Source organism: Clostridium fessum (genome assembly GCF_003024715.1).
Taxonomy (GTDB): Bacteria; Bacillota; Clostridia; order Lachnospirales; family Lachnospiraceae; genus Otoolea; species Otoolea fessa.
In genome coordinates this window covers 1-115,343 of sequence record NZ_PYLO01000004.1, presented here as the reverse complement: position 1 = coordinate 115,343, position 115,343 = coordinate 1, and the positions used below count along the sequence as shown (strand labels likewise).

Annotated in this window: 108 protein-coding genes, 5 tRNA genes, 1 rRNA gene and 1 other annotated feature (1 of these 115 running past the window's edge); of the genes, 13 read left to right on the top strand and 101 right to left on the bottom strand. The window is 48.0% G+C overall.

The window, feature by feature from the left end; all coding sequences use genetic code 11:
- The 20 genes from C7U56_RS11855 to C7U56_RS11760 form a co-directional block, all read right to left on the bottom strand.
- Positions 1–696, bottom strand: partial view of a DUF1385 domain-containing protein gene (locus C7U56_RS11855; RefSeq protein WP_022360606.1) — the 5' portion only. The gene continues 261 nt to the left of window position 1, outside the view; the window shows 696 of its 957 coding nt (coding positions 1–696); the start codon lies at positions 694–696; the stop codon falls past the left edge of the window.
- An 86-nt stretch (positions 697–782) separates the two neighbouring features.
- Positions 783–992, bottom strand: a complete 210-nt coding sequence (gene rpmE, locus C7U56_RS11850) for a 50S ribosomal protein L31 (protein ID WP_022360607.1) — start codon at positions 990–992, stop codon at positions 783–785.
- Between the two features lie 316 nt (positions 993–1,308).
- The gene (gene rho / locus C7U56_RS11845) at positions 1,309–3,120 is read right to left on the bottom strand and encodes a transcription termination factor Rho (RefSeq protein ID WP_107001388.1); all 1,812 of its coding nucleotides are present in this window, start codon (positions 3,118–3,120) and stop codon (positions 1,309–1,311) included.
- Positions 3,121–3,385: 265 nt separating this feature from the next.
- Positions 3,386–4,708 (bottom strand): replication-associated recombination protein A, encoded by a 1,323-nt coding sequence (locus tag C7U56_RS11840; RefSeq protein ID WP_107001387.1) that lies wholly within the window; start codon positions 4,706–4,708, stop codon positions 3,386–3,388.
- Positions 4,709–4,717: 9 nt separating this feature from the next.
- Positions 4,718–5,434: a polysaccharide deacetylase family protein gene (locus tag C7U56_RS11835; RefSeq protein ID WP_181357236.1), complete on the bottom strand. Its 717-nt coding sequence runs from the start codon at positions 5,432–5,434 to the stop codon at positions 4,718–4,720.
- 234 nt (positions 5,435–5,668) lie between these two features.
- A complete protein-coding gene (locus tag C7U56_RS11830; protein ID WP_022360611.1) occupies positions 5,669–6,508 on the bottom strand; it encodes an undecaprenyl-diphosphate phosphatase in 840 nt (279 codons plus the stop codon).
- A 12-nt stretch (positions 6,509–6,520) separates the two neighbouring features.
- Positions 6,521–7,195, bottom strand: a complete 675-nt coding sequence (locus C7U56_RS11825) for a uracil-DNA glycosylase (RefSeq protein ID WP_107001385.1) — start codon at positions 7,193–7,195, stop codon at positions 6,521–6,523.
- A gap of 165 nt (positions 7,196–7,360) precedes the next feature.
- Complete coding sequence (locus C7U56_RS11820) at positions 7,361–8,023, bottom strand: SIR2 family NAD-dependent protein deacylase (protein WP_107001384.1); 663 nt, start codon at positions 8,021–8,023, stop codon at positions 7,361–7,363.
- Between the two features lie 167 nt (positions 8,024–8,190).
- Positions 8,191–8,562, bottom strand: coding sequence for a 50S ribosomal protein L7/L12 (gene rplL, locus C7U56_RS11815; RefSeq protein ID WP_107001383.1), 372 nt, complete (start codon positions 8,560–8,562; stop codon positions 8,191–8,193).
- A gap of 104 nt (positions 8,563–8,666) precedes the next feature.
- Positions 8,667–9,155: a 50S ribosomal protein L10 gene (gene rplJ / locus C7U56_RS11810; RefSeq protein ID WP_022360614.1), complete on the bottom strand. Its 489-nt coding sequence runs from the start codon at positions 9,153–9,155 to the stop codon at positions 8,667–8,669.
- A 47-nt stretch (positions 9,156–9,202) separates the two neighbouring features.
- Positions 9,203–9,337, bottom strand: a sequence feature (ribosomal protein L10 leader region).
- 37 nt (positions 9,338–9,374) lie between these two features.
- On the bottom strand, positions 9,375–10,142 hold the full coding sequence (gene ispD / locus C7U56_RS11805) for a 2-C-methyl-D-erythritol 4-phosphate cytidylyltransferase (protein WP_107001382.1): 768 nt from the start codon (positions 10,140–10,142) through the stop codon (positions 9,375–9,377).
- A 114-nt stretch (positions 10,143–10,256) separates the two neighbouring features.
- A complete protein-coding gene (gene tsaD, locus C7U56_RS11800) occupies positions 10,257–11,426 on the bottom strand; it encodes a tRNA (adenosine(37)-N6)-threonylcarbamoyltransferase complex transferase subunit TsaD (RefSeq protein WP_233430265.1) in 1,170 nt (389 codons plus the stop codon).
- 5 nt (positions 11,427–11,431) lie between these two features.
- Entirely contained in the window at positions 11,432–12,343 is a 912-nt protein-coding gene (locus C7U56_RS11795; protein ID WP_107001381.1) for a ribonuclease Z, read from the bottom strand.
- A gap of 221 nt (positions 12,344–12,564) precedes the next feature.
- A complete protein-coding gene (locus C7U56_RS11790; RefSeq protein ID WP_181357235.1) occupies positions 12,565–12,807 on the bottom strand; it encodes a hypothetical protein in 243 nt (80 codons plus the stop codon).
- A gap of 116 nt (positions 12,808–12,923) precedes the next feature.
- Positions 12,924–13,328: an ACT domain protein gene (locus C7U56_RS11785; RefSeq protein ID WP_022360619.1), complete on the bottom strand. Its 405-nt coding sequence runs from the start codon at positions 13,326–13,328 to the stop codon at positions 12,924–12,926.
- An 85-nt stretch (positions 13,329–13,413) separates the two neighbouring features.
- Entirely contained in the window at positions 13,414–13,902 is a 489-nt protein-coding gene (rimI, locus tag C7U56_RS11780) for a ribosomal protein S18-alanine N-acetyltransferase (protein WP_107001379.1), read from the bottom strand.
- Complete coding sequence (gene tsaB / locus C7U56_RS11775; RefSeq protein WP_107001378.1) at positions 13,902–14,651, bottom strand: tRNA (adenosine(37)-N6)-threonylcarbamoyltransferase complex dimerization subunit type 1 TsaB; 750 nt, start codon at positions 14,649–14,651, stop codon at positions 13,902–13,904. The genes rimI and tsaB overlap by 1 nt, the downstream gene beginning before the upstream one ends.
- Before the next feature lie 23 nt (positions 14,652–14,674).
- A complete protein-coding gene (tsaE, locus tag C7U56_RS11770) occupies positions 14,675–15,100 on the bottom strand; it encodes a tRNA (adenosine(37)-N6)-threonylcarbamoyltransferase complex ATPase subunit type 1 TsaE (RefSeq protein WP_022360622.1) in 426 nt (141 codons plus the stop codon).
- Entirely contained in the window at positions 15,097–15,594 is a 498-nt protein-coding gene (locus C7U56_RS11765; RefSeq protein ID WP_107001377.1) for a YcxB family protein, read from the bottom strand. The genes tsaE and C7U56_RS11765 overlap by 4 nt, the downstream gene beginning before the upstream one ends.
- Positions 15,595–15,687: 93 nt before the next feature.
- Positions 15,688–17,841 (bottom strand): Tex family protein, encoded by a 2,154-nt coding sequence (locus C7U56_RS11760; protein ID WP_107001376.1) that lies wholly within the window; start codon positions 17,839–17,841, stop codon positions 15,688–15,690.
- Positions 17,842–18,073: 232 nt separating this feature from the next.
- Between C7U56_RS11760 and C7U56_RS11755 the strand changes: the two genes are divergently transcribed.
- Positions 18,074–18,454, top strand: coding sequence for a hypothetical protein (locus C7U56_RS11755; RefSeq protein ID WP_107001375.1), 381 nt, complete (start codon positions 18,074–18,076; stop codon positions 18,452–18,454).
- A gap of 93 nt (positions 18,455–18,547) precedes the next feature.
- Here C7U56_RS11755 and C7U56_RS11750 read toward each other — a convergent pair whose 3' ends face one another.
- The 5 genes from C7U56_RS11750 to C7U56_RS11730 form a co-directional block, all read right to left on the bottom strand.
- Positions 18,548–19,765 carry a homoserine dehydrogenase gene (locus C7U56_RS11750; protein WP_107001374.1) on the bottom strand — a complete coding sequence of 406 codons (1,218 nt, stop codon included), beginning with the start codon at positions 19,763–19,765 and terminating at the stop codon, positions 18,548–18,550.
- Positions 19,766–19,770: 5 nt separating this feature from the next.
- Positions 19,771–20,214 (bottom strand): ACT domain-containing protein, encoded by a 444-nt coding sequence (locus tag C7U56_RS11745; RefSeq protein WP_107001373.1) that lies wholly within the window; start codon positions 20,212–20,214, stop codon positions 19,771–19,773.
- A 204-nt stretch (positions 20,215–20,418) separates the two neighbouring features.
- Complete coding sequence (gene prfB, locus C7U56_RS11740) at positions 20,419–21,546, bottom strand: peptide chain release factor 2 (RefSeq protein ID WP_107001372.1); 1,128 nt, start codon at positions 21,544–21,546, stop codon at positions 20,419–20,421.
- Positions 21,547–21,758: 212 nt separating this feature from the next.
- Positions 21,759–24,341: a preprotein translocase subunit SecA gene (gene secA, locus C7U56_RS11735; RefSeq protein ID WP_107001371.1), complete on the bottom strand. Its 2,583-nt coding sequence runs from the start codon at positions 24,339–24,341 to the stop codon at positions 21,759–21,761.
- A gap of 145 nt (positions 24,342–24,486) precedes the next feature.
- The gene (locus C7U56_RS11730) at positions 24,487–24,870 is read right to left on the bottom strand and encodes a hypothetical protein (protein ID WP_107001370.1); all 384 of its coding nucleotides are present in this window, start codon (positions 24,868–24,870) and stop codon (positions 24,487–24,489) included.
- 372 nt (positions 24,871–25,242) lie between these two features.
- Between C7U56_RS11730 and hpf the strand changes: the two genes are divergently transcribed.
- A complete protein-coding gene (hpf, locus tag C7U56_RS11725; RefSeq protein ID WP_022360630.1) occupies positions 25,243–25,770 on the top strand; it encodes a ribosome hibernation-promoting factor, HPF/YfiA family in 528 nt (175 codons plus the stop codon).
- Positions 25,771–25,882: 112 nt separating this feature from the next.
- Here the strand turns inward: hpf and C7U56_RS11720 are convergent, their stop codons facing one another.
- The 4 genes from C7U56_RS11720 to trxB all read right to left on the bottom strand — a co-directional run bounded on the left by C7U56_RS11720 (position 25,883) and on the right by trxB (position 31,244).
- Positions 25,883–27,550 carry a formate--tetrahydrofolate ligase gene (locus C7U56_RS11720; protein WP_107001369.1) on the bottom strand — a complete coding sequence of 556 codons (1,668 nt, stop codon included), beginning with the start codon at positions 27,548–27,550 and terminating at the stop codon, positions 25,883–25,885.
- Positions 27,551–27,676: 126 nt separating this feature from the next.
- Positions 27,677–28,321, bottom strand: coding sequence for a cyclodeaminase/cyclohydrolase family protein (locus tag C7U56_RS11715; RefSeq protein ID WP_107001368.1), 645 nt, complete (start codon positions 28,319–28,321; stop codon positions 27,677–27,679).
- A gap of 255 nt (positions 28,322–28,576) precedes the next feature.
- Complete coding sequence (locus C7U56_RS11710) at positions 28,577–30,124, bottom strand: C40 family peptidase (protein WP_107001367.1); 1,548 nt, start codon at positions 30,122–30,124, stop codon at positions 28,577–28,579.
- A gap of 211 nt (positions 30,125–30,335) precedes the next feature.
- Positions 30,336–31,244 carry a thioredoxin-disulfide reductase gene (gene trxB / locus C7U56_RS11705; RefSeq protein WP_353886968.1) on the bottom strand — a complete coding sequence of 303 codons (909 nt, stop codon included), beginning with the start codon at positions 31,242–31,244 and terminating at the stop codon, positions 30,336–30,338.
- Positions 31,245–31,569: 325 nt separating this feature from the next.
- Between trxB and ymfI the strand changes: the two genes are divergently transcribed.
- Positions 31,570–32,301: an elongation factor P 5-aminopentanone reductase gene (gene ymfI, locus C7U56_RS11700; RefSeq protein WP_107001365.1), complete on the top strand. Its 732-nt coding sequence runs from the start codon at positions 31,570–31,572 to the stop codon at positions 32,299–32,301.
- Here ymfI and C7U56_RS11695 read toward each other — a convergent pair.
- From C7U56_RS11695 to C7U56_RS11665, 7 genes are all read right to left on the bottom strand, one after another.
- Positions 32,298–33,722: an MBOAT family O-acyltransferase gene (locus C7U56_RS11695; protein ID WP_107001364.1), complete on the bottom strand. Its 1,425-nt coding sequence runs from the start codon at positions 33,720–33,722 to the stop codon at positions 32,298–32,300. The genes ymfI and C7U56_RS11695 overlap by 4 nt on opposite strands.
- Positions 33,723–34,351: 629 nt before the next feature.
- The gene (locus tag C7U56_RS11690) at positions 34,352–35,407 is read right to left on the bottom strand and encodes an electron transfer flavoprotein subunit alpha/FixB family protein (RefSeq protein ID WP_022360637.1); all 1,056 of its coding nucleotides are present in this window, start codon (positions 35,405–35,407) and stop codon (positions 34,352–34,354) included.
- A 29-nt stretch (positions 35,408–35,436) separates the two neighbouring features.
- The gene (locus C7U56_RS11685) at positions 35,437–36,228 is read right to left on the bottom strand and encodes an electron transfer flavoprotein subunit beta/FixA family protein (protein ID WP_107001363.1); all 792 of its coding nucleotides are present in this window, start codon (positions 36,226–36,228) and stop codon (positions 35,437–35,439) included.
- Positions 36,229–36,299: 71 nt separating this feature from the next.
- Positions 36,300–37,451, bottom strand: coding sequence for an acyl-CoA dehydrogenase (locus C7U56_RS11680; protein WP_107001362.1), 1,152 nt, complete (start codon positions 37,449–37,451; stop codon positions 36,300–36,302).
- A 130-nt stretch (positions 37,452–37,581) separates the two neighbouring features.
- Positions 37,582–38,418 carry a 3-hydroxyacyl-CoA dehydrogenase NAD-binding domain-containing protein gene (locus tag C7U56_RS11675; protein WP_107001361.1) on the bottom strand — a complete coding sequence of 279 codons (837 nt, stop codon included), beginning with the start codon at positions 38,416–38,418 and terminating at the stop codon, positions 37,582–37,584.
- Positions 38,419–38,458: 40 nt separating this feature from the next.
- Entirely contained in the window at positions 38,459–39,235 is a 777-nt protein-coding gene (locus tag C7U56_RS11670; RefSeq protein ID WP_022358585.1) for an enoyl-CoA hydratase-related protein, read from the bottom strand.
- A gap of 101 nt (positions 39,236–39,336) precedes the next feature.
- Positions 39,337–40,518: an acetyl-CoA C-acetyltransferase gene (locus tag C7U56_RS11665; protein ID WP_107001360.1), complete on the bottom strand. Its 1,182-nt coding sequence runs from the start codon at positions 40,516–40,518 to the stop codon at positions 39,337–39,339.
- Between the two features lie 505 nt (positions 40,519–41,023).
- Between C7U56_RS11665 and C7U56_RS11660 the strand changes: the two genes are divergently transcribed.
- On the top strand, positions 41,024–42,367 hold the full coding sequence (locus C7U56_RS11660; protein WP_107001359.1) for a butyryl-CoA:acetate CoA-transferase: 1,344 nt from the start codon (positions 41,024–41,026) through the stop codon (positions 42,365–42,367).
- 220 nt (positions 42,368–42,587) lie between these two features.
- On the opposite strand, the gene C7U56_RS11655 is transcribed toward C7U56_RS11660, so the two are convergent.
- The 6 genes from C7U56_RS11655 to C7U56_RS11630 all read right to left on the bottom strand — a co-directional run bounded on the left by C7U56_RS11655 (position 42,588) and on the right by C7U56_RS11630 (position 49,303).
- On the bottom strand, positions 42,588–44,267 hold the full coding sequence (locus C7U56_RS11655; protein WP_107001358.1) for a DUF5722 domain-containing protein: 1,680 nt from the start codon (positions 44,265–44,267) through the stop codon (positions 42,588–42,590).
- A gap of 286 nt (positions 44,268–44,553) precedes the next feature.
- The gene (locus tag C7U56_RS11650) at positions 44,554–46,557 is read right to left on the bottom strand and encodes a heavy metal translocating P-type ATPase (protein ID WP_107001357.1); all 2,004 of its coding nucleotides are present in this window, start codon (positions 46,555–46,557) and stop codon (positions 44,554–44,556) included.
- A gap of 168 nt (positions 46,558–46,725) precedes the next feature.
- Positions 46,726–46,944 (bottom strand): cation transporter, encoded by a 219-nt coding sequence (locus C7U56_RS11645; protein ID WP_022358590.1) that lies wholly within the window; start codon positions 46,942–46,944, stop codon positions 46,726–46,728.
- 127 nt (positions 46,945–47,071) lie between these two features.
- Positions 47,072–47,431, bottom strand: coding sequence for an ArsR/SmtB family transcription factor (locus C7U56_RS11640; protein ID WP_022358591.1), 360 nt, complete (start codon positions 47,429–47,431; stop codon positions 47,072–47,074).
- A 487-nt stretch (positions 47,432–47,918) separates the two neighbouring features.
- Positions 47,919–48,116 carry a tautomerase family protein gene (locus C7U56_RS11635; RefSeq protein WP_107001356.1) on the bottom strand — a complete coding sequence of 66 codons (198 nt, stop codon included), beginning with the start codon at positions 48,114–48,116 and terminating at the stop codon, positions 47,919–47,921.
- A 17-nt stretch (positions 48,117–48,133) separates the two neighbouring features.
- A complete protein-coding gene (locus C7U56_RS11630) occupies positions 48,134–49,303 on the bottom strand; it encodes an iron-containing alcohol dehydrogenase (protein WP_107001505.1) in 1,170 nt (389 codons plus the stop codon).
- Between the two features lie 716 nt (positions 49,304–50,019).
- On the opposite strand from C7U56_RS11630, the gene C7U56_RS11625 reads away from it, so the two are divergent.
- The gene (locus tag C7U56_RS11625; protein ID WP_107001355.1) at positions 50,020–50,286 is read left to right on the top strand and encodes an acyl carrier protein; all 267 of its coding nucleotides are present in this window, start codon (positions 50,020–50,022) and stop codon (positions 50,284–50,286) included.
- Between the two features lie 266 nt (positions 50,287–50,552).
- Here the strand turns inward: C7U56_RS11625 and C7U56_RS11615 are convergent, their stop codons facing one another.
- Positions 50,553–51,020, bottom strand: coding sequence for a low molecular weight protein-tyrosine-phosphatase (locus C7U56_RS11615; protein ID WP_107001353.1), 468 nt, complete (start codon positions 51,018–51,020; stop codon positions 50,553–50,555).
- A gap of 124 nt (positions 51,021–51,144) precedes the next feature.
- Here C7U56_RS11615 and C7U56_RS11610 point away from each other — a divergent pair, with 124 nt between their 5' ends.
- On the top strand, positions 51,145–51,555 hold the full coding sequence (locus C7U56_RS11610) for a phage major capsid protein (RefSeq protein WP_267895330.1): 411 nt from the start codon (positions 51,145–51,147) through the stop codon (positions 51,553–51,555).
- A 45-nt stretch (positions 51,556–51,600) separates the two neighbouring features.
- Here the strand turns inward: C7U56_RS11610 and C7U56_RS11605 are convergent, their stop codons facing one another.
- The 14 genes from C7U56_RS11605 to C7U56_RS11535 all read right to left on the bottom strand — a co-directional run bounded on the left by C7U56_RS11605 (position 51,601) and on the right by C7U56_RS11535 (position 68,021).
- On the bottom strand, positions 51,601–52,263 hold the full coding sequence (locus tag C7U56_RS11605; protein WP_107001351.1) for a hypothetical protein: 663 nt from the start codon (positions 52,261–52,263) through the stop codon (positions 51,601–51,603).
- 287 nt (positions 52,264–52,550) lie between these two features.
- Positions 52,551–52,757: a hypothetical protein gene (locus C7U56_RS11600; RefSeq protein WP_107001350.1), complete on the bottom strand. Its 207-nt coding sequence runs from the start codon at positions 52,755–52,757 to the stop codon at positions 52,551–52,553.
- Positions 52,758–52,766: 9 nt separating this feature from the next.
- A complete protein-coding gene (locus tag C7U56_RS11595) occupies positions 52,767–56,081 on the bottom strand; it encodes an Eco57I restriction-modification methylase domain-containing protein (RefSeq protein ID WP_107001349.1) in 3,315 nt (1,104 codons plus the stop codon).
- Between the two features lie 743 nt (positions 56,082–56,824).
- Entirely contained in the window at positions 56,825–57,829 is a 1,005-nt protein-coding gene (locus C7U56_RS11590; protein ID WP_333493364.1) for a PDDEXK nuclease domain-containing protein, read from the bottom strand.
- A gap of 110 nt (positions 57,830–57,939) precedes the next feature.
- Complete coding sequence (locus tag C7U56_RS11585) at positions 57,940–58,575, bottom strand: type IV toxin-antitoxin system AbiEi family antitoxin domain-containing protein (protein WP_233430264.1); 636 nt, start codon at positions 58,573–58,575, stop codon at positions 57,940–57,942.
- 212 nt (positions 58,576–58,787) lie between these two features.
- Positions 58,788–59,153: a TnpV protein gene (locus tag C7U56_RS11580; protein ID WP_107001347.1), complete on the bottom strand. Its 366-nt coding sequence runs from the start codon at positions 59,151–59,153 to the stop codon at positions 58,788–58,790.
- A gap of 619 nt (positions 59,154–59,772) precedes the next feature.
- Positions 59,773–61,026, bottom strand: a complete 1,254-nt coding sequence (locus tag C7U56_RS11575) for an RNA-binding domain-containing protein (protein ID WP_107001346.1) — start codon at positions 61,024–61,026, stop codon at positions 59,773–59,775.
- Positions 61,027–61,451: 425 nt separating this feature from the next.
- The gene (locus C7U56_RS11570; RefSeq protein ID WP_107001345.1) at positions 61,452–62,360 is read right to left on the bottom strand and encodes a radical SAM mobile pair protein B; all 909 of its coding nucleotides are present in this window, start codon (positions 62,358–62,360) and stop codon (positions 61,452–61,454) included.
- On the bottom strand, positions 62,348–63,037 hold the full coding sequence (locus C7U56_RS11565; protein ID WP_107001344.1) for a radical SAM mobile pair protein A: 690 nt from the start codon (positions 63,035–63,037) through the stop codon (positions 62,348–62,350). Before C7U56_RS11565 ends, C7U56_RS11570 begins: the two co-directional genes overlap by 13 nt.
- The gene (locus tag C7U56_RS11560; protein ID WP_107001343.1) at positions 63,034–63,471 is read right to left on the bottom strand and encodes a radical SAM mobile pair system MarR family transcriptional regulator; all 438 of its coding nucleotides are present in this window, start codon (positions 63,469–63,471) and stop codon (positions 63,034–63,036) included. Before C7U56_RS11560 ends, C7U56_RS11565 begins: the two co-directional genes overlap by 4 nt.
- Before the next feature lie 120 nt (positions 63,472–63,591).
- Positions 63,592–63,744: a winged helix-turn-helix transcriptional regulator gene (locus C7U56_RS11555; protein WP_308630970.1), complete on the bottom strand. Its 153-nt coding sequence runs from the start codon at positions 63,742–63,744 to the stop codon at positions 63,592–63,594.
- Between the two features lie 13 nt (positions 63,745–63,757).
- Positions 63,758–63,919: a hypothetical protein gene (locus tag C7U56_RS16345; protein WP_463668914.1), complete on the bottom strand. Its 162-nt coding sequence runs from the start codon at positions 63,917–63,919 to the stop codon at positions 63,758–63,760.
- Between the two features lie 121 nt (positions 63,920–64,040).
- The gene (locus C7U56_RS11545) at positions 64,041–64,670 is read right to left on the bottom strand and encodes a Fic family protein (RefSeq protein ID WP_338108866.1); all 630 of its coding nucleotides are present in this window, start codon (positions 64,668–64,670) and stop codon (positions 64,041–64,043) included.
- Positions 64,671–65,174: 504 nt separating this feature from the next.
- A complete protein-coding gene (locus tag C7U56_RS11535; RefSeq protein WP_107001342.1) occupies positions 65,175–68,021 on the bottom strand; it encodes a translation factor GTPase family protein in 2,847 nt (948 codons plus the stop codon).
- A 355-nt stretch (positions 68,022–68,376) separates the two neighbouring features.
- On the opposite strand from C7U56_RS11535, the gene C7U56_RS11530 reads away from it, so the two are divergent.
- Entirely contained in the window at positions 68,377–69,747 is a 1,371-nt protein-coding gene (locus tag C7U56_RS11530; protein ID WP_107001341.1) for an MATE family efflux transporter, read from the top strand.
- A gap of 193 nt (positions 69,748–69,940) precedes the next feature.
- Here the strand turns inward: C7U56_RS11530 and C7U56_RS11525 are convergent, their stop codons facing one another.
- From C7U56_RS11525 to C7U56_RS11515, 3 genes are all read right to left on the bottom strand, one after another.
- Positions 69,941–70,783, bottom strand: coding sequence for a DUF975 family protein (locus C7U56_RS11525; RefSeq protein ID WP_107001340.1), 843 nt, complete (start codon positions 70,781–70,783; stop codon positions 69,941–69,943).
- Positions 70,784–71,059: 276 nt separating this feature from the next.
- Positions 71,060–71,704: a cytidylate kinase-like family protein gene (locus tag C7U56_RS11520; protein WP_107001503.1), complete on the bottom strand. Its 645-nt coding sequence runs from the start codon at positions 71,702–71,704 to the stop codon at positions 71,060–71,062.
- 145 nt (positions 71,705–71,849) lie between these two features.
- Complete coding sequence (locus C7U56_RS11515; RefSeq protein ID WP_107001339.1) at positions 71,850–73,139, bottom strand: galactokinase; 1,290 nt, start codon at positions 73,137–73,139, stop codon at positions 71,850–71,852.
- 545 nt (positions 73,140–73,684) lie between these two features.
- Here C7U56_RS11515 and mnmL point away from each other — a divergent pair.
- Positions 73,685–74,623, top strand: coding sequence for a tRNA modification radical SAM protein MnmL/YtqA (mnmL, locus tag C7U56_RS11510; RefSeq protein WP_107001338.1), 939 nt, complete (start codon positions 73,685–73,687; stop codon positions 74,621–74,623).
- 2 nt (positions 74,624–74,625) lie between these two features.
- Here mnmL and C7U56_RS11505 read toward each other — a convergent pair whose 3' ends face one another.
- From C7U56_RS11505 to htpG, 5 genes are all read right to left on the bottom strand, one after another.
- Positions 74,626–75,726 (bottom strand): CapA family protein, encoded by a 1,101-nt coding sequence (locus C7U56_RS11505; RefSeq protein WP_233430263.1) that lies wholly within the window; start codon positions 75,724–75,726, stop codon positions 74,626–74,628.
- A gap of 228 nt (positions 75,727–75,954) precedes the next feature.
- Positions 75,955–76,797 carry a DegV family protein gene (locus C7U56_RS11500; RefSeq protein ID WP_107001336.1) on the bottom strand — a complete coding sequence of 281 codons (843 nt, stop codon included), beginning with the start codon at positions 76,795–76,797 and terminating at the stop codon, positions 75,955–75,957.
- A gap of 273 nt (positions 76,798–77,070) precedes the next feature.
- Positions 77,071–78,138 (bottom strand): CPBP family intramembrane glutamic endopeptidase, encoded by a 1,068-nt coding sequence (locus tag C7U56_RS11495; RefSeq protein ID WP_181357233.1) that lies wholly within the window; start codon positions 78,136–78,138, stop codon positions 77,071–77,073.
- 48 nt (positions 78,139–78,186) lie between these two features.
- Complete coding sequence (locus C7U56_RS11490) at positions 78,187–78,453, bottom strand: putative signal transducing protein (RefSeq protein ID WP_107001334.1); 267 nt, start codon at positions 78,451–78,453, stop codon at positions 78,187–78,189.
- Positions 78,454–78,663: 210 nt separating this feature from the next.
- Complete coding sequence (gene htpG, locus C7U56_RS11485) at positions 78,664–80,667, bottom strand: molecular chaperone HtpG (RefSeq protein ID WP_107001333.1); 2,004 nt, start codon at positions 80,665–80,667, stop codon at positions 78,664–78,666.
- A gap of 356 nt (positions 80,668–81,023) precedes the next feature.
- Between htpG and C7U56_RS11480 the strand changes: the two genes are divergently transcribed.
- The gene (locus tag C7U56_RS11480) at positions 81,024–81,518 is read left to right on the top strand and encodes a DUF5721 family protein (RefSeq protein WP_107001332.1); all 495 of its coding nucleotides are present in this window, start codon (positions 81,024–81,026) and stop codon (positions 81,516–81,518) included.
- A gap of 43 nt (positions 81,519–81,561) precedes the next feature.
- Here the strand turns inward: C7U56_RS11480 and C7U56_RS11475 are convergent, their stop codons facing one another.
- Entirely contained in the window at positions 81,562–82,428 is an 867-nt protein-coding gene (locus tag C7U56_RS11475; RefSeq protein WP_107001331.1) for a MurR/RpiR family transcriptional regulator, read from the bottom strand.
- A gap of 254 nt (positions 82,429–82,682) precedes the next feature.
- On the opposite strand from C7U56_RS11475, the gene C7U56_RS11470 reads away from it, so the two are divergent.
- From C7U56_RS11470 to C7U56_RS11460, 3 genes are all read left to right on the top strand, one after another.
- Positions 82,683–83,525: a carbon-nitrogen hydrolase family protein gene (locus C7U56_RS11470; protein ID WP_233430262.1), complete on the top strand. Its 843-nt coding sequence runs from the start codon at positions 82,683–82,685 to the stop codon at positions 83,523–83,525.
- Complete coding sequence (locus C7U56_RS11465) at positions 83,526–85,094, top strand: BCCT family transporter (RefSeq protein WP_107001330.1); 1,569 nt, start codon at positions 83,526–83,528, stop codon at positions 85,092–85,094.
- A 250-nt stretch (positions 85,095–85,344) separates the two neighbouring features.
- Positions 85,345–86,292, top strand: coding sequence for a DMT family transporter (locus C7U56_RS11460; protein WP_107001329.1), 948 nt, complete (start codon positions 85,345–85,347; stop codon positions 86,290–86,292).
- A 92-nt stretch (positions 86,293–86,384) separates the two neighbouring features.
- Here the strand turns inward: C7U56_RS11460 and C7U56_RS11455 are convergent, their stop codons facing one another.
- The 15 genes from C7U56_RS11455 to C7U56_RS11385 form a co-directional block, all read right to left on the bottom strand.
- The gene (locus tag C7U56_RS11455; RefSeq protein WP_107001328.1) at positions 86,385–87,767 is read right to left on the bottom strand and encodes a sodium/glutamate symporter; all 1,383 of its coding nucleotides are present in this window, start codon (positions 87,765–87,767) and stop codon (positions 86,385–86,387) included.
- Between the two features lie 146 nt (positions 87,768–87,913).
- The gene (locus tag C7U56_RS11450; protein ID WP_107001327.1) at positions 87,914–88,771 is read right to left on the bottom strand and encodes a DUF6282 family protein; all 858 of its coding nucleotides are present in this window, start codon (positions 88,769–88,771) and stop codon (positions 87,914–87,916) included.
- A gap of 3 nt (positions 88,772–88,774) precedes the next feature.
- Positions 88,775–89,740 carry an alpha/beta hydrolase gene (locus C7U56_RS11445; protein WP_107001326.1) on the bottom strand — a complete coding sequence of 322 codons (966 nt, stop codon included), beginning with the start codon at positions 89,738–89,740 and terminating at the stop codon, positions 88,775–88,777.
- A 259-nt stretch (positions 89,741–89,999) separates the two neighbouring features.
- Complete coding sequence (locus C7U56_RS11440) at positions 90,000–91,172, bottom strand: M14 family zinc carboxypeptidase (protein WP_107001325.1); 1,173 nt, start codon at positions 91,170–91,172, stop codon at positions 90,000–90,002.
- A gap of 347 nt (positions 91,173–91,519) precedes the next feature.
- Positions 91,520–92,656, bottom strand: coding sequence for a sodium ion-translocating decarboxylase subunit beta (locus tag C7U56_RS11435; protein ID WP_107001324.1), 1,137 nt, complete (start codon positions 92,654–92,656; stop codon positions 91,520–91,522).
- A 435-nt stretch (positions 92,657–93,091) separates the two neighbouring features.
- Positions 93,092–93,481, bottom strand: a complete 390-nt coding sequence (locus tag C7U56_RS11430) for an Asp23/Gls24 family envelope stress response protein (RefSeq protein ID WP_107001323.1) — start codon at positions 93,479–93,481, stop codon at positions 93,092–93,094.
- Positions 93,482–93,788: 307 nt separating this feature from the next.
- Entirely contained in the window at positions 93,789–94,520 is a 732-nt protein-coding gene (locus C7U56_RS11425) for a SpoIIIAH-like family protein (protein ID WP_353885918.1), read from the bottom strand.
- A gap of 14 nt (positions 94,521–94,534) precedes the next feature.
- A complete protein-coding gene (locus C7U56_RS11420) occupies positions 94,535–95,215 on the bottom strand; it encodes a stage III sporulation protein AG (protein WP_107001322.1) in 681 nt (226 codons plus the stop codon).
- Positions 95,190–95,849 carry a stage III sporulation protein AF gene (locus tag C7U56_RS11415; RefSeq protein WP_107001321.1) on the bottom strand — a complete coding sequence of 220 codons (660 nt, stop codon included), beginning with the start codon at positions 95,847–95,849 and terminating at the stop codon, positions 95,190–95,192. The genes C7U56_RS11420 and C7U56_RS11415 overlap by 26 nt, the downstream gene beginning before the upstream one ends.
- Positions 95,850–95,852: 3 nt before the next feature.
- Positions 95,853–97,061 (bottom strand): stage III sporulation protein AE, encoded by a 1,209-nt coding sequence (locus C7U56_RS11410; protein ID WP_107001320.1) that lies wholly within the window; start codon positions 97,059–97,061, stop codon positions 95,853–95,855.
- 48 nt (positions 97,062–97,109) lie between these two features.
- Positions 97,110–97,496 (bottom strand): SpoIIIAC/SpoIIIAD family protein, encoded by a 387-nt coding sequence (locus C7U56_RS11405; RefSeq protein ID WP_107001319.1) that lies wholly within the window; start codon positions 97,494–97,496, stop codon positions 97,110–97,112.
- 172 nt (positions 97,497–97,668) lie between these two features.
- The gene (gene spoIIIAC / locus C7U56_RS11400; protein ID WP_022359269.1) at positions 97,669–97,863 is read right to left on the bottom strand and encodes a stage III sporulation protein AC; all 195 of its coding nucleotides are present in this window, start codon (positions 97,861–97,863) and stop codon (positions 97,669–97,671) included.
- A 13-nt stretch (positions 97,864–97,876) separates the two neighbouring features.
- Positions 97,877–98,398 (bottom strand): stage III sporulation protein AB, encoded by a 522-nt coding sequence (locus C7U56_RS11395; protein ID WP_107001318.1) that lies wholly within the window; start codon positions 98,396–98,398, stop codon positions 97,877–97,879.
- Positions 98,389–99,444 carry a stage III sporulation protein AA gene (locus C7U56_RS11390; RefSeq protein ID WP_107001317.1) on the bottom strand — a complete coding sequence of 352 codons (1,056 nt, stop codon included), beginning with the start codon at positions 99,442–99,444 and terminating at the stop codon, positions 98,389–98,391. The genes C7U56_RS11395 and C7U56_RS11390 overlap by 10 nt, the downstream gene beginning before the upstream one ends.
- Before the next feature lie 55 nt (positions 99,445–99,499).
- A complete protein-coding gene (locus C7U56_RS11385) occupies positions 99,500–100,885 on the bottom strand; it encodes an MATE family efflux transporter (protein WP_107001316.1) in 1,386 nt (461 codons plus the stop codon).
- Between the two features lie 138 nt (positions 100,886–101,023).
- On the opposite strand from C7U56_RS11385, the gene C7U56_RS11380 reads away from it, so the two are divergent.
- The gene (locus C7U56_RS11380; protein WP_107001315.1) at positions 101,024–101,245 is read left to right on the top strand and encodes a hypothetical protein; all 222 of its coding nucleotides are present in this window, start codon (positions 101,024–101,026) and stop codon (positions 101,243–101,245) included.
- Between the two features lie 27 nt (positions 101,246–101,272).
- On the opposite strand, the gene rlmH is transcribed toward C7U56_RS11380, so the two are convergent.
- The 20 genes from rlmH to C7U56_RS11280 all read right to left on the bottom strand — a co-directional run.
- Positions 101,273–101,752 carry a 23S rRNA (pseudouridine(1915)-N(3))-methyltransferase RlmH gene (gene rlmH, locus C7U56_RS11375; protein WP_022359275.1) on the bottom strand — a complete coding sequence of 160 codons (480 nt, stop codon included), beginning with the start codon at positions 101,750–101,752 and terminating at the stop codon, positions 101,273–101,275.
- Positions 101,749–102,777, bottom strand: coding sequence for an alpha/beta hydrolase (locus tag C7U56_RS11370; RefSeq protein WP_107001314.1), 1,029 nt, complete (start codon positions 102,775–102,777; stop codon positions 101,749–101,751). The genes rlmH and C7U56_RS11370 overlap by 4 nt, the downstream gene beginning before the upstream one ends.
- An 83-nt stretch (positions 102,778–102,860) precedes the next feature.
- The gene (locus tag C7U56_RS11365) at positions 102,861–104,849 is read right to left on the bottom strand and encodes a DUF6320 domain-containing protein (protein ID WP_233430261.1); all 1,989 of its coding nucleotides are present in this window, start codon (positions 104,847–104,849) and stop codon (positions 102,861–102,863) included.
- 91 nt (positions 104,850–104,940) lie between these two features.
- Complete coding sequence (locus C7U56_RS11360; RefSeq protein ID WP_022359279.1) at positions 104,941–105,642, bottom strand: response regulator transcription factor; 702 nt, start codon at positions 105,640–105,642, stop codon at positions 104,941–104,943.
- A gap of 31 nt (positions 105,643–105,673) precedes the next feature.
- Positions 105,674–106,453: a helix-hairpin-helix domain-containing protein gene (locus C7U56_RS11355; RefSeq protein WP_107001313.1), complete on the bottom strand. Its 780-nt coding sequence runs from the start codon at positions 106,451–106,453 to the stop codon at positions 105,674–105,676.
- An 85-nt stretch (positions 106,454–106,538) separates the two neighbouring features.
- A complete protein-coding gene (locus C7U56_RS11350) occupies positions 106,539–106,970 on the bottom strand; it encodes a DMT family transporter (RefSeq protein ID WP_107001312.1) in 432 nt (143 codons plus the stop codon).
- 182 nt (positions 106,971–107,152) lie between these two features.
- The gene (locus tag C7U56_RS11345) at positions 107,153–107,926 is read right to left on the bottom strand and encodes an SIMPL domain-containing protein (protein ID WP_233430260.1); all 774 of its coding nucleotides are present in this window, start codon (positions 107,924–107,926) and stop codon (positions 107,153–107,155) included.
- Between the two features lie 155 nt (positions 107,927–108,081).
- Positions 108,082–108,936 carry a bifunctional 5,10-methylenetetrahydrofolate dehydrogenase/5,10-methenyltetrahydrofolate cyclohydrolase gene (locus C7U56_RS11340; RefSeq protein ID WP_107001311.1) on the bottom strand — a complete coding sequence of 285 codons (855 nt, stop codon included), beginning with the start codon at positions 108,934–108,936 and terminating at the stop codon, positions 108,082–108,084.
- Positions 108,937–109,008: 72 nt separating this feature from the next.
- The gene (locus C7U56_RS11335; protein ID WP_107001498.1) at positions 109,009–109,341 is read right to left on the bottom strand and encodes an AzlD domain-containing protein; all 333 of its coding nucleotides are present in this window, start codon (positions 109,339–109,341) and stop codon (positions 109,009–109,011) included.
- Positions 109,342–109,382: 41 nt separating this feature from the next.
- Positions 109,383–110,129, bottom strand: coding sequence for an AzlC family ABC transporter permease (locus C7U56_RS11330; protein ID WP_107001310.1), 747 nt, complete (start codon positions 110,127–110,129; stop codon positions 109,383–109,385).
- A gap of 34 nt (positions 110,130–110,163) precedes the next feature.
- Positions 110,164–110,472 carry a hypothetical protein gene (locus C7U56_RS11325; protein WP_107001309.1) on the bottom strand — a complete coding sequence of 103 codons (309 nt, stop codon included), beginning with the start codon at positions 110,470–110,472 and terminating at the stop codon, positions 110,164–110,166.
- Positions 110,473–110,477: 5 nt separating this feature from the next.
- On the bottom strand, positions 110,478–112,190 hold the full coding sequence (gene recJ, locus C7U56_RS11320; protein ID WP_107001308.1) for a single-stranded-DNA-specific exonuclease RecJ: 1,713 nt from the start codon (positions 112,188–112,190) through the stop codon (positions 110,478–110,480).
- A 203-nt stretch (positions 112,191–112,393) separates the two neighbouring features.
- Complete coding sequence (locus tag C7U56_RS11315) at positions 112,394–112,918, bottom strand: M48 family metallopeptidase (RefSeq protein ID WP_233430259.1); 525 nt, start codon at positions 112,916–112,918, stop codon at positions 112,394–112,396.
- Between the two features lie 16 nt (positions 112,919–112,934).
- Positions 112,935–113,360, bottom strand: a complete 426-nt coding sequence (locus C7U56_RS11310) for a hypothetical protein (RefSeq protein ID WP_022358685.1) — start codon at positions 113,358–113,360, stop codon at positions 112,935–112,937.
- 620 nt (positions 113,361–113,980) lie between these two features.
- A tRNA-Arg gene (locus C7U56_RS11305) sits at positions 113,981–114,054 on the bottom strand.
- Between the two features lie 156 nt (positions 114,055–114,210).
- Positions 114,211–114,283: transfer RNA gene (locus C7U56_RS11300), tRNA-Val, on the bottom strand.
- 61 nt (positions 114,284–114,344) lie between these two features.
- Positions 114,345–114,418 (bottom strand) — tRNA-Asp (locus C7U56_RS11295).
- 38 nt (positions 114,419–114,456) lie between these two features.
- A tRNA-Ile gene (locus C7U56_RS11290) sits at positions 114,457–114,530 on the bottom strand.
- 22 nt (positions 114,531–114,552) lie between these two features.
- Positions 114,553–114,625, bottom strand: a tRNA-Asn gene (locus C7U56_RS11285).
- A gap of 445 nt (positions 114,626–115,070) precedes the next feature.
- A 23S ribosomal RNA gene (locus tag C7U56_RS11280) occupies positions 115,071–115,343 on the bottom strand; the annotation flags it as partial.

Here is a 115,343-nt window from a genome sequence, read left to right as displayed (position 1 = left end):
CCAGATCGTATCGACCCGGATCACCATAAACATCAGAATACTGATCACCATGACAATCAATATGAAACTGGTACCACAGCGCTTGTGCTCTTTCGAGCTCTCGCGCACATATTTTACCGTCAGCGGATGTCCGTGTTCCACACAGTTGATGCACTTGTGCTCCGCCCCGTGGTACATAAATGTCCGCCGGATGTCCTCCATCCGCGAAACGAGTTTAATATAGATAATAAAAATCGCGATCCGGATCACACCTTCCAACACTGCCATCAGATGATCCGATGTGATAACTCCCTTAAACAGGTTCGCAATCCCCAGCGGCAGGAGCATAAAAATACCAATTGCCAGGATAAACGAAATTACCAGAACAGCTGCCATGATCGCACTCTCCAGCTTCTCGCCGAACACGCGGTCTAAAAACTGTTCGAATTTTCCCGGCTCTGCATCCTCGTCATCTTCAAAAAAGCTGGCGGAATACGTCAGACTCCGCATACCGATGATCATCGAATCTGCAAACCGGAACACGCCGCGTACAAACGGAAGCTGTAAAATCTTCGCTTTTTTCGTGATACTCTGGTATGTGTCTTTTTTTACTTCTATCTCTTTGTCAGGCCGGCGGACTGCCACTGCATAGTCCTCGCCTTTCATCATCATGATGCCTTCAATTACCGCCTGACCGCCAATTCCTGAATACTTCATGCTGTCCTTTCAAAATAAAAAAAGAAGAAAACAAAAAGGTTGAGTTTAATGTCGCCACTAAAACCCAACCTTTACATGGTTCAAACTTATTTGCCTGCGTTGATGCCGTACTTGCGGTTGAACTTATCGATACGTCCGCGGGCAGCGGCTGCTTTCTGCTGGCCTGTGTAGAATGAATGACACTTGGAGCAAACCTCTACGTGGATGTCTTTCTTGGTAGAACCAGTTACGAACTCGTTACCACAGTTGCAAACTACTTTTGCCTGATAATAGGCTGGATGGATTCCTTCTCTCATTTCTTTCACCTCTCTGAATTTTTCATTGCGATTTCCGACCGCTTTTTTAATTGCAAGCCGTCTTAAAACGGCTCTATATAAAGCTCCGCACATCCAGGCACGCTATTCCATCATTTAAGCGTTCCTTCCACTCGTAAGGACGACTCACGCAGATGTCAGAACTACCGTCTGTTAATACAGCCTTATAATTATATCATGGTGTGTACTTTTTAGCAAGCAATTTTATCTATTTTTCAATACTATTTTTCTTCTTACAGTCCTGTTTTCCTGCCTGGAAGAAAGTCCTCACAGATGCGCTATTGGTGAAACATGATTTTTAGTAAAATGACCCCTTTTTCCGCGTGATCTCCACAAATTCCGTATTGTTCTTCGTCTTGGCAAACAGATCCAGGATCCGCTCAACAGTATCCTCCGGTTTCTGCGTGTTGGTCGCCTTGTGGACGATATCGACCGCTTCCGCCTCGGCGGACGAAAGAAGCAGATCATCTCTTCGCGTACCAGAACGCAGGATATCGAGCGCCGGGAAGATACGCTTCTCGGAAAGTTTGCGGTCAAGCACCAGCTCCATGTTGCCGGTTCCCTTAAATTCCTCGTAAATAACATCGTCCATACGGCTGCCCGTCTCAATCAGCGCGGTCGCCAGAATCGTCAGGCTGCCGCCCTCGCGTATATTTCTCGCCGCACCGAAGAAGCGCTTCGGCATATGCAGCGCTGCCGGATCTAAACCACCTGAAAGAGTTCGTCCACTCGGCGGAACCACTAGGTTGTAAGCCCTCGCCAGACGGGTGATACTGTCTAAAAGAATCATAACGTCCCTTCCGTGCTCGACAAGGCGCTTCGCCCGTTCTACTACCATCTCCGACACACGTTTATGACGCTCCGGCAGCTCGTCAAACGTCGAATAGATGACCTCGACATTTTCTCCCGTTACCGTCTCACGGATATCTGTCACCTCCTCCGGACGCTCATCGATCAGAAGGATGATCAGGTGCATTTCTGGATGGTTCTTTGTGATGGTCGTCGCCACCTGCTTTAACAGGGTGGTCTTTCCGGCTTTTGGCGGGGATACGATCATGCCTCGCTGTCCTTTTCCGATCGGGGACAGCAGATCCATCACGCGCATCGCCATGGAAGTCTTAACCCCCGGATATTCCAGGTGCAGACGTTCATTTGGGAAAATTGGCGTCAGATTTTCAAAATTCGGGCGTTTTTCCACCACGCTGGTCGGGTATCCATTGACCGAATTAATATATAATAATGCGGCAAATTTCTCCGTCGCCGACTTTACACGACGGCTTCCGCGCACGATATCACCAGTTTTCAGATTAAAACGACGGATCTGGGACGGCGCCACATAGACGTCATTTTCACCCGGCAGGAAGTTTTCACAACGGATAAATCCAAATCCATCCGGCATAACCTCCAGGATTCCGTTCGCCTCGATGCCGCTGTCCAGCTCCTGAAATTCATTTTTCAGATCCTCCATGCGTGCATTTTCCACCTCGGTACGGGTGCTTTCCATCTGCTGCACCGGCGCGGTACGTTCCGGCTGACTGTACTCGGAGGCTACGTCTGCCATCTGCGGTGCCGGTGCGGTATGTTCCGGCTGGCTATACTCGGTTCTTGTGCTCATCGCTTCATTGTAATTGTTACGCGGCACATAGGAATTTCTCTGATACCCCTCTCGCTGCGTGTACTCGCGTCTGCGGTTATCCTGATAACGGGTATTATTATTCTCACGGCGTGTATAGGAGCCGTATTCATTCCGGCGGTATCCGCCTTCGCTGCGGCGCTCATAGCTGGAATTCTGCCCTCCCGCAGCCCGTTCTCCGTTGGCAGATCTCCGCGGCTGCGAATACGTCTGTGCCGATGTATTCTGCCCTGCATCCGTTCTGCGCGGCTGCACGTGCATTTCCGTTCTCTCTGCCGGTTCCGCCGATCCGGCCGGATGCTCACTGACAGAAGCCTGGGGCGTTTCTTCTTTCTGTCCCCCTTCCGCCGGCTTCTCAAGTTCGCACAGCCTGTCTATGATCTCCGCCTTTTTCAGGGTGCTGATCCCCTTTAACCCCTGTGCCTTCGCCATTTCCCGAAGCTGCACCAGAGGGAGTGTCTTTAATTTTTCTCTCATATAATTCTCCTTGCCCTGTTTAATTGTGTCATATTCTCTGGGATTCAAAAATCAGAAATAAGAAACGTGTGGATGTCTTCCAGGTACTTACACGAAACCGGACAGGCAGATACCTGCCCGGCATACCTTTTTAACATAGCCTTTTATGCTGTGACTGCTCTTTATCCTGCAGCCACCTTGGTTTTATTATAAACGGTTTTCATAAAAATTCAAGTAAACATTTTCTTCATACATATCAATTCAGGAACATATGGGAAGCTTTTTCTCATTCAGAGCCCTTCAGAAAGCGCAGCCACTCCCCCATCTTCTTCTCATACCCATTTTCTGACGGGCGGTAAAATGTGCTGCCCTCCAGTCCATCCGGCAGGTACTGCTGCTTCACATAATGGTTCGGATAATCGTGTGCATACTTGTACCCGTCGCCATGCCCCAGCTTCTCCGCCCCGCTGTAATGGCGATCGCGCAGATGGGACGGCACCGTAAAGTTTCCCTTTAACCTGACCGCCTCCTGTGCCTCATCGACCGCCACATACGCCGCGTTGCTCTTCGGCGCGCTCGCCACATAGGTAGCTGCCTGCGACAGGATAATCCGCGCCTCCGGCAGACCAATCCGTTCCACTGCCAATGCCGCGCTGACCGCAACCTGAATCGCCTGCGGATCCGCATTGCCGACATCCTCCGACGCACAGATCATGATACGCCGCGCAATAAATTTGATATCCTCGCCTGCATCCAGCATCTTCGCCAGATAATAAACTGCCGCATCCGGATCGGTACCGCGCATACTCTTGATAAACGCTGAGATCGTATCGTAATGGTTATCCCCCGTCTTGTCATACTTCACGGCACGGCGCTGGATGCACTCCTGCGCCACATCGAGTGTAATGTGAATCAGCCCATCTCCACTCCGTTCCGTTGTGAGAATACCAAGCTCGATCGCATTGAGCGCCGCGCGCGCGTCTCCGCCTGCCATATCGGCCAGAAAATCCAGAGCCTCGTCCGTCGCCTCCGCGCGATAGCTTCCCATGCCCTTTTCCTTGTCATGGATCGCCCGCTCTAAAAGCTCGCGGATATCCGCATTTTCCAACGGTTTCAGCTCAAAAATACGGGATCGGGAAATCAGCGCCCCGTTGACCTCAAAATACGGATTCTCCGTCGTCGCACCAATGAGCAGAATCGTCCCGTCCTCAACAAACGGCAGAAGATAGTCCTGCTGCCCCTTATTAAAGCGGTGAATCTCGTCGATAAACAGGATCGTGCGCTTTCCGTACATCCCCAGCGCATCCTTGGCATCCTGCACGACCTGTTCCATATCTTTTTTCCCCGCCACCGTCGCGTTGAGCTGCTCAAAACGCGCGCTCGTCGTGTTGGCAATCACGCGCGCCAGCGTCGTTTTGCCCGTTCCGGGCGGTCCATAAAAAATCAGCGATCCGAGCTTATCTGCCTTGATCGCCCGGTACAAAAGCTTATCCTTTCCTATGATATGCTTCTGTCCCACCACCTCGTCAAGCGTGGACGGGCGCAGCCTGGATGCCAGCGGCGCCTCCTGCTCGATCGTATTTTTCCGCATATAATCAAATAAATCCATCGTATCCTCTCAATCAATCAGACATTCTTCTATTGTAACAAAAGTATATCCCTCCGCCGTCAATGTGTCAATCGTCTCAAGCGCAGCATCGACCGAAGTCTGATATGCATCATGCATCAGCACCACCGTGTGAACCGCCGCATTTTTGCAGATATGCTTCACAATCCGCGCCGTATTCCGGTTTTTCCAGTCCAGCGTATCGACGTCCCAGAACACCGGCGTCATCGACACTCTCTCCTGAAGCTCCGTACTCCATGAACCATACGGCGGACGTATGTATTCCGGACGTTTTCCCGTGACCGCCTCGATCCAATCGGCCGTCTCCCGAATCTCCTCCACGCTCTTTTCAATCGGCTGGCGCGCCAGATCCACATGTGCCATGCAGTGAACCCCGATGAGATGACCGTCTTTAGCCATCTGTTGCACCAGTTCCTCATTACCCGGAATATTTTCCCCGACCAGAAAAAAAGAGGCTTTCACGCCCCTCTCGCGCAAGCCGTCCAGCAGCTTTTTCGTGTACACCCTGTGCGGTCCGTCGTCGAAGGTCAGCGCCAGCTCCCCGCCGGAAAAGCATTCCGGGGAGGAAACCGTCTGGTCCGTCTGGTCCGCCTGCTCCACTTCCGCCAAATCTTCCCACTGCATCCCCACTGCCAGCCTGCACACGATTCCTAAGAAACACAGATCCAGCAGCACTGCCGTGCACAGGCAGAGCAGTTTTTTCCTCATGGAACCCTTATTTTGAATGATCCGATTTACCATTTTAGACGTGTCAGCCCTGAACTGTGACAGGGCATCCCCTTTATATTTGCGTTTCCGCTTCCATGTATTATATGAACGCAAAAAAGGATCCAGACCTCCGCATTTCTGTCAGGTCTGAATCCTCTTTTTCTATTTAATGTGCTCTCGGAATCTTTCCGCCAGCCGCAAAAGCAAGTGCAGGAAAGACTCCGAGCGTACATTTTAACCTACTAGCGCCGAAATACCAAAGTAGGACAGCACCACGATACCAAGCACAATCCGATAATATCCGAAAAACTTGAAATCATGCTTGCGGACATATCCCATCAGGAACTTGATCGAGTACACGGACACGCCAAATGCGACCACCATACCAAGAACCAGATAAATGAACTCCGCGAAAGAAAATCCGCCGCCCTGAATGAAAAATTTCACAATCTTTAAAAAACTCGCACCGAACATAACCGGAATCCCAAGGAAGAATGAAAATTCTGCCGCCGCCGGACGTGAACAGCCGATCAGCATCGCGCCCAGAATCGTCGCGCCCGAACGGGAAGTACCCGGAATCATCGCCAGCACCTGGAAACAGCCGATCAGCGCCGCTGTCTGGAACGAAATCTGCGTCACGCGCTCAATCGGAAAATGACGGTGCACGTTTCGATTTTCCAGTACGATAAACAAAACGCCGTAGAGAATCAGCATCGCTGCTACGACATAGCCGTTCATCAGCTTATCCATGAAATGGTCAAGCGGAAGCCCAATCACCGCTGCCGGAATGCAGGCTATAATAATTTTTATCCACAAACGAATTGTACCGCGCTTCTGCGCCATCGATTTGTGCGGTGAAAACGGATTCAATTTATTGAAATACAGCACCATAACCGCCAGAATCGCACCCAGCTGGATGACAACCATAAACACTTCCCGGTACGCCTCGCTGACATCCAGATGGATGATCTCATCCACCAGAATCATATGCCCGGTACTGCTGATCGGAAGCCATTCCGTGAAACCTTCCACGATTCCCAGTACAATTACCTTTAAAATCTCAACAAAACTCATGTCTGCTCCTTCCTACACGTTTTCTATCTGCCAGTCTATCGGGGCAACACCATGTTCTTTTAAAAATTCATTGGTCTTGCTGAACGGGCGGCTGCCGAAAAATCCGCGGTACGCAGACAGCGGGCTCGGATGCGGCGCTTCGAGAATCAGATGCTTCGGATTGTTAAGCATCGATTTCTTCGCTTGTGCCGGACGTCCCCACAGAATAAATACCATCGGACGGTCCTGCTCATTTAAGATCTTGATCGCAGCATCCGTAAACTCCTCCCAGCCGATTCCACGGTGGGAATTAGCCTGATGCGCGCGGACGGTCAGAACTGTGTTCAGCAGCATGACTCCCTGCTTCGCCCATTTCGTCAGATAGCCATTGTTCGGGATGTAGCAGCCGAGATCATCGTGCAATTCCTGATAAATATTCACCAGGGACGGCGGGATTTCCACATCCGGCTTTACCGAAAAGCAAAGCCCATGCGCCTGTCCCGGACCATGGTAGGGATCCTGACCTAAAATAACCACCTTTACCTCGGAAAGAGGGGTAAAATCAAATGCATTGAAAATATCATTCGCATCCGGATATACAACATGCGCCTCATATTCCCGTTTCACAGTATCGTATAACTTTCTGTAATATGGCTTTTTAAACTCTCCGCTGAGCGGAGCCAGCCAGTCATTACTGATTGCTCCCATTGCCCTATCCTCTCGTCCATGTCATTTTCTGTCGTTTTCTGTCAAACGATGGTTCCATTTTAGCACAATCGAAGCGGTTTCTCAAGTTTTGCTTCCCAAATGTCCCCTCCGCAGATAAGTGGACGTTACTGTTCACGCATACGTGCCCAGTAACTAAGTGGGCTCTCAATCACAGGAAGAAAAATTGCGGATAAAGCCGACCGAATTCTGCGGAATCGATACGGTCCTCTCCTGAATATCTCCGACAATCTGGTAAAACTTCTGATTTATCCGATACATATGCGATTTGCGGTTAAAAAAGACCGTTTTTTCAAAGGGCCAGCGGATGACGGTCGGCGTCTTGAAGTCCACTCCCAGCTCGAGAATCAGAAGCGCATGGTTTAAGGTTCCAGCCAGCCATTCCCGGTAGAGATTCCAGCTTTTCAAATAACCCTCCTCGATATACGGATTCGCCAGAACTGTGTTTTCTGTCAGCGGCGCCCCACAGTGCGGGCAGATACCATCCGCCACCTCGCCGCGCTCCCAGATATCCTTCGTACAGCCTTTCGAACACTGAAGCCAGTTCACATTACCGCACGGCGCCGTGATCTTCGCTTCATCCAACGAACTTTCAAAGATGCGCGCATCCTTTGCGGTTGTCACGATAAAATAATCCTTCCCCTCTGTCATCGCTGCCAGCGCCCGGTATGCCTCCTGTACCTCCGCGCCTCCCGCCTTCTCCCATTCACTTCCAAGCCCAATCAGCAGAAATTCGCACGCCTTAATCCGCTCCCGAAGCGTTTTAAGTTCTGCATCTGCTGCCATTTCATTTTCTGTCTTCTCTGCCATCTTAATCTGATTCCCCCGTATAAAAAAGAGTCTGCATCTTCGCGCGAGTGCGCATCATTAGAAATTCCAAGGAATTTCCTATTACACAAAAAGAGCCCGGCATGCGCTCACGCACACGCCAGACTCCCCATCTGTAATGCAATTAGCTCTATGCGAAATTACTTAAATTACTTTAAGGTAACTTTAGCGCCTTCAGCCTCTAATTTAGTCTTGATGTCCTCAGCCTCTTCCTTGGAAGCGCCAGCCTTAACTACCTTCGGAGCACCGTCAACTACTTCCTTAGCCTCTTTCAGACCAAGACCTGTAGCTTCACGAACTACCTTGATAACTTTAACTTTGTTCGGGCCAACCTCTGTCAGCTCTACGTCGAACTCAGTCTTCTCTTCTGCTGCCTCAGCTGCACCTGCTGCTGCTACAACAACGCCTGCTGCTGCGGATACACCGAACTCTTCCTCGCAAGCTTTTACTAAATCGTTTAACTCTAATACGGATAATTCTTTGATTGCCTCAATGAACTCAGCTGTTGTTAACTTTGCCATTTTAATATTCCTCCTGTGATTGAATTTTAAATCGGCCTTATGCGGCCTCTTGCTTTACTATGCGGCTCTCACGCACCTTACACCCTGCTTTGCAGGTAAGGGTCTTATGCCTCCTGCTGCTCTGCGATCTGTTTGATAACACGAGCGAAGTTTGTGATCGGAGACTGCATGCTTCCAAGAAGTTTTCCAAGAAGAACTTCTCTGGACGGGATGGTTGCGATAACCTGCATGCCCTTTGCATCGTAGTAAGTATCCTCTACAACGCCGCCCTTGATCTCAAGCTTGTCTGCTTTTTTAGCGAACTCAGCTAAAATTCTTGCCGGAGCTGTAGCATCCTCTTTGGATACAGCCAGAGCGGTCGGACCCTCCAGATTCGGCTCCAGAGCCTCGAACGCGGTACCCTTAGCAGCGAAACGAATCATGGTGTTCTTATATACTTTATAAGTAACACCAGCTTCTCTTAACTGCTTACGGAGCTGTGTGTCCTGCTCAACTGTCAGTCCACGGTAGTCAACTACTACTGCGCCCTTAGCGCCGTTGAATAATTCTGCGATTTCAGCAACAACCGGCTGCTTTAATTCAACTTTTGCCATGATTGGTTTACCTCCTGTTTTATTTCTATAACCGCCTGGTAAACGTTTTCTGTAAAATAAAATCCCTCCGTCACTCGCAGGACAGGGGGATAGAAATATACAACGATATCAGTTCCCTCGGCAGGCGTATTAACCTTATGCCTTTCGGCACCTGCTGTCTTCGGCAGTTAAACACGATAAGTACTATAACATAGAAGTCAAGGGTTGTCAATAGACCTATTAACTTTTTTTATTTTGTAAAAATGCAGCCGCAACCTCCATATCCTCCGGCGTTGTCACCTTGATATTCCGGTAAGAACCTTCGGTCAGGCGCACCTTGTGATCGGTCATCGTCTCGACCACCATCGCATCATCCGTCACTCCCTGCTGGTACTCTTCCCGACTCATCATCTTGTCATACGCCGCGCGGATCAGCGGGTAAGTAAATCCCTGCGGTGTCTGAATCATCCAGACATGCGCCCGTTCCGGCGTCACAGAGGCAAATCCGTCCGCATCCACCAGCTTGACCGTATCCTTTGACGGCATGCCTGCCACTGCTGCGCTATAACTTCGTATATCTGATACGATACGTTCAATCATCGGCTCGTCCACAAACGGACGCGCCCCGTCATGAATCAGGACGCAGTCCCCCTCCCCATAGGAAAGCTGGCTGCCGAGCGCCTTTAACCCCTCGTAGACCGAATGGTAGCGCTCTTTTCCGCCCGCAACGATAGCGCGCACCTTGGAAAATCCATATTTTCCTACAATCTCGTCCCGGCAGTACGCGATCTCATCCGCCCCGGTCACCAGAATCACATCATCGACCCGGCTCTCCTCAAACGCGTGAAGTGCATACCAGATGACCGGCTTTTCCTCCAGAAGGAGAAACTGCTTCTGAATATTGCTTTTCATCCGTTTTCCCTGTCCGGCTGCCAGAACGATAGCGGCGGTGCGGGTCGGATGCGGTGTAATTTTCTCTTTTCCAAATTGATCCAATGTATGTTCCATCTCGTTTCTCCTCCATGCCAGAACGATCTCTTAAAACACTCTTTTTCCACTTTTTGTCAAATCAATCTTTTAAAAAAATTAACCGCAAAACAATTCTTCCTGAAAAAATTTGTATTATCTCTCGCCCAGCTTCAAATTCGGCACCGCATTCAGATCCCAGCCTGCGCGCGCGCCCTTCTTATATTCATAGTACGCCGCCGCGCCGATCATCGCCGCATTGTCCGTACAGAAGATCGGTGACGGATGGAAGAACTGGATGCCCGCCTCTTTACAGGCCTTCTCCATGCCCGCCCGGAGAGCGGAGTTGGATGCCACACCGCCGGCGATCGCCACGCACTTATAGCCGTGCTGTTTCGCCGCCTCGATCGTGCGCGATACCAATACTTCCACAACCGCATTCTGGAACGAAGCCGCCAGATCCGGCACATTGATCTCCTCGCCCATCATTTTCGCATGGTTAATATAATTTAAGACCGCCGATTTTAAGCCGCTGAAGCTGAAATCATATGGATTGTCGCCCACTTTTGCCCGTGGAAACTCAATCGCATGTGGATTCCCCTCTTTTGCCGCCTTATCGACCTTCGGGCCGCCCGGATAACCGAGCCCGACCGCGCGTGCCACCTTGTCAAAGGCCTCGCCTGCTGCATCGTCTCGGGTGCGTCCCAGAATCTCAAATTCGCCATAATCTTTCACAATCACCAGATGTGTATGTCCGCCTGACACGATCAGGCACATGAACGGCGGTTCCAGATCCGGATTTTCGATGAAATTTGCCGATACGTGCCCCTCGATATGGTGTACGCCGACCAGCGGCTTCTTCGCCGCATACGCGAGTGCTTTGGCTTCCGCCACACCGACCAAAAGCGCGCCAACCAGCCCTGGACCGTAGGTAACTGCAATCGCCGTCATCTCCTCCAGACTCATATGTGCCTCTGTCAGCGCCTCTTCAATAACCTGGTTGATCTTCTCGATATGCTTTCTCGACGCAATCTCCGGCACAACGCCGCCAAACAGCGTGTGAAGATCGATCTGGGAAGATATGATATTGGAAAGAACGGTACGTCCGTTTTTCACGACTGAAGCTGCCGTCTCATCACAGGAACTCTCGATTGCAAGAATGTAAACATCTTCTGATGGGTGTCCGTTTTCTGTATCATGCACGGAAATCTCTGCCCCCGATACCGGAGCTTTCCCTGGTCCCTGTTCCAATGCTCCTGAAACTGGCATTTCCATCCGTTCTTCCTTCTTTTCTTCTATATTCTCTCTCTTTTCTTCCGTCTGCATCGCCCTTACTCCTCATCAAATCCCAGCTCTGCCGTCCAGCCATCGCGGGCGGCTTTCGCTCTCGGGAATATCTCACGCACTTTATCCATATAATCATCCGGACGGATGAGCGACGGGCTGTAATGAGTCAGCCACATTTCCTTCGGCTGGGCCTCCTTCGCCAGGTGCGCCGCCTCCTGGAATGTCATATGCTTGTATTCTCTCGCCTTGGCTTCTTTCCCGTCCTCGCCGTACATGCCTTCACAGATAAACAGATCCGCATCCTTCGCGTACTCCGCAATTACCGGAAGCGGTCTCGTATCGGTACAGTATGACACCTTGATTCCCTTCCGGTCACCTCCGAGCACCATATCCGGTGTCAGCGTTCTGCCTTCCTCCTCGATCGTCTCCCCCTTCTGCAGGCGGCTCCAGAACTTCTGCGGAATCTCCTGCGCCCGCGCGCGTTCCACATCGAACCGTCCCTTTCTCGGAATCGAAATCGAGTACCCATAACAGGTCACATTATGGTTGACCCGGTACGCATCGATCACATACGGTCCAATCTGAAGCTGCTGTCTCGGCTCCGTCAGCTCGATAAACTCAAGCTGAAACGGCAATTCCGGCGCGATCGTCCGCAGTGCCGTCACCACGCGTTCCAGTCCCTTCGGTCCAATCATCGTGATCGGCTCCGTCCGCTCCGCATTTCCCATCGTCAACAAAAGTCCCGGCAGACCGCTGATATGATCCGCGTGATAATGTGTAAAACAAATCACATCCACCGGCTTCGGACTCCAGCCCTTTTCTTTCAACGCAATCTGCGTGCCTTCCCCGCAGTCTATCAGCAAATTGCTGCCCGAGCAGCGGACCATCAAAGCCGTCAGCCACCGATACGGCAGCGGCATCATCCCGCCCGTTCCCAGCAAACATACATCTAACATGGAACATCCTCTTTTCTATTAAATAAATGATTCATAATAAATCTTTTTAATTAAAAGTCATGCAAAAAGCTGTCAAAACAGCTTTTCTCCTAACTCCCATATCATTTAATAATATCATAAAGAAATACTATGTTGCAAGCCAGAAATTCAGCAATCCAATTCACTGGCGAGACGCAGATGGCGCACCGCCTGTCCCGCGTTTCTCCGTTCCCCTCACGACTCTACAATAGTTCCGTCCTCTCCTCCTTATCTGCCTCAATCAGAAATTCCCGCGTCACTCCATCATAGCACTCCTCGCACAGATCAAAATGATGCACCTCCCCATCTTTCTCCGAAAAATAGTCCCATGCCACATCAAAATGCGCCGCTCCTTCGCGCAGAATGCCTTCTTTCACCGCCAGCTTCTTCCCGCACCGGTTGCAGACAACCGACAGAAGAATGCCGCTCTCTCCATATTTTCTCATGCTCTCCTCGCCTTTCTCTTCTATATACGCAAAATGGAGAAGCCATGTCCTCCACAGCTTCTCCATCATTATACTGTTTTTTATACCGGTTTTTAAGCGGAAAGTGCTGGAAATACTTACAGTACCTTATATCCCTTCGATGTCAGGCAGATGCTGACCTCCCTCACATCGTCCGTGTGAAGCACCATAACCGGCTTGCCAGAATCACGATTGAAGGAGAGATACAGGTAATCTACATTGATATTGCTCTCTTCGAGGGAAATTAACAGACGGTTGAGTGCTCCGACCTCGTCATCCAGTTCGACGCCAAGCACCTCTGTCAGACGACAGAGATAACCAGCTTCCGCCAGCACTTTCTCCGCGTGCTCTGGATTAGAAACAACCATACGGATAATACCGTACTCCGCACTGTCATTCGTGATCGAACCCCAGATGTTAATATTCTCCTTCTGAAGAAGGGATGTAATATTCTGTAAACGTCCTTTCTTATTCTCTGCAAAAATAGATACCTGACTCAGCATATGAACCTCCTACCGTTCTTTTCTTTTAATTTAACACTGTAAAGTGTTACGCTTTTATCTGTTAAACAGTATACTCATTTCCATTTCATCTGTCAATGCTTTTTCCGCTTCTTTTCCAATAAATCAGCGCATCTTCCGTCGGCCCGCTGTAATAATTCTTCCGAACCGCCTCTTTCTGAAAGCCATACGCCTCATACAGCGCAATCGCCGGGGCATTGGATGCACGCACCTCCAAGGTGATATCCTCGACGTTTTCTTCCTCTGCTTCCCTTAACAGCCGTTCCATCAGAAGCCGCCCATAGCCGCGCCCCCGGCACGCGCCGTGAACCGCGATCCGCATCAGCTCGCCTTCCCCGGCAATGACGCGGAAATTGCTGTAGCCACAGACGGTTTCATCCTCTTTCAGCACCCAGGCTTTATCCCAGCTGCTCGTCAGCAGATCCTGTAAAAGCTTCTCCGACCATGCATCCGAAAAGCATTCCAGTTCCAGTGCCCGGACCGCAGGAAGATCCCCCGGCTGTAAATCCACTATCTGAACACAAAGCTCTTTTTGCGTTCCCGTTCCTGCCGCCATTATTTCTTCTCCACGACCACAATACCGGCTGCCAGCTTATCCATCTCGCCCTGGCGCTCTGCGACCTCGCGCTCGCGCTCCGCCTGCGATTTCCGCAGATAATCCGGCTTATGCTCGGCTGCCGTCTCGGTCTTTCCCTCTGCCAGATACACTGCGCCAAGCGCTGCCACCGCCGAAGCTCGCTGACGGCTCGCCTGTGCCGGTGCAAACGAATACGGCACCTTCATCTCTTCCTCGATCACCGCCCGGTTGACCGGCACACCGTCCCCCAGGAAAATCACGCGCTCGCCGCGCTCATTTAACTCGGCAATCAACGCATGGATATCCGTAATGCACTGTTCTTTCACAATCTCGAACTTCTCTTCATACCGATAGAGCCCCGTGTACACCTGCTGCCGTCTCGCATCCAGCATCGGGCAGATGAGCGCCGAAGCCCCGTACAGACAATATCCCATCGCATCCATCGTCGGCACATGGATCAGCGGCTTCCCAAGCGCCAGTCCCAGTCCTTTCGCTGTCGCAGAGCCAATCCGAAGCCCCGTAAAAGAGCCCGGACCGCCGGATACTGCGATTGCATCGATGCTTTCCAACGGCACCTCCAGCATTTTCACAATCTCATCAATCATCGGAAGAAGTGTCTGCGAATGCGTTTTTTTCTGATTCACCGTATATTCCGCCGTGATCACATCATCCGTAACAATAGCAACCGATGCCACCAGGGATGCGCTTTCGATTCCCAAAATTCTCATTTTCTCTTTCCTCCTGTCGCCGGCTACTGCTCGTTTACTGAAATTTTCCGGTAATCAAAGCCCTTTTCCAGATCCTTTTCAATCGTGATCTGGATCGGATGTTCCGGCAGGATCTCGCGGATGCGCTCCGACCATTCGATCAGGCAGATGCCCTCGCCGTAGAAATAGTCCTCATAGCCAATCTCATCCATCTCGTCCACATCGCCGAGACGATATACATCAAAATGGTAGAGCGGCAGGCGCCCATCGTCGTACTCCTGCACGATCGTGAAAGTCGGGCTGTTGACCGGTTCCTGAATTCCAAGTCCCGCGGCAAACCCCTGCGTAAAAACCGTCTTTCCTACGCCCAGATCACCATTCAAACAATACACCTGCCCTGCCTGCGCTTCCATTCCAAGCTTTTTTCCAAACGCATACGTCTCTTCCGGGCTGTTTGTTTCTATCATCATGCTCGAATTCCTCTTCTCTTTTCCTGCGGCAGATTTCTTGTAAGCATACTGAGAAAAATCTGCTCCTCCGAACCTCTGAACACGCGCTTCGGCATCAGGTACGCCTTGTCTCGACCTAGGTAAAGCACATAGATTCCCGCGATCTTTTTCACTTTTACCAGCTTATCCCAGCTGATCTCACCCTTGCCGTTCGCCTGGCGGGCACGGATGCCCTCGTCTCCAATGTGAAATACAATCTCAGCTCCCGTTTTCGCATCCCGGGCGGTGCGCTCTGCCTGTTTCCAGATTGCAAAAATCTGAAAGCCTGTCAAGGCAATCACTCCCAGAATCACCAGATTCGTCACCTGCGTTCCCAGACGTTCCTCGCTGGCTGCCGCTGCAATAATAACGAGCACCGTCAGTATGATGCATCCGATTCCACGCAGTCCCGCCCAGAAATTGTACATCGAATAAATAAAAATCTCTTTTGGCTGTATTTTTACACGTAAGTCCATTTTATCTTCTCCCTAATTTTCTATGCCTTATCCGCCGCCCCATTCCAGTCAGCGCTCCTGCATCCTATAACCAACGGCTGAATCTGCCGTGGTTTACTTCGTCTCCCGGATTTTCATCGTCAGCGAAATGCGCTTCTTCGCCACATCAACCGCCAGCACCTTGACCTCCACGATATCCCCGACGCTGACCGCCTCCAGCGGATGCTTGATATAGCGGTCTGTCATCTGGGACACGTGAACCAGACCATCCTGATGCACGCCGATATCCACAAACGCACCGAAATCAATGACATTCCGCACGGTTCCTTTTAAAATCATGCCCGGCTTCAAATCCTTCATTTCCAGCACATCCGTGCGGAGAATCGGCTTCGGCATCTCCTCACGCGGGTCGCGCGCCGGTTTTTCCAACTCGCTCACGATATCGAGTAAGGTCGGCTCGCCGATCGAAAGCTCTTTTGCCAGCTTTGCCGTATCCGCGATCTCCTTGCGGATATTGCGGATGCCGCCCGCCGCGATCTCCTTCGGATCATGTCCAAGCTGCTTTAAAAGTGCCTCCGCTGCTTTATAGCTCTCCGGGTGCACACTCGTCGCATCGAGCGGATTCTTGCCGCCCTGGATCCGCATAAATCCGGCGCACTGTTCATACGCCTTCGGTCCCAGCTTCGCCACCTTCAAAAGCTCACGGCGCGTTGAAAATGCGCCATTCTCCTCCCGATATGCCACGATATTTTTCGCAATCGTCTTGTTAATGCCGGAAATATAGGCGAGCAGCGGCGCCGATGCCGTATTCAGATCCACGCCGACCTTATTTACGCACGTTTCCACCACGCCCTGCAGCGCCTCGCTTAAATTTTTCTGGTTCATATCATGCTGGTACTGACCGACTCCAATGGATTTCGGATCAATTTTTACCAGCTCCGCCAGTGGATCCTGCAGGCGTCTCGCGATCGATGCCGCACTTCTCTGTCCGACGTCAAACTGCGGAAATTCCTCCGTCGCCAGCTTGCTCGCCGAATAAACCGACGCGCCCGCCTCATTGACGATGACATACTGAACTTTCTCCGGAATTTCTTTTAAGAGTTCCACGATGATCTGCTCAGATTCTCGGCTTGCCGTACCATTCCCCACTGAGATCAGGGAAATGCCGTACTTGCGGATCAGCTTTTTCACGATCTCCTTCGACTCTTCCACGCGGTTCTGCGGCGCAGTCGGGTAAATGACCGTCGTATCGAGCACTTTTCCCGTCTCATCCACAACTGCCAGCTTGCAGCCCGTCCGGAATGCCGGATCCCAGCCGAGCACCACGCATCCTGCGATCGGCGGCTGCATCAGGAGCTGTTCCAGGTTCTTGCCAAATACCTGAATCGCGCCGTTCTCTGCCGTTTCTGTCAGCCTTGCGCGGATCTCGCGCTCGATGGCCGGTCCGATCAGGCGGCGGTAGCTGTCCAGAATCACTTCTTCCATCACGCGCGCCGCATCCCCATCCGGGCGGATAATCAGCTGTTTCTCCATATACCGGACAATCTGCTCCTCCGGCGCTATAAGCTTCACGCTCAGAATCTTCTCTTTCTCACCGCGGTTGATCGCCAGCACACGGTGTCCCGCCAGCTTTTTGACTGGTTCGGAGAAATGATAGTACATCTCGTACACCGACTGTATCTTCTCATCCTTTGCGGATGCCTCCAAAAGACCGTCCTGCATCGTCTTTTTACGTGCGTAGTTGCGGTATTTTGCCATCTCGCTGATCTGCTCAGCCAGAATATCACGCGCGCCGTCTATTGCCTCTGAAACATCTGCAACACCCTTTTCTTCCGACACATACTTCGCCGCCTCCGCCTCCAGGCTGCCGCCCGCTTCCTGCTTGTAAATCCAGACTGCTAACGGTTCCAGCCCTTTCTCACGGGCAATTCCGGCACGGGTGCGCCGTTTCGGGCGGTACGGAAGATAAAGATCTTCCACCGCAACCAGCGTCGCCGCATCGCGGATCTGTTTCTCCAGCGCCGGAGTCAGCTTCTCCTGGGCGCGGATCGCACCGATCACCTGCTCCTTTTTATCCTCCAGATTCCGAAGATAGCGCAGTCGCTCATCTAGCTGGCGCAGCACCTCATCATTCAGGGAACCGGTCGCCTCCTTGCGGTAGCGCGCGATGAACGGGATCGTGTTTCCCTCATCGATCAGCTTTACCGCCGCTTCGACCTGATTTCTCCCTATCTGAAGCTCTTCTTTCAATGCCTGTATAATATCCATGCAAAAACTCTCCTTCAATATCAATACGCTGTTTAATCATACCATTCCAGCGCATATTTCGCAAGTCAATGCCTAACTGGACAAGCGGCTTTATTCATGATACACTTTTATCGGATTCAATCCGCCAGATGGGCATAGATTTTGTTTTGCCCTATTCAGCGGCTGTCTCTAATTTTCAGAAAAGGATGTAGCTGTTTTCTTTTTTCACAGTTATGAAAGGATTAGATATACGATGAGTTATTACGATGAAACACCTTCTCCGAAGGAACATTCAGATACAAATGAAACCCGGCGCAATCGTTCGCGCCGCTATGCCACGATGTCAATGATGTGCGGCATCTTCGCATTTTTCTCCCTGTTTTTGAGTTTTTCCGCCGCGATTCTGCTCGGAATGTCGGCGAATGTACTGTTTGTCCTATCCAAGGAGGAAGGACAGCCGCGGCGCGGCAGCGCAGTGGTCGGGCTGATACTGGGAGTTATGTCTACCATCTTTGGAGTAGTTGAGTTTTTCTGCCTGATCCAGGTGTACCATATGATTACGGATCCGCAATATGCGCCGTTTTTTGATCAGGCAATGGAGTTGTATGAGAGTTTGATTTGTCCGTTACAATAAAATGATTGGCAAGGGGACCTTTTTCTGTGTATTTCTTGCGTTAAAAAGCACACCGCGTCATGAATGACTTTGGCGTGCTTTTTACTTTATATCCTATTTTGTATAGCGAATCGTCTGGCGGATATCTTCCTCGAATGCCGCTGCCAGTTTCCGGAAGCGTGCTTCGGTCATTTCTCCGGTTATGACCGCAAATTCGTCCATCTCCGGGAGTTCGATGGTTTCTGCTTCACCGAAGGCTGCACGCACATCGGCAAGTTTGTCGGCTGATTTGCCTGCCAGTCGGAGGAAGTAGCTGAAGGTTACTTCGCCCATCGGTGCAACTGGCTGTTTTTCGTCGGTCCAGCCGGTCGGGATGTTGTCTTCCATGTGTCCGGCGATCTCTACGATGTCGCTGACGACTGCGCTGGCGGTCGGGAGTTTTCCGGCGCCGCTGCCGTAGAACATGACGGTTCCAAGTGTATTGCCGCGAACCATGACTGCATTGTATACGTCATTGACTGCAAAGAGCGGATGATCCGTTCCAATCATCATCGGGCATACATAGACGCTGGCTTTATTGCCTTCCATGCGGCTGGTTCCAAACAGTTTAATCGAGGTTCCCAGCTTTGCCGCATATTTGAAATCAGTATCGGTAATCTTTGTGATGCCCTCGGTCGGCACATCTTCGTAATTTACTTCTTTTCCAGTTGCCAGTGAGGTAAGAATCGTGATCTTGCGGCAGGTATCGTAGCCTTCTACGTCTGCCTCCGGGTTGCGCTCTGCATATCCGAGTTCCTGCGCTTTCTTCAGGGCTTCCTCAAAGGTCTGACCTTCTCTTGCCATCTTGGTAAGGATGTAGTTGGTTGTACCGTTTAAGATACCGCTGATTTCCTCGATCTTCTCGCCTGCAAGAGACTGGGTCAGCGGACGCAGAAGCGGGATGCCGCCGCCTACGCTGGCTTCGAAGAGGAAGTTTAAGTTCTTCTCGCGTGCAATCGCCAGAAGCTCGGTGCCGTGTGCCGCTACAAGTGCCTTGTTGGAGGTCACAACGTGCTTACCGGCTAACAGGCACGCTTTTGCAAACTTGTATGCCGGATTGACGCCGCCCATCGCCTCTACAACGATCTCTACGTCTTCGTCTTTTTCAATGATCTCAAAATCATGAACAATCTGCGCTTCGTGCGGATCACCCGGAAATTCACGCAGATCCAGAATATATTTTACTGCAATCTCTTTGCCGGTTTTTTCTGTGATTTTGTCTTTGTTGGTTTCTAATACTTCTACGACTCCGGAACCAATTGTTCCATAGCCCATCACTGCTACCTGAATCATAATCTTTACTCCCTGGCTATAATTTTTACGTTGTGTACTCCCGAATTTTCTTCCATCTCTTCGACCATATGCGATATATTTCCGGTATCCGAACGGACTTCCACGCTGAGTGTCAGCGTCGCCACATTGTTGACCGGAATACTCTGATGAATCGTCAGAATATTTGCCTTGTAAATCGCTACGATATGAAGAAGATCCGATAAAAGTCCCTGTTCATCATCCATCTGCAGCACCATGGTAATCGTCTTGCCCTTGGCGTTGTCATAAAATGGAAAAATATCGTCCTTATACTTGTAAAAGGAACTCCGGCTGATCCCAAGCTGGTCGGTCGCCTCCTGAATCGTCATCGCTTTTTCTGACGCAATGAGCTTCTTCGCTTCCGCCACCTTCAAAAGGACTTCCGGCACTGCTTTCTGCTTTAACAGATAATACTTTGTTTTTTCTTCCATTCCATCTCCGCTTGTGTACGCACCAGAAATACATTTGTGTTTACCAGAAAGATATTATCACATTTATTGACACTCTGCAATCTATTTCTTTCATTATAGTCGAATTGTATCTGTAAAAAAACAGCCCAAACTGACGGCACTCGACAGAGCGCTTTCTTCTCCGTCAAACTTTTGTGCCGCCAATCCAGGCTGTTTTATCTTCTTTTATGCCTCTTCTGTCTTCTGGTTTTTCAGGCTGATCCACTTTAAATACGCACTGATAAACAGATCAATATCTCCATCCATCACCGCGTTCACATTGCCATTTTCGGCGTTCGTCCGGTGATCCTTGACGAGCGTGTACGGCTGCATAACGTAGGAACGGATCTGGTTTCCGAAGTTGATGTCCTTGACATCGCCGCGGATGTCGGACAACTTCTCGGCATTCTCCTGTTGTTTGAGCAGGTACAGCTTTGCCTTTAACATCTGCATCGCCTTGTCCTTGTTCTGGAACTGGGAACGCTCATTCTGGCACTGTACGACGATACCGGTCGGCAGATGCGTGATACGGATCGCGGAGGACGTCTTGTTGATATGCTGTCCACCGGCACCACTCGAGCGATAGGTATCGATCCGCAGATCGTCCGGATTAATCTCCACATCCAGATCTTCTTCAATATCCGGCATGACATCACAGGAAACGAACGAGGTCTGACGCTTGCCAGCCGCGTTGAACGGGGAAATACGGACCAGACGATGGACACCTTTCTCCGATTTCAGGTAGCCGTAGGCATTTTCGCCGTTGACCTGCAGTGTGATGGACTTAAGTCCCGCCTCGTCGCCATCCAGGAAATCAAGCACCTCGGTCGTAAAGCCCTTTTTGTCCGCCCAGCGCTGGTACATACGATACAGCATACTGCACCAGTCCATCGCCTCGGTACCACCCGCGCCCGCGTTCAGCTTAAGGATCGCGTTGCAGCCGTCGTACTCGCCGGACAGGAGTGTCTTTGTGCGGAGTTCTTCCAGCTCTTTGACAAACTCATCCAACATCTCCTGAATCTCCGGAATCATCGCCGGGTCATTTTCCTCATAGCCCATCTCGATCATGACCTGGATATCCTCATACTGCTGTTCAAGGTGCTTGTAGCCATCCACGGTATCTTTGAGATTTTTCGCCTCACGGACCGTCTTGGTCGAGCGCCCCGGATCATCCCAAAAGCCCGGTTCTTCCATTGATTTGTCAAGCTCCGTGATGCGGCGCTCCTTATTTTCCAGATCCAGGGAATCCTTGACCTCTTTCAGCGTCTCATCGTAGGTTGATAATGTATACTTAAACTGATCTAATTCAACCATGCTCTCACCTTCTCCATTCTCATCTATCTGCTGCCATTTTCCTCAACGGTTCAGCATTCTTTCAGTTATATTTTGTTACGGATCACACACATATAGACCGTAACTCTTTTTTATATTTGGAAAAATTCCCGGAACCAGGTATTTCGCCATAGTTTCGGGAATTTTCTGCACAGACTGCTGCAAAATCACGGCAGCCTGCCTTCTTTCATCTATTAATTCTTCGCGTACAGCTTCCGTCCACAACACTGTTTGTACTTCTTGCCGGAACCGCATGGGCACGGATCGTTCGGGTAAATCTTCTTCTCCTCACGCTTCTTCGGTGCCTGCACGGTGCTGTCGTCACGGTTGGTTCCCGTTACCTTGGCAGCCGGTTCACGCTCGACCTTCTGCTCTGCACGGATGTGGAACAGAATACGGACGGTATCCTCACGGATCGCTGCCGTCATGCTGTCGAACATCTCATAGCCGCTCATCTTATACTCAACCAGCGGGTCTCTCTGACCATATGCCTGCAGACCGATGCCTTCGCGCAGCTGATCCATATCGTCGATATGAGCCATCCACTTTGCATCAACCACTTTCAGAAGGATCACGCGCTCCATCTCGCGTACCTGTTCCGCGCTTGTAAACTCTGCCTCGCGTGTCTCATAAAGCTTCGTTGCCGCCTCTTTGAGCATATGTTTCAGCTCATTTTTCTTCATATGCTGCTGGTCTTCCGTCAGCTGAATCGGCTCTAACGGGATAACCGGAAGCAGCAGGGAATTTAACTCGGACAGATCCCACTCAGCCGGTTCCTGCTCATCAGAGATGGACATATCTACGGCGTTTTCTACGATATCCGTGATCATCTTCATGATAACGGAACGCATATTCTCGCCATCCAGTACACGGCGGCGCTCTGCGTAGATTGCCTCACGCTGCTCGTTCATAACCTCGTCGTATTTTAACAGGTTCTCGCGGATACCGTAGTTGTTGGTCTCGATCTTCATCTGTGCCTTCTCGATCGCCTTGGAAAGCATCTTGTGCTCGATCTGCTCATTCTCCGGTACGCCCATGGCGTTGAACATATTCATCAGACGCTCAGAACCGAAGAGGCGCATCAGATCATCTTCCAGAGACAAATAGAAACGTGATTCACCCGGATCGCCCTGACGTCCGGCACGACCGCGCAGCTGGTTATCAATACGTCTGGACTCATGACGCTCTGTACCGATAATCTTTAAGCCGCCCAGTTCTCTGGAAATCTCATCCAGCTTGATATCCGTACCACGGCCTGCCATATTAGTCGCGATCGTAACGGCACCGTGGATACCTGCATCTGCTACGATCTCAGCCTCCAGCTCATGGAATTTCGCATTTAATACCTTATGCGGAATGCCGCGTCTTGTCAGCATCTTGCTCAGAAGCTCGGAAGTCTCGATCGTAATGGTACCAACCAGAACCGGCTGTCCCTTTTCATGGGCTGCTGCCACTTCCTCGACAACCGCATGGAATTTCTCTTTTTTCGTCTTATAAACCGCATCCTCGTAATCAATACGCTGTACCGGGCGGTTCGTCGGGATGGAGATAACGTCCATCTGGTAAATGTTACGGAACTCCTTCTCCTCGGTCTGTGCCGTACCGGTCATACCAGCCTTCTTGTTGAACTTGTTGAAGAAGTTCTGGAAGGTAATGGTTGCCAGCGTGCGGCTCTCACGGCGCACATGTACATGCTCCTTCGCCTCAATCGCCTGATGGAGACCATCGGAATAACGGCGTCCCGGCATGATACGTCCGGTAAACTCATCGACAATCAGAACCTCGTCATCTTTTACCACGTAGTCTTTATCGCGGAACATCAGGTAGTTGGCACGCAGTGCCAGAATGATGTTGTGCTGGATCTCCAGGTTCTCCGGATCCGCCAGGTTTTCGATGTGGAAGAAATCTTCGACCTTCTTCACACCAGCCTCGGTCAGGTTGACTACTTTATCTTTCTCATTGACTACGAAATCGCCTGTCTCCTCGATCTCCTCGCCCATGATGGCTGCCATCTTGGAAAATTCTGCTGATTCCTCGCCCTTTTCCAGCTGACGTGCCAGAATATCGCACACCTCATAGAGCTTCGTGGACTTGCCGCTCTGTCCGGAAATGATAAGCGGGGTTCTCGCCTCATCGATCAGGACGGAATCGACCTCATCGATGATCGCATAGTCCAGATTCCGCATAACCATCTGCTCTTTGTAGATCGCCATGTTGTCACGCAGATAATCGAAACCAAGCTCATTGTTGGTAACATAGGTAATATCACAGTTGTAAGCTTCCCGGCGCTCGTCGGAATTCATCGAGTTTAAAACCACTCCGACCGTCAGACCGAGGAATCTGTGAACCTCGCCCATCCACTCTGCATCTCGTTTTGCCAGATAGTCGTTGACGGTAACGATGAATACACCCTTTCCAGCCAGCGCATTTAAGTACGCCGGTGCGGTGGAAACCAAGGTTTTACCCTCACCAGTACGCATCTCTGCGATACGTCCCTGATGCAGGACGATACCACCGATCAGCTGAACCGGGTAATGCTCCATATTTAATACTCGTCTCGCCGCCTCACGCACGGTTGCAAATGCCTCCGGCAGAAGGTCGTCCAGCGTCTCGCCGTTCGCAAGGCGCTCTTTGAACTTGCGCGTATTGTCGCGCAGTTCATCATCCGATAAGGCAGCCATCTGCTCGCGCATACCTAGAATCTTATCCACAATCGGGCGGATCAGCTTCAGCTCGCGTTCGCTGTGGGTACCAAACACTTTCTCTATCAGATTCATGCTTTTCTCTCCTATTTCTTGCTTTCTCATTCTTTTTTCGTTTTTATAGCTCAATGTATGATATGTTTTAGATCGAAAAGATCGTATAGGTATAGTTATACAATCTTATTTATTCTAACACTAACAGGGATTTTATTCAATGATTTCATGATTTTTTTACATTTATTCTGCGCACGCGCCCGGCTGAGATAAGCCGAACCTGCCGTACCCGGAAAATCCCAGCCATAAAACAAGCCCCTCCATACACGAACAAAGGGACCTGCTGTAAAACGCTGCCTCCCTGCCTATCCAGGTAAAACGTTTTTTCTTCTGCCAGCCCGCCAACTTTATGGTAAACCAGACAAGTTGCACAAAATATATGTTCGACTTTCTTGTTGTCCACATTATCCACATTTTGTCCCCAGTTTTGTGGATAAGTTTTGCACACCCATTTTTTCCCTTTTTTAGGGAAAATGGAGTTTTGCACCGACTTATCCACATTATCCACAATTTCCGTCTGTTCACGAAGCACCCATTTTCCCCGGCGCATTTTGATTTCTTTTTTGTTCAGATCTCATAAACTTGCATATTTCTTCCAAAAATACAAGCAGATCTATTGACAAATGAAGAACCCTCGCATTGCCTCCAAACCCCCGTTTTTTCTAGCTTTTTCGGCCTTTTTCTGTTGCAAAAACACACCCATTCTGCCCTATCCTGCAAGACTCTTTTTTCATATTTCATTGTCCGCCGCACAAACCGCGCGCAAATCCCTTATAAAACAACAGCAATTCGTGAAAAATCAAACGACACAGTATTTCGACCTGTTTTTCAATTAATTGTGTTGACAATTTTGCGAAAAAGGTTGAATTTAACATCCAAAAGTGGTATACTATAGCCATCCCAATAAAAAGGAGCGATGATTATGCGTTATAAGATTACTGGAAGAAATATCAATGTTACCCCGGGGTTAAAAGCAGCTGTAGAGGAGAAGATCGGAAAGTTAGAGCGATACTTCAATCAGGACACTGAAGTGAATATCACACTTACGGTTGAGAAAGATCGTCAGAAGATCGAGGTTACCATCCCTGTCAAAGGCACCATCATCCGTGCAGAGCAGGAAAGCAACGATATGTATGTATCGATTGATTTGGTAGAAGAAATCATCGAGCGTCAGCTCAAAAAATATAAGAATAAAATCGTAGACAAGAAACAGGCGGCCGTTGCATTCTCTGACCTCTTCATAAACGAAGAATATGATTCCAACGACGAAGTAGATATCGTCAAAGTAAAGAAATTCGCTATGAAGCCGATGGATCCGGAAGAGGCTTGTGTACAGATGGAACTCTTAGGACATAGTTTCTATGTATTCCTGAATTCCGAGACCGAGCAGGTCAATGTTGTTTACAAACGTAAAGGCAACACCTACGGATTGATCGAACCAGAATTTTAATTCATCGCTTCGTACTATAAGTAGACAAGTTTCCTAGCAAAAAGGGGAGCTGCCATGTGGCAGTTCCCCTTTTTGCGTTGTGTTAAGTTCCATTCATATCCTATTTCTTTTCTTAGAACAGACCCGTGATCCGTCCATTCTCATCGACATCGATCTTCTCTGCCGCCGGCACCTTCGGAAGTCCTGGCATCGTCATGATGTCGCCGGTCAGCGCTACGATGAAGCCTGCGCCCGCGGATACTTTCAGGTTGCGGACAGTTACTGTAAAGTTCTTCGGTGCGCCGAGCAGCTTCGCATTGTCCGAAAAGCTGTACTGCGTCTTCGCCATACAGATCGGATAGTTACCAAATCCAAGCTCAGTCAGGCGTTTTGCCTGCTTCTTTGCTGCATCCGTGAGTACAACGCCGTCGCCGTGGTAGATCTTCTTCACGATCGCATCCAGTTTCTCCTCGATCGTTGTATCGGTCTCGTAGCAGTAGTGGAACTCGCTCTCAGTCTCGCACAGGCGGATGACTTCTTTTGCCAGCTCCTCGCCGCCTTCTCCGCCTTTCGCCCATACCTCGGACAGAGCTACATTGACACCGACCTCATGGCACTTATCCTCGATCAGCTTTAATTCTGCCTCGGTATCCATTGGGAAGCGGTTGATCGCTACGACACACGGAAGTCCATATACCTTGGTAATATTTTCTACATGCTGCATCAGGTTCGGAAGTCCCTTCTCCAGTGCTTCCAGATTCTCTGCGTTTAAGTCAGCCTTCGCCACGCCGCCGTGATGCTTCAAGGCACGTACCGTCGCTACTACAACGACCGCCGACGGTTTCAGCTCTGCCATCCGGCACTTGATATCCAGGAATTTCTCCGCACCCAGGTCAGCGCCGAAGCCAGCCTCTGTGATCGTGTAATCACCCAGCTTTAATGCCATCTTTGTCGCAATGACGGAGTTACATCCATGCGCGATGTTCGCGAACGGACCGCCGTGGATAAATGCCGGTGTATGCTCTAAGGTCTGTACCAGGTTTGGTTTCAGGGCATCCTTTAAAAGAGCCGTCATCGCGCCCGCTGCTTTCAGATCACCGGCAGTGACCGGTTCCTCGTCATAGGTATAACCTACGATAATCTTGGAAAGGCGTTCTTTCAGATCCGTAATGTTGCGTGCCAGGCACAAAACTGCCATGATCTCGCTGGCAACCGTGATGTCATATCCGTCCTCACGGGTCACGCCATCCACGCGGCGTCCCAGACCATCTACGATGTTGCGGAGCTGACGGTCATTCATATCGACAACACGCTTCCAGGTAATACGCTTCGGATCGATGCGGAGTGCATTGCCCTGATAGATATGATTGTCCAGCATCGCTGCCAGCAGGTTGTTTGCTGCGCCGATCGCGTGGAAATCACCGGTAAAATGGAGGTTGATATCCTCCATTGGAATGACCTGTGCATATCCGCCGCCAGCTGCACCACCTTTAACACCAAAGACCGGTCCCAACGACGGCTCACGAAGCGCTACGGTTACCTTTTTGCCAAGGCGTTTCAATCCGTCTGCCAGACCGACCGTGGTCGTGGTCTTTCCTTCTCCGGCTGGAGTCGGGTTGATCGCGGTCACCAGAATCAGTTTTCCATCCTTGCCCTCGGTCTCTTTCAGAAGACTGTAGTCTACCTTTGCCTTATAATTTCCATACTGCTCCAGATACTTCTCGTCTACGCCTGCTGCCTGTGCAATCTCACCGATTTTCAGTGGATTCGCTGCCTGTGCAATCTCAATATCTGTCATCATTACTCCTGTACCTCCCTGTTTTTGCGGTTTTGCCTGTTCCGGAAGTTTCCACACAGTGAATGTTATCTGCTTTATCTGCTGTAAAGACGATCCCCCCCTGTGAATTTCCCAGAAAGGCTGTGAATGTTATCTATTATATACTGTGTCTGACAATTTGGAAAGACACAAAATTGATTTTTCACAAAAAATTGCATCCGATTCCAGTTTTTCTACTCTTTTCTCAAGTTCTGATACATAACTTTCGTCCTTGATCGATGCCAGATTGATCTTCACATTAAAGAGGGCACCCACAACCGCTGTCCGGGCTAACATCGCCGCAATCAGACCGTCAGAAACGGCACCCTTATTGCCTCTCTTTACGACCGCTTCCGCCATCGGAAAAATCTTTGCCGCTGACTCCGCAATCGCAAGCGGCGCTTCGGTTGCCTCTTTTAACCCCTGCTGCAGGGCGGCAGTGCGGATTTTTTTCTCCTCCTCCGTCTCCTTCGGAAGTTTCAGCGCTCTCATATATCCATTGAACGATTCGCTGTCCTTTTTGATCCCTGACAGCAGCTCCTCATGCAGCGCAGCGCCCTCAGCTGCCAGCGCCTGCATTTCCTCCTGCACCCCGGCATATTTTTCCTTTCCGATCGTCAGATTTGCCACCATTTCCATCAATGCCGCGCCCAGCGCCCCCACCATCGCCGACACGCTTCCGCCGCCCGGTACAGACGCCTTCGAAGCAGTTTCTTCTACGAACTGATTTACGGAAAGTTCTCTTAATTCTGCCATGATTTTTCTCCTTTTTTATGAAAAAGAATGTGCCTTGGCACATTCTCGCGCCTCGCGCGGTCGCCTGCGACATAATTCTTCTTCGCGCGAGTGCACACATTTTCCTATGAAAATGAAAAAATACCGCAAAATTGCTTGTCTCACCGATCAGAAATCTTCTGCCCCGCTGGCAACGTAATTTTGCGGTATTCCCACCGCGCCCTACGGATATGAAATCGTTCCGTAAGAACCGATATACTCCTTTATCTGCGTTTACTAATTTAAGAATGAAACTGCCTTACACGGTGTTCGGTAGTTGGACGGCGAAATCTTGATGCCGCTCTTTGCCGTACTTGCGTGGATAACCTGTCCATTGCCTATGTAAAGTGCTACGTGATTGATATAATTGCCGCTCGCATAAAAAAGCAGATCGCCCGGCTGTACTGCGCTGACCGCAACCTCCTTGCCCTTTGCCGCCTGATCTCTCGAGCTTCGTCCGGTTGAAATACCGAAATGTGCAAATACACTCATTGTAAATCCGGAACAGTCCGCACCGTTTGTCAGACTGGTTCCGCCGTATACATACGGATTTCCAAGGAACTGCTTTGCGTATGCCACAACCGCAGAACGGGTAGCATTTGTTACTTCATTTCCAGAAGAGGACGTACCGCCTGTGCCCGGTCCGCCGCCCGGTCCAACGCCGCTTGCAGTGGTCGCTTTCGTCGCTGCCACGGTAGTCGGCGCTTTCGTCTCAACTGCCTTTGTCGTCTCCTTGGCTGCCGCTGTCGTCCCAGCTGCCTTGCTTTCGCTCGGATTCGCCTCTATTGTTCCGCTGTAGGAAGTCTCCGGTGCTTTGGTCGTCTCTTTGGCAGCTGCCGTGGTTTCCTTCGCCGCTGCCGTGGTTTCCGCTGCCCTCGACTCTTCCTCGGCTTTCTTCTTTACCTGTTCCAGGTTCTCGATCGCCGCATTCGCTTCCTGTTTCAGTTTTTCTTCTTCAGCTTTCTGCTGCTGTTCCTCAGCTACGGAAACTGCCTGCTTAAAGTCTACCTGCGTCGTAATATAATCTTTATACACATATCCGACCAGATCATTATCGACGGAAATCTTGGCAAAATCGCCCTCTTCTCCGATCACCTCATACTCTGCATCGGCAGAAAGAAGATCCAGCGTCTTGCCCTCTAAGCTCGGCGTCTCTCTCAGGCGAAGCGTAGAGGTATTTGTAACCTTTGCGTAGGTTGTGCCGACCTCCCTGGCAATCTTGGACGCTTCCTCACCGGTCACAAAATACTGTGCTTTAATATAACCGGTCACGGAACCCGACTGGATATGGTACCATTTGCCGCCCTCGCCGTCCACCGTGTCCAGAATTGTCGCCGCACAGTTATTGTAAATCTTTCCAACTACCTCGCTGCCTGTGCTCGCCTGTGCGCGAACATTGACATAATTGGTCACACGGGAAATCGCGATATTATCGTAGATCGACTTGGACATCGCGCGGACAACCGCCTCAGTCTCGCCAGTTGTCTCCTTTGGCTGGGCTTTCGTCTCTGCTGGCACCTGTGCCGATTTGGCTGTCTGCGCGCCGCCTGCCACTCCCGTCTGACCGGCTCCCGCCACTGCCAGAACTTCTTTAGAAGCAAATGCCTCCGCCAGCTCTTTTTCCGGGTTCAAGCTGCTCGCATAGTAATTATTGATCGCCACTGACGCACCAGCGACCGGGGCATCCGTCTCCAGATTCATCGCCGCCTGGGCGCTCATCTGTCCCGTCCCTGCCATCACAAGGCACGCTCCTGATGCTATCAGAAATTTCAGCGTTTTTCTCATAAGGACCTCCTACTCTTCTGTCCGTTCTGTTCCGTCGTTTTATCTCAAACTGTAACTGTTCAGTACCTTCACAGTCACGCGCAAAAATCCATTAAAAATTGACTACGGCAATGGGATTTTTGCCTGCTGACCCATGTTTTCGTATGGTCAGCGCAGTAAATGCGCAGACCTACTAAACAGTTACTCTGTTTTCTTCTATGTTAAAAATGAGTTATGCCTGAAGATATCGCTCTGCAGATGCCACGCAGTTTGCACCGTCCGATGCCGCTGTCAGAATCTGGCGCAGCGCCTTGGTCCGGACATCTCCGGCTGCAAATACGCCCGGAACGCTCGTCTGACCGCTCTCATCCGCCCGGATGTAGCCCTGCTCATCAAGCTCTAACTGACCCGCATACAGCTCACTCTCCGGTGCGATTCCGACCGCAATAAAGACACCATCCACGTCCAGCCGCCTCTCTTCTCCGGTTTTGGTCTGTCTCAGCCGCAACGCCTCCACCTGAGCGTTCCCTTCAATCGCAACCGTCTCGCTGTTCCAGACAAATTCAATATTTTCAAGCGCCTGTAAGCGCTCCTGCAGCCGTTTTGCCCCGCGAAGCTTGTCTCTGCGGTGGACGATATATACTTTTTCACACATCCGTGCAAGAAAAATTGCATCTTCCAGCGCCGCGTCGCCGCCGCCCACAACGGCAACCGTCCTTCCCCGGAAAAATGCCCCGTCGCAGGTCGCGCAGTATGAAACGCCTGCCCCGCGAAGTTCCTCTTCTCCCGGCACCTCCAACGTCCTGTGATGTGCTCCGGATGCCAGAATCACACAGCGTGCCTCATACGTCTCTTCCTCGCAGACTACTTTCTTCACATTTCCTGAAAGCTCGACCTGCACGACCTCATCCTGTACAACTCTTGCTCCCAGCTTGTTTGCATGCTCCCGGAACTGTCTGGAAAGCTCAAAGCCGGTCACACCCGGAAATCCCGGATAATTGTCCACCTCCCAGGTATTCAGCACCTGTCCGCCGCTGATTCCATTCTTCTCTATCACAATCGTGTCCAGACACGCCCGCTGTGCATAAATCGCCGCACTCAAGCCAGCTGGTCCGGAACCAATGATTATTATATCATACATGGTATACAGTTCCTTTCTTCCGAATCTGTTCGGTAATTGATCCGCTCTATCGCTGTGTCAGATCCATTTGGTTTTAGTATAACACATTTTGGCACTTTCATACAATGCTGTAAAACACTCAGAACAGCAAAAAATGGATGAAAATTTCTTACGATTTTATGACAGGCGGAAAAATGAAACTATTTCATGAATTTTAAATACATGCTATAATTCAATCAAATATGATGTTGGGGTCAAAAGCTTTTGACCCCTCTGATACCGAATTGCTCTGCACTGCGTGCTCCCGCAATTCTCAAAAACATTCGCATATAAGGAGTTTACTGCCATGAATCATAAAACTATCCTCGTAACCGGCGCTTCCCGCGGAATCGGGAAAGCGATTGCATTAACCTACGCTAAGAACGGCTGGGATGTCGTGATTACCTGCCTGAGGCGGGAAGAAGAATTAAAAAAGACCCAGCGCGAAATTGAAGCGCTGGGCGTTTCCTGCCTTGCCTGGATGGGCGATGCGGGCGATTTTGAGAGCTGTTCCCGCCTGTTTGACGCGATCCGGGAGCGCTTCGGTTCCCTGGATGTCCTCGTCAACAATGCAGGGATTTCCTACATCGGTCTGTTCCAGGATATGACGCCGGACGAATGGAACCACATTCTCAATACCAACCTGACCTCCGTCTTCAACTGCTGCCGCCTCGCCGTTCCGATGATGGTGTCACGCAAATCGGGACGCATTCTCAATATTTCCTCCGTCTGGGGCGTCTGCGGCGCTTCCTGCGAAGTCGCCTATTCTGCCACCAAAGGCGGCATCAACGCCATGACGCGCGCCCTCGCGAAGGAACTTGCGCCGAGCAGCATCCAGGTCAACGCGATCGCCTGCGGCGCTATTGACACCGAAATGAACCAGTTTCTCGATGAAGAAGAACGGAATGCCCTGCTGGAAGAAATTCCAGCAGGACGTATGGGGCGTGCCGAGGAAGTCGGAAAACTGGCATACCAGCTGGGGAGCGAGGACTCCTATTTAACGGGACAGATAATTCAACTGGACGGCGGCTGGATCTAAAACCTGAAATAAATAAACGGATTATACGTGCTGCTGACGAGATACATGGTACACAAAAACAGCAGCACAGCCATAATCACAATATCCACTGTCTTTGTCACTTCTTTCTCATACAAATGCTCCCGCAGCTTCGGGCATATACTCTGCGCGATGCCCGAAAGCAGCACGCCCAGCACCGCAAGAAAAATCACCTTCGGATTCACGAACAGCGATGCCGGATAGATGCCGTTCTCCCAGGTAAACATCTGATGCAGGATCACTTTCGCATCCGCCAGCGTATCGGCGCGGAAGAACACCCAGCCAACCACTACAACCAACGCCGTATAGATGTGATTCAGTCCCCGGAAGCAGTTCTTCTCCAATAGCTTCCCAAGTCCCATGCGTTCCACCACCAGAAACAGCCCATGGTACAATCCCCAGATGATAAAGGTTGCCCCAGCTCCATGCCAGAGCCCGGTCGCAAAAAAGACAATCAGCAGATTAACATACGTCCGCACCTGCCCTTTCCGGTTGCCGCCCAGCGGGATATAAAGATATTCCCTAAACCAGGTCGAGAGTGAAATATGCCAGCGTCTCCAGAACTCGCGGATCGAGGTAGAGATATACGGATAATTGAAGTTCTCCATAAAATCAAATCCAAACATTTTTCCCAATCCGATCGCCATATCCGAATATCCCGAAAAATCGAAATAAATCTGAAGTGTGTACAAAACCGCCAGCATCCACGCATTGACCGTTCCCAGCTGTGCCAGCGGTTTCTCCATCATCCAGTCCACCGTCGCCGCAAAGGTATTAGCAAACAACATTTTTTTCGCCAGTCCGTAGGAAAAGCGCTTGATTCCATACGCCATCCCCTCCGCCGTACACTGCCGGTTCCCAATCTGTTCGCAGACATCGTGATACTTGACGATCGGTCCCGCGATGAGCTGCGGAAAGAAGGAAATATAGAGCGCCAGATGAAAGATATTTTTCTGCGCCTGAATCGTCCCCCGGTACACATCCACCACGTAGGAAAGCGCCTGAAACGTGTAGAAGGATATTCCGACCGGAAGAGCAATCTCGCGGAAAGAAAGTGTATATGCGCCGCCCGCAAAGCAGCTTAACAGAGAATTTGCAATCTCGACTGCGAAGTTAAAATATTTGAAATAGCCCAGAAGAAGGAGGTTTAAAAACACGCAGGTTGTAACAGCAAGGCGCATTCTGTGTTTACTCTGCATCCTCCCAATCCACAATCCAAAGAAATAATTCAGCCCGATCGAAACAAGCATCAGAATCACATACTTCGGCTCGCCCCACGCATAAAAAAAGAGGCTGGCAGTCAGAAGGACGCTATTGCGGATATGCAGATTTTTCGTTATAAAATAAAGAAAAAATACCGCTGGCAAAAAATACCATAGGAACACAAGGGAACTAAATAACATAAATCATACCATCCTGTATTTGTTACTGTTCACGCATACGTGCCCAGTAACAGAATTTGCCGTGGCTTCGCATTTAAATACGGCAACTTCCTGCCGCCACCACGTTTTCTTACGGCACTTTCGGTTCCAAAAGTGCCTACCCGTGAACAGTAACCTGTATTTGTTACTGTTCACGCATACGTGCTCAGTAACGGAATTTGCCGTGGCTTCGCATTTAAATACGGCAAATTCCTGCCTCCACCACGTTTTCTTACGGCACTTTCGGTTCCAAAAGTGCCTACCCGTAAACAGTAACCTGTATTTTCTTATATAGCAGATAAATCATGTCTATATTCCAGACACTCTATTATACGGGCAATCCACCTTAATCTGTCAAGTGTTTTTGACCAGAATAAAAAATGTGCCTTTTTGTGTAATAGCGAATTCTAAGGAATTTCCTACTACACAAAAAAACCCTGCCTCCCAGGTTCATCACCTCGGAAACAGGGTTCTCTTTACTCGCTGGCACGGGACTGCGGAGTACTGGGTGGAGTAAATCCGTCCAGCCGGCGCTGTCTCATATATTTATCAGAGAAAAACATACAAAACTCTACTGCTATATGCTAAGAAGATTTCTCTTCCTATTTTAATTAGTTGTTCTTAGCTGCTGCTTTTGCTTCTTTGATCTTCTCAGTCAGCATCGGAACGATCTTGTTTAAGTCACCTACTACGCCGTAGTCAGCAACATCGAAGATCGGAGCAGACTCATCTTTGTTGATAGCAACGATGATGTCAGACTCTTCCATACCTGCCAGATGCTGGATAGCACCGGAGATACCGATTGCAAAGTATACGTTCGGACGAACAGTCTTACCTGTCTGACCTACCTGAAGATCCTTCGGTTTCCAGCCAGCATCTACAACTGCACGAGAGCAGCTTACGGTACCGCCGATAGCCTCTGCCAGATCATCCAGAATCTTGAAGTTCTCCGGGCTTCCTACGCCACGACCGCCGGATACAAGGATCTTAGCATCCATGATATCAACGGTGTTGGATACAGCCTTAACAACTTCCAGAATATCAACATATTTGTTGTTCTTTGTGAATCCCGGATTGAACTCAGTAACAACAGCTTTTTTGCCAGCTTCCTTCGGAGCCTTCTGCATAACACCCGGACGAACGGTTGCCATCTGCGGACGGAAATCCGGGCAAGCGATGGTAGCGATGGTGTTGCCGCCGAATGCCGGACGAGTCATAAGCAGCTGATTGTGCTTTGTCTCTCTACCCGGAACCGGATTCATCGGGAAATCGCCGATATCAAGTTTTGTACAGTCTGCAGTCAGACCTGTATGGATTCTAGCGCAAACACGCGGACCAAGGTCACGACCGATTGCAGTTGCACCGATCAGGAAGATTTCCGGTTTGAACTCTTTGATAACAGATGCGATTGCATGTGTGTACGGCTCTGTACGGTACTCTTTTAATTCCGGATCGTCTACAACGATAACCTTATCTGCGCCGTACTCTGCTAACTGATCTGCAAGACCCTTAACGTCAGAACCAACTAAAACAGCGGTTACTTCTACTCCTAAATCTTTTGCTAATTCTTTACCTTTGCCAATCAGCTCATAAGCGATATTGCTGATAACATTATCCACCTGCTGTGCAAAGACAAATACGCCCTTATATGCTTCTAAGTTGTTCATCTTATTCACCACTCTTTTCTATAAAATAATTAGATAATGTGTTTCTCTGCCAGTTTGCCAACGATATAATCTGCGGAAGCTGCCGGATCAAGTTCTACTTTCTCGCCAGCACCCTTTCTTACCTTATCGGAAGCTTTTGCGATCTGTGTCGGTGATCCCTTCAGACCAAGGTTGGAATCCTCAACCTCTTTCAGATCTTTTCTGCCCCAAACGGTGATCTCTTTTGCATATGCATCAAAGATTCCGCCCGGAGTCATATAACGCGGCTCGTTTAACTCTGCAAGAGCGGTTAAAAGACACGGAAGCTGTGCTTTTACTACATGATATCTATCATCATACTGACGCTCAACTACGATGTATTTCTCAGCTTCGTTTACTTCACGAATCTTCTGAGCGTAGCTGATTACCGGAAGGCCAAGGTGCTCGGAGATCTGCGGACCTACCTGAGCGGTATCGCCATCGATAGCCTGACGGCCAGTAATGATTAAGTCATAATCCAGGTTGCGAAGTGCGCCTGCGATTGTCTGGGAAGTAGCCCAGGTATCTGCACCACCAAGTACACGATCAGTTACAAGAACACCATTGTCTGCGCCCATAGCCATAGCCTCGCGAAGAACCTCTTCAGCCTTCGGAAGACCCATAGTAACTACGGTAACTTCTGCACCATACTGATCTTTTAAGCGAAGCGCTGCCTCCAGACCTGCTTTATCATCTGGGTTCATGATTGCCAGCATTGCGCTTCTGTCAAGAGTACCATCCGGGTTAAATTTAACTCCGCCTTTGGTATCCGGAACCTGTTTTACACAAACTACAATTTTCACGGTATTTTCACTCCTTATTTTTTTCTTTTTTCTCTAGGACTGAGATTGTTCTGATTTCTCTGCAGACTGAATTATTTTAACAGATCAGCGGAGATAACCATTCTCTGAACCTCAGATGTACCCTCGTAGATCTCAGTGATCTTAGCATCACGCATCATACGCTCTACGTCGTACTCTCTCGTGTAGCCGTAACCACCGTGAAGCTGTACAGCCTTGGTTGTAACTTCCATAGCAACCTCTGCTGCATACAGTTTAGCCATAGCTGCTTCTACAGAATAGGTTTTCTGTGTCTTCTTAGCAACGGCTGCTCTGTAAACAAGGAGCTGAGCTGCTTTAACTTTGGTAGCCATATCTGCCAGCTGGAACTGAGTGTTCTGGAACTGACCGATAGCACGACCAAACTGTTTTCTCTCTTTTACATAATCAACAGTTCTCTCAAGAGCGCCCTCTGCAAGACCAAGTGCCTGGGAAGCGATACCGATACGTCCGCCATCCAGGGTATGCATAGCGATGTGGAAACCTTTGCCCTTCTGGCCAAGCAGGTTCTCTTTCGGGATACGGCAATCTGTGAAGATCAGCTCGTATGTAGCAGATCCACGGATACCCATCTTCTTCTCTTTGGTACCGAAGGTGAAGCCCGGAGTTCCTTTCTCTACGATAAATGCAGAGATCTCTTTTTTCTTTCTGCCCTTTACTTCAACAACGCCTGTTACAGCGATGATAACGTAAATGTCAGCCTCTTTACCATTGGTAATGAAAACTTTGGAGCCGTTTAATACCCACTCGTCGCCGTCTAATACAGCCTTGGTCTGCTGACCCTGAGCATCTGTACCAGCACCCGGCTCAGTAAGACCGAAAGCACCAAGCTTCTCGCCCTTAGCAAGCGGAACCAGGTATTTCTGTTTCTGCTCTTCAGTACCGAAAGTCTGGATCGGATCGCAGCACAGAGATGTGTGTGCAGATACGATAACGCCGGTAGTACCACAAACTTTGGAAAGCTCCTCAACGCACATAGCGTATGTTAACGGATCACAGCCCTGTCCGCCATACTCCTTCGGAACCGGGATGCCCATGAAGCCAAGCTTCTGCATCTTTTTAACGGTTTCCTCCGGGAAGTGCTCTGTCTCGTCAACTTCCTGTGCCAAAGGTTTTACTTCGTTCTCGGCGAAGTCATGGAATAACTTTCTCGCCATTTCATGCTCTTTACTTAATGTAAAATCCATGTGTCTATTCCTCCATCATTTTCTTATATACGCTTAAGAGGCGGCTTTAAGCGCCGCCCCGTTGCGGTTCTTAAAAATCTGGTACTCTATTATGTTTTCATCTGGTCAAGAAGCCAGACTTATGTACATATTAGTTGTACTTGTAGAAGCCTTCGCCAGACTTACGGCCAAGCTTGCCGCCGCGAACCATCTTTCTAAGAAGCGGCTGCGGACGGTACTTCGGGTCACCAGTCTCAGACTGAAGTACTTCCATGATAGCCAGAACAACGTCCAGACCTACCAGGTCGCCCAGTTCAAGCGGTCCCATCGGATGGTTAGCACCCAGCTTCATAGCGGTATCGATACCCTCTACAGAAGCCTCGCCCTCAGCGTAGATACCGATAGCTTCGTTGATCATCGGGATGAGGATACGGTTTACTACGAAACCAGCGCCCTCTTCTACCTGTACCGGGATCTTGCCGATCTCTTCAGAGATCTTCTTAACTTTGTCAACAATCTCTACCGGAGTGTTTAAGCCTGCGATAACCTCAACCAGCTTCATAACCGGAGCCGGGTTGAAGAAGTGCATACCGATAACCGGGCGGTCAAGACCTGCACCGATCTCAGTAATGGACAGAGAAGAGGTGTTGGTAGCGAATACGCAGTCTGCCTTGCAGATAGCGCCCAGCTCTTTGAAGGTCTGTTTTTTGATCTCCATGTTCTCGATTGCTGCCTCAACTACGAGATCGCAGTCGCTGCAGATAGTCTTAACGCCGGTATGGATTCTGGCAAGGATCTTGTCTGCATCCTCTTTTGCCATCTTTCCTTTTGCTACTCTCTTCTCAAAGTTCTTGGAAATTTTCAGTTTGCCGTTGGAAGCAAACTCTTCGTTAATATCACACAGGCATACTTCATATCCATCTACCTGGGCAAATGCCTGAGCGATTCCGGAACCCATGGTTCCTGCACCAATAATACCAACTTTCATGACAAATCCTCCTGAAATTATACAACTATAATTTAACTAACTATCTATTGTTAAACTGCTCCACTTTCCGTTTCTCAAGGAATGCCTGCATACCGTTCTTCTGATCTTCTGTCTCGAAGCATCCGCCAAACAGTTTTTCCTCGATCACGATAGCCTGATCCATATCAGTCTGAAGTCCGTCGTTCATCGCCTTTTTGCTGTTTCTGACAGCGATCGGAGCCATCTTTGCGATAGCGCCTGCCAGCTTCTTCGCAGCCGGCATCAGCTCTTCCTGTGTATAAACAGCATTTACAAGTCCGACACGGTATGCCTCGTCCGCTTTGATGTTGCGGGACGCAAATACCATCTCTTTTGCCTTGCCCGGTCCGATGAGACGTGCGAGTCTCTGTGTACCGCCGAAGCCTGGTGTGATACCCAGACCTACTTCAGGCTGTCCGAATAATGCATTGTCCGAGCAGATACGGATATCACAGCTCATGGCAAGCTCGTTGCCGCCGCCGAGTGCGAAACCGTTTACTGCCGCGATAACTGGAACCGGGAAGGTTTCAATCTTGCGGAAAATATCGTTGCCGAATTTACCGAAGTGCTCGCCCTGCTCCTTGGTCATCACGCTCATAGCAGCGATGTCAGCACCGGCTACGAAAGATTTCTCTCCTGCGCCGGTCAGGATAATTGCACGAATTTCGGAAAGGTCTACTGCATCAAATGCAGCTTCAATATCCTTCAGCACATCCTCGTTTAACGCGTTCAGTGCCTTCGGACGATTAATAGTTATGACTGCGACGTGTCCGTCTACCTCATAGTCTACAAATCCCACTTCCAGTTCCTCCTAAAAAGCTCTTGAATTGAAATACGTAAAACCAGAAACAGCCGGAGCGCCGGGGATAAGCCCCGACGACTCCGGTTCTGCGTCAGAAATTAGTCTCTCTCAACGATCGTTGCGCAGCCCATGCCGCCACCGATACACAGAGTAGCCAGACCCTTCTTAGCGTCACGTTTCTGCATCTCGTATAACAGAGTTGTCAGGATACGGCAGCCAGATGCTCCTACCGGATGTCCGATAGCGATTGCACCGCCGTTTACGTTCAGGATGTCTTTGTTGAAGCCAAGGTCACGAGCTACAGCGATAGACTGAGCTGCGAATGCCTCGTTTGCCTCGATCAGGTCGAAGTCTTCTACCTTCCAGCCTGTCTTCTTCAGAACTTTCTTGGTAGCTGCAACCGGTCCAATACCCATGATGCTCGGATCTACACCGCCCAGAGCGCCTGCTACCCATGTAGCCATCGGTTTGATACCCAGTTCTTTTGCTTTCTCTTCGCTCATAACAACTACAGCTGCTGCACCATCGTTGATGGAGGAAGCGTTACCAGCTGTTACACGTCCGTCTTTCTTGAATGCCGGACGAAGCTTGCCAAGAACCTCTACAGTGGAACCCGGACGCGGACCCTCATCGGTATCTACGATAACAGTCTCTTTTTTCTTCTTAACTTCGATCGGAACGATCTCGTCTTTGAAACGTCCAGCCTCGATAGCTGCGCAAGCCTTCTGCTGGCTAGCTGCTGCAAACTCATCGAGTTCTTCTCTTGTGATACCCCACTGATCGCAGATATTCTCAGCGGTGATACCCATGTGGTAATCGTTGAATGCATCCCACAGAGCGTCATTTACCATGGTGTCGATCATGGTCGCATTGTTCATACGGTATCCGTAACGAGCCTTCATCAGAGCATACGGAGCTGCGGACATGTTCTCTGCACCACCAGCTACTACGATGTCAGCATCGCCTGCAAGGATCATATCTGCTGCTGCGTTTACAGCATTCAGACCAGAACCGCAAACCACGTTCAGGGTAACTGCCGGAACTTCTACCGGAAGACCAGCTTTCAGAGACATCTGACGTGCTACGTTCTGACCAAGACCAGCCTGGATAACACATCCCATGTATACGTGATCAACCTGCTCCGGAGCAACGCCTGCTCTCTTCAGAGCCTCCTTGATAACTACGGCACCCATCTCAGCTGCTGGAACAGTACTGAGCTGGCCACCCATAGAACCTACTGCGGTACGGCATGCACTTGCAATTACGACTTTCTTAGACATTGAAAAAATCCTCCTTGAAAATGATCCACCACGTAAATAACACAACTGCAGTAAATAGTAAAATAGTGATAAATATGATAGTGTATTTGTATCTTAACACCCCACGCGGCTCCTGTCAAATAATTATCAATGGATTTATAAAGATTTAAGATTCTCATTTTTCCGCGTACAATCCACTTATTTCTACATCGTTTTGATCGCCTTTAGGCGGAATGCACAATTTTTTTCTTCTGTTTTCTCAATAAAAGTGGTCTTCTCTGGCATTATAACCAACACGGTATTTTGTTTGTGAATTAATAGACAAACTCATTTCTCTTCCATTTACATATGCTTATATCTGTAATTCATAAATATGAATATGTCGTCATTTTCCCCTATTTTGTCCTCCGCCTCTTTCGTTGACAAGGGGTAGTGGAGATGATACACTGATAAACAACGGGGGATGTCCGAATCACGCATTTGTACGGACTTCTTCATATTATTAAAAAGGACAAGGTGAATAAGTATGGATTACAAGAAACTGTATGCAGAAAAGCTGGTTTCCGCTGAAAAAGCTGCTTCCGTCGTTAAATCTGGCGACTGGGTTGACTATGGCTGGACCACCGGCACTCCGGTAGCAGTCGATGCTGCTATCGCAAAACGTCTTCCGGAACTGGAGAATGTAAACTTCCGCGGCGGTATCCTGATGTGGGTACCGGAGATCTTCAAGATCGAAAACCCGGCAGCTCATATGACCTGGAACTCCTGGCACATGAGCGGTATCGAGAGAAAGGCAATCGCACAGGGATTCAGCTTCTATGCTCCGATCCGTTATTCCGAGCTTCCGAGATACTATCGTGAGTCCGCAACCAAACCGGATGTAGCTGTATTCCAGGTCGCTCCGATGGATGAGCACGGTTATTTCAACTTCGGACCAAATGCTTCCCATATGGCAGCCTGCTGCGAGACTTCCAAGGTTGTCATCGTAGAGGTCAATGAAAATATGCCGGTCTGCCTCGGCGGATTTGAGAACGGCGTTCATATCTCCAACGTAGACATGATCGTAGAGGGCAGCAACCCGACCATCGCAGAGATGGGAGGCGCCGCAGCAGCGACTGATGTCGATGAAGCAGTTGCAAAACTGATCGTAGACGAGATCCCGGATGGTGCCTGCTTACAGTTAGGTATCGGCGGTATGCCGAACGCAGTTGGTTCCCTGATTGCGAAATCCGACTTAAAGGATCTGGGTGTTCACACCGAGATGTACGTTGACGCATTCGTTGATATTGCCGCAGCCGGCAAGATCACAGGCGCTCACAAAGCACTGGACAAAGGCCGTCAGGTATACGCATTCGGCGCTGGTACCAAGAAACTGTATGACTACTTAAACAACAACCCGGCCTGCATGAGTGCTCCGGTTGATTACACCAACGACGTCCGCACCATCGCAGCCCTGGACAACTTCATGTCCATCAACAACGCGGTTGACCTCGACCTCTTCGGTCAGGTAAATGCAGAGTCCGCAGGAATCAAGCACATCAGCGGTGCAGGCGGACAGCTTGACTTCGTTCTGGGCGCTTACCTGTCCAAGGGCGGAAAGAGCTTCATCTGCTGCTCCTCCACCTTCAAGAACAAGGCTGGCGAGCTGCAGTCCCGTATTCTCCCGACCTTAAATCAGGGTTCCATCGTAACCGATACACGTGCAAACCTGCACTACCTGGTAACCGAGTACGGTAAAGTAAACTTAAAGGGTCTTGCAACCTGGCAGAAATGCGAGGCTATCATCTCCGTTGCACATCCGCAGTTCCGCGATCAGCTGATTAAGGAAGCTGAGAAGATGCATATCTGGAGACAGAGCAATAAGATCTGATAAGAACTCAAGATCTGATAAAATCGGCAGGATTCGGAGACAAAATCCAGCAAACCATCTATGGTATCTGAGACTCCCGGTTCTCCGATACATCAGATACGTTTATTTTCTAAAAAAAGTGCTTTTCCTCTCAAGAAATTTTCTTCGAGAAGAAAGGCACTTTTTTATTTATACTTTTTTTTTTATAGTTTTTGTTCTACAAGTCTCTGTCTACCATCCGCTACTGTTCCAGAGACTTCCACCGGAAGTTCGGAATCACATCCGACCACTTATTAATTCCGATGATTGATTTTGCAAAATTCGAAGTTTCCAGCGTGTATCTCTTCTGATCAATGTCGTGGAAAACTCTCCAGAGCTTTCGATCCTTTACCGCTACAATCTCATTGCCCTGATTCATATCACAGGACCACAGACCGAAGCTTAAGCCTGCCCTTACCTCTGACGGCGCATCGACCTGACGACTCAGAATGTACGCGTCGATATACGGGTTGCTGTCCACGATATAGTAAGAATATGCAAATGCCGCCGCCTGGATATCCGACACATCGCCGCGCGTCAGACTCTGTGCAGTAAATCCTTCCTCCGTCAGAATGACATGGCGCACCTCGCCAGATGCTGTCTTCATCGAATCCTGATTCAGATAATCGGTCAGTACATGCAGGTTTGCAAAGTTGACAATCGGTGAATCTGCACTCTCGGTTACCAGCCCCGTTGCCGGATCATCCCAGAATTCCGGTTCCGTCATCGGGTACGGATACGGATGGTAGGCAATGCCCCAGTCCATCTGGCCTTCCGTTACTGCCAAGGCGTTAAACGTATCAACAATGCCTTTGCCCGTATAATGCACCTGATCGTTCAGGTTCTCATACGGAGCTCCCCACCAGAAATCAAGTGAAAAATAAACCCGGTCATTCGCACTTGTGCTCTTGATCGCCGTGTAGAACGTGCGGAATGCCTGCTGATACGTGGATACATATGCATTCAAATCTGCCGGTCCCATGTAGTTCCAAATCTGGTTGTTGATCTCATTGCCCAGAATCCAGTTGGAAATCTTCGCATAATTTGAATTATGATTCTTGCCGCTGTAACGATCCGCCAAAAACGCGAAGATCGCACGCGTTGTCTCAAACCCTTCCTGTGTCTTCGTGTTAAACATATAATAATTGGCGCTCGAAGATTTCGCAGTTCCCGCATGAACCAATTCCGGGTGCGCGTCATTCCAGTCATTTAAAACGATCGCCGTCACGGATATATCTTTTCCGATATATGTACTGATCACCTTGTCATAATTTTCAACCACCGACTTATTAAAATGATACGTTTTTCCATCGTACTCATAATCAATGCCACTTCCTAAAAACTGGGAAAATGCGATATTGACTGCCACATGTTTGACGCCCAGTGTAAATGCATCGTTGAGCATATTTAACTGGATATTCAAGCCCTTTTTCGTCAGCGGCGTCTTAAACGCATCCTGATTGGATGCAACCACCTCCGGATTTGTGATATAATGTGCCGCGCCAACTGCCGTAAATGCAGTTCCGTCAAACACTGCCGGAACAAACCGGCTATAAAGGCGGTCCTGGGCAGTTCCCTTGTTTAAAGGAATCGAGACGGTCCTCGTCTCCCCTGCGCCTACGCTGCTGACATAATCAGTCCGGCTTCCAATCTCCGACTCATACGGCCGCAATTCAAACAGATAAATCTTTCCGTCCGTCCCCGTTGTATCACCGTTGCTTGAAAGTGAAATATCCACTGTATTCTGCCCCGAACCAATCAGACAGGAGCCGATCGAAGCGGTTATCTGAAACGTCTGCGCCGCCAGTGCTGTGAACGCAGCCGCCACACTCAGGCAGACCGCTGCAGCCAGGACAAGCGCCGTTTTCATCCATTTTTTCATCCTGTTCCTTCCTTTCCGTCTAATATCCTATGGTATTTGATCATACTTCATTCTTCCGTCAGATTCAATTACTATTTTATTAAGGATTATTACAACTATTTTGGAAATTCTGTATGATTCCCAGCATTTTATCTTTCCCAAGCCTTGATTTCTTTCTTATTCCTATTCTTTTACCACTTGCAAATATTGGTTTTATATATAAATCCCTTAGAGCCGCAAATTTAAAAAGCTACAGTTTCCGGAACCATCAAGTATTCCTTCCGCCATAGCTTTTTGATATTAGCGATTATTTAGTTCTTAATGCCCTCATCGCATTTAAAATTGCAATGACGGAAACACCGACGTCCGCAAACACGGCTTCCCACATATTCGCCACTCCAGCCGCGCCCATCAGAAGCACAACCGCCTTAACCGCCAGGGCAAACACGATATTCTGGTGCGCAATTGCCATTGTCTTGCGTCCGATTTTAACCACACCTGCAATCTTCGCCGGGTTATCATCCATCAGGACAATGTCCGCCGCCTCGATCGCCGCGTCACTTCCCATGCTTCCCATTGCAATACCGACATCTGCGCGGGAGAGAACCGGTGCATCGTTGATGCCGTCGCCGACAAATGCCAGCTTCCGCTTTCCGGTCATCTCCGCCAGCATCTCCTCGACCTTCTGCACCTTATCCGCCGGAAGCAGCTCCGTGTACGCCTGATCGATGCCGACCTTCGCAGCCACCGCCTCGCCGACCGCTTTCCGGTCGCCCGTCAGCATAACAGTACGGCGGATTCCAGCCGCCTTCAGTCCACGGATCGCATCCTCCGTCTCCGGCTTGATCGTATCGGCAATCAGGATACTTCCGGCAAATTTTCCGTCCTTTGCCAGATAAATCACAGTGCCGATGCCGTCGCATTCCTGATACGGTATATTTTTACTCTTCATCAGGCGTCCATTACCCGCCAGAACTTTGTGACCGTCGATCGTTGTCTCGATACCATGACCGGAAATCTCGTTGGTTTCACCGATGCGGGTTAAGTCGATCAGGGGTTTGCGTACCACTCCCTGCACACCCTCTTTGGACTGCACCTCTTTTATTGTGTCATTGTCAGCATCCAGAACGATTTCTGCTGTTCCCGCATTCGCCTTTTGAGTTTCTGCTTCTGCCAAACTGCCTTTTCTCTCACGATACGCCTCCCGTATCGATTCCGCGATCGGATGCGTCGAATAATTCTCGGCATACGCCGCCAGCTCCAGAAGCTCATCCTCACTGATTCCCGCCGGATGCAGCTCCGTCACTTTAAACTCGCCCTTCGTCAGGGTGCCTGTCTTATCAAATACAACCGTATCCAGCTCCGAAACTGCCTCCAGATAATTGCTTCCCTTGACTAACACACCGATGCGGGATGCAGCACCAATGCCGCCAAAGAAGCTAAGCGGAACCGAAATCACCAGCGCACACGGGCAGGAAATTACCAGGAAAATACAAGCTCGCTGAATCCACTCGCCAAATTCTCCGCCCAGCACAATCGGCGGCACAAATGCCAAAGCAACCGCCGCGATCACGACCACCGGCGTATAATATCTGGCAAACCGAGTGATAAAGTTCTCCACCTTCGCCTTCTTGCTGCTGGCATTCTCCACCAGCTCCAGAATCCGTGCCACCGTCGAATCATCAAATTCTTTCGTCACGCGCACCCGCAGAAGCCCGCTGCCATTGACACATCCGCTGATGATTTCATCCCCGGCTGCCGCACGGCGCGGTACCGATTCACCAGTCAGCGCCGAGGTATCGATCATCGATTCACCCTCTACCACCACGCCATCCAGCGGAATCCGCTCTCCCGGCTGTACCACGATGATGTCATCCACTTCCACATCATCCGGATCGACCTGCTCTATCTGTCCATCTTTTTCAATATTGGCATATTCCGGGCAGATATTCATGAGATCGCTGATCGACTGGCGCGAACGGTTGACCGCATAACTCTGAAACAGCTCGCCAACCTGATAGAACAGCATAACCGCAACCGCCTCAGAAAACTCGCCCACACCGAACGCTCCGAACGTCGCTACTGTCATGAGGAAATTCTCATCAAATACCTGACCATTTTTAATCCCCCGGAACGCCTTGTATACAATATCCCATCCAATAATCAGATACGGAATTAAAAATACGACTAACTCTGTCCACGGCTGCGGCATTCCGGCAAATACATTCATTTTTTTCGCTGCTGCCGCCGCGATATATACGATTGCCGCCGCGACGATCCGCTTCAGCATCGTTTTCTGCTTCTGATTCATAAAGCCTCCCTTCATTCTGGAAACACATTCCCAGAAAAAAAGATATAGGAAAATGTGCCGGCACAGCTCATTTGCCTATATCTTTTTACTTTGCCCTTCTGTGCATTACACAATCTGATTTTATTCTTTTAAAAAGCAGCTTTTGATCCGATTATGCCTTTTCCAATTTTACATATTAATAATGCAGTCCGGTTCCACCTTCTTGCACACTTCTACAACCTCTTTCATGATCTCGTCGAAACGTGCGTCATCCGCATCGATCGTCATTTTCTGCATCATAAAGCTGACACTCGCATCATTGACTCCATCCAGCTTCTTGATCGCATCCTCCATCTTTGCTGCACAGTTTGCACAATCCAGATCAGTTAATTTAAATTTCTTCTTCATGATAATCCTCCTCTTTTTATTGAGTTATAAATTTTTAATGTTTGCTTTTCGAGACCTGCAATTTTTTCTTTACAGATAGCACCGCTTTCACATTCATTCAATCCATTATCATCATTCAAGGAACTTGCTATTCTTTAATATGCTCAAAGCCCTGGTTGATAATCCGGTAAACATGGTCGTCTGCCAGCGAATAGAACACCGACTTTCCGTCCCGGCGGCTCTTGACGAGCTGCGACTGCTTGAGAATCCGAAGCTGATGCGAAATCGCCGACTGCGTCATATTAAGCAGCTGTGCAATGTCGCAGACACACATCTCCGACTCAAACAGCACAAACAAAATCCGGATCCGCGTCGAATCACCAAATACCTTAAACAGCTCCGCCAGATCATACAAATCATCGTCATCCGGCAGCATTCCCCGGACCGACTGCACAACCTCATCGTGAACAGCACACTCCTCACAGCACTCTACATCATGAATTGCCATCCGATTTCTCCCTTCATGCTACGCGTTTCTGCCCTGCTTCACTGCTTCTTTCGTGAAAGCAGTTTGCAGGATTTTATCAAGATTTCTTTGAAATATTTTTATTTATATGAATCATTGTTCATATGTTCATTATATGAATGTAACTGGGAAATGTCAAGAAATATTTGTGGGAATTTAAAAGGAGTAAATGAAATGTTTTCTCAATTATAAAATGCTGCAAAAAAGACTGTTCATACAGACAAAATCCACTAAGTAATGCGCGTAAATGTGCTTCTTTCTGCCCGGTTTACAGATGATACTCTGTAAACCGGCACAGTTCAAATATCTATTCTCTACATCCTATGCTTTTTTGTCTATTTATGAACAGTCCGTTCTTTTTTATTCATTATTATATATCTTTTGCAGTTTATTTTTTCGACACTGCTTGAGCTATATTATCCATCGTCGGATGATCTTTTGCCTCTTTCTGCAACCCCGACTTAGACTTCTAATAGAATCTCTCCTCGCCCGGAATCGCATCCAAATATTCCTGCCATTTCTCAGCCGGTACATCATGAACCGATACCGTCACAACCTTCGGATCCTTCTTTAATTCTTCTGATACCAGCGTTCTGACCTTCTCAGCCAGCGCTGCCTTCTCTTCCCGGCTCCGTCCCGGGTACATAGATATTGCAATGTGTGGCATGATTTTCCTCCTTTGTACTAATAGCACTCTTCCAAAATATCCAAGATTTCCGCGTGCGTCAGCTGCCGATACCCGCCGTCATTGCGGATACATGAATCAGCAATCGTTTTCAGCAGGCTCTGATCTGTGATTCCCAGTTCCCGCAGCGTCCCCGGCAAACCAATCTCATGAATAAACGCCTGTAATGCGTCAATTCCGCCAAATGCCAGTTCTTCCTCATCGCCGCCATCTGGTGACATTCCCCAGACATTTACAGCAAATTTCACAAATTTCTTGATGCCGTCCCGGCAAATTCGACGATAATACGCCGGATGGATCACGCCAAGTCCCATGCCGTGGTTGCAGTCCGTGTAAGCCCCCATCTGATGTTCAATCATATGCGCCTCAAAATCACACTGTTTTCCTAATTTGATAATGCCAATCTCCGCCATCGTGGATGCCCACATCAGGTTGCTGCGCGCCTCATAATTTTCTGGTTCCCGGATCGCCACTGGCAGGTTCGCAATAATACTCCGCATCAGCGCCTCCGAGATCGCATCCGAAAGATTATCCTCATCCGGTGCGCTGAAATATGTCTCCATCACATGGCTGAGCATATCAAAACCGCCCGCTGCCGTCTGGAGTGGAGAAACCGTGTAGGTATATTTCGGGTCCATCATCGCAAACACCGGATTGCAGCGCGGATAATTCCGGCTCGTCTTAATTTTCTGTTCCTCATGGGTGATTACACCCTCGCCGTTGACCTCGCTTCCAGTGCCGACCACGGTCACAATCACGCCCACCGGAACCGGCTCAAAATCAATCTCGCCCTTTTTGATCCAGTATTCCTCCCAGACGTCCTTGTCCGTCGCAGCCGCCATTGAGATCGCCTTGCTGCAGTCCATGACCGAACCGCCGCCCACTGCCAGAATCAGATCTACCTGATTTTCCTGTACGACTTTTTTCCCTTCCATTACCTTGCTGTAGGTCGGATTCGGCATGATGCCAGAAAATTCTATCACCTGTTTTCCAGCCAGCTTTAAGACATCCATCACTTCCTGATAAATGCCATTCGTCTTGATCGAGCCGCCGCCATATGCCAGCATCACCGTTTCCCCATACGGCTTCACCGCCTCCAGCAGGTGCTCTTTCACACAACCTCCGCCAAAATAAATCTTTGTCGCATTTTCAAATGTAAACGCCCGCATCGTTCCCTGTCCTTTCTGAACCCGTTCCGGCAAATGCTTTTGCATCCGCCTGATGTTCTGCCTTCTTCTTTGTAGATATGTTTTTTTGAATCTTTATTTTGATTATTTTTCTCCTTTATCTCAGATTCATCAAATGTTCATCTATAACCCACACTAAATTTGACAAGTTCTCTGTAAGTGTTCATATTATATCACGATTCGCATCTTCGATGCTTACCGCTGCTGACGCAGCTATCGTGATCGCCATTCGCCGTTCGCCATAAATCTGCAAGCAGCTCTCTGGCTCACTTGCGCTCATTATATCATATTACCTTTTTACATTCTATCTTTTTCAGAAATTTCACGCATATATTTTCATTTTTATGAATAAAATTGCACAAACTTATATCTGCGTGTCATTTTTATTCCCCCATCCACTTCCAAAATATTTTCCGAAATTTATGATTTCTTCACATTCCGAACATACTTTTATCACATTTTTTCGATATAGTAATACGCGTAAAGGCAAAAGACCTTTCATAATATACTTTTTCATACCTACGCCGACAGGAGTCCGTTCCTGTCGGCTCCTCCTATTTTAAGGGATATATCTACTCAAGCGGGCAGTTTCATGATAAAATAAACACACAGATAGAATCATCTCACAAACACAGATTCTATATTAAATTTACAATAAAAATAGCTGCATGAATCACATATATTAGGAGGAACTTCTCATGAAACACGAACTGACGCAGGAAGAAATCCTGGTTGAAATAAAAGACATTCTATCAGAATACGTAGAAATCACCCGCCCGCTGACATCGGCTGACCGCCTGATCGACGATCTGGGGCTGGATTCATTTTTGATCGTATACTTTATCACAGAAATCGAAGACTGCTTCGAGATCGATATTCCGGAAACGGATTTTATCGAGCTTGTCACGGTCAAGGATCTCTGCGAACGGATTCAGCTGGAAATAAAAAAGCACTCCACTTATTAATACCAGCGTGTCATCGGCAAGTCATTATCAATTCCTTTTGTAAATAAAATCTGGTGCAGACGTAGATTTTCTACATCCAGGATATAAAATCCATCTGCTGAACCACAAGAAATCATTTCCCAGAGACTTAGAACCATTACGCCCGGGAAAATATATTTTTTAATCCACGAATCGCCCGGATGTTCCTCCAGCACACTGATAAATTGCAACAGAAACAGTCCGTTCCTTCTATCTTAACCTAAAATGAATACTCATCAAACTTTGGGTTATATCTGTCCCTGTTCTTTCAGATATGCCAGAAAACCCACACAGCCCTCCAGAACATCTTCATACGTCGCGTCAAAATCACCCGTATACCACGGATCCGCGATGTCACGGTCTGAACCTGCAAATGTGAGGAATTTATATATTTTCCCCTCTGGATCGCCTTTCAGCATCCGGTTTAAATTTCGGATATTGGCACTGTCCATACCTATGATATAATCAAATTTCTCATAATCCGCCCACGTCACCTGCCGCGCCCGGTGCGGCACCAGAGGAATTCCAACCTTCCTCAGCTTATTCACCGTCCCCCGGTGCGGTGGATTGCCGATTTCTTCGGTGCTTGTGGCGGCGCTGTCGATAAGGAAGTGAGCGGAAAGCCCTTGGGATACGACTTTGTGGGTGAAGACACTTTGGGCTAGGGTGGAACGGCAGATGTTGCCGTGGCAGATGAAAAGTACTCGAATGCTCATAATTTCTCCTTTCAAAAGGCGCTTTCCTGCTGCCATTTGCAGCGTTTTGCGCGGTGTCAATTTTTCTTTATGTATTGGTCATTTCTGTACATAAAATGCAAATCTTAGCGAAATTTTGCAAGATGTGTACAGTAATCGTACCGAGAGTTTATCTTATGATGATATTATCGCTTTGTATTTTGCAACGAAGCCTGAATTCAGGAAAAATGGTGTCTGGTTAATGAATGACAATACTGCATTAACCCTCAGAACATTAAAAGACAAGGATGGCAATTACCTGTGGCGGCAGTCTGATGACACAATCCATAGCAGGCCAGTGGTTATCTCGCCATATATGCCGGATATAGCAGCCGACAGTATTCCTGTTGCATTTGGCGATTTGTCCTATTTCTGGATATTAGAACGACAGCCACTGTCCGTAAAGATCTTAACTGAACTGTATTCTCGCGAGAATTTGACCGGTTATGCTGCTTATGAACGTATCAACGGTAGGCTCATCCGTCCAGAGGCTGTTCAGCTTCTTTCAATAAAATAATACAGGACGTCTCTGCGACACCCTGCACCAAAGAATCGTATTATTTTATACTTTGTGAAACGCTGAATTTCCAGAAAGATTTTGAAGCAGAATCCGGCGAGCAACTTTGCTGTCGTCTCCGATGAATCCCAAACGTAAAAGGAAACATCGGAATGCATATTTTTCATTCTCAACTTCTTTATCCTTCAGCGATACTCGTTTTAGTTTTATTGCTAATTCGCATAATTTGGAAATAAATTCTGTATATGCACTCACAGCATCCGGCTCGGACGCAAGTGGAAACCAGGGAAATGAAACCTGATTCTCGGTAATAGCAACCTCCAACTGCTCCACTCGGAATGTGTGCTTAAAAAGCGTTTGCTTCCCTTCTATCAACTTCTGCAAATTTTCCAGCTTGTCATCTGTAAACATGTTTCTTGGAACTGATATGCTTAATACATCTGCTTCCACAGTTTCATCCTCTGGCAGCTCTGATTGTTGTATGGGCTCACCTTTGTAAAACCGTTCTAAAACCAATTCCAACTCACTTTCTGACAAATCCTCGGATGTATGGAACACTCCGTTTTTATCTAGAATGCTGCTTCCAATCAGATAATCAAACTTGGGTGTTCTGGTATACTTTACCGGCATTTCAAGCAATTCACCTATGGCATAAGCCAGCTTCTTACGTTCCTCACCTTTAACTTTAAAATCAATTTCTGTAATCATTGCACATACCACCTTTCTTTTTGGTATGTACATATATCACTCTACCGGGTAAATTAGTCAACACAATATTTGAAAAAGAGCTGCCCCATTTCAAGGCAACCCTACTTCTACACAAATCGGCAATACTTTTCGGGCACAACATTTCATTTTTTTCCTTAATTTCAGCCATTCGAGTTGCTAAAACCAGGTTAACACAATACCCCCTGTGCAATTTCGCGAAAATATGCGTGAGAGGGGGCATTGGTCTTTAGTGAGAAAAGTGGTAGAGATTTAAGTCGCCCCTATACCTAACTATTCTCCTTTAATTTGTTATACTGTTTTTTCCATGATCTAGATGGTTTTTTACACAAACAATCAGACGATGCAAATCCACAAATACCTTCTAAGCCGTTAGAACCGCAAATATCTGGATTATTTTGTCTACATCCATATGTTTGAATTTCAGAATCCAACTCATTTAATGGCGCATTAAAATCAACTTGCAAATTTTTCACTTTTACCTCCTAAGAAAACAATATATGAATCATCCTGTTCAATTTTGATTCCAACTCACAAACGTTAGCACATGCTCCCTTTTCTTTTTTCTTTTGATGAATTTTCTTGGAAGTATCAGCTATTTTCGTATGTAAATCATTATCACTATCATACTTAGGAATCGCAATGTACTTCAAAACATCAACCCCCCTATTGGTAGAAATTGCATATCCATCAACAACTTCTATTATACTAGGCGAATTAATTATGCCGCACACATAATATGCTTCCATCTCCTCATAAACATCTAACATAAGCACTTTTGAATCAACAACAATGGGTTTATCTTCTGAAAACAATTCGCGATTTGCATTTGGCACCGATTCATAATAACTTGATACCACTACTGCAGACATACTACCCGCTTGCTCTTTCCATAAAACTTTATAAGGTGAATAAGTATATGTCCCAACATTATCCAATCTATAAAAAGGCTGCGTATCTTTATTAAAAAACTTTCCATTTTGAATTCGGGTATCCAGCAATTCATCATGATAATAATTCAGCCATTGGAATGTTTCCGGTGCTTCTAGTGCAAGAATTCCTTCAGGAACTCCATATTTAAATTCAGCAGTATGTGGCACAAGCATAAATTCATTAGATTTCACATACCATTTTGCTATATTACGTCCACCTAACATTGGATATATGTATGTTTCTTCAATACACCCTTTATGAACTCCTTTATCAATTATATCCTGTCTTCTTTGGCGTGACATATCGTTTTCAATATTCAAATATCCTTTTCTTGCCTTTTTAGGTTCCTTCAAAATATAAACACCTTTTGCACCTGCAGGTTCTATCCCCTTTCGTCCTTTATAAGAACGTTCTACATTTGGATTTAGTACATTATTAGCAAATCGCATATCTTCTAACGTCAACCAAGCAGATTGAGCATCTTCCTTGTCTACCGGTTGTGCAAGTTTATCACAATATTCTAAAATTGATTGAACATAATCCCAGTTTGCATGAGAATCAATTTTCGATTTTCTACCTATTTGTGTATAAAATCTATATCGATTCATTGGATATGTCATTTCCGTTCCTTTACTAAACTTAATAGCTACCGTTGGTATAGTAAACAAACTAACACATGAAAAATCATGTACTTCTTCAACCTTAAAAGGTATGCTCTGCCCATTCCGAATTATGCTGAATTTTCTAAATCCCTCACCACCTTTTGTTGATTTCAAAAAAGATGCTGGTAATAAAAATACCATTGAGCCTCCAACTTTCAAATATTGATCTACAGATACATATGTGACTGCCATACCAAAATCATCATGAGTTGTCTTTTTGTCATAAGCATTCTTTTCAAAAATACCATAGCTTTGCCATATTGTTAATGTTCCAGCACGATAACTCTTACTCATTGCTTTCCATGCTATCCAGGGTGGATTCCCCACAACAAAATCAAATTTATCTCGGATCATAACCGGTGCAAAACTATTTCTAAAGATTATAGGCCAAAATGAATCTTTACTAGCACGATGTAATGCTTTTAGTTTCGAAAACAATGTCTTAACAACACCTAAGTCTTCTTCTTGTATTAATCCCTTACCAAGAGCAAGTTTTTCAAAAACATCATATGAGCCTCTATCATCAATGGATTGACTTAACAGTTTTAGAAACTCATTTCCTTTCACAAATGAATCAAATTTGGGAATCTCAATTGGACCAACTGTTGTTTCTAATTTAAGCGTCGTATCATTCTCTTCAGTATAAACAACGGGCGCTAAAATTGAATCCGCAATAAAAACAGGTATACTTACGGGAGCGCCAAACTCTTCATCACAATTATCAAAATACGCTGAAAAAGTTATTAATATATAATTCGCTTTAGCCGCTACAACTGATATCGGATTAATATCAAATCCGACAATGTTTTCAGTAATTTTAATAATATCATCTTTTGAAAGAACACCGTTTTTTTCTTTAATAATACGCTTTATTGATTGTGTTAAAAATGGTCCAGAACCTGCAGTTGGATCAATCAAAGTTTTTGTAATCTCTCCATTATATCCAACCATATCTAGTGCATGCTCCACAATCCAATCTGGTGAAAAATACTCACCCATTAAATGACGCATCTCTTGTGGAATAAGTCCCATATAAACTTCCTGCAAAATATCCTGGACATTCTCAGGCCGCAAAACAAAAGTGCTTAAATCAAATTTATTAACTTCTTTCATAGTTTGATTAACAAGCTGAACGTCAAAACTATCATCCGGATTATTGATGTTGCTCGTAAATGTAAACCATTCCAAAAAATGCGATTCAAAGAAATTATTTACCAATTTACAGCTATCATCCGATTGTCCATCGAACAAATCGTTTATTTCATCTTTTGTTAACTCTTGCTGTGTTGTAAACATTGGATCAACAAGTTGTGCCAAGAATGAATACACTAATATTTTCAAAAAAATATTAAAAAATGTCTGCATGGAAAATAAATATTGTTTACTGTCAATATCCATTTCTTTCTCAATACCATACATTTCTCTTATTTTGGAAGATACTTCTGTAAAATCTGTTGCTTGTTCGTCATCACCATACATCACTCCGAATACTCTATCCCACTCATCAAATAATATTTTTACTCTGTTATTAAACGAATTGGATGTTGTATCAATATTATTTCTGAGATTTTGATATATTATATTAATAGAATTTCTTACAAAATCACTTTTAGGGTGAATAACAGAACATAGAGTTGCTTTTGTCAAGCTTCTCTTTTCTTGCTGTTTTAACAACAATGCAAGTCTTTTTAAACCAGGTTGAAAATCCTTTATTTCGTATATAAATCCCAAATTTAGTGGTTTTTCAATTTCTACTTTAACTTTCCTTGTATTTAATTTGTTTCTTTGTGATGAGGGAATAAAACGTGCAAATATAAATTTCTTTCCATCAAATCCAACGCCAATACCTCTCATTATTTTTTTCACTATAATTTCTTCTTTATCATTGACACTTATTCCCGAATTACTTATTATATAATCATAGAGTCCATGATCTGTGTCATTTCTTCCATAAAGAGCCTCATTTACTCCCTTTTCCTTAGAAAAATAGTTTTCTTTCTTTAATTCAAAAGAAATATTTTGGAATGTCGCATCAGTTCTTCCACCTGCAATTAAAACATCCTCACTTTTATATTGATTTAACATATCTGGATTTAACTCAATCAAAAGAGGTTTTACAATATCCGAATGAAAATGTATTTTTATATCATCTTCATTTCTGAAAACATTCTTTTTAAAATTGGATTCCAACTCTCTAAAATTCATATTACTACCTCCGAATCAATTTCTAATATTATTATACCCGTAAAAAACTTATTGGTCAACATAGTTTTGTTCGTTTTTTAAGGATTTATAACAACATTTTACTCATTGGTCAATGAAAGGAGATTACTATAGAATCACGAATTATAAATCAAAACATGAAAAATGCTGTAATATTATTATTAAAAAATAGACACATTAAAAACCCTGAATCACTTACGCAAAACACTATTAATTCATTCACACACACAAACTCTAGAGGTATCTCACATACCTACTATGTGTTTAACAGTTACTGTGAATACAAGCGTTTTTCTTGTAATGTTCAGCACAAACTATATAGATTAAATTCATTCTACATTATTGAACTTTTATAAGATATTTTCTTTCCCTCCACCTTGTCATCCGTATAAAAACCGTAGTCCCTTTCCTATCACTCCACCACGATTTGCTCCGTTTTATCGCACTTCATCGCCACTTATAGCTGTACTCAAAGTCCTGCCGTGGCAGATGAAAAGTATTTTTATCATTGTTTTGTTTCTCCTTGTTTTGCCCAGTAATGCCCTGTTTTGCAAGGGTTTCTGGGGTTATTGTGATATGCTTTGAAATTACAAATTGTGGCAGATTGGAGCAGAACCCTGCAAGTTGTTACTACCTGTTAGTAGTAAACTTGGTAGTAAAATATAAAGTGTTACTACTAAGAATTTTTTAGCTTTTTATCTTGCTTTGTTTTTCGATTCTTAGGTTTATTTAATCCGTTTCTGAATATCTTCAACAGATGGCAGTTGCTTTTCCAGAGCATCCGGCAGACTACTGGTTATTTTGTATTCGCTTACACCAATCGGCTTTGAAATATCCTTGAGTGAATATTCTGCAACCACATTATTTTTGCTTTTGCACAGAAGCAAACCAATGGACGGATTATCCTGCTCTTTTTTCAAAATGCCGTCCACGGCTGACAGATAAAAGTTTAGCTGACCAGCATATTCCGGCTTGAAATCACCGGTTTTCAATTCGATAACTACATAACAGCGAAGATTCAGGTTATAGAACAACAAATCAATGTAAAAATCATCGCCGCCTACATTCAGGTGATACTGGTTTCCCAGAAATGCAAAACCTGTTCCAAGCTCCAGAAGGAGCTTGGTGACATCCCTAACAAGTGCCTGCTCAATATCCCGTTCGAGCATATCTTCCCGGAAAGGAATAAAATCAAATACATATGGGTCTTTCATTGTCTGCACCGCAAGTTCACTTTGCGGAGACGGTAAGCGGTGATCAAAATTTGTAACTTTATCTGCCAGAACCTGTCTCTGATACAAGTTGCTTTCAATCTGATGGACAAGAACATTTCGAGACCAGCCGTTTTCCGCTGACTTTTTAATATACCATTTACGTTCATCCATATCAGCGACCTTATCCAGAAGAACTATATTGTGCCCCCATGGAATTTGTGCAACAACCTGTTGCACAAATTCTCGGTCTGGATAAATCTCTGCGAATTTTGCCATATACTTCAAATTACGAACAGAATATCCTTTGCTTTCTGGAAAAGCAATCCGAATATCTGCTGCAAGGTTATCAATAAACTTGTTTCCCCATGATTTATGTTCATTGATTACGCAACCAATATCATAATAAAGAAGCAGCATATCTGCATTTACATGAACTGCCGCACGATATTGTGCCGCAGTAATTTCACTCTTAATATTTTCAATAATGGAAATATACTCAGCCGTATTCATTAACATACTCATCGTCTCGCTTTCACATAATTCCTATCATTATTTTCTCTATATAAGATGCTCATAAACAATTTTTAAATAATTCAGGTAACCACATGAGCACAGATACAACAATATCAGCCCTCCAACAGAACCGACATCAATTCATTGACCTTCTTGTACACTCTTAGTTTTTTGGCATATATGGAAAGATTTTGCAGATTCTTCTTCTCATCCTTTGCATAAGCATTCAATGCCTTACTAAATATTTCACGATCAAGCCTTGAACGATATTTGAAGCAATCACAAATCGTACGCTCTCGATCATATACGGAGAGCTTAACCCCGTAAAAATCATCCGTCACTCTCCCCAGCTCATATATTTCTGGTTGAACATAATACGTTTGCAAAGCCAGTACATCTACATCCAGCTTTGTCCGGGACATAGATCTCGGTACAGCAATAGACCATTTACGAGGTGCAAAGTCACTATAGCCATAATGAAAAAGAGCCGATTCCACACAAATAATTGCCTTTGGAATCAACGCTGCAATGAGTTGTTCTTCAGAAGATGTATCCGCCTCAGCAAGTTGATAATATCCGTGTCGAATGCGATCAAGGTATCCGGCATTGCACATGTTTACTACATCAGCAGCATGAATTCCTGCCTGAACAAAATCTGCTGCTTTGGCAATGCCATCCTTTTCTATAATAACTTGTTTTGCTATCGTTCTAATATCCACGTGTTCACCAACTTTCGTTTTTAAAATCACTCACATTTATTTTCTTTCTGTGTATGTATTTATTATAACAGATATGCTTTAATAAGCAATAATTTTACGCACATTTATTCAAGATTTGTAAGTGAAATTTTGCATTAATTCGCATTAAAATATTTCACATACAAAAAAGTAAGCTTTTTTCAAAAAAGACTGGATGCAATCTCCCGTAGAATAACATCCAGTCTTGCTTATTTTACTCCTTATTACAGAACCAACTCATGAATCACAATCTCTTCCGCTCGATTGTGGATACTGTTCATAGCTCCGAGCCATGCCATCTGGTCGGCTGCTTTCAGTTCCTCTGTCACGCCCTCAGCGGCCTTCATCTGCTCAACAATCAGGGACAAACGCTCCTGTGCCTGCTCGTTCAAATCGGCAAGGTAAGTCCAGAGCTGCCCCTCCAGAACCAGGTCATTGAACATCATTGGGTTATGCTCTTTCAAATACTCTCGGTGCATCCGTCCGTATTTTCCGATAGGGCGTTCCTCATTGGGAAACTTCCGATCCGGGATGTAGTAATCTCCAACCAATATGTATTCGATATTGTTGATACTCTTTTTGTTTTTCATAACCTTGACCTCGATTTCAAAATTTTTGTCACATCGAGACTCACTGGTGTAGTAGTGGTGTAGTAGCACCACCTTCAAGTTTGAAAAACCTTGATATTACAGAGGATTTTAGAGATTTCTGCAAATAATGCCGTGGCAAACCATGAGCACTTTTATTTTTTCTCGCATAGCTTGGTATAACCTCTATTTTCCTTGTATTTACAAGGGTTCTATCTATTTCTCCTTAGAACCCTATCTCGATATATCTTAGCATATTATTTCTTACTCTTAGTAGGTAAAAGCTGTACAAATGGCTGTAAATTTTACCACTCGTACAGCAGCCCTATTTTTTCTCCCAGTGTTATACCGCACTCACTCTTTTTGATGGTGTATAAATAAAGTTGACAGCCTATTCTCAAGGATTTCATAGTATAATCAAGAGAATAAGGAGGTGCCCAACTATGGCACGAAGTCAACGTAAGTACACCATTTGTAAACGCATAAGTTCCGCCGCAAATTATCCAGAAGTACAATCTCTCTCATGATTTGTGCAGGAAGCCATTGCACAATTAACTGCACCTAATGCAAATGAACCTTCTGCTTTTTTAATTTCCGAAACATTACTTTGGAAATTAAAGTCTTATCTAATGATATATTTTGTGCCTTTGCCTTTTCCTTCCACTGCAATCACACCTTTTTGACACATTTCTTTTAGCAGCTTTATTGTCTTTGATTTACCGAAAGGTACATATGGTGCAACTTCGCTGATTGGCTTCAACATCGTCTTGCTTAAAAGTTTATAGATCACGATTTCGTCTTCTGTCAGATCCGCATTTTTTTCAAATATCGGAAGCACAATTTCTATCGCATTTTCTGAAACTTCAAAATCCGGTTTTATCAAACTTTCTGCATACAGTTGTTTTATTCTTGTAATTCCCGTTCCGAATATCTCTACAAATCCCAATCTGTAAAATACATTGGCAAGATTTCTATTTCTTAAAACAGAAAGTTTACCAGACAGATATTCTTCCTCTGTGATTCCAGACGGCAATCCGCCAGGAGAAACTATTTCAATTCGATCATCAAACATCGAAACTCTGATTTGCGAATTCACGTCCCACACTCTATGAATCAGAGCATTGGCGATTGCTTCCCGGAAAGCAGCTTCCGGTACTTTTTCCATCTTCTTTCGATCAGCACCTTGTATTACTTCATATTGGTAATAGTCTCTGAATACATCGATTGCCTTTTCATAAACCTCTAAAACCGATATATTTTCAAAAGTCGATCTCTTTTGAATGATGCTGATATTTTCTCCAAATTTGACAATATCGATTCCCGGAAAATGATTTTTATCTGCCAAAAGCCCTGCTGCATTATTGAATCCATTTACATCGTCATATAAGTTCAATGTCTTCAGTGTGTCCTTATCAAAATTTTCAATCCGGACAGTCTCTTTCAGCTTACGATGTAAAATTTCAAAGGACAGCTCCTGATCTTTGCAAGGCAATTCTTCAAATCGAATATTTTTTCCATCCAATACAAGCCTTGAAAATTCCAGAGTATCTACCTCTATCGTTGCTGTATCATTCCGCTTGTATGCTTTCGATTTATATAGATACGGCTTCTGTAATCCGCTTTTCACAGTAAGCTTTATCGTCTGGTCATTATTCTGTACCTCAAGCGTATAATCCGGCTGCGGTGTAATGCTGTCATTGATTTTATTTTCAATATCCAAGCAGGCTTGTTTTACATCCGGCAAACCTTTTATATTTCCATCATCATCCACTCCAAAAAAGATGGTTCCGCCGTCATAATTTGAAAAAGCACTGACTGTTTTTAAAAAAGTGTTGGTAATCGTTTCCTTGAACTCTAATGTTCTTGTTTCACGCATATCAATCGCCTCCATTTCTGTCTTATATATTATATGCAGAAATGCGCAAAAAAGCAATCGTATTTTTTTACGATTGCTTTTTTGATTACTTTTTGTTGTGTGCTCATAAATAAACTTTCTTTCTATACTGATTGCCCAAAGATTCCTGAATTGGTGAAACAATGTTTTTCCAATTTGAGCATGAGTAAATGCCTTATAGTAAGTGCATTATCCTCTGCTTTTCCAAATGACTTTCCAATCTTTTGTGTGTATCGGCTAATTAAAAGTATTTATTTACAAAAATGCACAGCTCCCGATAAGCTAAGAACTGTGCATTTCTTTTTTCTTCAATTTTACAATTTCTCTATTTTTCAAACAAGAACTTCTCGCTTTCAAATGGCGATAAATAAATCTCTCCACCATCATCAGTTTAATTTTCGTTTAGATTAACGATTTCTTTTTCCTGTATTCTCTGTCCCTCGGATTTCCTCATGATAGAAATAATCTACGATCACCGGATGTCCCTGCGGGACTCTGCCATAAGGCATTTCATTATCCACAAAGGAACAATCATGCTTCTTAGCCATTTCCTCAGCTTTTACTTCAAGTGCTTTAAAGTAGCTGTGGTTATGCTTGTTATAGATCTCGTCGTAAAGTGGTACAAGATCAGGATATTTTCCGGCGATATAATCCATAATTGTCTTTTTGAAACCGCCTCGAAGATTGAGATTTTCGAGCCAGAACAGATCGCACTGATCCTTTACCCGCTCAAAGATTGCTTCAAAATCCGTGATACCGGGGAATACCGGGGATACGAAACAGACTGTACGGATACCTGATTCATATACCTGCTTCATAGCAGCGATACGGCGCTCAATGCTAGAAGCAGAGTCCATATCGTTCTTGAAATTTTCATCTAGTGTGTTGATCGACCATGAAACGGTTACTCGTCCAAGCTTCTTCAGCAGATCAATATCCCGTACCACAAGATCCGACTTTGTGCAGATCAGAATATCTGTGTCACTGCCGATCAGCTGCTCCAGAAGTTTTCTGGTATTCCCGAATTGCTCCTCCTGTGGATTGTAGCCATCTGTCACAGAACCGATGACCACCCGTTGTCCGGCATATTTCTTCGGATTCTTAATTTCCGGCCAATGCTTCACATCAAGGAAAGTGCCCCATTCCTCCTTGTGTCCGGTAAAGCGCTTCATAAAAGAAGCATAGCAATACTTGCAGGCGTGTGTACAGCCTACATATGGATTGACCGAGTAACCGCCTACAGGCAGACTGGACTTGGTCATGATGTTCTTTGTTTCCACCTCACGAATGAGGATTCCATTTATTACTTCTGCCATGATCTCTGTCCCTCCAACACTTTATTGAATTCATCCGGCATTTCCTGAATCATATTTTCATTCCCTATGATAGGGACAAGAGCTTCCTTCATAAATACCGGAATGTCAAGCACATGCGCCTGATCTGCCAGAGACCATGCCCACTCCGGCTCCGTATGAACCTTCCTGCTCTGAACTCCAGTCATGGTGCCGACAACGATCCAGTTGATCCCGGAAAGATCAACTGAACCTGGATTGTCGAATAGCGGCTCAAAGGTAACATGATAGTGTTTTGCTCTGACATTTTCCCGTAGTGCGTCAATACGCCACAGTTCTGCTTTTCTCGTCACCGTAACACCAAACCATGCGTTTTCCAAATCTGTATCAAAATCCAGCAGATCTGGTCGCTTTGTAAGGAACAGGAACTGATGCTGTGGATTTTCACGGATTTTTTCAAATACCTCGTTTCTCCATTCTGACTTCCAGCCGGAAAGATCGCTCATGCCGGTAATAAGAAAGTTCTGCGGACGTTTCTTTTCCATCATCTTGAGCTTACCCGGAAAGAATTCAGGGTCAGCAAAGTCATCAATCATATGCCAGCGTTTCACATTATTGCGGGCATAGCAATATGCACACCCCACTGTACATCCGATGACGATATTCATGTTTTGAATCTGATCTTTGATACAAATACTCATGATTTCTGCCACTCCTCAAGATTCTTTCTGATGCGGTCGAGGTATTCCTCAAACTGGGTAATTTCTTCCTCCGAAAAACCTTTGTAGTAAATACTGCCCATTTTATCAGATACAGAATCGTATTCGTCCTTTAAGGCATGTGCTTTTTCAGTCAGAAACAGGAGTGTTTTCCTTTTGTCCGTTTCAGACTGAATGCGTCTTATCAGCCCTTGATTTTCCATTCTTTCCAGCATCGTAGTAAGAGAAGTTATCGCTAATCCACATTTAATCGAGAGTGACCTGATAGAGATTCCATCTTCCTGCCACAGTACATAAAGAATACGCCCTTGGGCTCCGTTAAACGCATCAATATTCTTTTCGCTGAGAATCTTCTCAAAGATTCGATCTCCAAGTTGTTTTATTTTGGTAACAAGAAATCCGCCATTCATTTTCATACAAAAACTCCTATATAGTATTTTATCAAATAATACTATATAGGAGTTTTACTGTCAACAGTTTGTATGTCTAAGTAGAAGTAAATTCCGATTGTTCGAGCTTTTCAAATACTAACGTACTTAATTCTGTTCAATAAGTGATTTATAGTAGTTACCAAAGTCAGCAAGTGAATTAACAATTGGAAGCATTTTTGTTCCGAGTTCCGTTAATCCGTATTCAACTCTCGGTGGCTGCTCATGGTAATCGTGGCGATATGCCAGTCCATCACTCATCATTTGTCTTAAACTATCTGTCAAAACCTTTTGTGAAATACCATTTGACCTCCTGCCTTACAGTTCCAATCTTGTAGTACTTTCCCTCATACTCAAGTACATCACCAAAGAGTGCCGGAGTTGTTGTTATCTCCTTAACTCCTGTGACAAATACCTGAGATATTGTTTTCATCATCGACCAGCCATGATCAATGCCGATTACTTCTAATCTGTTATCTGCGATACTGACTTGGATTTTCGGTTTTGATATAACAGCGCTGCCTTATCCCACCGCTAAATTGGTATAAAAATAAGAACTAAATTAGTGCTAACCCCTTGATTTTACTGGGTTTCTCTAACTTTGTCCTTATTATAACATCATCATCCTGGAACGGATGAATCCGCTCAAACTTCACATGAAAGTCCAGAATGTCCTCAAAGGTCTTTTCTTCTTTGGCATTATATTCCGTCAGCAATACCTTCATTTTATCGGCAACTTCTTCCGGAAGGGCGGTATCCATACCGCCGACTTCATTCGGAAGTTTCTTATAATCGCCAACCGCATACCAATCTTTTCTGGAATCGCTGGTGCCGTTCTTCAAAACCAAGTGAAGCTCTTTGATGAACTTTTCCGTCAGAGCTGCTTTTGCATGATCAATGATCATGTCAATGCAGCAGAAGTGATTTGCTGTTTCAATCACGTCATCCACGTTCAGCACTTCTTTTTCTACACCGATAGTATTGGTTTCAAAGATATACCGGGTCTGATCGTGGGTCAGTCGGCTTCCTTCTATATGGTTGGAATAGTATGTCAAATCAATCTGTGTTTTGTGGTAGATCTCGCCGGAGTATTTACTTGCCTTCTGCTTTTTCAGAATATCCAACAGTGTAACACTTTTCGCCGACACAGGAAATGCGATTTCTGGATACAGAACGCCGGACTCCATCGAAAATGAAGTCCGGCAAGGTATTATCTATATACGGTTTCTCTTCAATTTTTTGAAACTTGCTTTTAAGGAGTATATACAGTTTATGATCCAGATGCAGGGCAAATCTGAAAAGCAGCGGTGACAAAACTGAGAGCATGCTTCTCATACAAAGGCATCTGACTCCTATCAGACCCAACCTTAAATATCCTATTAACATCCGCCCAAAGAGAAACAGGGATTTCATGTATCGAGCAGCTCAAATCTCATCCCTATTATATTTCTTAACGTGACCGATGTGCATTCTGTCTTTTCGTCATACCTTAAAATATTTTTGCAGCACATGTGAGTATTTTCCTTGTAATGTACAATGCAGATTTTTCTGCATATTCCCTTAACTGAACCATGCTTTCCGCCATCGAAACCGGCAGCCCGAGTGCAGCGGCAGCAGAACTGATAGAATTTATGCATAAGGATCTGATTCATGCCTTCGAGTAATCTATACGAAAATCCGCTTTTTATACATTACTCGTCCTTCTTTACCTGCCGCAGCACCTCCTCCGGCACCGAATCCAGCAGATAATTTTTATGTCCGCTATGCGGTCGGTTGGTATGCTCACGTGTCTGATTCTTCACACGATCTACCTCTTCCTCAAAATCCCGCGCCGAATACAGCCCGCAGCCCTGCCCACGGATGATGATCTGTTCCAGACGGTCGGAGGTTGCTACCATCACCGTATATTTCCGCCCATTTTCATGGGCAAATTTCTCGATATACTGGTCAGCTGTCTCCGCCTCTTTCGTAAAGACTACATGAATGTTATGGTAATCCGTCACCTCCGTCCGGTGTCCCTGCACCCGGTAGGCGTCGAACACCGCTATCACCTCGATACCGCGGCTTCCCTGATAATCGCAGAGAATATCCAGCAGCTTACCACGGGCGCTATCAATGTTGATCTTCGCCAGCTCATTTAACTCATCCCAGGAGAAAATAATGTTGTAGCCATCTACCAGCAAGTATTCCCGTACCGCCGATGCCATTTTCCCTTTGGAGCCGCCGGTTCTGCTGCCCGCTCCGCCACTTTCCGGCGCTTTGCCTGCATGTTCCAATTTTCCTGCATTTCCAGCCACAGAACTTCCCGATTTTCCTTCACTTCCAGATGCCAAAGTTTCAGCTGTCCCGACTTTCGAATCGCTCTTCTGTCTCACCGCTTCCTGCCTCCGCGCCGTCTCTCCGTACACTCCGGCACCATAGGTTTCCGCCGGGCGTTTGCTCTTTCCGCCCCACCGGCGTTTTCCGCCGTCTTCCTTTTTATTTGCATGGTAGGTGCGAGCGAGAATCGCATCGACCTCGTCCGTTCCGATCCACATTTCTTCCGAAGCGCCGCCGCCCTGTCCATCCGAGGAGCGCGCACCCAGCTCAGGGATCGCATCCATCCGCCGTTTTCCATTGGAATCGCCCAGGCAGCTTTCCAGATGCATATAGTCTTTGACCTCATCCCAGTTGACGACAAATCCCGCTCCGTGCGTACAGAAAACAGATCCGCTCGGGTTTGCCAAATCCGCATCCGGATCATACCCAGCTGCCACAATGATTTCTTCTTCATTGTGGCATGGTCCGTAGCCATCAAGCGTGCAGATCATCTGTCCCAATCCGCCCGTGTACGCCGTCACCTCCGTCTGATATCCATCGAGTGCCGATACCGGGGCACGTCCGGTTAATATTGCCTGCCCGTCCTCCAGCGCCGGTCCCTCAAAGACGGCAAACCGCCGCTCCAGATCGGTCATTGCACGTCCCACCATCTTGTCCGGTATCGTCAGGTGAAAGGCATAAAATGGTTCCAACAGCACCGAATGCGCCTGCATCAGTCCCTGACGGACCGCCCGGTACACGGACTGTCGGAAATCGCCGCCTTCTGTATGTTTCACATGGGCGCGTCCCGATTTCAGCGTAATTTTCATATCCGTGATCGGTGCCCCAATCAGAACACCCCGGTGTACCTTTTCTTCCAGATGCGTCAGCACCAGCCGCTGCCAGTTTTTACTTAAAATATCTTCACTGCAATCGGTATCAAACACCAGCCCGCTGCCCGGTTCTCCCGGCTCCAGAAGCAGATGTACCTCCGCATAATGGCGGAGCGGCTCAAAATGACCGACGCCCTCCACCGTATCGGTGATAGTCTCTTTGTATACAATACTGCGTCCGCCAAAGCGCACCTCGACTCCAAACCGCTCCGCAATCAGGCTTTTTAAGATCTCCATCTGGATCTCGCCCATGATCTGGGCGTGGATCTCCTTTTTCTCCTCTTCCCACACGATATGCAGCTCCGGCTCTTCCTCCTCCAGCTGCAGAAGCTTCGGAAGCATAGCCGCCGCATCTACATCATACGGAAGTTCCACCCGGTAGGTAAGAACCGGCTCCAGCACTGGTTCTGCTCCCATCTCACAGCTTCCCAGCCCCTCGCCCGGTTTCGTGTGCAAAAGTCCCGTCGCCGCACAGATCATGCCCGCCGGTGCCTCGCTCACCGCCTCATACTTATCGCCTGAATACAAGCGGAGCTGATTTACCTTTTCCTCGCCGATCCGGTCTTTGACATGCAGCACGCCGCCCGTGATCTTCATATAAGTCAGGCGTTCGCCCTGGCTGTCGCGCACAATTTTAAATATTTTCGCCCCAAATTCGTCCGGATACACTGGTTCCAGCGTATATTCTTCCAAACTGCGCATAAATTCTTCCACGCCCGTATTTTTGAGCGCCGAACCAAAATAACACGGAAACAGATCCCGGCTGGCAATCCGGCTGCGGATCGCATCTTTAGACACCTGTCCCGTCTCCAGAAATTCCTCCAATTCCGCTTCGCCGCTGACTGCTACCTCTTCATAGAAACTTTCCGTCCCGTCCGCACCAAAATCAACGAAGTTGCCGCCCAGCGACTCTTTTAGGTCGCGCAGGATCTCCTGTTCCCGTCCCGGCGCCAGATCCATTTTATTGATAAAAAGGAACGCCGGAATCTGGTAGCGCGCCAGCAGCCGCCACAGCGTCCTTGTATGTCCCTGCACGCCGTCTGAACCGCTGATAACCAGCACCGCATAGTCCAGCACCTGAAGCACCCGCTCCATTTCCGCTGAAAAATCCACATGTCCCGGCGTGTCCAAGAGCGTCACATCCATATCATCCCATGCAAGCCGCGCCTGCTTGGAAAAAATCGTGATTCCGCGCTTTTTCTCCAATTCATATGTGTCCAGGAACGCATCGCCCTTGTCCACCCGCCCCAGATGGCGGATCATGCCACCCGCATAGAGCATCGCCTCTGATAATGTTGTCTTCCCCGCATCTACGTGCGCCAGGATTCCCACCGCCAGTCTCTTCATGTATGTTACCCTCATTTCCGTTCTATATGAAAAAGAATGTGCCTTGGCACATTCGGGCGTCTCGCGCGGTCGCTTGCGACATGTTTCTGCTTCGCGCGAGTGCGCATCCTCGCGAAGCGTTTTTTGTTTCATAGGACGTAATTTCCTATGAAATAAAAATCACTCTACCCGTTATGATACCATGTATGTCACTGATTGTAAAATACCGCGTGCTGACCAGCCCGCTTCTATATCACAAAAAAAGTGCCTCTATTTTTCTTTTTTTCGTGATTTTTCGGATTGCCAATTTTATATATTTCTTATAAAATCTACTCTCAGAGTTTTATAATCGTTTTTTAGAAAGGATGGTTTTTCCATGAGCCGCTCTTCGCAACGCTCTACCATAAAAGATATGACAAACGGGAGCCCGGCAAAGCTGATTCTGGGCTTTGCGGTTCCGATGCTGATGGGACTTCTGTTCCAGCAGTTTTACAGCATGGTCGATACGATCATTGTTGGAAAATTTCTCGGTGTCGATGCACTGGCTTCGGTCGGTTCCACCTCCGCCATCAACTTTATGATTAACGGTTTCGTCATCGGCGTCTGCACCGGGTTTTCCATTCCGGTTGCACAGCGGTTCGGCGCACAGGATTACAAGGACATGCGCCGTTTCGTCGCTAATGCCGGATGGATCGCCTCCTGTTTTGCCGTGATCATGACCGTGATCGTCTGCCTGATGACACGCCAGATTCTCGTCTGGATGCAGACGCCGGACAATATCATTGACGGCGCGTACAGCTACATTTTCTTCGTATTCGCCGGTATCCCGGCAACCTACCTGTACAATACGCTGGCGGGCATCATCCGTGCGCTCGGCGACTCCAAAACGCCGGTCTATTTCCTGATTTTATCCAGCCTTTTAAACATTGCGCTGGATCTGCTTTTCATCGTACAGATCGGAACCGGCACCGCCGGAGCTGCCTATGCAACTGTTATCTCTCAGGCAGTATCCGGTATTCTCTGCCTGATCTATATGAAGAAAAAATTTGAAATCCTGCATATGCACCATGAGGAAACGCGCATCAGCGGCAGACACATTTACATTCTCTGCAAAATGGGTGTGCCGATGGGACTCCAGTATTCGATTACCGCGATCGGCTCGGTTGTCATCCAGACTGCCATCAACTCCCTAGGTTCCATCGCGGTTGCCTCCGTCACCGCAGGTCAGAAGATCGGCATGTTCTTCTGCTGCCCGTTTGACGCGCTGGGCGGCACGATGGCAACCTACGCCGGACAGAACGCCGGTGCCGGAAAGGTAGACCGCATCCGCCAGGGCGTCCGGTCCGCGACTCTCATCGGCGGCATCTACTCCATTGCGGCGTGCATCGTGCTGACCGTGTTTGGCGGCGTGATTCCGCTTCTCTTCGTCGATGCCTCGGAAACAGTTGTAATCCATCAGGCGCACCTGTTCCTGACCTTCAACTCCCTGTTCTACATACCTCTGACAATCGTCAATGTATGGCGTTTCACGATTCAGGGAATGGGCTACAGCCTGCTCGCCATCCTGGCAGGTGTCTGCGAAATGATCGCCCGCGCCATGGTCGGCTTCCTGCTGGTACCGATCTTTGGCTACATCATCATCTGTTTTGCCTCGCCGCTTGCATGGCTGCTCGCCGATGCATTTCTGATTCCGGCATTCTTCTATTGCCAGAAACATTTGCTGTCTGAGAAAGCACGGATGGACTAAAACAAAATAAATAATACAACTCAAAAAAACTCCTCAGAAAGCTTTCATTTTGACCACTTTCTGAGGAAATTTTTGATTACAGATTCTTATTTTGGGCTTTCGCCAATTTGATTTTCAAAGATTTTTATTGTTCCGTCTATTCTTACACAAGCACAGTTCTATGCAAATGATTTCATTTTTGTACAGACAGAGTTCACGCATTTTCACTTTCCTCCGGCTCATTCTCACTCCACTTATCCCGCATTTCTATCTCTTCTATTTCCCTCTTCTCATCCCGCACGTCCCTATAAAATGCCGCAAATGCCGCCTCCTCATATGGGCGCAGAAACAGATAGCCAATATTGAGCGGTCCCATCAGCCCTACCAGAAACAGCACGGTCACACCGCTGAGCCTTCCCTGTGTATACAAAAGAACCGCTGGTATTATATATTGAATGCTGCAGATCAGCCGCCAGCCGATAAAGCTAAAGGTCAGGCAGAATAAATTCCATTTTTTCCCATCCATCAGGCGGCGCGACTCGGTGATCGCCTCGTTGGCGGAATATTCTGGATGTTCCATCAGCACATATGGTGTCATCGCATAGCTGTACGTCTTTATGAAACCCGGAACGAAAAACAGGCAGGTCCAGCAAAATATATAAAAGCCGCGCACAAATACCATCGCCACGCCATCTGTGATCCGCGAAAACTGGGAAAATAAATCAGAAAAGGATGCTTCCTTTTTCTCTGCCAGATTCAGATGGAAACGGGCGTATCCCATCTGCCCCGCACCTCCAATAATAACCACCATCAAGCCCCAGATAAGCAAAAGCACCAAGGGCAGAAGCATGCTGCGCATCAGAAATACCTGCGTCAGCACATTCTTCACTTCCGGTCGTGCCTGTATCACTTTTTGCAGCTCTGATATTCCATTTGGCGCCGTATCGGCAATCTCCGCACCAATCAGGGACGCTGCTAATCCCGTTCCCATCGCAAGTTTCCAGTTTCCGCGCAGTGTCTCACGCGCCATTTGCCTAAATTCAGATGCACTTCTCATGCTTTTGCCCCCTTTCTTTCTGAAATCATTGTATCATTTTTCCATTTTGACCGTCAATATGCCACTTCAAACCGTAAATAATTTGTAATAAGCTCGTAATGATTCTACTGTCGTCAAAGGAAAATTCAGAATGCCGGAATCACTCTCCCAGCATTCTGGGAGCTGATTGAGCTGGCGATCCGCTGGCACTTCTCATCTTCCAAATCTGCCCTGCTTCCTACAATCTTCAACTGAAATTTTTAGCCTGCATCACAGACAGGTTGTTTTCATTTTTCCCTACTTCATATACCCGCGCAGCTTCACATATTCCTTGATCAGCTCCGCCGTCTCGTCCAGTCCGAGGCGGGTCGTATTGATCGGAAGATCGTAGTTCTTCATATTTTTCCAGTCATTTCCGGTAAAATATTTATAATAATTCTTCCGCTCATTCTCAATCTTCCGGATGCGCTTCTTCGCTCTTTCTTCACTGATGCAGTCTACTTCCATAACGCGCTGCACGCGGCGCACACGGTCGGCATAGACAAAGATGCGGATCAGATTTTCGATCTCCTCGTCCTGATCCAGCACATAGCCAGCCGCACGACCTACAAATACGCACGGTTCCTGTTCTGCCAGCTCCCGCATCACCATCGCCTGGAATTTAAACAGGTTATCCGGCGATGTCACATCGCCTTTCAGGGACGGCTTTCCGAACACATCTGCCTTCTTCGCGCCAGTCAGACGGTGAAGCAGGTTGTTTCCCGCTTTCTCATCCGCTAAACGGAAAAATTCCTCTCCAACCGCACTCTTCTCCGACGCCATCTTTAAGATCTCATCGTCGTAGAAATGAAGCCCCAGCTCCTCTGCCAGCTTGCGTCCCACAATACGTCCTCCGCTTCCGTACTCCCTCTCGATTGTGATAATCAGATTTTTATTTCCCATAAACTCCACCGCCTTTCTATGTCCCAGTTTTATCTGCAAAACAGCCTGTCTTTTGTCTATGCAAATCTCCATGCCGTTTTCTTATTTGCATCTCTTTCTGCACATCACTTTTTGACACATCTTTCATTCCGTCCGGAATTTTTCTTTAGATGCGATCGCTCACACAGATCGCGCCGTGCGGACGGATACTCATGCGATATACATTTCCCTTACCGGTCGCATTTTCAATGTATTCTGTATACTCGTCCACCAGATCATTCGGAATCATCGCCATGATGACACCGGCAAATCCGCCGCCATGAACCCGGCACGCGCCGCGTCCTTTTTTCGCAATAAACAGCTCTGTCAGCGCCAGTGCAATGCTGATGCCCTGCTCCTGCACGTCTGCAGTCGTGTATACATTCTGAAGCCATTTCCAGGAAGAATTGCCCGAAGCTGTGATTCCCTCCAAAAAGGCAGCAAAATCATTTTCCCGAAGGGCCTTTACTTCCTGCTCCACTCTCTTATTTTCCTCAAAGAAATGGAACGCACGCATCACGGAACGATCTCCCGCAAATGCACGCACTTTCGCCAGGTTTGCGATCACCTCTTCCTCGGAAATCTCCGCGCAGACCTCTTTGCCAAAGTACTGCGCTACTTTTTTCATCTCGTTTGGAACGGAAGAATAATCTGCGCTCAGATCCGCGTGGCCTTTTCCCGTATTTACAATCATCAGGCTGTGATCCTGCGCGCCGAAATCAAAATCAATCTTCTCCACAACCGGCGCTTCCGGATTTTTAAAATCGATCGTAATCAGACCGCCGACCGCGCATGCCATCTGATCGAGCAGACCCGACGCCTTGTTCCAGAACTTGTTTTCTGCATATTTTCCGATGTGGGCGTAGGTGACAACATCCATCTTTTCCTCGTTAAACATCGTATTTAACATAGAGCAGATCAGCATCTCATAGGAAGCCGAAGAACTGACGCCCGCCGCGCTGATAACATTGCTGGTAATGTATGCGTCAAATCCGCCGACCTTGTATCCTCTCTCCTCAAAGCCCTTTAAAATGCCCTTTGTCAGGTCGATGGTGCCGCTCATACCCGTGCTCGGTTTCAGGTCGCTTAAATGGATGCTGAAATTTTGATGAAATGTCTCACTTAATATGCGGATCGTGTCGGTTCCGTTCGGTGCCGCCGCTCCGACGCAGTCCAGGTTGATGCTGCCCGCCAGCACCTTGCCATGATTGTGATCGGTGTGGTTGCCGCTGATCTCCGTCCGTCCCGGGGAAGTAAACAGCTTGATATCACGTTCCCCATATGTTTTCTCAAAGCGCTCTGCCACATAGCGGTAACGCGCCCGGTTCTCCTCCGCTTTCTCTGCCCCGTATAATTCTGCCATCAGCACTTTCGTTTTCTCAGATTCCAGCTGTTTCAGTGTTTCTTTGACTGACATATCCCTTCTCCTTTTCCCCAAATTGTTTGTTACTGTTCACGCATACGTGCCCAGTAACGGAATTTGCCGTGGCTTCGCATTTTAATACGGCAAATTCCTGCTGCCACCACGTTTTCTTACGGCACTTTCGGTTCCAAAAGTGCCTACCCGGGAACATTAACAATTGTTCCCTTTATATGATTATGATTTCAGATATTTTGATTCAATCTGACTTCTTGTATGTATTATATCATAACTCACGAACCCGCGCTATCGCGCTCTACCGCCCTGCTTCGCATGGCTGTTCGTTCGTTAATGGCGCAAGAAAAGAATATGTCTGCTTCGCAGCCGCATTCTTTTCTTCTGCGCTCATTATATCATTTTCCTCAAAATGCCTCAATACGATATTCTTTCGTGTATTTACAAAATGCTGTGGTTCTGGTAAGCTTTCATTTATATAGTAAAACACAGGAGTCCGTATGAAGCAAACCACTCAAACATACCTATCATTACCCGAAACATTCCATCCTGCATCCACCGCCTCCGGCAAACACCCGGATTCCTCCATGCCCCGCTGCTACTCCGACGGTCGTCCCTACTATTCGTTAAACGCATGGCTGAAAGACCAATTTGGGCAGAAAATCTACAAGCTGGCGCTCGACGGCGGCATGACCTGTCCCAACCGGGACGGTACGCTGGGAACGGGCGGCTGCATTTTCTGCAGCCACGGCGGTTCCGGCGATTTTGCAGAGCCGGCTCACACCTCCGTGACCGAACAGATCGAAGCGGCAAAGGCGCGTGTCGCAAATAAAATAAAGGGTGGAAAATATGTCGCATATTTCCAGTCCTACACAAATACCTATGCGCCTGTCTCCTATCTGGAGCCGCTTTTTTCCGAAGCAATCGCCCACCCGGACGTGGCTGCCCTGTCCATCGGAACCCGCCCGGACTGCCTGCCGCCGGATGTCCTGGAGCTTCTCGCCCGCTTAAACCGTCGAAAACCGGTCTGGGTGGAACTGGGACTTCAGACCATCCATGAGGAAAGTGCCACGCGCATCCAGCGCGGTTATTCCCTCCCGGTCTTTGAAAATGCCGTCCGTGAACTGAAAGCCGCCGGTCTGACCGTCATCGTCCATGTCATTCTGGGGCTGCCTGATGAAACAAAAGCCCAGATGCTCGATACCGTCCGCTATCTGGCCGATTTCCAGCCTGCCATCGACGGCATCAAACTTCAGCTTCTCCACATTTTACGCGGCACGAAGCTGGCAGAGCTCTACGAACAGGCACCTTTTCCGGTCTTTTCAATGGACGAATACATTGAGCTGCTGATCGAATGTATCCGCCTGCTGCCGCCCGATATGGTCATCCACCGGATCAGCGGCGATGGACCGAAAAAATTGCTGGTCGCACCGGAATGGAGTGGAAATAAGCGGACGTTTTTGAATGCGTTTTCCAAGGCACTGCGGGAAAGCGGGTGTTTTCAGGGGCAGGATTTCACGAATTGATTTTACTGCACCTGCACCTTTCCATTCTCATCAATCTGCACGCCGTCCGAAATCCCCTGTATCTTCTGGTAAAACGCCTCTTTCTTCCCCACGTCCAGCTCTCTCGTATATCCGGCAGATGAAGTTGCAGGCACAATTGAAAGCGCCGTCTCTCCCTGTGCATCTACCGACGCCTGCACCAGCATTGTCTCCGGAATCGAACTTCCGAACACAAAATTTCCCAGACTGTACAAAATCCATTTTCCATGATACAACTCAATCCCCTGCAGCACATGTGGATGGCTGCCAACCACCAGATCAGCGCCCGCGTCGATGTACTGATGTCCCATCTCCCGCTGGTACGCCTCTGGCTGCGTGTTCCGCTCGATACCCCAGTGGACATAGACAACCAGATAATCACACTCTTTCTTTACCTTCTGGATCTCCTGCACGACCGAAGCCGTGTCATACGCCGAAAACATGCCCGGATGCGACGATCCTGCCGCCCATCCGCCCGTCGGAAAGACGCGCGACGCGCCCAGAAAACCAATCTTTTTTCCATTTTTCTCAATGATCTGCGGCTGTTTCGCCTCTTCCAGATTTTTTCCCGCCCCAACATGCAAAATCCCGGCACTGTCCAGCGTATCGCACGTGTCCAGCAGTGCGTCCGTGCCGTAATCTAGCGCATGGTTGTTCGCCACCGTCACGATGTCTGGTCCGATCTCCTGTAAAATAGACACGCGGGACGGCGATACCCGGAACGTAAACTGTTTATCCGCCGCCTGTGTTCCCCGGTCGCTAAACGGAAATTCCAGGTTTGCCATAAAAATATCAGACTCCGCGATCGTCTCCCGCAAACTTTCTCCGAGGACGCCACCGATACCTCCCACACGGTCGTAGGCATTTAAAACATGGTTGGAAAAATAGATATCTCCGGCAAACAGAAGCGAACACTCATTTGAATCATTTTCTCCCGGTTCTGACTCAAGTTTGCCAGATTCGTCCTGCCCCTGCATTTCCACCCCCAGTTCCGCGCCATCTACCTGTTCTGACTCCACCTGCCCGTCTATATCTGTTTCCGGATCAAGCGTTTCTTCCGATACCGTTTTGTCTTTTGGCTCCAATGAGATTGTCTCTTTCCATATGGAACCTCCCGCCTGGCATCCGCCAAGCAAAAGCGCCATTCCTGCCAAAATTGTCAAATTTCCAATTCTAGATAAAAGAAATGCCGTCCGGTATCTGAACGGCATTTTCGTGCATTTACTAAAAAATGTATGCTTCATTTTTCCTCAATCAATCGCAGCTGTCCGGCGTTTTCCACCTTTCCAGCTGTCATCACCCACTCTTTCTCCCTACAGTGTCATAACGATTCCGCCGTCGCCCGCATATACGGTTGCAACGCCAGCCGTATTCGTGATCACTACCTCACGGAAGTTTGCCCGTTTACACATGATCTCCTTCACGTGCTTAGCACGTTCCGGGTTATTACAGTGTGCGATCACCAGACGTTTGCTTGCGGTATCGCCGCCCTCTTTGCACGCAATCTCCGCCATCCGGTCGAGCGCCCGGGTCATGCCGCGCGCCTGATCAAGCTTGATGATCGTACCGCTGTCCGCGCCCATAACCGGCTTGATATTCAGCGCCGACGCGATAAAAGCCGTCAAACCGGTCAGACGGCCATTTTTCTTTAAGAAATCAAGCGTCTCAATGACGAAATACGTGTTCATCGAATCCCGATATGCCTCCGTCTGCCTGCAGATCTCCTCAAACGGAAGACCTTTCTCGCACAGATCCCGGATGAACAGCGCAATATTTAACTCGCCCGCCGACGCCGACAGGGAATCAATGACTGCAATCTTCTTCCCGTCCGTTCCGTTCTCTTCCTCATAAAGGCGTTTTGCCAAAGCCGCCGAGTTGTAGCAGCCGCTCAGATGGTTCGAAAGCGTTACCACGAAAATATATTCTGCCTCGCCCTCAAATGCTTCCTTGAAGCTCTCCGGCGATGGACACGCCGTCTTCGGGCACTCGGGACTTGCCTTTACCTTTGCCAGAAACTCCTTCTGGTTAAATGTCTCATCATCCGTTACCTTGTAATCCCCTATCTGCAGGGTCAGCGGAATCATCTGAAAATGCGGATCCAATTTCAGTTCCTCCGTCAAATCCATGCAGCTGTCACCAATAATTTTATATAACATAACGTCCTCCCGTTACGCAATTCACATCACGTAGTATTCATTACTATTTATTATAGTAATCACACAGTAGGAAGTCAAGCATAATCCCGTGAAATACATACTGAAATACATGACAAACACATGAACAGTGTTACTGTTCACGCACACGTGCCCAGTAACAGATTTTACCGTGGCTTCGCATTTAAATACAACTAATTCCTGCTGCCACCACGTTATCTTACGGCACTTTCACTTCCAAAAGTGCCTGCTTGTGAACAGCAGCTGACCACCACATCATCTCGACAAGAAAAACGCCATCGTAATCAAACTTACCAGAATAAATGCCACTGTCCCGAGATTCCCATACATTGCCCCACATATATTGCGGAATTTCACTCCCTCTTGGAGTGCCCCATCGGACAGCCGGATTTTCCGGAAATTGAAAATCAGCAGAACAAACGCCCCGATGATCGTGCAGCCCATAAACCCGGTCATCAGAAACGTGATAAACAGCGGCAGCAGCGTATCCTGTGTTCCAAGCATCGCTATCACTAACGACCAGCTGTTGATCAGAATATGCAGCAGACAGTTATAACGCATCCGTCCCGTCTTCACCGCCACATATCCCAGAACCACGCCAATCACCGCCGCATAGAGAAACTGCGTCACATTTCCGTGCATCAGACCAAACATCAGCGCCGTGTAGGTGATCGCCGCCTTATCGCCAAAACGGCGCAATCGGTTTAAAAGTTTCCATCGAAAGATATATTCCTCAATAATTGGTCCTAAAAACCCTACATATAAAATCATTACCGGCGAGAGCGAATCCAGCATCTCGTTGACCGGGTTCATCGCGGATGCATCGCCGCCGCTACTTGCCGCCACCGCATCATTGATTGCATTTCCCAGCAGGTTAAAGATAGTTCCAAATCCCTGTGCCAAAATAAAAAACATACAGAACTGCAGGAAACTAATCTTCATTTTCTCTGCCCGTTCTTCCGGGACAAGGCGCAGAATTAAAAATACGAATGGAAGAACCAGCGCATAGATGACCAGCGTGCTTCCGCCGTCCTCATACCACGCTGCATTTACCATCCGGTTCAAAAACGTACTGATCACGCCTCCGTCCGCCCATACGTTGCCAGCCACTTCCAGAAGTATGCTGACAAGCACCGTCATCACGCTGAAAAATGCCAGCGCCCAGCCGAGGACATTGCAGACACGGCGCACCTCGCGGCGGCAGTTTTTTCGGATTTGTTTCGGACTCTGAACCGCATTCTGCAGCTCAGGTTCCGTTTGCAGACCATTTTCTTCTGCCTCCCGCTGCCAAAGATCCGATTCGTTCCAGTTTCCCTCTCCCATTTTCTCTCCTTCGTCATTCAGGCCTTTCATTCCCAGAAAATACCTGTTTTATCTTCCGGCGCTTTCTATCACACGGCGCGCCTTTTCCTCCTCTGCTTTCTGCACATAAAACAGATATTCCCGTTCCGATGCCGCATTTTCTCCCGCACTTCCCAGCCTCGCCCGCTGATTGCCGGAAAGCCCGCCCGATTTCAGACGGTTCTGCACCTTGACCTGATACTCAATTCCCGCCTGTTCCAGCTGCTCCCGGATCGCCGCCTGCCGTTTCATATCAAACGTCGCGCCAACCTGTTTCCATCCTCCGATTCCAAACATACACGCACCTCCCCGTCAAATCTGAAAAAACCTTGCTAAGTGCTCCTATTCTATCATAAATACTAAATTCGTGAAATAGTGAATCCCATTTGCTCTCTTACGACAGGTAATAAAAGAGCTGCCACATTTACGTGCAGCAGCTCCGTTATTATATTATATATGATATTTTAACATATTTTCCTATATAAAACAGTCCTAAACCAGACGCCCTTAGTTCAGCATCATACCCATAATCTCATTCGACCGTGCGATAAACTTTGTCATGCGCTCCGGTGTCAGGGAACCGTGGCTGAGCTGTGCCAGGTCGTAGAGCTGTTCGCAGATCTTCGGCGTATTCTCGCCATCCGTGTGCTCTAAGACGTACTGAACGAGCTTGTTGTTCGCGTTGAGTACCAGCACCTGACCGCTGCCGCCGAACATCGACGCGTCCATGCCCATGTTGTACATCTTCATCATATCCTGCATACGGCGTGTTTCCTCCGACAGGGTGATCATCGAAGAAATCTCAGCATCCTTCAGCTTCTCAACCTTTACCTGCAGCTTATCATCGCCCAGTGCTTTCTTGAAGGTCTCTGTCAGCGTCTCTTCCTGTTTCTTGAGCGCTTCCTTGTCCTCTTCCTTCACTTCCTCGCGCAGCGTGTCATTGACATCGGCATCAATACGCAGGAATTTCAGGTTCTCATGCTTCTGCTCTTCCTGGCTGATGAATGGATTATCAATGCTGTGAGACATGATGATCGCATCCTGTCCGTTTGCCTTGAACATGTTGATGTACTGGCTCTGCTCTTTCTCATTTGTTACATAGTAGATCTGGTTCTCATGACCTTCCTCTTTCGCCTTATCCATGCAGTCTTTCAGCGTCAGATATTTTCCGTCCAGGTTCTTGTAGATGATGTAATCATCCATCTTCTCAGCAAATTTCTCATCCTTTAAGCAGCCAAATTTGATGAACGGAGCAATATCATCCCAATATTTCTCATATGTCTCCCGGTCAGTCTTGCACATACCGGTCAGCTTGTCCGCTACCTTCTTGGTGATATAATCGGAAATCTTCTTTACAAATCCATCATTCTGCAGCGCACTTCTCGATACATTCAACGGCAGATCCGGGCAGTCGATCACGCCCTTTAAGAGCATCAGGAACTCCGGAATGACTTCCTTGATATTATCCGCGATAAATACCTGGTTATTGTACAGCTTGATGGTGCCCTCAATGCTCTCGTACTCCATGTTGATCTTCGGGAAGTACAGAATACCTTTCAGGTTGAACGGATAATCCATGTTCAAATGAATCCAGAACAGCGGTTCCTTGTAATCCATAAATACCTTGCGGTAAAATTCTTTGTATTCTTCCTCGGTACACTCGTTCGGATGCTTGTTCCACAGCGGGTGAATGTCATTCAGTGCCACCGGACGTTTCAGGATCTTATATTTCTCGGTTCTCGGAGATACCTCCACGGTCTCTTTTGTGCCGTCCTCTTTCTCCTTTTCCTCGGTCTTTGCTTCCTCGACCACCGTCTCAACGATGGTGTCCTTGTCGGTCAGCTGATCCTTCTCGATCGTCTCATACTCCGGCTCTGCCGTTGCATTTTTCAGGTAAATCTCAACCGGCATGAAAGAGCAGTACTTCTGGATGACTTCACGTGCGCGATACTCATTGCAGAACTCAGTGCTGTCTTCATTTAAATAAAGGACAATCTTGGTACCATTGCCTTCCTTATCGCCCTTATCCATCGCAAACTCAGTGCCGCCCTCAGACTCCCAGTGAACCGGCTCTGCGTCTTTCTTATAAGAAAGAGTATCGATCGTAACCTTGTCCGCTACCATGAATGCAGAATAGAAACCTAAACCGAAATGACCGATGATCTGGTCTTCGTTTGCTTTGTCCTTATATTTTGCCAGGAAATCCTGTGCACCGGAAAATGCGATCTGGTTAATGTACTCTTCCACTTCCTCGGCAGTCATACCGATACCATTATCCTCGACGGTGATCGTCTTGTCCTCGGAATTAACGGTAACCTGAATCTTATACTCCGTATCCCCCGGCTCCTCATACTCGCCCATCAGCGCCAGCTTTTTCAGCTTCGTGATCGCGTCGCATCCGTTGGAAATCAGCTCACGATAGAAAATATCATGATCGGAATAAAGCCATTTCTTAATAATCGGGAAAATATTCTCGCTGTTGATTGATAAACTTCCTGTTTTTGCTGCCATATCTATACACTCCTTTTGATTGCAAAATACAGTGGATATCCGCTCCCGGAAATGGAGTCTGGCAGTTTCACTCTGCCGCGTCCAATCCTGCTATCCAGCTACATAAATATACGCTTGTAAAATTCTTTTTTTGTGATTTTCCATCACCGTGACTCTTATTTTAATACCAGCGTTCCAAGATGTCAATAGAAAATTAGCACTCATTTTTGTTGAGTGCTAATAAGATTTTAAAATTCTCCGTCTTGCCAATAAGAAGTCACTTGCGTCCCCTTCCCGCCTGCGATAAAATAGAATCTACGTTATTGTTTCTACATCACACAGAAAATAACGAATTTACCATCTCAGCGAGGACACATATGATTGCCTGCAATATCTGTGATATAAAATTATTTACCAAGAAACTGTTCATCGGAGAGACATTTGACCGCTTTCTGCTCAAGGAAGCGGAGATCGTGACGTTCAACACCTTCTCCATCGACGGACGCGTCCATAAAAGCTTTTATTCCGAAGAAGAGCGTGCCGAGGGGCAGATTGAAGAATATTCAACCTGGAAAACTCTGCGCCCGTTCTGTTTTTCCCTAATAAAAGGAAAAAAGCTTCCGGAGCGCTTCTCCATCATTTTGAAGCTTCCGAAAGCTGCCACCGAACAGTTTCTGACCGCCCGCAAAAGCCAATGGCTCCCGGAGCAGGTCGGCGGACTGTTCTTAAATATTCATTATGAAAACCAGCATTTAAGCTGTGTCACCGGGCTGTCGCTCAACCAATTTACGTTAGACAAGACGCTGGAACGCGAGTGGGACGAGTCGATCCGGACATTTTTGCGAAAAGAAGAGCTGCCGTTTGAGGAATAACGGCAGCCCTGTTTTATCGGAATTTCCAGTTACACATCTTCGATTAATTCTCCCAGAGAATCAGTCCATTGTCATTCAATGCCTGTTCGATCTTTTCAATATTCTTCGTGGATTCCGGTGCGGTCCGTCTTCCCAGTTCACTCATGAGCGCCTCCGTTACCAGCATCAAAGCAGTATCACCGCTCGGATGGTTCACAGAATTCGTATCAATCACTACATCTGCGATCTTTACCAATGGATTTAAGCTTGTATTTGTGATCAGTATCATCGGGATTCCCAGGTTATGTGCTAACTCTGCCACACGAATCGTCTTTTTCGTACATGGCCAGACCGAATACACTAAAAGCACATCCTTCGGCGTCGTATTGATTGCAATCCGGTCATAGACAAACTCTTCCTCCCGGCTGAGCTGGCGGATATGCGGATAAAAGCGCTCTGCCACATATTCAAAATACAGCGCCAGCGCCTTGCTGGAACGCATTCCCAATATATAGAGCTGATCTGATTCCAGCATCAGCTGGATTGCCGCCTCAAACTGGGAAATGTTTGACGGCGTACAGAGATTTTCAAGCACCTGGATTCCGTCCGCGATCGCCATATGGAACGTATCCCGGCTCGCCGTCTCCGAGGTACGGGAAAATTCTTGCCGCAGGCTACGGTACGGCGTTGTATTTTTCAAAAGCGATTCCTGTGCCAATGCTTTCTTAAATGTAGTGTAGCTGTCAAAGCCCAGAAGCTGTACCAGACGCATGACCGTCGTGCTTCCCACACCCGCATTTTCCGCCAGTTCCGCCACCGTCATCACGCCGATCTTTTCATAATTCAGCGCCAGATAATTGCAGAGAATTCTCTGTTTTTTCGGTACGGCGTCCTTGATTTTTATGATCTGTTCCAATACTTCATTGCCCATCGTTTATCCTCATTCATTCCAAGATTCTCACTCGATTTTCGTTTGGTTTTATTATATACTTTCCTTAGAAATTCGTCAATTTGACATTTGTTTTTCGTCAAAGCAGACAAATTTCGGAGGATTTCTTTGTAAAAAAGGTAAATTTTATTCTTTATTATTGTATTTTGGTTGATTTATTCCTTTACAAATTCTATAATCATATCATAAATGTCGTTTATGGAATAAATATTCTATTTTAGGAAGGGGATACTCAAATGCAACAAACTCGATCACCTTACCAAATCGCCATGCTCCAGATGAACTGCGATTTGTTCCATGTTTCTAATAATCTTGACAAAGCAGAGAAACAGATCCGGGAAGCAGCCGCTCACGGGGCAAAATTGATTTGTCTGCCAGAGGTATTTAATGTCGGCTATCTCGGCACCTGCATCCCAGATATGATGAAGCTCGCCGAAATCGAAGATGGACCTTCCTTGACACGGATGCGTAGTCTGGCAAAGGAACTTTCAGTCTTTATTCTGGCTCCGATTCTTTTTTCCACCCCATCTGGAGTCGAAAACTCTGCTTTTTTGATCGATGATACCGGCACGATTCTCGGGCATTATTCAAAAACGCATCCCGTCGGAGACGAACGAACTTATCTGCAGCGCGGCACCCAGTACCCGGTCTTTGAGACAAAACTCGGAAAGATCGGCGTCGTCATCTGCTACGACGTATGCTTTCCAGAAACCGTCCGCCTGCTGACACTGGCCGGTGCCGAACTGGTTTTAGTCCCGGCCGCATGGCGCGCCAGCTACTATTTCAAAGAATGGTGGGATTTAAACCTTGCGTGCCGTGCCCTGGACAATCTTGTATACATAGCCGCAGTCAACCGCTGTGGATTGTCCGGCGATGAGATCTTCGCAGGAAAAAGCCAGCTGGTAAGTCCTATTGGAGAACGGATTGACAGCTGCGGCGTCCAGGAAGAAGCTATTTTATATGGAAGCGTTGATTTAAACCGGATTGCAAAAGAACGTGATTTTAATACCGTTCTGACCGACCGCCACCCGGAGGACTATCGTCCTATCTGGGATACACCCTACAAGGAGGAATCATAAATGACTGATAAAAATGCTAAAAATGAAAACTCAAAAATTCGCATCATGACCTTTTTCCCGCCATTTATTATTCTGGTCGCGTTCCTTGTTTTAAGCCTTGTCGATCAGGAAACTTTTCTGGGAGTCATCAATAATATCAACAACTGGATCATCAAAAATCTCGGCTGGGCTGCCAGCATTCTCGCCCTTGCAATCGTAATCGTCGCCGTTGTTGCCATGTTTTCCAAATTTGGCGATGTACGAATCGGCGGTGAGGACGCCAAACCAGAACTGAGCAATTTTTCCTGGTTTACTATCGCCCTTACAACGACCATGGCAGCCGGTGTCCTCTTCTGGGGACCAGGAGAACCGATCGCACATTACGCGTATCCGCCGACCGAATTATACGGCGTTGAACCTTCTACCAGCGGTTCCCTGAAATTTGCCATGGAAACCATGTTCCTTCACTGGACGATCGTTCCGTATTGTATGTATACGGTTCCGGCTGTTGTATTTGCTTTCATGTATTATAACGCAAAAAAGCCGTATTCCATCGCCAGTGAAGTTTCCCCTCTTCTGGGCGACCGCTGCTACCATCCTCGCTGGATGCAAACCATCGACGCAATCACCTTATTTGCCATCGGCGCCGGTATGGCTGGTTCCGTCGCACAGGCATTCATGAATATTTCCGGCGGTATCTCTAAAATATTCGGTCTTCCGTCTAATGCCCGACTCTGGTTTATGGTTGGCATCGTGGTTGCAGCCGTTACCGTTGCAACTGCTGTTTCCGGTATCCAGAAAGCCATGAAGCACGTTTCCAATATCAATGTATACGGCTTTGCCATTTTCCTGATTTTCCTGCTGGTATTTTCAAATGCCTCCTTCCTGTTCAACCTCTCTACCGAGGCATTGGGTGGTTTCGCAGGTACCTTTATTGAACGTATCTTAATCACCGGTGAATCCGTTGGAACCCAGTGGCCGCAGTGGTGGACCACGTTCTACTGGTTCAGTTGGATGGCATGGGCACCGACCTCCGGAGCTTTCATGGGACAGATCGCTTATGGACGCAAGGTAAAACACGTTCTTGGATTATATGTAGGTCTTTGTGCTTCTGTCAGTGCTATCTGGATGGTTTTAGTCAGCGGTACTTCCCTGTGGGTACAGACCTCCGGACTGTTCGACCTCGTTGCATCTTATGACCGCGGTGTTGAAAATGTTCCTTATGATATGTTAGGCGCACTTCCACTTGGAAATCTGATCATCCCGTTATTCGTGGTTCTGATCTTCCTCAGCACCATTACCGCCTGCAACTCCAACTGCATCGCCATGGCTGGTATCTCTACACAGGGCATCAACCCAGACTCCCCGGACTCCCCGATGTGGTTAAAGCTTGTATGGTGTGTCGTTCCGATGGCAGTCGGCTATATCATGATCGCAACCGTTGGTGTCAATGGTGTCAAGATCATCGCAAACTTCGGCGGAATGTTCGCCGCCCTCATCATGATCGGCGCAACCGCCAGTCTGGGAATTCTGATTAAAAATTATAAGAAATTTGACAAAACAGACGCTGGCAGTTCTGATAAGGCATAGCCTTTCAAATTAAAAACATTCACATAAAATTTAAAAACATAAAAAATAAAGAAACCTCTGCAATTCTTCCTTGATTACAGAGGTTTCTTTAACATATATTTCCTATATTGAACCATTTATCATTATATCATAAGTACTAAATTCAGCTTTCGCCTTTGGCTCGGCTTCATTAAGTGCTTAGATATGACTCGCACTAAGTTCGAAAACACCTCACTAAGTGCTCATATTATATCATATTGAAAGGGATGTCATGAAATTTGCACAAACTAATCCAATCTTGGGAGCTATCCTATACAATTTCTTATTCGGTATCTCTTATTTACCGCTAAAAATCTTAACTGCACGCCTAAATGGAGATACTGCACTACTAATTGCGCTTCGTTTTGCAATCTGTCTTGTGATACTTTACGCCTTAAAACATACCGGACGAATTCATCTGCGTTCTCTTCGTGATATGGGCATATCTATTCTTCCTATCTGTATTTTCCAGCTGCTTAATGGCTTTTTTGAAACCACCGGCATGTGCTTCTATCCTTCTGGGAAAGCAAGTGTGGTTCTGGCATTAATCCCGCTAATTACCACCTTACTTGCCATTCCGTTTTTCCATGAAAAGCCCTCTGCAGGACAATTTTTCTTTATTCTTCTTAGCTTTTTAGGTGTTTTCATTGTTGCCGGAAATTCTGAGGATAAAGCTGCAACCGTATGGGGCTTTTTCCTGTTGTTGATGGCTGCCTTTATGTCCTCCTCCTTAAATCTCTGTATCCGGAAGCTCGGAAACCATCTGACACCTCTGGACATTACCTATGCCATGAGCTTCGCTATGTTTGCTATTTATGGAAGTATTTCTCTGATAAAGCACCTGGTTTCTAACGAGCTCACCGAATTATTTCGTCCGCTCTCGGATCCTGTTATCATCGGCTGCCTTCTTGCCTTATCCATTGGCTCCTCACTTTATGCATCAGCACTGCGGAATGTAATTTTTACCCATATGACCATGGCTACTGCATCCAGCTTCAGCGGCATCTCCACTGCTACAGCTGTACTTACAGGCGTTATTATTCTGAGAGAGCCTTTCGGCTTCCGTGAATTCTTTGGTCTTGTACTCGTACTTCTGGGGATCTGGGGTGTCAATGCACTTCACCATAAAAATGGGAGATTTTCTTCCTCCCATCATTCTCCTTTATTTCACCTACATTAAATAAACTTCCGAGGCGAATTTTCTATCAATAAAAAATGTGTGGCTATTCATTTTCATGTCCAACCACACATTTTTTCATAATATACGAAAACTTATTTACTCATAACTTCTGCTTCGCCTTCCCGAAGCTCATTCATCTTCTCCTTATGTACACCAAAGCATTTTGCACATATCAGGAAAAGTACCACCGCTATTCCCGTCTCAATCGCACCAACTGCAATACATCCCATGGAAACCGCCAAAATTGGTGTAAATGCAATGATAAACACCTCAATCACGGACTGAAGCGTGTACGAATATCCATAATCATTTAACGTTCCGCTCTTTCCTTCCGGGTCTACAATTCGAAGCAGCGTAACACCAATTGCCACAACACCCGTTGTCCATCCAAATACAAAAATAGAACGCTCAAACCAGAAATTTCGGAACAGCTTCTGTCCAACTACAAATACTAAAAACAGGGAGGTCAGCAGTCCTAATACACATAAAAGTAAAATCGGACCTGCAAATTCGAGTACAACAGAAATAGAAATAGATGCCACACCAAAGCCAACCAGATAATCGGTTACCATCGAACCAATCCGTCCTTCCACATGCTCATCAATACTGTCTTTAAAACGAGTATGCCCTATAATCGTGTTAATAATGACACCAAATATCATTGCCAGGCACATAACCGGTAATTCTACATTCGGTAAGAACTGTTTATAAAAATCGTAGAACTTATAACCACACAGTGTTGCAGTCAGCGTGAGTGCAAGATGAAATGCCAACGGATCCATACTCATTGGATTGATGGTTTCTTCTCCCATCGAATTTCTCTTACCTACTGGAACGATTCCTGTGCGGCACTCTTCCGGAAGAGATTCCGCTTTTTCTACCAGACGTGTTCCTCCATGTCTGGTTGCATAGTTAATACAGGCAATTCCTACAAACAAACCAACTAACAGGCCCACGGTTGCAAACGTCTGCCCCAGTACAACGCCATCTTCACGTCCCAGTGAATTGTTAAGTGCCGTTCCAATCGTTGAAGCATAGCCATGTCCACCGCAAAATCCAGATGGCATCAGCAGGGCAATTTCTGTAAATACATTTGGAAACAAAATTTTCATCAGTGCGCCGCCTACCAGCAGTGCAATACCAAAACAGAAAAATTCAGCTCCCATATTGACACAAAAGGAATCGCCCACCTTTGTCAGAATCTGTTTTACATTGGTTTTATCTTTTTTTCCCAGGAACAAACCGCCAAATAATACACATACCAGCATATAAGCATAACTTCCTATTTTACCGCTCCACGGAATCACGTTTAAAAACTGCGGTCCCAGGACAAGTCCCATCAGACCTGCCAGAACAGACGCTGGAATATAAAACATCTGCAAAAATTTTATACGGGAACGCAGGAACTGGGCTATAATCAGCAGCAGCGACATAAATGCAAAATCATATAGAAACGACATATTGGTATATTCCATAGATATCCTCCTTCCAGTACACTATATTATCCCTTACCTTCTTAAAAGTACTTCTCGAAAAAAATAAAAAGGTCAAGAATTCTTATAAGTAAACTTATAATTGATTTTTGACCTTTTTATTTTTTCATATTCAATTATCAAATTTACTATAACTCTCCCAGCACCTTCCGGGGCACCGTATGCGTCATCACATAAATCTCATCTTCCGTGATTCTCTCATCCAGCAATGTCTGCATAAACAACTTCATCGCTTCCACCGGGTGTTCTCTTGAAGTCTGCCCCCGATCCGTTACCATAAAACAGTGTTCTGCTCCGACTACCCGGATATGGTCTGCCATCTCCTGCGCCGTGCATTCCTTTTCTGCCACATTATACCAGCATTTTTCAATATAAACGCCCAGAGCTGCCAGCTGTTTCTGCGTTTTTACATCGACACGCGTCCGCGGAAATTCTGGATGTGTCAGAACCATACGGTTTCCCTGCCGGATTCCCTCCTGACACAGGAGAATACCTTCCTCCGGGCTGATGTGCCCGGTCGCGACTGCCGCATCATACTTTCTGGCAATCCTCAAAATCTCCAAAACCTCCGCCCTCAGCTCCCCTGTTTCGGTCAGGATAGAGATTCCAGAGCGGTCAAAGAAATCTCCCGGCATATTCCCGGAACACAAAGAGTTCTTTGCGTCCCGGGTCGGCATCCACACGATACGGCATCCGCGCTTCATCGCATTTTCAACCGCATATGGATTGAGTCCTCCGACTGGCCAGTTTAACACCAGACCGCCATAGGCTTTCGTACACGAAGCACAGTGGATATTAGCCAGAATTGCCCGCGCAATCGTGGACTCATAGTGAGATTTCAGCATAATTCCTGCCATTCCGGCTCTCCCGGCTTCTTCTAACAGCCCGTAATCATCCAAAACTCGATGAAAGGGGGACGGGGCTGCGTGCATATGGAGGTCATACGCTCCCTGCATTAAATATGCAATCTCTTTTTCTCTGTCCATAGATTATTTCTGTAAACCAAACTGGAATGCTTTCAGATTCTCCTTGTAGAATGCTGCCAGCGCGTCAGCCAGTGCCTGGAACTTCGGATCGTCGTCAAACATCCACTCATTGTGCTTGCCATCTACATAGTATAACTGCTTCGGCTCCTGTGCCAGACGGTATGCTTCTTCCGCCTCTACACGCTGATGCAGCTCGTTATAATAGCCATGACCTACAAAGACAGCACGCGGTGCGATTCTCGGAAGCAGGTCTTCTACGTTGAAACGGATGAAGCTCTCGCCGATTGCAGTGCTCATCGGGGTCGGGAACTCCTCGCCATTATCCTTGTTGACAGAATCGCCGATACCGCCGTTGATCTCTTTTAATACATGGTCTGTATAGAAATCGCCGCTCTCTGTGATGTTCGGATAATCGGTGTACGGATGCATCAGAACCGGATCGTTGGTTGTAATTCTCTTGATACGGTCTTCTCTGAGGCGTGCAACGCTCTTTCCAAACTTATCATTTCCCATGCCGTCACGCATCCAGCGCTCGCCATTTACAAAGCTGTTCAGGGTTGCAATCGCTTTTACTTCCTTGTCACGCGCTGCAACGGTTACGCATACAGCACCGCCGACACCCCATCCAAGAAGTCCGCAGCGTTCCGGATCTACTTCCGGCTGAATCTGCATAAAGGTAAATGCGTTTGCCACGTCTTCAACCTCTGTCTCAAGGGTTGTGTACTTCGGCAGGCATGGATGAACATTCTCACTCGGCTTAAATCCTCTGTAATCGAAGCCCATGCATACAAATCCTCTTGCTGTTAAAGCTCTTGCAAACAGTGCCGGATAGCACTTATTAACGCCAGTCCATCCAGAGTTACACAGAACTGCTGGTCTCTTCTCGCCCTCTTTGTAATCATCCGGGAGATAAATATCTCCTACCATCTTTGCGCCTTCGCTGTAGAATACAACTTCTCTTGTTTTCATGTTGAAATCCTCCATTTCATTTAATTTATTCTTTTTTGTCGGTTATGGAATTTTTGTTCCTTTTGTGATTTTATATTAGATCATGTTGCAGAATTTGTCAACCATATTTTTGAAAAAAGAATGTATTTTCCATTTTGTATAGTTTTAGCTTCCTGTTTTTGTTGATCCGTTCCAAATCTTGAAACAAAAAAGGATGTGCGACCACTTCCAACTCCAGTCGCACATCCTTTTTCTATCTAATCTTCATTTTATTCCATCATCAATGTGTCGCCACATAATATCCCAGCGTTGCCGGGACTGCCTTATTCTGGTTCCAGATCGCCGGATATTCCGAGAAAGATACCGGGCAGGTGGAACGTCCTACCTCGATCGTGATACCAGGGATGCCTGCTGCCTGCTGCAGCCAGTCCTTCAAGCCGCCGACGCCCTTGCTTCCAAGAACGGAATAACCATTCAAGGCATGAACAGCGTTTGCCAGCGCCTTGGACTCTGCCGCTTTCTGGTTGTTCTGCGTATCCCAGTAAATCACATTTCCCATCGCATGATAGTTGATAACCGCATTGAATCCCGTTCCCTGAATCAGGTTCGCGATTGCCTGGCTCTCCGGCTCTGACAGTGGGTTGGTTCCCTTATAACCATTTGCAGACGGATGAGTTAAAGACACATTGATTCCCTCCCAGTTTGCTGCAAAGTTATAGTTCAGATCGACACCGCGTGCATTCGCCTTCCAGCGTCTCATATACTCTTCATAGCTGACCGTTGTCCGGCTGGATGCCTTGTCCGCCGCGTACGCCGCCTGCATCGTCTGGCGCAGTTCCTCCGACTGGATACCATTCTCGCCCATCTGGCTGATCGTAACTCCATCCGGATTCAGCATCGGCACAAAATGAAATGCCACCTGTCCCAATATATTAGAAAGCGGCTGCGTCATATAGGTACCATTATTCGTAAATCCAGCTGCCAGATACTCGAGCTGCTGCATCATCAGCGGTACAACGATATACTCTCTGGCATGAATCGCCCCCTGGAACAAAATCTTCTTGGATGCGTTCGGATTGCCGACAATCACATCGTAGATATCACGTCCGTCCGCCGATTTTCCAATCGATTTCACTGTCACTGTTCCCGGATAACGGCTTGCCAGCGCCGAAATATCGTTTACCATCTGGCTATAGGAATACTTGTCCACCGGATTGACAACCGGATTGGATAACGTCTGATTATAATAGGAATTATCCGCCTGCTGTCCCGCATTCGCGTTCGTGGTTCCCGGACCGCCCGGTCCGATCACTGGTGCTGCCGCTGCCGGATCATCCGCCGGTCCTGCATACGCTGTAACTGCCGATAAGCTGCTGCACACAACTGACAGGGATAAACAAGTTGCCAAAGCGCCTTTTCGCAGCAGGCGCTGAATTTTATTTCGTTGACTCATTCTCATGTCTCCTTCTGGCCCTTTCAAACTCTTACAAACAATGTTTCTATTATAGATTTACCTCTGTCGAATGTCAACGAACTGCATAAAACTGAAAGAAAAAAGAAAGATACTTTTTCCAATTTATATTTTACTTTAACTTACCTAAAATCAGCACCACTGCCGTAATAATCAGGACAACGACGAAAATTCCCGCCATTCCTTTTCCCATAATTGCCAGCGAAATCAAAAAATTATTCCACATCCGATATTTTCCTCCATCTCAATCAGTGCACTGGCTGTCTCTTGATTTTTCATCATTCAAGTGCAGCCTTCCTTTTCCATTTTATCTGCCCGACAGACCTATATTACAAATACTGGCTTACCAGCTTAATAACCAGTCCGCCCGCGATGACCGAGGCGATCTGCCCCGATACATTGGCGCCGACCGCATGCATCAGGATAATATTTCCCTTTTCCTCCTCCATCGCCAGCTTCTGCACCACGCGTGAGGACATCGGGAATGCGGAAATGCCCGCCGCACCGATCATCGGATTGATTTTCGTCTTCAAAAACAGGTTCATAAATTTAGCAAACAGCACACCGCCGATCGTATCAAAGATAAATGCAATCAGACCGATTCCCATAATCAGAAGTGTGTCAACCCGCACAAACGCATCCGCACGCATACTGAACGAAATCGTGATGCCAAGCAGCAGGGTAATCAGGTTTGCCAGCTCGTTCTGTGCCGTCTGGGAAAGTGCCGGAAGCACGCCGCACTCGCGGATCAGGTTTCCAAACATCAGAAATCCGACCAGCGCCACCGATGCCGGAGAAATCAGTCCGACAATGATAGTAACCACAATTGGAAATGCGATCTTGGTCGTTTTGGACACATTTTTCGGACTGTAGGTCATGTGAATCCGGCGTTCTTTTTTCGTCGTCACCAGACGGATCGCAAATGGCTGGATGATTGGCACCAGCGCCATGTAGGAGTACGCCGCCACCGCGATCGCGCCCACATAGTTGGAATGCATGATCTGGGAAACCAGAATGGAAGTCGGTCCATCCGCCGCACCGATGATTCCAATCGATGCCGCATCCCTGAGTTCAAATCCCATCAGCGATGCCGCACAGATCGCAAAGAAAATGCCAAACTGCGCCGCCGCACCAAATAAAAACATGATCGGCTGTGACAGAAGCGGTCCAAAGTCAATCATTGCCCCGATTCCGATAAAGAGCAGAATCGGAAGCGCCTCCGACGCGCTGATCGTCGTCTCAAACAGCCACTGTATAATACCCTGTGTCTCCCCGATGCCCTCCGTCACCTGGTTAATGACGCCGGATAATGGCAGGTTTACCATGATCGCGCCGAATCCCATCGGCAGAAGCAGCGCCGGTTCGTATTCCTTTTTGACCGCCAGCCAGATCAAAAGCCCGCCGATCAGATACATCACAACCTGCTGCGGCGTGATCGCCATGACGCCTTCCCATAAAAATTCCATGTTGTTCCTCCTGTTAATTTTGTTTTCCTTCATAAATATCCTGTTTCCTGGAGCCCCTTGCCAGGATACACCTGCTCTGGCAGCTGTCTTTCTTCGCGCTAGGTATACATCCATGTGAGTGTTTTTGTTTCATAGGACGCTTTTTCCTAATAAAACAAAAAAGACTTTCAGCATACGTTTCATCCACATATGCTAAAAGTCTTGTTCCTCACATTTGAATCATACGGCACACGCTTTTTGTTACAAAAACACACTGCCATCTGACTTACACAAGGCATGTAACCATGAGGTTTACTATCCTCAGGGTCTGTTGGTTACATGGTTATAACTACTCCCTTTTAACGCGATCATCATATCATACGGTTTTTTCCCCGTCAAGGTCAAACTGAGTATTTTGTGTTAAGAAAATGAAAAGCTACGAAAACACGAAACCTGCTATGCTTCCGCCGGCATATTGACACCCGCGATCTTAATATTAACTTCCAGAACCATCAGACCGGTCATATTTTCAATCGCTGTCTTTACTTTGTCCTGCACCTTTTCACTGACTGCCGGGATGCTGTAGCCATATTTCATATTTAAGGACAGATCCACAATCACGTGATCCTCGGTTACGGTCACTTTCACGCCCTTGCTCAAATTTTTCATGCCGAGCTTTCCGACCAGTTCATTTGTGATATTGCCAGCCATCGAATCGACACCGTCTACCTCGGTCGCTGCCAGACCTGCGATGATCGCCACTACCTCATCGGCAATTTTCACTTCTCCAATGCGGTCCTTTTCATATACGATATGTGTGCTTCTATCTTCTGCTTCTCTCGCCATTCCAAATCCCTCCTGACCACTTCCATGTACGCCCGGAATCTTCTCTTCCCACAAAAAACAGATGCTCGAATACTTCCAGAAATACATTTCAATTAAGTGTTTTTATTATACCAAAAATACAGGAGTTTGCAAAGGCATTTCCGGTTCGAATCTCATCCGAGTTACTGTTCACGCATACGTGCCCAGTAACGGAATTTGCCGTGGCTTCGCATTTTAATACGGCAAATTCCTGCTGCCACCACGTTTTCTTACGGCACTTTCGGTTCCAAAAGTGCCTACCCGTGAACATTAACTCATCCGAACTTCCTCAATCTCCCAGGTTTAAAAGGGAAATCACGATATTTTCCGCCGATATCTCGGTTTTCCGTTTTACAATATCCTCGATCTGCGCGCGCTGCGGATCTGTGATGGACGGCGCGTTGACAACGACATCCACTTTTCCATCCGTGATGCTGACAACCGGATCGGCAAATCCTTTCGCCATCAGAAGCGTTTCCGCTGCATTTTCCTTCTCCGCTATCGCATTGAGTGCCAGCATATCCTGAACGGCTGCCTCTTTTGCCGACGCATCCAGATTTTCATTGTTAATCAGGGCATTCAGCGCTTCGCGGTTCTTGGCGCGGATCTGTTCACGGCTGAGCTGTACATTGGCTATGTACTCTGCCACGCCGGTTCCGCCTGTCAAAACCGCCTCGCCCGGGTTATCGACTGCCGGATTGTCCGCAGATGCCTCCTCTCCGTCCGCCGCCCCCTGCGCTGTGCCCTCCTCACTGCCTGCTGCCAGCGGATCTCCCTCTCCCGGATCGTCAAGACTTGCAATCTCCTCATATTCACCGTCCGCCACGCTTCCGGACACCGCCTGATTTTCCGAATATATATCGCTATCTGAAATCTTGGTCGCCCCCGCTTCATATGTATCCGCCCCCGGCAGATCGGATTTTCCCGCATAGTTGAGATACCCCGCCGCCGCAATCATGATCGCCAGCGTCGTGATGATGATTTGATTTCTCCTGAAAACGCGTTTCATCTTCATTCTCATATTTGCATACTCCTTTATTCCACCCGCTTTAATACTTTTATTTTATGTGCCGGCAGTCCGAATAATGCCTGCATCGCTTCCGAAATTTCCTTCTGTACCGACGCATTTCCTCCTCCCTGTGCGCTGATCACGATACCGGAAATCTCCGGTGCCAGCTCTTTTTCAACTACCGGTTCCCCGCTGCCTGAACTTCCCGCCAGCACGGTGCTCTCCCGCAGCGATTCATCCACCTGCTGCCGCGTACCACCCGAAGAATCCGTCTCCGAGGTGGACGCCCGGCTTCTCTCCTTATCCACCCGCAGCACCTTTTCCGAAGAAGAAAACAGAGTCAGCATCACATCCACCTCACCCACGCCGTCCACCTTCTTTAAAACGTCCCGGATCCGCTGCTCCAGGCGAAGCTCGTAGAGGCGGTTCGTGTCCTGCCTGGATGCAGTGCCTGGCAGACCTGTTTCGACATCCGAACCACTCTCTTCTGAACTTCCATTTTTGTCCTGCCCTGCTCTATGCCCAGAGTTTGTTTCTGTTTCACTCTCCGCCCATCTTTCCCCTGACCGCAAGACTCCCGTCTCACTCGTCTTCTTCCCAAACGGCGCATATAAGATCAGAATTGCCAGCCCAAGCACCAGCAAAATCAGCCATTTTTCATTTCGTTTGACCCATTCCTTGTCAAGGTTCCATCCTGACTTCCACATGATCCGCCTCCACCTGATAAAACGATGCCAGCCGCTGCTGAAGCTCCCAAATCTTTTCCCCATTCATCCATGAAACTGCCTGCGCGGCGGCGGGTTCTCCCTGCTTCTGCTCCTGTTCAAGTGAAATTTCAATCGGGGGAATTTTTTCTATTTCAATCATCGAACTCTGATTCTCCTCCAGTTCCGCCGCTTCCATCCCCGCCTCACTTCCCGCCACATACACCGTCACACTCCGCACCGAGGCAAATTGCTCCGACTCCGGATCTTTTTCCAGCTCTACATCCGCCTTTTCCACGGAAAATCCCGCTTCCGCTGCCACCCGCACCGCCTCCTTGGATGCTTCCGCCTCATACTGGCTCAAAACCATATTTCTGCGCCGCACCTCTATCTCATCCATCTCACTTTTCAGCTCGCCCGCTTCATTTTCAAACGAAAGAGATGTAAACAGATAATTCAGCCGCTCCTCCAGCCGCAGCCCGTCCGTCAGCGGCTTAAGCACAATCAGAAGCAAGATACAGCCCGCAAACAGGCGAATATATTTTTCATACTTATGTGCGGGCAAAAGCCCGGTCAGAACGGTCAGAAACACAAGATAACTGACGATATTCCCCGCCCAGTGAGTAATTACTTCCATCTTCTACCCCGCAAAATAAGCCGCGTTCGTGCTCGCACACACCACCGCGATCGAAAGTGCAAATAACACCAACGCCGAACCAGCTGCTGCCAGCAAAAAATAAAATCCTTTCGCCACTGCGCCGACTGCCTCCACCACCCGGCTGTCACTGACCGGCTGCAAAAGCGCCGCGCTTCCCTGGCACCCCAGATAGAGGATTAAAAGTTTCAAAAGCGGCAGAAGCGACACCGCCGCCAGCACAAGCACTCCCCCGATGCCCACCGTATTCCGGATCAGGACGCTGCTTCCAAGAAGTACCTGCGACACTGCCGCCGCGCCCTGTCCGATTCCCGGTATCAGGCTGACCGCCCGCCGCAGCGCCGTCTGGCGCACCGAATCTGTATACGGCGCAATCATTCCCTGCAGCACATGAAAGCCCAGCACCACTCCCAAAAGCGCCTTGCTGCCCCAGCGCATCCCCTGTTCCAGCAATTCCAACGCTTTTGAAAACAAATCCTTCGAGCTTAAATGTCCCGCCAGCGACAGCAGGACATACAACTGGGTGCATGGCAGAAACAACCGTAAAAACACCCATTCCGCCACATTGACAGAAGCAAGTGTCCACGCATATCCGGCTGCTGCCGAGGTACTTCCCCCGGAAAAGGAGACAGCCAGAAAAAAAGCAGGAACCAGCACCCGGACAAATTCAAAGAGCTGCTCCAACAGTGTCCGCGTGATCCGCACCCCATTCAAAAAACTGGCGGCAAGCAGTGTAAAAATCAGAAGATACGTGACATAAAAGCCCATCTCCGATACCTGACTGTCGGCAAAGAGACTCGAAAAGCTGGCGAACACCGCCCCTAAAATTCCCAGAAGGATGACCTGCCCCATCCATCTGCCATTTTCTGAAATTTCCCGAAATAGGGCTGTCCGGCAAAAATCCATCAGCATCCGAACCACTCTCTGATAATTGCCAGAGAGAAGCATCGAAAGGATTTCCCGGAATGAAAGCCCCGGGACTGCCGAACCTCCCGCTTCCCTTAAAAATGCTTCGATTCTGCTTAAATCCAGTGAGTTCAGAAGAGAATCCATGTTCTCTCCAGAAACACTGAAATCCGAATCTTCAGATATCTTTTCACCATTTGCCGCCGACACCGTTAAATGATTTCCTGCCATCAAATATACACTCAAGAATATAACGCTCACTGCCCGCACAACCATCTTTGTTCCCACCGTCACCTGCTCTCACCATCTCTCCGCTTTTCTGCACTTACCACTTCCCTACGCCAAAAACTGCTTCACCGTCTCCAACAATGCCAGCAGAATCGGCATACTGACCGCCAGAATGGACAGCTTCGCAAATATCTCAATCTGTGTTCCCAGCGAACCGTACCCGGCATCCTTGCAAATCCCGGAGGCAAATTCGGCAATATAAGTGATTCCCGCCATTTTCAAAAGCGCCGACAAATACACTGGACTGATCCCGATGCAGGATTCCATCGTCCGAAGTGTTTTCAGAATCACTTCCAGCTTTCCCGCCGCATAGAAAAAGAGACACAGCCCCGCCGCCATCACAATGTACGTCCCATACTCGCTGCCTTTTCCCTTGAGCTGGACTGCCAGAAGAACTGCCGTGATCCCAAGAACCGATACGGTTAAAATTGACATTTTTTACCGTCCTTCCCTGCAATGTGCTCTCGGAGTCTTTCCCGCACTCGCTTTTGCGGCTGATTTTTCGCCAGCTGCATCCGAATTTCATCAACATACGCCTCAGAAATTTGGGCTCAACTGACAAAAAATCATCTCACAAAATCAAGCACAGAAGGATTCCGAGAGTACATTACAACGCAAACAATTCCTTCATCGTCTCAAACAACTGATAAATATACGGCACCATCCAGAACAGTACCAAAAGAAGACCCGCAAGACTTGTGAGAAATGCCTGTTCCTCCCGCCCGCTGTGTTTGAGGATCTGGCAGAGGACGGAAACCAGGATGCCGACTGCCGCAATCCGAAATATTAGATTAACTCCCATTTTCTTTCCCCACTTACATCAACACCACTGCCAGAAACAGCCCGCCTAGTATCCCAAGCCCCCAGCACAGCCGTTTCTTCTCCGGCTCTTCCCGCCGTAGCTGCTCAATCGCCCGTTCCAATTCTTCCAGATACAGTGCCAGCGTCTTTTGCTGCATTTCCAGATCGAGATACCCGATGCTGTTTCCAAACCGGCACATCAGCTCCCATTCCTCTGTTCCTAACATCGGACGAATCCCCTGCTCTTCCAGAACCGCTTCCCAGATACTCCCAAACGGACACTCTGGATTCGCTTCCAGCCGCTCTCCTGCCACCAAAAATAGCTTCCCCGCTTTTCCATCCCCGCGTGCCCCCGCCCGGCACAGTGCCAGAGGAAGAACTGCCTGTGTATACCCAATCTCTCCCTGCAGTCCCGCGGCAATCCGTTTTACTTCCTCCAAAAAACGCCTCCGGCCAATCAGGCGCAATGCCTCACCCCCGCCAATCCCCGCACACGATACACATACAAGGCAGATTCCAAGCAATTTTATCCACATATGAGCTCCTCGCCAGCTGCATCATATACCGCCTCCACCGTTCCCGGTCCGCGTCTATTTCCCAGCACCACATACCGCTCAAACCGTTTTTCTTGCAAAAAAGAGGACAAGCCCGGTTTTTCCCGGATGTCCTCCATCGAATTTCCATGTACGGTTGCCAGAATCCTGCAGCCACAGTTCATCACATAGCGAAGCGCCTCCAAATCATTCTCACCGCCGATCTCGTCCACCGCGACCACCTCCGGTGCCATTGAGCGAATCAACATCATCATTCCCTCCGCCTTGGGGCAGGCATCCAGCACATCTGTCCGGCAGCCAACATCGTTTTGCGGGATTCCCTGATAACAGGCGGCAATCTCCGAACGCTCATCCACCACCCCGACCGTCTGCGCCCTCACTTTTCCACCATGCTGCTTCCTCATCTCCACCATTTTTCCAGCTTTATTTTCATGTCCTGCACCTGCCTTAGACCGTTCAAAGCTCCCCCTCAAAGCAGAGCCCCTATCCTTTCCCTCTTCTCCATCCGACACCATCCGGATCAGATCCCGCAGAAGTGTTGTTTTTCCGCATCTCGGCGGCGCAATCAGAAGCGTATTCCGGATACTTCCCGCCCCTGGATCCGTCAAAATCGACCGTATTTTTGCTGCACACCCTATCATCTGATGCGAAAAACGGACATTTAAAAAGGTTATCGGATGAATCGCCTTTATATGTCCGTTTTCCAGTATCGTCCTTCCAGCCACGCCAATACGGTGTCCGCCCTGCACGGTCAGAAACCCCTGCCGGATTTCCTCCCCGTAAGCATAGAGGGAAGAACGAGCCGCGCATTGCAGCGTCTCGTCCACATCCTCCCGGCTGACCCGGAATCCACTTCCGGCTGTGTACTCTTTATTTTTATATATGTAATACAGCGGCGCGCTAACCCGCAGCCGTACCTCTTCCATTCCATCCGCCTCAAGCGGAAGCGCCAGAAGCTGCTCCCGGATATTCCGGGAGAAAAAATGAAACAGCGCCCTCACATCCTGCTTTGATTGTTCCTCCTTCATCAGCCCGTCCTCCTTACCTCAATATATGAAGGACTGGCTAAAATATACCATCCGCCTATGCATGCACGGACGCACTTTCCATCCGCCGCAGCCGTCTCACCTCCACGCCTGCCATCGCAAGCGCCACCACGCCCGCCACAAAATCCGCGATCGGTCCGGCATACATGATGCCGTCAATGCCGATAAACAGCGGCAGAATCACAATCAGCGGCAGCAAAAAGAGAATCTGGCGCGTCAGGGACAGGAAAATACCCTTTTTCGGTTTTCCAATCGCCGTAAACAGGTTCGACGCAATCGGCTGCACACAGTTTAAGAACGTGAAAAACAGGTAAATCCGGAAATATTTTTCCGCAAACTGGAAATACATCTCCGATCCTTCCCCGAACAGCCCGATGATCGGACGCGGAATCAACTGGAAACACGCAAAGGACACCGCCGACACCGCAAATCCCCACCTGAGCGCCAACCCATACACCTGCCGCACGCGCGCATAATTTTTCGCGCCATAATTGAAACTTGCGATCGGCTGCATACCCTGCGAAAGACCGATGACGATCGAAAAAAACACCTGATTGACCTTCGTGATAATTCCGGCACACGCCAGCGGAATCGATTCCCCATAGTCCGAATGCGCACCATAGTAGGTCAAGGATTTATTTAACACGATCTGCACCACCAGCATCGCAAGCTGGTTGAAAAATGCCGCCGCCCCCAATGAAGTAATCATGCTTACATATGTTCTCTGTGGTCGAAGATGCGCCGCTGTCAGCCGTCCGTTTTTGTAACGGCGCAGATACCGGATAATCAGGATTCCTGAAAAAATCTGTCCAATGATCGTTGCCAGCGCAGCACCCGCCATTCCCATATGAAATCCAAAAATAAACAGCGGATCGAGCACCGTATTGATCAGCGCCCCGGATAAATTGTAAAGCATCGCATTGCGAGGGCTTCCGTCCGCCCTCACCAGATGCCCGCCGCCGTTGGTCAGAATCAGAAATGGAAATCCCAGAGCCGTGATACCCGTATACGTTTGGGCATACGCCAGCACATTGTCCGGCGAACCGAAAAAGTGCAGCATCGGCGTCAGGCATAAAAGCGCCACAATTCCCAGAATCACACCGCTTCCAAACAGAAGCGTCGCCGCATTTCCAATATAAAATAACGCCTTTTCCCGATCGCCGCCTCCCAGCGTCAGGTTAAAGGATGCCGCACCGCCGATTCCAAACAGAAGCGCCAGCGCCACACAGGAGATCGTCAACGGAAACGCCACGTTCGTCGCTGCATTCCCCAGCTCTCCCACGCTTCTTCCGATAAAAAACTGATCGACGATATTATAAAGGGCGCCTACCAGCATCGCGATAATACTTGGCACCGCAAACTGCCGCAAAAGCCCGCCGATCGGCTCCGTACCTAGTATATTTTTCTTCTGTACCTGTTCCATGAATCTTGATTCTCCTGTCTACGTTACTGCGAACAATTATCAGTCTACCTCTCGTTACTGATAATTTTTCCTCTTTACATGCCTTCCCCGCGCATGATACACTACCATCAGTTATTAAAACGGAAAGGACTTAATCACATGAATCTTTCATCCTTACTGCAATTTCGGGACGAGTGGGCGCGTTTCAAAGCCCGCCACCCTAAATTTTCCCCTTTTCTGAAAGCCGCCTACACCCGCGCGCTGCGCGAGGACAGCGTCATTTCCCTAAAAGTGACCGCCCCGGACGGAACCGAGGTGGCATCTAACTTAAAGGTCAAAAAAGAGGATCTGGAACTGCTCTCGCGCATTATGAATAGCTGATTTTTAATCATCCATCATGCATTATGTCTACTTATGATACGGTTCTCCTTTTATAATCCGGAAACTCCGGTAAATCTGTTCCAGCAAAATCACGCGCATCAGCTGGTGTGGAAAGGTCAGGCGCGAAAAGCTGATCTTCGTGTCCGCACGGTTTAACACCGCCTGCGACAACCCCAGCGAACCTCCGATGATAAACTGCAGATGGCTCTCACCTCGCACGCCCAGATCTTCCATCCATGCCGCCATCTCCTCCGAGGAACGCTGCTTTCCATCGATCGCAAGTGCAATCACATACGCGTCCTCCTTGATATGCGCCAGAATCCGCTCGCCTTCCTTGTCGCGGATCTGCGCTTCCTGCAGCTCACTCGCCTTATCCGGCGTTTTTTCATCCGCCACCTGCACGATCTCCAGACGGCAGTAACGCCCCAGCCGCTTGCTGTACTCCGCGATCGCCGCCTCCAGATATTTTTCCTTAATTTTTCCTACTGTCACTAACGTAATCTTCACTTTTTAAGCTCCCGTTTTAAAAATGCCAACAGATTCAGCCGCGCCCGGTCTTCCGTCTCTTTGCGTCTCGTTTTTACCTTTTTCACGACCGTTCCCTCCGGTTCCCGATGAATCCGGTAGATGATCCGCAGATATTCCGCGACCTCTTCCCATGCCTCGCGGCTCTCCGGAATCAGGTCGAGTCCCATCTGAAATACATGGAACATCCCGTCATAGACCGAGCAGCGCACCTTGACGCCCTCGGCGCGCGCCTTTTTCGCTGCCGCCCTCGTATCATCTAAAAGCACCTCATACGCGCCCACCTGCATCAGCATCGGCGGAAATCCTTCAAAATCTCCAAACAGCGGTGACAGATACGGATTTTTCGGATTGGCATTCCCGATGTAGCTGCACTGGTACAACATATTTTCCTTCGAATTACCAAACAGTGGATCGATCGTATAGTTTTCCTCATACGATGCCCCGCTCAGACTTACATCCGTCCACGGCGACATCGTGATAATGCCCGCAGGAAGCGGCAGCCCGTGATCTTTCGCATACAAACAGAGCGCCAGCGCCAGGCCGCCGCCCGCCGAATCCCCGGCTACCACGATCTGGGATGGCTGGTATTTCTTCTCTTCCAGAAGCCATCGGTACGCGTACACCGCATCCTCCAGCGCCGCCGGATACGGATGCTCCGGCGCCACCCGGTAGTCCGGCGTCAGAACATCCGCGCCGAAGCTGATCTGTGAATACTTAACCGCAAACCGCCGGTAAATATTTTTCATCGGACCGATATACCCGCCGCCGTGCAGCTGCAAAATGACGCGCCCCGTCACCGCCTGCTTCGGCTTCAAATATTCCATCACAAACTGTTCTGTTTTTACCAGCTCATAAATATATTCCGCCGGACATCTCCACGCCGGTTCGACCGGATTTTTCCGGAATTCGCCGGTCTGGATCGGCTTCTTTAACGATGTCTCCATCACGTCACTCATCATATCACGCGTCAGATTGCCTATCATGCTGACTGTTTTCCGACTCATGCTTCTTCCCTTTCTTTCATCCAAATTTTCAATCTTCGTATTTTTATAGATCGTTCCTTTACTGTGACCGATTTTCCTGCCATTTACACATGAAACCGCCTCTTCAATTCCCGCTTCACACTCCGGTCGCCCAGAATCACCGTCGCCGCCAGCGCTGCCACCGACACACCTGCTGCCAGCACCGTCAGACGCGGATGATGCGTCCACCCGATTTCCCAGAAAATCAACGGCACAAAGCTCAGAAATGTAATTGTGATCTGATACATAAAATAGCTCTGCCAGTTCATCCGGTTGACTAGCATCATCAGAAGAACCGCCGCCACCTCAAACAGCGCGACGCATGGGATCGCGTAGTCCACCGACCACCCCCGAAGCCCTGTAAGCGCGTCAATCAGAAGCAAAATTGCCTGAATTCCCAGAGACTGCCGCACCAGCGTTCCTGCCAGGCTCGCATGCCGCATGACTGAAAACCGCAGCGTCATCGCCACATACGCCGCCGCGCCCGCCGTCAGAAGCGACCATTTAAACGGAATCCGATGATAAGTCGCCAGATTCGTAAGCCCCGCCAGAAGCGATACGATCACCAATGACACATAAAATCCCCGCACCGCACGGCGCACGCGCTCTCGATCCTGGGCAATCACTGGATAACGTCCTTTATCATGCTCCGTATCCGTGATTCCATTGCTCTCTCGCTCTACCCGGATGCCCTTTTCCTCCAAAAAGTGAAAGAAAAACTCCGGAAGCCGGTTCTCTGCCATCGCACTCGTAAACGACAGGCATAATTTTCCGTCATACGCCACCGCCCCGCATTTCATCCGCTGCTTCGGCGATGCGCCGACAAGAAGCTGAAAGCCCTCGATCGAATCTTTCAATTCCTCCCGGACCTGCGCCGGTCCGATGTTGGAAAATGTCATCGTGTGGGCGCGGCTGGTGTGCAGAAAAATCAACTGCATCGCCAGATGTTTGACAAATAGCGGGATAGCCCGCACATACCATTTTTTCTCATTCGACACATTGTAGGAGATCGTCTCCTCCAGCCGCTCCTTCACGATCTGCTCATCCATCTGGCGGCTCACAGACGCAATCACTTCTTCCAATGCCTCCGGCGCCTTTCCCGCCGCCCACGAAATATTCACGACAGCAAAGAAGTTTGCCAGCGTCTCCGACTCAAAAAAACTCCGTAGGTTCACCGGAAGATTGAGCGCCACCGGACGTTTCAGCGTTTTCCCATCCGTCTCCGTCTGGATGATCGCCCAGAGAAGCACCGCCGCCAGATATTTGGTGATGCTGACACCCACCTTCCTGCATTCCGTCTTCAGTGCCGACACCTCAATCGTCCCCTGCAGCACTGCCATCTGATCAAATGGGAGAAATTCCCCCTGAATCGCAATCGCCGGTCTGCTGTTATAATGCCGATGCGGCAGTTTCCGGTAATGTCGCAGATAATCGTCCTCCCGGAGCAGCGAAAACTCCCGCTCCTGCACCACAACCGGCAATTTTTTCACCAGTTCCAGATAATGTTCTGTAAGCCGTGAAGCAAACCGCAGCGCCCCCAGTCCGTCCGTCAGCCCGTGAAACACTTCAAAATTGATCCTGCATCCATAGTAGCTCACACGGAATGGGAACCGCGCGCCCCGGTGCGGATCAATGAAACGGCACGGTGCACTCTGTTCTTCTTCCACGCCCGGATTCCGGTTGTTCGTCTCAAAATAATACCAGAAAAATCCCTTCCGCAGCTTCACCCGGAAATTTTCAAACTCCGGAAGTGTCCGCACAAGCGCCCTTTGCAAAAGCTCCGGATCTACTTTTTCTTTCAGAACCGCCGAAATCCGGAATACACTGCTTAAATCCTCCCCCGACACCGCCGCAAAAAGCTTCGCCGTGTTATCCAGCCGCCTCCACGCGGCGCCCTGGATGCGGAGACGCTTTTTCTTTGGTTTTTCCTCTCGTTTCTTCTCTCGTTTCTTCTCCACTTTTTCTGAAACTATCTGTCCCGGCTCTTCCTGCTTCCCTGCAATTTCATCCTTCTGATCCTGTTCTTGGTTTTCCTCGTTCATTCTCTGCTCCATCTGCCTTTGCCACCTAAAGAAAAAGAGCAGCTGCCGGGATACACACTCCCCTGCAGCGCCCCTTTCATCCTCTTCTGAGTTCTTTTCTACATTACCGAATCCGGAAATAATACCCCACGCCCCATTTCGTATGTACATATTTCGGATCACTCGGACTCGGCTCGATCTTCTCGCGCAGCCGCCGCACATGAACGTCTACGGTGCGGACATCGCCGCCCGCCGCCGCCCGGTTGCCCCAGACAAAGCGCAGCAGCTCCTCGCGGCTGTAAACCTTGCCCGGATTGCACACCAGGAGCTCCAGAAGGTCAAATTCCTTCGCGGTCAGATTGATCTCGCGGGAAGCGATAAAAACCCGGCGGCTGTCCGAATCCAGCGTCAGATCGCCCGCCTCGATGACTTTCTTTGTCTGCTGCGGCTCCTGTCTCGATTTCTTGGAGTTGCGGCGCAGGATCGCCTTGATGCGCGCCTTTACTTCCAAAATGTTAAATGGCTTTGTGATATAATCATCGGCGCCGTATTCCAGCCCCAGAATCTTATCCATATCGTCGCCTTTTGCGGTCAGCATAATGATCGGCATCTCGGAGAACTCCCGGATTGCCTGGCAGACTTCAAATCCGTTCAGCTTCGGCAGCATCACGTCCAGAAGAACCATATCATACTCCGTCTCCTTCGCCATCTGAAGCGCTTCCTCCCCGTCATAGGCGCAGGCAACTTCAAATCCATCCTGTTCCAGACTGAAACGGATTCCTTTTACTATTAATTTTTCATCATCTACCACTAATACCTTCGCCATTCTCCACCTCAACCACTATGCTTCTATCTCTCTATACTATAATCTTATCTTTTATCTTCTGAAATGCCGCGTTCTTGATGCCAGGCACCTTCATAATATCCTCAATCGTCCGGAAACCGCCCTTCTGCTCCCGGTAAGAAAGAATCGCTTCCGCCCGCGCCGCGCCGATACCGTTTAAAGTCATCAACTCTTCTTTGGAAGCTGTGTTTAAATTAATCAATGCTGCACTGCTTCCAGATTTCTGCGAATCTGACTCGCTGCCATTCCCAGCAGCGCCTCCGGCTCCCAGAAGCCCGGAGACATCCTTCCCTGTTTCCTGATATTTCCGAATCTCTTCCCGGCTCGGAATCCGAAGCTGCTGTCCATCCTCGATCGCCTGCGCCAGATTTACATATTCCTGCGCCGCCTCCGATGTCATCCCGCCCGCCTTTTCAACCGCCTCATACATACGGCTGCCCGCCGGAAGCTCATAGACGCCCGGTGCGGCTACCTCGCCGCAGACGTGGATATATAGGATTCTCGGTTCCGGCGTTTGGGGATTTTCTTTTGATTGCCCCTCAGGCGCAGCGTTCTCTGCTGCTTCATTATCCCCATCCACTGACCCGCCGTTTGACCGTTTTGCTGGACGTTCGGAGCTTTCCTGCGAATCATCCACTTCTTTTGAAAAACTATTCTGCGTCTCCAGCACCACCGTCTGCTTCTCTCGCCGGCTCTGCACACCAAAACACAAAACAGCCGCCAAAAATACCACGCCGACTGCCCCTGTTCGCATCCATCGTTTCCGATTTACTGTTTGATTTGTCTGTTTCATCTTCTGCACCCCTCTTTTTCCGAGGCGCGTTTTGTCCGTAATTCTATTCTAACCAAAACCCCCTTTAAACACAAGCAGAAAATTTTTATTCCCATCTGAAAATCACAATCCCCGCAATCGCAACCGCCGCCCCGATCGCCTTGCGCCACTCAAATCCCGCTTTCTCCACACCGAACCAGCCAAACACCTCAATCAGGTACGCCACCAGGATCTGCGCCACGACGATCAGAAGCGCTGATTTTGCCGGTCCCAGCGCGTCAAAGCTCTTGATGACCGTGTACGTGATAAATGCCCCGATCACGCCGCCGGTCAGCATATACCGCGGTTCGATCTGCCAAAGCTCCGATACCGCGCTGCGCCCCGTAAAAAGCCACATCACCAGACAAACCACAAACGCGCTTATCTGCACCCATCCAGCCGATACCCACATGCTGGTCTGCTTCATCACGGCAGAATTAAACACGCCCTGTATACTCATGAGTGCGCCGGAAACCAGCGCGGTTATCATTCCCCACATAAAAAATAAACCTCCGCATTCTGTTCTACATTCTCATGAAACAGCAGCCGTTTCCGACCATTCATTTCACACTGTTAGTATCCCAGATATGCGAAGGTTTATACAATTTGTGTTTATTCCCTTTTCCTGTTTAAAATCCGATTTTTCCTCCGAAACCAGACAACCTTTCATGCAGCTGATCCCTATTGAATGGAAAACGTAGCCGAAACCTCTGCCTCAACATCCACCTGACCCGGCATCAGGTTTCTGCCTGCACCCGCATCTTCCATCGCCGTTTCCTTCATCGCCATGCCGCTGCTGTAAGAAGTGTCATAATAACGCGCCTGCTGACCGCTGCTGTACTCCTGCACATTCGTCATCGTTCCCAGCTTGCAGCCGCCTGCCTCCGCCATCGCTTCGGCTTTCACGCGCGCCGACTCAATGGCTTTTTTGAGCGCTTCCTGATAAATCTCATCAAAATTGCTGCACTGGTACTGGACCGAATCGATCGAATTGATACCCGCATTAACCGAATCGCTGATGATCGCCCCTGCATCCTCAATCGCAACATCCGATACAACAACCTCCGTCGTCATCTCATAACCAGTGATCTTCTTGCCATTGTCCCAGTCATAGATCGGATTCAGCCCCAGACCGCTCGTCTGCACCGAGGTATCTGCAATTCCCTTTTCCTTCAAAAGAGCCAGAACCGCATCCAAATCCGTCTGATTCTCCGACTGGCAGGTGCTCGCATCCGCCGCCTGTGAATAGACACTGTAGGTAATTTCCGCAATATCCGGCTCCGCCTTGATTTTCTCCTGGCTCGTCACCGTGATCCCCGTATTTTCCGCCGACTGCACTGTCACCGACGCCGGTGCGGACGCACAGCCCGCCAGACCTGCCGCCGACACCATTGCCATCGTGCCTGCTGCCAGCAGAAATGCCATCCTGTTTCGCATCATCCCCATTTTCCTCATAAAAAAATTCCTCCCGTTTTTCTGTTTCATCCGTGAGTTCCACCCCACAATGGGTTCAGACCTTCCGGAGCAACAACTGGTACACTGTCATTCTTACTATAGTTATACCTGAAAACGAGAGGAAATGTATTGCTTTTCTCTTAACTTTCTTTCGCTTATTTATTACTATTTTTTTCCTGTTTCATCCATGCCGCGCGCACCAGATGCCGTGCCAGAACCGCCGTCGTCACGCCGCCGACACCGCCCGGAACCGGGGTTGCCGCCGAAGCAGTTCCTTCCAGATCGGCAAAATCCACATCGCCGCAGAGTTTTCCATTTTCATCTACATTGATCCCAACGTCAATGACAACCGCATCCTTTTTTACATAGGTGTGGTCGATCATCGCTGCTTTTCCCACACAGGCGGTCAGAATGTCCGCCTCCCGGCATACCTCCGGCAGGTTGGCAGTTCTCGAATGACAGATGGTCACGGTCGCATTTTCATGCAGAAGCAGCATCGAAAGCGGACGTCCCACAACCATGCTTCTTCCTACGACTGCCACCCGTTTGCCAGAAAGCGCGATATCGTTCATTTTCAGCATGCATACCACTGCCTCCGCCGTACACGGCGCAAAACCGCTCGTATCGCCGCTGAACACCTTTGCGATATTGACTGGGGAAATACCGTCCAAATCCTTCGCCGGATCGATCATTTTTTCAATATCCTGCTCGTTGATCTGTTTTGGAAGCGGGCGCAGCATTAAAATACCGTCCACCGACGCATCCGCATTGATTGCCGCAAACTCCTTCTTAAAGGCCTCGTCCGAGATATTCCCTGGAAATACCTTCGATTCCACCTCAAGCCCGAACGAAGTCAGTTTCTTTGTCGCGCCTTTCTCATAGGAAATATCATCCGGATTCTCGCCCACCCGGATAATCGTCAGTTTTGGCACCCATGTCAGGGTTTCCAGCTCTTTTTCCACCTGCTCTTTCAGCTTTGCCGAAACAGCGGCTCCCTTCATTGTAATCATCTTGTCTGCACCTTTCGTTTTTATTTATGATGAATTTCCCGCGCTTTCGCGCATATTCATTTTAAATTTTTCTTAAAATGAAAGCGACGCCAAAAGACCGGCTCCGCCTGCCATCTCAAGCAGGTAAACCGTCACAATCGCCGCGATCGCCACTACCACCAGGCTCTTTCCCTTATATCCCAAAATCACCGCTACGATCGTTCCTCCGACCGACGAATAGAGATGTCCTGTGGAGGTAAATACATCCGGAAATGTCAGTGCTCCCAGCACTGCATACGGCGTATAATCTAAGAAAGATCGGATAAACTTCGAACGGATCTGTTTCCGGAAAATCGTAACCGGAAGAACACGTGGAATATATGTAACCAGTGCCATCAAAAGGACACAGGTCAGCACGTATTTCATATCGAGTGTTCCGGCTGCTCCTGCTGCCTCTGCTGTATTCATCATTCTGCCCCCTCTTTCTGACTCTCGTCCTGACCGGCTTCTTTACCGTCCGGATCATGCGGGAATTTCCATGCACCGAACGCCGATGCCGCGATCGTAACCACAATCACCCGGAAACCGGAGGAAATACCGGCAAAAACCGGAACATATTTTAAAATGCACACCATCACAACTGCCAGAATGATGACGCAGCACACCGACCGCGATTTGCGTGCCGCCGGCAGAATCAGTGCAATAAACATCGCGTACAGGGCAATTCCCATCGCATTCTGCAGCGCCTGCGGCAGAACCGCCGAGATCGCGCCTCCCAGCCAGGTTCCAAGATTCCACCCCAGAATCGGCATCGTGATAAGTCCCAGCATATACGACGCTTTCAAAATGCCCGGATGCAGGGAACTGACGACAAACGTCTCATCCGTGATGCCGAATGCCAATGCCAGGCGCGCCCCGGTTCCCGTCTTTTCATCGAGCTTCTGGGACAGGGACAGTGACATCAGCATATAGCGCAGGTTGATGACAAACGTCGTCAATGCCACCTCAAAGTACCCAGCCCCCGCCAGAATCAGGTTTGTCCCTGCGAACTGTCCGGCGCTCGTTAAGTTCGTCAGCGATATAAAAACTGCTACCCAGACCGGCAGACCGCCCGACACCGCCAGGAAGCCAAACGTAAAGGAGACCGGCAGATACCCCAGTCCAATGGGGATACCGCTCTTTAGCCCCTCATAAAATGTCTTTTTCCAACTCATTCTACTTTTTCACTCTTTCTGTTCACGCAACCGTCTATTTTTCAGGCTTCACATACCGCGCATGCTGCCCGTTCAGCCACTCTACCCCGCTCACAATTCCTTCTTCCGAAAATGGAAATTCCTCGCGGGTCTTCTCCTCTTCCGGCGTTGCGTCGTATCCATATGGTTCCGGCCACGATGTCACGGTCAGGACTGTCTCCTCGACCGTCTCGCCATCTGCGCCGTCTTCTTTCGGTACTTCGCGCTTTGTCATCTCCATCCGGTAGCGCATCCCGGTATCACTTCCGGTAAATTTTTCTTTTTTCAGGAAATTGACCGGCATCACATCTTTTCTCGTTATCATGCCATTTACCCCCGGAATTTATAACGGCGGATCACCGCCTGCAGCGTTTTTCTTCCATTGTACTCATTGATGTCCGGATAATACACGACGTCGATCTCTCGCCGTCCGGCGCGCTCTTCCTCAAACGCCGTTCCGTCACCGAAATATAGCGCCTCGATCGCGTGTCCGTCTGTCTCTTCCAACGTCATTTTTACGACATTCCGGTTGCGCCCCAGCACGCGGCTTGCCCGGATGCGGAGTGATTTCTCTGCAAACAGCGGTTTTTCGTTACCCTGTCCAAACGGTTCGAGACAGGAAAGCTCCCTCACAAGTCGTTCTGTCACATATCCCACCGGCATCGGCACATCGATCCAGACTTTCGCTTTAAAATCTTCCTCCGTCAGCCCCGCATTTTCATTCAGTCTGCGCCGGAACTCGTCAATGTTCTTCTCTTCCAGCGAAAGCCCGGCTGCCAGCGGATGCCCGCCAAATTTGAGCAGCAGATCGCTGACCTCTGTCAGCTTTTTAAACATATGGTACTCATCAATGGAACGTCCCGAGCCTTTGACCGCCTCCTCGCCGCGCGTCAGCACGATCGCCGGCTTCTGATAATATTCCCTCAGGCGCCCTGCAATAATGCCCGCCAGCGATTCATGGCATTCCGGCAGAAAGACCACCAGCACCTTGTCCTTCTGGTACCAGCTCTCTACCTGCAGCTTCGCCGCCTCAGTCCCCTGCTCGGTCATATCCTTGCGGGTATCATTTAATTCCTTAAGTTCCTCTGCCAGGCGTTCCGCCTCTTCCTCACTCTGCGCCCGCAGAAGCGCCAGCGCTTCCTTTGCCGTTTTTAATCGTCCGCCCGCATTCAGGCACGGTCCAATGACAAATCCGATATGGTATGCTGTGATCGCCCCCAGATCAAGATTATTTTTCTCCGCCAGCCTGCGAAGCCCTATATTTTTGGTCTGCGCCATCTTTTTAAGACCGTATTTTACCAGAATCCGGTTCTCATCCTGCAGCTTCATCACATCACCGACCGTCGCAATCGCGGCAAATTCAAGCAAATCCAGCCATTCCATCTGCGGCACGCCCCGGCGGGCATATAAAACCTGCACCAGCTTGTACGCCACCACTGCGCCGCAGATCTCCGGAAATGGGTACGGACAGTCTGCCTGTTTCGGATCGATCACCGCATCCGCCGGGGGAATCTTCTCTTTTTCCCCATCTAAGGGCACCTCATGATGATCCGTGATGACAACCGTCATGCCATATTTCTTCGCCAGCTCCACCTGATGGAACGCGGAAATACCATTGTCACAAGTCAGAATCACCTCCACGCCGTCCGCGTGCGCCTGTTCGATGATCGATTCATTGATTCCGTAGCCATCCTTGATGCGATCCGGTATCTCAAAATCTACATCACTGCCCAGCCGTTCAAATGCCTGCAATAATATGTACGTCGAACAGACGCCGTCAATATCATAATCACCGACGATCCGTATCTTCTTTCCAGTATCCACAGCCTCGCACAGGATGGAAACGGCACGCTCCATATCTTTTAACAGCATCGGATCATACAGATCATCCAGCGTGCCATTTAAATAGCGGTCGATCGCCGCCTCTCCTTCGATCCCACGGTTCCGGATAATACGCGCCGTAACCGGATCGATCCGAAACCGCGCCCCGATCTGCTTAAAATCTGCTTTCTTGGTCTGAAGCATCCAGACTTCTTCTGCCATTTTGTTCCTCCTATCATCTAGATGTACTCTCGGAGTCTTTTTTGCACTTGCTTTTGTGGCTGATTTTCCGCCAGCCGCACCCGAATTTCAGAGGCGGACGCAACGCCAACGCCTCAGAAATTTGGGCACAACTGACAAAAAATCATCTCTCAAAATCAAGCACAGAAAGATTCCGAGAGTACATCTATGTCTGTGCTTCTTTTCTATATCACATACTCCCTAAGCCGCCTGCGCCGTTCCCGCCAGTCCGGCAGTATATTCTCCACCTGCGTCCAGAAACGCGCGGAATGGTTCATTTCCAGCCGGTGTGCCAGCTCATGGACAATCACATAATTCATCAGATCCTCCGGCAAAAGTGCCAGCCGCCAGTTAAAATTTAGGTTTCCAGCTGCGCTGCAGCTTCCCCAACGCGTTTTCTGGTTCCGGATTGTGATTTTTCCATAGGTTACGCCCATGCACGCCGCATATAAAGCAACCCGGTGCATGAGCACCGGGCGCAGCTTTTCTGTGAAATTTCGGATTTCTTCCGCTCCATATGTTTTCCGGTTCCTCTGGCGTTCCACCGCTTCTTTATAATGGACTTCTATCCAGTCGCGGTGCTCCTCGGCAAACCGCATCGCAGCCTGCACCGAAGCCCTCCTCGGAATCCGGAGTACCAGGCGTCCTTCCGCCGTGATCTGGATGGCGATCGTCTTCCGGGAAGACCGAACCACCTCACATGGAATCAATCCTTCTTCCGGCTCATCAGATAACGGAGAATGCCATGGGTTTTGTATCCTCAAGTATTGCATACAATTTCCCGTCTCTTTCATCGATTGTGCGCGCCGCATCTTCCAGTGCGCGTTCCAGACGTTTTTCCAGTTCTTTCTTCTCATCATCCGCCGCTTCATCCCGGATTACTTCCAGGCAGTAATCATCTGCCAGGCGGGCAGCCAGCATCTGTACCAGACCATCCAATGTCTTCTCCGGTGTCTCCAGAATTTTCTTAAACTCCGGATCCTCCGGCTGTTCTTCTGTATCCATCTCATACGGATCCCGCTCGTTCATCTCAATCACATTCATCCATTCCGGTTTTTCATCGGCATTGGTAAAATTCATCTGACCGACCAGGCAGTCGTAAATCTCTGCCTCGCTCGATATCTGCTTCATATCTAACTGAACTAACTGCATCTCTTCTCCTTTCCGCTGTGTCAGAATCCGTGATGCATCTCCCAGCTTCTTCCCAGCCTTTCTATTTTATTCTGCCCACTTAAAACCTACGCGTTCAGCAGCGCCACCGCTGCAAAAAACGGCACCAGCCATTTAGCGACAGAACCAATTTTTATCAGATATTCTGTTTTCATAATTCCTCCACGCGGTCTTTCATAGAAACCGCAAAGCTATCTGCCTTGATAGGGACAGCCCTATTATTATATCGGTCATGCGGTAAAAAGTCAATTCCGGGCTGTCGTAAACGGAATAAAGAATGTGCTCAGGGTTACGGTTCGCACACGTGTGCCCATCAACGGGATTTTGCCGATACTGCACATTCTAAATCGACAAAATCTGCTGCCAGAACTGTATCGTACGGAATTTTCAGTTCAGAAAATTCCTACCTGTGAACAGTTGCTGCCTTAACACATTCTCGCGCCGAGCGCGTCGCTTGCGACAACCTGCATCTTCGCGCAAGTGCACATCATTGGCACGTTAGTGCCTTTTTGTGTAATAGGAAATTCCTTGGAATTCCCTATTATACAAAAAAAGCACCCTCACAAGGATGCTTTTTGCTCTCTGACAACCAGAGAAATCGACGTGCGTGAGAAGATTCGAACTCCCGACACCTTGGTCCGTAGCCAAGTGCTCTATCCAGCTGAGCTACACACACATACTTTTTATTCTTAACGAACAAGTCATATTATACAACTCATTCTGAAGAATGTCAACTGTTTTTTAGATTTTTTTGAATTTCTTTTATTGTTGATTCATTTCAAATTATATCGATATAACAACCAGAAATTCTTCTTACTTTCCAACAATGAAATGGGGCCTACAGGGCTCGAACCTGTGACCCTCTGCTTGTAAGGCAGATGCTCTCCCAGCTGAGCTAAGACCCCATTACGATACTCTGTCCCTCAATCCGCTTACGCGAACCAATTTATAACAGTCGTATCAAAACGACCCGGATGGGGTTCGAACCCACGACCTCCGCCGTGACAGGGCGGCGCTCTAACCAGCTGAGCCACCGGGCCAAATATTAAATTATTTATTTACCTCATATTGGGTAGAGTGGACCTTCGGGGACTCGAACCCGGGACCGACCGGTTATGAGCCGGTTGCTCTAACCAACTGAGCTAAAGGTCCATAAAGTATATGGATCAAAAAACTCCCCGAGTAGGACTCGAACCTACGACAGCGCGGTTAACAGCCGCGTGCTCTACCGACTGAGCTATCGAGGAATATTGCTTTCCAACAACGTAGATAAGTATAACCGATTATATTTTAAATGTCAACTACTTTTTCAAAAAAATCGAAAAATCTATTCTTTTCATCGGATGTTACCGTCTTCTCGCTGCATGAGCAGCATGACGCATCCTTAAATTTCGGGTTCAGAACTCATATAATCTTGGCAAAAAATGTACCTTGGCACATTCTCACGCCGAGCGCGGTCGCTTGCGACATGTTTCTGCTTCGCGCGAGTGCGCATCATTGGCACGTTAGTGCCTTTTTGTGTAATAGGGAATTCCAAGGAATTTCTTATTACACAAAAAACCGTCGTACATTTCTGTACAACGGTCTTCTTTATATACCTTCAAAACTGCACACTGAATTTCTTCTACTTTCTATCTTCCATCCTTTAGGAAATAACTTCCTCTTTCCTATCCAATTCTTAACCATATCCTTTTGGTTAAGCCCTCGACCGATTAGTAACAGTCAGCTTCACGTATTACTACGCTTCCACCTCTGCCCTATCTACCTCGTCGTCTTCAAGGGGTCTTACTACTTGCGTATGGGATATCTCATCTTGAGGGGGGCTTCACGCTTAGATGCCTTCAGCGTTTATCCCGTCCCGGCTTGGCTACTCTGCCATGAACTTGATAGTTCAACAGATACACCAGAGGCCAGTCCACCCCGGTCCTCTCGTACTAAGGGCAGCTCCTCTCAAATATCCTACGC

Excerpts from the sequence above, each read along its gene's own strand:
- rpmE (WP_022360607.1), bottom strand. The coding sequence starts at position 992 with ATGAGAGAAGGAATCCATCCAGCCTATTATCAGGCAAAAGTAGTTTGC.
- rho (WP_107001388.1), bottom strand. The coding sequence starts at position 3,120 with ATGAGAGAAAAATTAAAGACACTCCCTCTGGTGCAGCTTCGGGAAATG.
- C7U56_RS11840 (WP_107001387.1), bottom strand. The coding sequence starts at position 4,708 with ATGGATTTATTTGATTATATGCGGAAAAATACGATCGAGCAGGAGGCG.
- C7U56_RS11835 (WP_181357236.1), bottom strand. The coding sequence starts at position 5,434 with ATGAGGAAAAAACTGCTCTGCCTGTGCACGGCAGTGCTGCTGGATCTG.
- C7U56_RS11830 (WP_022360611.1), bottom strand. The coding sequence starts at position 6,508 with ATGAGTTTTGTTGAGATTTTAAAGGTAATTGTACTGGGAATCGTGGAA.
- C7U56_RS11825 (WP_107001385.1), bottom strand. The coding sequence starts at position 7,195 with ATGGGAGCAATCAGTAATGACTGGCTGGCTCCGCTCAGCGGAGAGTTT.
- C7U56_RS11820 (WP_107001384.1), bottom strand. The coding sequence starts at position 8,023 with ATGGCAGAGAAGACAGAAAATGAAATGGCAGCAGATGCAGAACTTAAA.
- rplL (WP_107001383.1), bottom strand. The coding sequence starts at position 8,562 with ATGGCAAAGTTAACAACAGCTGAGTTCATTGAGGCAATCAAAGAATTA.
- rplJ (WP_022360614.1), bottom strand. The coding sequence starts at position 9,155 with ATGGCAAAAGTTGAATTAAAGCAGCCGGTTGTTGCTGAAATCGCAGAA.
- ispD (WP_107001382.1), bottom strand. The coding sequence starts at position 10,142 with ATGGAACATACATTGGATCAATTTGGAAAAGAGAAAATTACACCGCAT.
- tsaD (WP_233430265.1), bottom strand. The coding sequence starts at position 11,426 with ATGCAGACGGAAGAAAAGAGAGAGAATATAGAAGAAAAGAAGGAAGAA.
- C7U56_RS11795 (WP_107001381.1), bottom strand. The coding sequence starts at position 12,343 with ATGTTAGATGTATGTTTGCTGGGAACGGGCGGGATGATGCCGCTGCCG.
- C7U56_RS11790 (WP_181357235.1), bottom strand. The coding sequence starts at position 12,807 with ATGAGAAAATATGGAGAGAGCGGCATTCTTCTGTCGGTTGTCTGCAAC.
- C7U56_RS11785 (WP_022360619.1), bottom strand. The coding sequence starts at position 13,328 with ATGCTGAGTCAGGTATCTATTTTTGCAGAGAATAAGAAAGGACGTTTA.
- rimI (WP_107001379.1), bottom strand. The coding sequence starts at position 13,902 with ATGGCGGCAGGAACGGGAACGCAAAAAGAGCTTTGTGTTCAGATAGTG.
- tsaB (WP_107001378.1), bottom strand. The coding sequence starts at position 14,651 with ATGAGAATTTTGGGAATCGAAAGCGCATCCCTGGTGGCATCGGTTGCT.
- tsaE (WP_022360622.1), bottom strand. The coding sequence starts at position 15,100 with ATGATGATAGAAACAAACAGCCCGGAAGAGACGTATGCGTTTGGAAAA.
- C7U56_RS11765 (WP_107001377.1), bottom strand. The coding sequence starts at position 15,594 with ATGGACTTACGTGTAAAAATACAGCCAAAAGAGATTTTTATTTATTCG.
- C7U56_RS11760 (WP_107001376.1), bottom strand. The coding sequence starts at position 17,841 with ATGGATATTATACAGGCATTGAAAGAAGAGCTTCAGATAGGGAGAAAT.
- C7U56_RS11755 (WP_107001375.1), top strand. The coding sequence starts at position 18,074 with ATGAGTTATTACGATGAAACACCTTCTCCGAAGGAACATTCAGATACA.
- C7U56_RS11750 (WP_107001374.1), bottom strand. The coding sequence starts at position 19,765 with ATGATTCAGGTAGCAGTGATGGGCTATGGAACAATTGGTTCCGGAGTC.
- C7U56_RS11745 (WP_107001373.1), bottom strand. The coding sequence starts at position 20,214 with ATGGAAGAAAAAACAAAGTATTATCTGTTAAAGCAGAAAGCAGTGCCG.
- prfB (WP_107001372.1), bottom strand. The coding sequence starts at position 21,546 with ATGGTTGAATTAGATCAGTTTAAGTATACATTATCAACCTACGATGAG.
- secA (WP_107001371.1), bottom strand. The coding sequence starts at position 24,341 with ATGAATCTGATAGAGAAAGTGTTTGGTACCCACAGCGAACGCGAGCTG.
- C7U56_RS11730 (WP_107001370.1), bottom strand. The coding sequence starts at position 24,870 with ATGCGCCGGGGAAAATGGGTGCTTCGTGAACAGACGGAAATTGTGGAT.
- hpf (WP_022360630.1), top strand. The coding sequence starts at position 25,243 with ATGCGTTATAAGATTACTGGAAGAAATATCAATGTTACCCCGGGGTTA.
- C7U56_RS11720 (WP_107001369.1), bottom strand. The coding sequence starts at position 27,550 with ATGATGACAGATATTGAGATTGCACAGGCAGCGAATCCACTGAAAATC.
- C7U56_RS11715 (WP_107001368.1), bottom strand. The coding sequence starts at position 28,321 with ATGGCAGAATTAAGAGAACTTTCCGTAAATCAGTTCGTAGAAGAAACT.
- C7U56_RS11710 (WP_107001367.1), bottom strand. The coding sequence starts at position 30,124 with ATGAGAAAAACGCTGAAATTTCTGATAGCATCAGGAGCGTGCCTTGTG.
- trxB (WP_353886968.1), bottom strand. The coding sequence starts at position 31,244 with ATGTATGATATAATAATCATTGGTTCCGGACCAGCTGGCTTGAGTGCG.
- ymfI (WP_107001365.1), top strand. The coding sequence starts at position 31,570 with ATGAATCATAAAACTATCCTCGTAACCGGCGCTTCCCGCGGAATCGGG.
- C7U56_RS11695 (WP_107001364.1), bottom strand. The coding sequence starts at position 33,722 with ATGTTATTTAGTTCCCTTGTGTTCCTATGGTATTTTTTGCCAGCGGTA.
- C7U56_RS11690 (WP_022360637.1), bottom strand. The coding sequence starts at position 35,407 with ATGAACAACTTAGAAGCATATAAGGGCGTATTTGTCTTTGCACAGCAG.
- C7U56_RS11680 (WP_107001362.1), bottom strand. The coding sequence starts at position 37,451 with ATGGATTTTACATTAAGTAAAGAGCATGAAATGGCGAGAAAGTTATTC.
- C7U56_RS11675 (WP_107001361.1), bottom strand. The coding sequence starts at position 38,418 with ATGAAAGTTGGTATTATTGGTGCAGGAACCATGGGTTCCGGAATCGCT.
- C7U56_RS11665 (WP_107001360.1), bottom strand. The coding sequence starts at position 40,518 with ATGTCTAAGAAAGTCGTAATTGCAAGTGCATGCCGTACCGCAGTAGGT.
- C7U56_RS11660 (WP_107001359.1), top strand. The coding sequence starts at position 41,024 with ATGGATTACAAGAAACTGTATGCAGAAAAGCTGGTTTCCGCTGAAAAA.
- C7U56_RS11655 (WP_107001358.1), bottom strand. The coding sequence starts at position 44,267 with ATGAAAAAATGGATGAAAACGGCGCTTGTCCTGGCTGCAGCGGTCTGC.
- C7U56_RS11650 (WP_107001357.1), bottom strand. The coding sequence starts at position 46,557 with ATGAATCAGAAGCAGAAAACGATGCTGAAGCGGATCGTCGCGGCGGCA.
- C7U56_RS11645 (WP_022358590.1), bottom strand. The coding sequence starts at position 46,944 with ATGAAGAAGAAATTTAAATTAACTGATCTGGATTGTGCAAACTGTGCA.
- C7U56_RS11640 (WP_022358591.1), bottom strand. The coding sequence starts at position 47,431 with ATGGCAATTCATGATGTAGAGTGCTGTGAGGAGTGTGCTGTTCACGAT.
- C7U56_RS11635 (WP_107001356.1), bottom strand. The coding sequence starts at position 48,116 with ATGCCACACATTGCAATATCTATGTACCCGGGACGGAGCCGGGAAGAG.
- C7U56_RS11630 (WP_107001505.1), bottom strand. The coding sequence starts at position 49,303 with ATGCGGGCGTTTACATTTGAAAATGCGACAAAGATTTATTTTGGCGGA.
- C7U56_RS11625 (WP_107001355.1), top strand. The coding sequence starts at position 50,020 with ATGAAACACGAACTGACGCAGGAAGAAATCCTGGTTGAAATAAAAGAC.
- C7U56_RS11615 (WP_107001353.1), bottom strand. The coding sequence starts at position 51,020 with ATGAGCATTCGAGTACTTTTCATCTGCCACGGCAACATCTGCCGTTCC.
- C7U56_RS11605 (WP_107001351.1), bottom strand. The coding sequence starts at position 52,263 with ATGATTACAGAAATTGATTTTAAAGTTAAAGGTGAGGAACGTAAGAAG.
- C7U56_RS11595 (WP_107001349.1), bottom strand. The coding sequence starts at position 56,081 with ATGAATTTTAGAGAGTTGGAATCCAATTTTAAAAAGAATGTTTTCAGA.
- C7U56_RS11590 (WP_333493364.1), bottom strand. The coding sequence starts at position 57,829 with ATGTTAATGAATACGGCTGAGTATATTTCCATTATTGAAAATATTAAG.
- C7U56_RS11580 (WP_107001347.1), bottom strand. The coding sequence starts at position 59,153 with ATGAAAAACAAAAAGAGTATCAACAATATCGAATACATATTGGTTGGA.
- C7U56_RS11575 (WP_107001346.1), bottom strand. The coding sequence starts at position 61,026 with ATGCGTGAAACAAGAACATTAGAGTTCAAGGAAACGATTACCAACACT.
- C7U56_RS11570 (WP_107001345.1), bottom strand. The coding sequence starts at position 62,360 with ATGGCAGAAGTAATAAATGGAATCCTCATTCGTGAGGTGGAAACAAAG.
- C7U56_RS11565 (WP_107001344.1), bottom strand. The coding sequence starts at position 63,037 with ATGAGTATTTGTATCAAAGATCAGATTCAAAACATGAATATCGTCATC.
- C7U56_RS11560 (WP_107001343.1), bottom strand. The coding sequence starts at position 63,471 with ATGAAAATGAATGGCGGATTTCTTGTTACCAAAATAAAACAACTTGGA.
- C7U56_RS11555 (WP_308630970.1), bottom strand. The coding sequence starts at position 63,744 with ATGAGTGATGGACTGGCATATCGCCACGATTACCATGAGCAGCCACCG.
- C7U56_RS16345 (WP_463668914.1), bottom strand. The coding sequence starts at position 63,919 with ATGATGAAAACAATATCTCAGGTATTTGTCACAGGAGTTAAGGAGATA.
- C7U56_RS11545 (WP_338108866.1), bottom strand. The coding sequence starts at position 64,670 with ATGGAGTCCGGCGTTCTGTATCCAGAAATCGCATTTCCTGTGTCGGCG.
- C7U56_RS11535 (WP_107001342.1), bottom strand. The coding sequence starts at position 68,021 with ATGAAGAGACTGGCGGTGGGAATCCTGGCGCACGTAGATGCGGGGAAG.
- C7U56_RS11530 (WP_107001341.1), top strand. The coding sequence starts at position 68,377 with ATGAGCCGCTCTTCGCAACGCTCTACCATAAAAGATATGACAAACGGG.
- C7U56_RS11525 (WP_107001340.1), bottom strand. The coding sequence starts at position 70,783 with ATGAGAAGTGCATCTGAATTTAGGCAAATGGCGCGTGAGACACTGCGC.
- C7U56_RS11520 (WP_107001503.1), bottom strand. The coding sequence starts at position 71,704 with ATGGGAAATAAAAATCTGATTATCACAATCGAGAGGGAGTACGGAAGC.
- C7U56_RS11515 (WP_107001339.1), bottom strand. The coding sequence starts at position 73,139 with ATGTCAGTCAAAGAAACACTGAAACAGCTGGAATCTGAGAAAACGAAA.
- mnmL (WP_107001338.1), top strand. The coding sequence starts at position 73,685 with ATGCCCCGCTGCTACTCCGACGGTCGTCCCTACTATTCGTTAAACGCA.
- C7U56_RS11500 (WP_107001336.1), bottom strand. The coding sequence starts at position 76,797 with ATGTTATATAAAATTATTGGTGACAGCTGCATGGATTTGACGGAGGAA.
- C7U56_RS11495 (WP_181357233.1), bottom strand. The coding sequence starts at position 78,138 with ATGGGAGAGGGAAACTGGAACGAATCGGATCTTTGGCAGCGGGAGGCA.
- C7U56_RS11490 (WP_107001334.1), bottom strand. The coding sequence starts at position 78,453 with ATGTTTGGAATCGGAGGATGGAAACAGGTTGGCGCGACGTTTGATATG.
- htpG (WP_107001333.1), bottom strand. The coding sequence starts at position 80,667 with ATGGCAGCAAAAACAGGAAGTTTATCAATCAACAGCGAGAATATTTTC.
- C7U56_RS11480 (WP_107001332.1), top strand. The coding sequence starts at position 81,024 with ATGATTGCCTGCAATATCTGTGATATAAAATTATTTACCAAGAAACTG.
- C7U56_RS11475 (WP_107001331.1), bottom strand. The coding sequence starts at position 82,428 with ATGGGCAATGAAGTATTGGAACAGATCATAAAAATCAAGGACGCCGTA.
- C7U56_RS11470 (WP_233430262.1), top strand. The coding sequence starts at position 82,683 with ATGCAACAAACTCGATCACCTTACCAAATCGCCATGCTCCAGATGAAC.
- C7U56_RS11465 (WP_107001330.1), top strand. The coding sequence starts at position 83,526 with ATGACTGATAAAAATGCTAAAAATGAAAACTCAAAAATTCGCATCATG.
- C7U56_RS11460 (WP_107001329.1), top strand. The coding sequence starts at position 85,345 with ATGAAATTTGCACAAACTAATCCAATCTTGGGAGCTATCCTATACAAT.
- C7U56_RS11455 (WP_107001328.1), bottom strand. The coding sequence starts at position 87,767 with ATGGAATATACCAATATGTCGTTTCTATATGATTTTGCATTTATGTCG.
- C7U56_RS11450 (WP_107001327.1), bottom strand. The coding sequence starts at position 88,771 with ATGGACAGAGAAAAAGAGATTGCATATTTAATGCAGGGAGCGTATGAC.
- C7U56_RS11445 (WP_107001326.1), bottom strand. The coding sequence starts at position 89,740 with ATGAAAACAAGAGAAGTTGTATTCTACAGCGAAGGCGCAAAGATGGTA.
- C7U56_RS11440 (WP_107001325.1), bottom strand. The coding sequence starts at position 91,172 with ATGAGTCAACGAAATAAAATTCAGCGCCTGCTGCGAAAAGGCGCTTTG.
- C7U56_RS11435 (WP_107001324.1), bottom strand. The coding sequence starts at position 92,656 with ATGGAATTTTTATGGGAAGGCGTCATGGCGATCACGCCGCAGCAGGTT.
- C7U56_RS11430 (WP_107001323.1), bottom strand. The coding sequence starts at position 93,481 with ATGGCGAGAGAAGCAGAAGATAGAAGCACACATATCGTATATGAAAAG.
- C7U56_RS11425 (WP_353885918.1), bottom strand. The coding sequence starts at position 94,520 with ATGAGAATGAAGATGAAACGCGTTTTCAGGAGAAATCAAATCATCATC.
- C7U56_RS11420 (WP_107001322.1), bottom strand. The coding sequence starts at position 95,215 with ATGTGGAAGTCAGGATGGAACCTTGACAAGGAATGGGTCAAACGAAAT.
- C7U56_RS11415 (WP_107001321.1), bottom strand. The coding sequence starts at position 95,849 with ATGGAAGTAATTACTCACTGGGCGGGGAATATCGTCAGTTATCTTGTG.
- C7U56_RS11405 (WP_107001319.1), bottom strand. The coding sequence starts at position 97,496 with ATGTCAATTTTAACCGTATCGGTTCTTGGGATCACGGCAGTTCTTCTG.
- spoIIIAC (WP_022359269.1), bottom strand. The coding sequence starts at position 97,863 with ATGGGAGTTAATCTAATATTTCGGATTGCGGCAGTCGGCATCCTGGTT.
- C7U56_RS11395 (WP_107001318.1), bottom strand. The coding sequence starts at position 98,398 with ATGTGGATAAAATTGCTTGGAATCTGCCTTGTATGTGTATCGTGTGCG.
- C7U56_RS11390 (WP_107001317.1), bottom strand. The coding sequence starts at position 99,444 with ATGAAGGAGGAACAATCAAAGCAGGATGTGAGGGCGCTGTTTCATTTT.
- C7U56_RS11385 (WP_107001316.1), bottom strand. The coding sequence starts at position 100,885 with ATGGAACAGGTACAGAAGAAAAATATACTAGGTACGGAGCCGATCGGC.
- C7U56_RS11380 (WP_107001315.1), top strand. The coding sequence starts at position 101,024 with ATGAATCTTTCATCCTTACTGCAATTTCGGGACGAGTGGGCGCGTTTC.
- C7U56_RS11370 (WP_107001314.1), bottom strand. The coding sequence starts at position 102,777 with ATGAGTCGGAAAACAGTCAGCATGATAGGCAATCTGACGCGTGATATG.
- C7U56_RS11365 (WP_233430261.1), bottom strand. The coding sequence starts at position 104,849 with ATGGAGCAGAGAATGAACGAGGAAAACCAAGAACAGGATCAGAAGGAT.
- C7U56_RS11360 (WP_022359279.1), bottom strand. The coding sequence starts at position 105,642 with ATGGCGAAGGTATTAGTGGTAGATGATGAAAAATTAATAGTAAAAGGA.
- C7U56_RS11355 (WP_107001313.1), bottom strand. The coding sequence starts at position 106,453 with ATGAAACAGACAAATCAAACAGTAAATCGGAAACGATGGATGCGAACA.
- C7U56_RS11350 (WP_107001312.1), bottom strand. The coding sequence starts at position 106,970 with ATGTGGGGAATGATAACCGCGCTGGTTTCCGGCGCACTCATGAGTATA.
- C7U56_RS11345 (WP_233430260.1), bottom strand. The coding sequence starts at position 107,926 with ATGAGGAAAATGGGGATGATGCGAAACAGGATGGCATTTCTGCTGGCA.
- C7U56_RS11340 (WP_107001311.1), bottom strand. The coding sequence starts at position 108,936 with ATGATTACAATGAAGGGAGCCGCTGTTTCGGCAAAGCTGAAAGAGCAG.
- C7U56_RS11335 (WP_107001498.1), bottom strand. The coding sequence starts at position 109,341 with ATGAAATACGTGCTGACCTGTGTCCTTTTGATGGCACTGGTTACATAT.
- C7U56_RS11330 (WP_107001310.1), bottom strand. The coding sequence starts at position 110,129 with ATGAGTTGGAAAAAGACATTTTATGAGGGGCTAAAGAGCGGTATCCCC.
- C7U56_RS11325 (WP_107001309.1), bottom strand. The coding sequence starts at position 110,472 with ATGATAACGAGAAAAGATGTGATGCCGGTCAATTTCCTGAAAAAAGAA.
- recJ (WP_107001308.1), bottom strand. The coding sequence starts at position 112,190 with ATGGCAGAAGAAGTCTGGATGCTTCAGACCAAGAAAGCAGATTTTAAG.
- C7U56_RS11310 (WP_022358685.1), bottom strand. The coding sequence starts at position 113,360 with ATGCAGTTAGTTCAGTTAGATATGAAGCAGATATCGAGCGAGGCAGAG.